The following is a 112,397-nucleotide window of genomic DNA, read 5'->3' as shown; positions in this document are numbered from 1 at the left end:
CGCCAGGTCGTGCCACTGCCAGTCGACCCGGTCCGCCACGCCGGCCGCCGCGGCGTGCTCCGCCGCCCGCCCCAGCGCCACCCGCGAGACGTCGGCGGCGGTGACCCGCCACCCCTGCCCGGCCAGCCAGACCGCGTCCGCGCCCTCTCCGCAACCCAGGTCCAGCGCCGTCCCCGGCGTCAGACCGCGGGTCTCGCGGACCAGCACGACGTTGGGGTTCCCGCTCCAGACCTGGTCGCGCTCGGTGTAGAACGTGTCCCAGAACTCGTGGTCCGGGATGGCGGTGCCGCCACTCGTGCCGTTGCCGTGAGCCATGGATGTGCTCCCCTTCTCCGTCGGTGTACGGGAGAGGGTCCGGCGCGGACCTCGCACGGCGCAAAGTTCGTTGCCGAAACAGCAACGGGAGCCCCGTCCCGACTCCCCGCCCGGCCCGCACCTTGCGGATCAACTCGCCTCGCGCACCGCCGCGATCCGGCGTGAAGTCGTATCCGCGGGCGGTGTGCGGACCACCGCACCCGCCGTCCACCGGAGCGTCCAGAGAGGAGAGCGTCATGCCGGCAGGTTCCAGCGCCAAGCGGGAGCGCCAGTACGAGCACATCAAGGAGAGCGCCGAGAAGCGGGGTGTTCCGGAACGGCGCGCCGAGGAGATCGCCGCCCGGACGGTGAACAAGGAGCGCGCCCGCGCCGGCGAGGCCCACAAGCCCGGGAAGGTCTCCACCCGCGACCCCAAGTCCGCCTCGCGGCGCGGCGGCGAGCGCTCCCACAAGGGGGCGCAGGGCCCGACCAGGGACCAGCTCTACGAAGAGGCACGGCGTCAGCACATCGAGGGCCGTTCGTCGATGACGAAGGAGCAGCTCCGCAACGCCCTGGGCCGCTGACCCGGGGCCGGGCGGCGCCGGTCAGATCTCGCCCTCGACCACACCGCCGACGTCGTGGGCGATGTGCACAGCCGCCTCCTCGGCGGACGCGGCGCCGCCGTCGATCCCGACGTCGCGGGCGACGACGTCGTTGCTGCTGCCGCGCCAGAAGCCGTCGTCGTAGCTGACGATCCGGCCGGCGCGCTCGGCGCCCACCTGGTCGTCGTACGGTTCACCGGCCCCGTCCGCCAGGTCGCCGATGCCGTCGCCCTCCGGCGCGCAGACGTCCGGGAGTTCCACGGACAGCCGGTGGGCGAGGGTCTCCCGGTCGTGCTGCTCCTGTGCCGTGGTGCCCTCGTGGTTCACCACGAACGGGCGCTCGGGCGGCGAATAGCCGGTGTCCAGCGCCTCGTCGAGCCCCGGCTCGTCCAGGGCGTCCTCCATGTCGAGGTCGTTGGGGTTGTCCTGGGGGTCGGATCTGGGCGGCTGATAGACCTCGTCGCCCATGGCGTCGTCGGACATTGCCGCCCTCCTCCTCCGCGTCTCCGCGTCCGGTGCGTCGTCGCACCGGGTGTGCCCCGTCCGGGCTTGTGCCTCGTGGTAATTGTCCGTCACCGGACGCGCTCCGGCCTCAGGAGCGCCGGTCCTCCGTCCCCAGCCCGAGGGACTCGGCGATGCCCTGCACGTTGCCGTAGCGGTGGTGCGCGGGCAGCTGCTCGGCCATCGTGACCAGGCGGTCGGGAGCGTGGTTGCGCCGCAGGGTCCGGATGACGTCGTTCCGCTCGGCCGGGTAGAGGCTGCGGCCGAGGTACTGCGCGAGTTCGGAGCGCAGACCGACGTCCTGTTCGGTCATGCCGTGCGGGGTGCCGCCCCGGAAGACGCTCTCCGGCGACGGTGCGGCCACCGGCTGGTCCTCGCCCGCCGGCTCCAGCTCCCGGTTCTCGTCCGCACGCAGTGAGCGGTCCACCGTCATCTGGCCGCGCAGCTGCTTCTTCATCATGTCGTCCCGGGCGGGACCGGTCTTGTCCATACCGTGTTCCATGACCATCGCTGCCTCCGTTGCCTCCGATTCCAGTCTCCCTGTTCCCCCCGCGGTGACAACACGGAGACCGGAGGGGCCGCGGCGGACCGGAGCCGGACAGGCGAGCGCCCGCCGACCGCGGTATCCGGGTCGGCGGGCGGTGCCCACGGGTGTCGGCGTCAGCTCCCGGCTTCGGCGGCCACCGGCTTCGGGATCAGGAACGAGGTCGCGAGGGCCAGCGCCAGGATGACCACACCGGCGATCATGCCCGCGGTGTAGCCGCCGGCCGAGGCCGCGTCGGCGGGGGCGACCGCGGTCTTCACCGCGTAAAGGACGGCGAAGCTCAGGCCCGCGCCCAGGTTGAACGCACCCGCGTTGAGCCCCGGCAGGAAGCCCGGGTTCTCGCTGGGGGAGAGGACGATGCCCAGCCCGTTGAGCACGATGTTCGCCACGCCCGCGTAGGTGATGCCGACGAGGATCGAGGTGACCAGCAGCAGGACGTGGGACTGGCTGTGCATGGTCAGCAGCATCAGCACGACCGACCCCGCGGAGCCGACGAGGCCGAGCCGCAGGATCCGGCCGTAGCCGAACGTGGCGGCGAGCCGGCCGGCCAGCGGGCCCATGGCGAGTCCGGCGAGCGCGTACGGGGACAGCGTCCACCACGCGGACTGCTCGGCGGACATCCCGAGCCCGGCCTGGGCGTCCTGGGCGAACGCCGGGATCAGGCCGTTCATCACCGCGAACACACCGGTCATGGTGAGCACGGTGGTCAGGAGAGTGGCCCATGTGCCGCGCTGCTTGAGGTGGTGGGTGGCGACCAGCGGGTGCCCGGTGCGGTTCTCGGTCCGCCAGAACAGCGCGAAGGCGGCCGCGGCCAGTACGACCAGGACGCCGACCAGCGGCCAGTCGGCGGCGGCCAGCTTGCCCGCCTCGTTCAGCGCGATCAGCAGCGCGCCGACCGAGACGACCAGCAGCGCCACGCCGGGCCAGTCCATGCGGGACGCGGTGGGCGCCTTGGACTCCGGGGTCAGGGTGGCGACCAGGGCCGTGGCCAGCGCCGCGACGACCGCCATCGCCCAGAACACCGACTGGAAGCCGTGGTGGTCGGCGAGGTAGCCGCCGGCCAGGGAGTCGACACCGGCGATCCCGCCGTTGACCGCGGTGATCACGCCGAGCAGCGTGCCGTACCGCTTGGGCTCCGTGACCTCGACCCGCAGCATGATCAGGCACAGCGGAACGACCGGACCGCTGACGCCCTGGATGATCCGGCCGGCGAACAGCATCGGGATGCTCGTCGCGAGCGCGGCGACGACACAGCCGACGACCATCAGGCCCAGCATCCCGGCCAGAACCCGGCGCCGGCCGAGGACGTCGCCCAGCCGCGGCAGGAACAGCGAGAACAGCGCCGCCGACGTGAAGAACGCGGTCTGGGTCAGCCCGACCTCGGCGGAGCTGGCACCGAGGGAGTCCTCGATGTTCTTCAGCGCCGGGCTGAGCATGCTGGCGTTCAGCTGGAAGGCGAAGCAGGCCGTGAGCAGTGCGGTGACCAGCACGCCTATGCGTACGCCGGATCCGCCGCCCGCCGTCTCGGCGGGGCGCGGTGTGGTGGAGAGGTTCATGCTGCCCGGCCCTCGCCGATCCGCTCCAGGGCGTCCACCACGAGGTTCCAGAAGCGCTCGTGGTCGAGCGTGACCGCGACCTGCGTGTGGCAGTCGGCGGGCGCCGGCGCACGGAAGTCCGTCACGGTCATGCCCAGCGTCAGCGCACCGCGCAGCTCGATGTCGACCGGCGCCTTGCGGACGGTCATCACGTCCGGGTCGATGACGTAGGCCACCGCGCACGGGTCGTGCACCGGCGGGAATGCGAAGCCCTGGTTCTCCCGGTACGCCTCACGGAAGAAGTCCAGCAGCTCCAGCACGAAGCGGGCCGGCGCGGTGCCGACCGCGGCGATCCTCGCCTCGACGTCGGGGGTGGCCAGCGCCTGGTGGGTGAGGTCCAGGCCGACCATGGTGACCGGCCACTTCTCGTTGAAGACGATGTGCGCGGCCTCGGGGTCGATGATGATGTTGAACTCGGCGACCGCGCTCCAGTTGCCCTCGTGGTAGCCGCCGCCCATCAGGACGACCTCGCGCACCCGCTCGGCGATCCGCGGCTCCTTGCGCACGGCCATCGCGATGTTGGTCAGCCCGGCCGTCGGGACGATGGTGATCTCGCCCGGCTCGTGGGACATCACGGTGTCGATGATCAGGTCGACCGCGTGCCGGCGGTCCAGCTCGAAGGCGGGCTCGGGCAGTTCGGGCCCGTCCAGGCCGGTCTCGCCGTGGATGTCCGGGGCGGTCTCGACGGACCGGACCAGCGGACGCGGGTTGCCCGCGGCGAACGGCACCCCGGTGATTCCGGCGACGGCCGCCACCGACAGCGCGTTGCGGGTCACCTTCTCCAGCGTCTGGTTCCCGACCACGGTGGTCACCGCGACCAGCTCGATGTCGGGATTGCCGTGCGCCAGGAGCATGGCGATCGCGTCGTCATGCCCCGGGTCGCAGTCGAGGATGATCTTTCTGGCCAACGGGCGAGCCCCTTTGCTCTGCGGAACGGGGTGGTGCGGGTGAACTCGATCTCTGGGCGCGCCGCAGCAGGCTGCTACCTCGGGAAAACGTTCTCCGGAAATTTCGCTCATCGCGCGCGGAGATGTCAATGAAGTGTCAACGAAGTGTGAGGCAGGTGACCTGCACATCCCCTGGTATGCGGGGGCACACAGCTGATACGGATGAGCACTCGCGGTGAAAACGTTTGCCGCCGAATCCGGGACGGTGCCGCCCGTGCGGCTCAGGCCCCCGTAGTGGAAGGCGCAGCGCCGTGGCCGATGTGACCCTGCGAGACGTCGCACGCGCCTCGGGCTGTTCGGTCGCCACCGTCTCCCGCGTCCTGGCGGGCAACCGCCCGGTGGGTGCGGAGACCGCGCGCACCGTACGGCAGGCCGCCGAGCGCCTGGGCTACCGGCCCAACCACGTCGCCCGCGCGCTGCGCAGCCGCTCCACCGGCATCGTCGGACTCGTCCTGCCGCAGATCACCAACCCCTTCTTCCCGTCCCTCGTACGGGAGTTGGAGCACGCGCTGCACGCCGAGGGGCGGGCCGTGCTGCTCGCCGACTGCGACGACGACCCGAAGACCGAGGCCGCCCGGATCGGCGAACTCCTCGACCGCCGGGTCGACGCCCTGCTGCTGATACCGGCCGACGAGCGGCGCAGCCGGGAGGCGGTGCTGGGCGCCGCGGCCCAGGTGCCGGTGGTGCTGCTGGACCGCGGCTGCGGGCCCGGCGCCGCCGACTCCGTCGCGGTCGACAACACGGCCGGTATGGCCCTGGTGCTGGACCACCTCGCCGCCACCGGGCGCCGCCGCCCGTGCTTCGTGGGTGCCGCCGGCACCGCGTCCGCGGCGGTGGAACGCCGGGCGGCGTACGAGGCGGGGGCCGCCGCGCTGGACCCGGCCGCCCCTGAACGCACCCTGCTCGGCGACTTCTCCGCCGCGTGGGGCCGAGCCGCCGTCGACCGGATCTGGCCGTCCCGCCCGGACGCCGTCGTCTGCGCCAACGACCTGATCGCGGCCGGCGCCCTGCAACGGCTGCGCCAACTCGGCGCCGACGTTCCGGGCGAGGTCGCCGTCACCGGCTTCGACGACATCCCGCTCGCCGGCCTCGCCGACCCGGCGCTGACCACCGTCCGCCAGCCACTCGCCGAACTCGCCGCGGAGGCGGCCCGGTTGCTCGTCCGCCGTCCGGCCGGTGCGGCCGTTCCCGGGCCGCGGCAGCCGGTCCGCTCGGTCCGTCTCGCCCCGGAACTGGTCGTCCGGGCATCGAGCGGGCGGCCCTCGTGAGCGACCTCTTGACCGTACGCGGTCAGTGAGTAAAGTCTAGACCAATTGGCACACCCTCGCGTCAACCACCCCCCTACGCGAAAGGGTTGACATGGACAAGAAAAGAAGGCTGGCCCTCGCCATAGGCAGCGCACTCGCCCCCCTCCTCGTCGTCACGATGCCGGCCGGCCAGGCCAGCGCCCACGGCTATGTCTCCTCGCCGCCCAGCCGGCAGGCCCAGTGCGCCGCCGGCACCGTCGAGTGCGGACCCATCAAGTGGGAGCCGCAGAGCGTCGAAGGGCCCAAGGGGCTGACCAGTTGCAGCGGCGGCAACAGCCAGTTCGCCGACCTCGACGACGACTCCAAGCCCTGGCAGGTCACCCCGGTCGGCAGCACCCAGACCTTCACCTGGCACTTCACGGCACGCCACGCCACCAGCAACTGGCAGTACTTCGCCAACGGCCAGAAGGTCGCCGAGTTCGACGGCGGCGGCACCCAGCCCCCGGAGGAGATCTCACACACCGTCAACTTCGACGGCGTCACGGACAGACAGAAGATCCTCGCGGTTTGGAACATCGCCGACACCCCGAACGCCTTCTACGCCTGCATCGACGTGAACATCGGCGGCTAGGGTTCGTCCGCCTCCTCCCACCGCTCTCCCTTCTCTCCCTCTCTCTCCACCCCTGTCTCCCTTTCCTCCTCCCGCCGCGTCGCCCTGCGCCGCCCCCGGCAGCAGGGCGGCGCCGGTGTCGTGGGCAACCGTTACGATCGGCCCATTCATGGCCGACGCTCGTGGCCGCTGCCGGGAGGAAGAGATGGGTCTGTTCCGCCGAGGACCGAAGCGGGATTCCCGCGAACTCGCACGCGACGAGGAGTTCGGCTTCTTCTCGGAGCGGGAAGGCCGCGTCTTCAGATCACAGGTCCGCCAGGCGTTCGCCGAGCACGGCCTGGAGGTCACCGCCTATGCCGCGGTGGTCACCGACGCCGCGGGCCGCCAGTTCGGCCTGGGCAACCTCGCCGCCGTCTGCCACCGCGACCGCCGCGGCGAGCGCAGCTGGCCGGCGCTGATCCGCGACCACGTCGGCAAGGTGCTGCGCACGATGGACGGCCCCCAGCCGCTGGAGATCCTCTCCGAGGACGAGATCCGGGCCTGCCTCTACCCCCGCGTCGTCGCCCAGGAGACGCTGCCCGCCTCCGACTCCTTCCGCTACGGGCGCGAGCCCGCGCCGGGCCTGCGGGAAGTGCTCGCCCTGGACCTGCCCGAGGCGGTGCAGATGCTGAGCGAGGACTCGCTGACCGACCTGGGGGACGTGGCCGAGCTGCGGATCCGCGCGATGAACAATCTGCGCGCCCTGCCGGTCGAGGGCCACGAGACGGTGCGGCGCGGTGACGGCTCGGCGTTCGAGGTGCTGCTCGGCGACTCCTTCTTCACCGCCAGCAGGGTGCTCGTGCTGGACGACCTGGTCCGGCGCGTCATGGGCACCGGGCTCACCCCCGACGGTGCGCTGGTCGCCATGCCGTTCCGCCACCAGCTGGCCTTCCACCGCATCCACGACGCCCAGGTCATCCCGGCCCTCCAGGCGATGGCGCAGTTCGCCGCCGCCGGCCACGAGGACGCGGCGGGCGCGATCAGCCCCAGGGTGTTCTGGTGGCGCCGCGGGGTGATGACACCGCTGAGCGAGCCGGACGGCGACGGCCTGCGTGTGGTGGTCGACACCGAATTCCAGGACATGCTGGAGCGGCTGGTGCAGGACGAGGCGTGAGCCCCGCCCGCCGGCGGCCCCGGCGCGCGCCGTACGGGGCGCGATCCGCAGCCCCGGAAAAAATTCCGCAGAATCTTCATCGGGCAGGGAACCCGGGCACCTGCGGACCCGTTCCTGAGTGTGAGGCCCCGCGCCCTCCCCCGTGCGCGGGGCCTCACCAGCGCTCTCCGCGGCCCCGTGCTCTGCGCGGCGCTCACCCCTCGCGGTCGTCGAGCAGCGCCCGCTCCTCGTCGGTGAGGAGCCGCGAGCGGATCAGGAAGCGGACGCCCTCGGGCGCCTCCAGCGAGAAGCCGCTGCCCCGCCCCGGTACGACGTCCACCGTCAGATGCGTATGCCGCCAGCGGGCGAACTGGTCGGCCGACATCCAAAAGCCCACCGGCTCCGGGCCCCCCGCCACCGCCAGCCGGGCCAGCAGCACGTCCGCCGCTCCGGTACGGAACTCCCCGGCCGGATAGCACATCGGCGCACTCCCGTCGCAGCAGCCGCCGGACTGGTGGAACATCAGCGGTCCGTGCCGCTCGCGCAGCGACCGCAGCAGTTCCGAGGCGGCGGCGGTGAGCCCGATCCGCGCGGGTTGCCGGTCCATGGTCGTTCCTCTCGTCGCCGGAACCGTCGTCTGGGACCGCCGATGCCGTTACGGAGACCGTTTCCGGAGGCGCCGACGGGCCCCCGGGGCCGCCGCGGCGGCAGGCGGTGGGCCCCAGTCAACCCGTCACGACGTTGCACGGTGGTTGCACGCCCGCACCCGTGCCATTCGGGGGACGACGGGCGTGGCGCCGGCCCCCGGCCGTTCGTCCGCCGCTACGAAGGGAGCCTTCCGCACCGGGACGAACCGCCGGTGCGCCGCAGCAGAGCAGCGAAAGGAGCCCCCATGTCCGCGCCGTCCGCGATCGACCACCACGCGACCACCGGGTACAGCCTCCCCCTGGCCTACTGGCTGGCCCAGGCGTCCGACTTGGCCTACAAGGACGCAGCCACCATCGAATCCCAGGCACGAAACTGGGGCTTCGACCGGGTGCGCCACCACCAGACGCGGTTCACGCCGCCGTTTCCGCTGGAGGACACCCAGGCGTACACCGCCGCCAGCGACCACATGATCATCACTGCGTTCCGCGGCACGGAACCGGCGGAGATCCGCGACTGGCTCTCGGACGCCGCCACACCCCCCTGGCCGGGCCCGGCCGAAACGGGCTACACCCACTACGGCTTCGCCGAGGCGCTCCAGTCGATCTTCCCGGAGGTCAAGGACACCCTGGCCGAACTGCGCACCGGCAACCAGACGGTGTGGTTCACCGGCCACAGCCTCGGCGGTGCGCTCGCCATGCTCGCCGGGGCACGGATGTATCTGGAGGAGCCGCGGCTCCAGGCGGACGGCGTCTACACGTACGGGCAGCCGCGCACCTGCGACCGCGTCCTGGCGGCGGCGTACAACAAGGGCTTCAAGAACCGCATGTACCGCTTCGTCAACAACAACGACATCGTGCCGCAGCTCCCGCCGGAGCCCGTCTACACGCATGTCGAGGCGCTGCGGTACATCGACTCGGACGGCAGGCTCCACGACTCCGTGGGCCTGCTGGGCAACCTGGCGGACCGCGCCAAGGGTCTGACCGCCGACGCCTTCGCCCCCGCCGCCGCCGGCGTCCGGGACCACTCGATCAAGCGCTACATCGCGGCCATCGAGAACAACCTGGCCTGATGTAGCGTCAGTTGCAGGCGGTGCCGGAACGTCCCCCCACGCATCCGGCGTCCGGGCCGCGAGGGGGTCGCGGCCCGGCTCGGGGGTGGTGGGAGCGGTGGCCCGGCCGCATGATCGATCCGGCCTCCGCACCCTCCTGACCTGCCCGCCCGCGGCCTGCCGCGGTGCTGCTTAAGGGAATTCTCACCAGTTCCTCATTCGGTGAATATGGTGGGCTCCCGTCGATCACCGGCAGGCTGGCTGCTTGTGTATCTTTCTGCTCCCTCGCACGGAAACGCGCCCGCGCCGTCCTGGCATGCCGGCGTATCGCTCTTGGACGGCTGGCTGCCGCTGACGATCCAGATCGTCGCCGGAGTGCTGCTCGTTGTGGTCATCGGCTGGCGCACCCCGCGCTGGAGACTGCTGTGGCTGCCCGTCGCGGCCGGTGTCGGCCTGCTCGTCGCGCTGCTGGCGAAGTGGTACGTGGACGCCAACGCGCTCGCCACCGACCCGGCCCCGGTGTCGCTGTGGGTGTGGATCGGGGTCACCGCGGCGGCCCTGGCCGTCGCCGTACTGGGCTGGCGGGGCGCACGCTGGTGGCGGCGAGCGCTGTCGGTGCCGGTGATCCCGCTGGGTCTGCTGTGCACGGGGCTGGTGCTGAACCAGTGGGTGGGCTACTTCCCGACCGTGCAGGAGGCATGGGCGCAGATCAGCGCCGGTCCGCTGCCCGACCAGGTCGACGCCGCGCAGCTGAGCGCGTTGCAGGGGAAGGGGAGCACGATGACCGCCGGTCGCGTGGTGGCGGTCAACACCCCCGACACGGCCAGCCACTTCACGCACCGCGAGGAGTATGTGTACCTGCCGCCCGCCTGGTTCAGCGGGGCCCGCCATCCGCAGCTGCCCGCGCTGATGATGATCGGGGGCGAGTTCAACACGCCCGCCGACTGGATCCGTACCGGTGGTGCGATCTCGACCGTCGACGCCTACGCCAAGGCCCACCACGGACAGGCCCCGATCCTGGTGTTCGCGGACTCGGGGGGCAGCTTCAACAACGACACCGAGTGCGTCAACGGTCCGCGCGGCAACGCCGCCGACCACCTCACCAAGGACGTCCGGTCCTATGTCGTCTCCCACTTCGGAGCCTCCGCCGCCCCGGCCGACTGGGGGGTGGTCGGCTTCTCCATGGGCGGTACCTGCGCGGTCGATCTCGCCGTCATGCACCCGGAGTTGTTCGGCAGCTTCGAGGACATCGCGGGGGACGAGGGCCCGATCGTCGGCACCAAGCAGCTGACCATCAAGGACCTCTACGGGGGCAGCGAGGCGGCGTGGGCGAAGTTCGACCCGCTGACCGTGATGGCGGCACACGCCCCCTACACCGACACCGCGGGCTGGTTCGACAACAGCAGCTCCGGCGACCGGCCCGGCGGACCGGGCCGGCGCGGCGGACCGAACAACGGCCATGGCGGAAACGGCGGTTGGCAGGGCGGCCACGGCGGGCAGCACCGGCACGGCGGCGCCATGAGCCGGCCGGGCCCCGTGGGCTTCGGCGGCCGTGACATCCCCGGCGACGGGATGGGCGGCCAGACGGCCGACGCGCAGAAGCTCTGCGCCGCCGCCGGCAAGAAGGGGATCTCCTGCACCCTGCACTACCAACCCGGGGGCCACACCTGGCAGTTGGCGTCCAGTGCCTTCTCGGCCGCGCTTCCCTGGCTCGCCGAGCGCGTCCACACACCGACCGCACCGGCCGGCGCGTAGGCCCCGGCCGATCCGGCCCCCCTACGGCACCGCACAAGGCACCGCCCCCGACCGTTTCCACGGATCGGGGGCGGTGCCTTGTGCGGGGGCCGGCTAACGAGCCGGACCGCACCGGTAGAGGGTCTGCGCGGTGCCGCCCTCCCCGGTGGTCGCGGTCTTCGGGGACTGCGTACCGCCGTAGGCCGAGGCCGGGACGCGGGTGCAGCCGGACCGCACCCAGCCGGCGATCCGGGTGGCGGACGTCGAACCGCCGCCACCGCCGCCGAACATGGCGCCCATGCCGCGCCCGCCGCCCAGCAGGACGTAGCGGACCTTGCCCGACGCCACCAGTTGCCGGAAGCCGGCCTCGGTGGGGAACGGGACCTGGCCGCTGAAGCCGCCCAGCGGGAGGATGCGGGTGCCCTTGGCGAGGATGTACGGGGACGCGTTGTTCCAGCCGTCGGTGGCGAAGACGTACTCGGCCGAGCCGCGGTGGGCGGTGGTGTACGCGAGCAACTTGCGCTGGTCGGAGGTAAGTCGGCCGCCGGACTCGCCGAAGCCGCCCCTGGCGTGCCCGCCGCCCGGCCACTTCGCCGCGCCATGGCCGCCACGGCCGCCGCGCATGCCGGAGGGACCGACCGCGCCCATCCCGGAACTGCCGTACGCCGGGTTGAAGACCTGTACCGCCCAGGCGCTCGGCGCGAGCAGCACGGCGGCGAGCGACGCGGCGAGACCGACCAGGGCGAGCCGTCCGCCGGACCGGGCGCCGCCCGGCCGGGCGAGGACCAGCAGGACGACGGCGGTCAGCCCCAGCACGCCCACCGCCGGCGCCAGCCACGGCAGGAAGGACGGGAACTCGCCGGCGAGGAACGCGCCCCACGCCGCCGTCGCGGCGACCGCACCGGGCAGCACCCAGGCGCGGCGTCCACCGGCCCGGTACGCGCGCCACAGCATGACTGTCCCGCCGCCGGTCAGCGCGGCGAGCGGCACCGCGATCACGCCCATGTAGTACGTGTGGCCGCCGACGCTGCCCGCGCTGAAGACCAGGAAGTACGTGGTCAGCCAGGTGCCCCAGAGGGCGAACCCGGCGCGGATCCGGTCCGTACGCGGGCTGCCGCGGCGCCACAGGAGGCCGCAGACGACGGCGATGGCGGCGAACGGGTAGAGCCATCCGGTCTGCGACGCGAGCGCCGAGCCGAACATCTTCGACCAGCCGTCCTGGCCGCCGCCCCCGAAGCCGCCGGGCCCGCCGCCATGGGCCCGGTCGGGCAGTTGGGCGGCGCCCTGCTGCGCTCCGGCGTGCGTACCGGGCGTGCCGCTGCCGCCGGCCTGCCGCGGGTGCTGTGCGCCGCCGCGCGGCGCGCCCGCCGCCTCGGTCGTCCCGGCACCGGGCGCCGCGGCGCCGCCCTGGCTCCCGCCGTGACCTCCTCCGTGGCCCCCGCCGCCCCGCGTCGCGCTGATGCTGCCGGTGGAGGCGGCGCTGATGCCCAGGGACGAGAACCGGTTCAGGAAGTTGTAACCGACCACCATGCTGAACGCGGAGTTGTTCGTGGTGCCGTCGACATACGGCCGGTCGTTGGCCGGAGTGAGGGCGACGGCCACCATCCACGAGGCGGAGACGGCGGCCATCACCACCGCGGAGAGCCCGAGATGCGTCAGCCGCTTCCGCAGCGGGACCGGCGCCGAGACCAGATACACCACGGCGAGCGCGGGCAGGACCGCCCACGCCTCCAGCATCTTCGACTGGAAGCCGATGCCGACCCAGACCCCGGCCATCACGAGCGGACGCAACCGGCCCGCCTCCGCGGCACGTTGGGTCGCCTCCGCCGCAAGCAGCACGCACAGGGTGAACAGCGGGTCCTCGACGGCGGTCCGGAACAGTCCCACCGCCACCGGCGTCAGCAGGAACGCACCGCTCGCGATCAGCGCCGCGTTGTAGCCCGCCCAGCGGCGCACCACCCGGTACAGGACCAGGAGGCTCGCCACACCCTCCAATACCTGAGGAAGCGTCAGCGCCCAGGGGTGGAATCCGAAAATCCGGGCGGAAATGGCCTGCGGCCAGAGGAATCCCGGCAATTTGTCGAGAGTGATGGAATTGCCGGGGTCGAAGGAACCGTAGAAGAACGCCTTCCAGCTCTCCGTCATACTGCGCACGGCGTTTGCGTAGAAGGTGTGGTATTGGCTGTGATTGATCCCCCACGCGTAGAGCACGGCGGCCAGCACGGTGATGACCAGCAGCGCCGGTCGCGCGTATGCAGGTTGCCCCACCGGCGATCGCCAGGGCGCGCGGCGGACGCCGGCGCCGGCGGGGGCGGTTGTGTCGAGGACTGTCGTAGCCATGCGCAGCAGTCTTCGGCATGTTTCGGGGCCCCCTACGCCGCACCCGACGGTTTGAAGGAACTTCTCACCGGATACGGGGGAACCTTTTACCGAACTGATTCCGCCTTTAATCCGCGCGGCGCCATTCATTACCTGCCCCAGGGCGACGCAAAGCGAACGGCAGGGCTACTCCCTCACGAAGATCAGGTCTCGGGTGCCCCGTCGGTTACGTCGTCATCCGGTGTGTAACGCGCCGGCGGGTCGAACCTCCTCAGCAGTTCCTCGGCGGTCTCGTTCCGCTCCTGCTTGATGACGATCTCGGCGACCTGCTTTGCCACCATCGCTCGCCGGACATCCCCGTCCGCGAAGCCCATGCCGGTGAGGAAGCCTTCGAAGTGGTCCGCGGCCGTCGGCTCCCGTACGACCGAGACGGGAGACTTATCCATGATGTCCGGGATGGGCTGTTCGCCGTGCGGCCCGGGCAGGAAACCCCGTAGGCGTTCGGGCACGTCGGTGTCGTTGGCGGCGGACGCGAGCTGGGCCAGTAGACCGAGGTCCGCCACGGTCTTCTCCACCTCGTCGTCGTTCTTCGCGAGCCACCAGACCACCGCGCTGCCGGTGTCCTTGAGCACGTCCTGTCCCAGATACTCACGCTTGCTCTGCTCGTACTTCCGCTGGTGTTCCCACACCGCTTCGTCCTTGCGGACTTCGGCGAGCCTGTCCAACCGCTCCTGATCGTGCTCGTGCAGGGTGAGTGCGACGTTCTCGGCCAGGACCTGGAGGCGGCCGGTGGGGTCCGGGCACATCCTGCCGAGCGCACCGCTCAGCTCGTGCCGGACCAGTGAGGCCCGGCCGGGCTCCCGCTGTTCGGTGATCGCGCGGGCACGCTCCAGCACCGCCTGGACGGCGAGTCCGACCGGACTGACGATGGGTCCGTCCCCGTGGGAATCGACGGGGTACCACCGCACGGTTGCGGTGAAGAGGAAGTCGTAGTCGGTCCATTGGCTGGGCAGTGCCACGTGGCTGACGCGGTACTCGCTGCGTTCGAAGGGCGCCGCGGTGATGGTCTCCGCAACGCCTACCGGTATGGAACCACGCCGTGCCGCAGCGATCCTGAAGGCGGCCCCGGGCACTCCGAGGAGAAGAACGGCGGCGGTGGCCCACGCCCAAAGGGGCCACCCCTGCACCAGACCCAGGATCGTCAGCAGCAGGGCGCACAGGACGGTGAGGAAGACGGTCGTCGTCTTGCGGCCGGTCGTCATGGTGTGGTCCCCCCGTGTGGTGCGGCCGAGGGGCGGAGGCCCTGCGCCGCGGAGATCTTCTGGAGCAAGCGGTCGGTGGTGACGACACCACGTGCCGTGCCACCGGTGGTGGTGGGTTCCGCCGCGCGGGCCGCGGAGTAGAGCGCCGCGAGCTGTTGGCCGTCCCGGCCTGCGGCGTCGACCAGCAGGTCGAGCAGCAGGTCATGGCGGTCGTCGACGTCTCCGGCGGTGTGCAGCCAGCGCACCGCGTACGGCTGCCAGCGCGGCTGCGGCAACTCGGCGAGCACCGCGCGCCAGCCGATGGTCACGCAGCGCTGCACGTACTCCTCGTCCAGCGGCGCGTGGGGCGCGTCACCCGGGTCCGTCAGCGGTACCGGGTCGCAGATCCGCAGGAAGATACGTGCGTCTGCGGCAGGGACGGAGGAAGACCCGGTGAGGCGGCCGAGCATCCGGCGCCGGAGCCGGCTGCTCGTCGCCACCAGCTCGCACAGCGCGTCCGACGCCGCCGCCGACCCGCTTTCCCGGCGGGCGAGGTGGTGCAGGCGGACCATGGCCTGGTCGGGATGGGTCGGTGCGATGGCCTCGGTGCAGACGCGCACCAGTACGTACGCGAGACCTCCCGTCAGCTGCTTCTCACTGCACCACGTGTTGATCAGCCGCCGGAAGCTTCCCCCGTACTGCCGGGTGCCGAGACCGCGGGCCAGTGCGTGGACGGCCGCCGTGAGACGGGCCGTGGTCGTGGCGTCGGTGCCCCAGCGGTCCGCCAGAGCCGCCAGCTCCTTCCACTGGCCGGTGCGCAGGTACTGGTCGGCGAGCCGCTCCACCAGCTCCTTGCGGAGATCCGGAGTCAGATGCGGATCGCCCAGCTCCGTACTCTGCGCGGTCCAGGCACTCAGCGGGCGTCGGAGGTCCGGCAGGTTGTCCCAGAAGTGGGCGCGGACCGCGGCGTCGAAGTCCAGCTTGTCGAACCGTACGTGGCAATCCGGTCCGGCCGACGCGGAAACCTCCTTCAGGCGCGCGGCCAGGTCCTTGCTTTCGAGCGGGAGAACCTCGTCCCGAGGGGTCCTGAGGGTACGGAGCAGCAGCGCGGCCGCGTGGTGGACGACATCGGCGTGCGCGCCGTGCAGCATGGCCGTGGCGAACAGCAAGGCCCGCTGCGGTGCCTCGCGCTGTCCGGCGACCAGGTCGGCGACCTCATTCCGCCAGGTCTTGCGTGCGTCCCGGGCCTGCTCGCACCAGCCGGCGAAATCGCGGTCCGCCGGATGCGCCGTACGATCCCGACGCACGCGGTCGGCGAAGTCCGCGATCTCCTCGTTCGCCCGCTGCTCGGCCAGGAAATCCGTCAACGCGGGTGCGGGTTGCCGGTACTCCTCGTGCGGTATCCGATGGAATCGCAGATGGCGCCGGAACACCTCCTGGGCCGGAGGGCTTTGGATCTCGGCCTGGTAGAACCGGAGGTCGGAGTCCAGGTCGTGGCCGTACGGCCTGACGACCACCAGGCGCGCCCGCTGTTCTCGGACGGCCTTGCGGAGGGCCGACAGATCTCTGAGGCACTTCGCCCATTGAGTGCCGTCAGCCTCGGCAAGGTCCAGCAGCAGGCGGTCGCCGGCACCGACCAGTCCGCCGTCGGTGAGAGGGGCTTCTTCTTCGTCGCCGGGCAGCAGTTCGCGGAAGATACCGGTGTTCCGGTGATGTTCGTACAGGAGGACCCGGGCTGCGGCACTCCTGCCGCAGCCCGGAACGCCGTAGAGGATCACCGTGCGGTGCTCCGCGAGCAGTCGGCGTGCCTCGCCCATTCCCGCGGGGTCCACGAACCGCTGCTTGAGCAGCCGGAGTTGGTCATCCGCGATACGGCGGGGGCTTCGGCGGGCCGTCTCCTGCTCCGGACCGGAGGGGGCGTGGTAGTGGATGTCGCCGACGCCGGCATGCAGGGCACCGGCACGCGCGATCCACTCCGCGGACGGGTTGTTCACCGCTCATCGCCCTCGCGTCGTCCCGCCCCGCCGAACTGGTGCCGGATGTCGCCGTGATGGTCGCCTTCGATATTGGTCATGCCGTCGCCCGAGTAGTGACGGCTGCCCGAGTCATGGCGGGAGTTCTGATAGATGTCCCCGTTGCCGGAATGCACGGCGCCGGCCGTCCCCTTGAAGACGGTGCGGCCGACGTCGCCGGTGAAGTCCCGGCTCTGGACGGCCGCTCCGCCGATATCGCGTGCCGCATTGGACACGGATCCGGGACCGGCGGCCGGCGCCTCCGCCGGCTCGGGATCGTGCAGCTCAGGCACCAGCTCGGCGACCAGGTCACCGAGGCGCTTCAGGTCGGCCTCGGCGTTCTGCGTGTCCAGTCGCACGGATTGCAGATCGGCCAACCGCGCCAGTTCGTCCGGGAGTTCGCTCTTCTTCAGCCGCTCCGTCGTCCGGCCCGCCAGGACCGGGATCACCGGAAGTCCGCAGGCGAACGCCTCAAGGATCTCTTTCCGTACCCAGTCCTCGGGGTCGTTCAGCTTGTTCTGGAAGTTCAGCCAGTCGGCCCCGATCACCGCCAGCAGCAGGGCGCTGCGGCGCAGGTTGGTCAACAGGGCATCGGGATAGGGGATGCTGGGAAGAATGGACTTCGAGGCGCGGAAGGCTCGTTCCGTCCCGAAACGGTTGGAGAGCTCGTTGTCGATCAGGGCGGCGATCTCGTTGCCGTCCCCCGTACGGTAGTTGATGAAGATGTCGACCATGGTGGGTTCCTCCTCAGGTAGTGGTGGCGCGGCATAACGTGCCGAGCCGAGGTGACAGCCGGCGCACCGATGCGTGATCCGCATGGCGGGCCAGGAAGCGGGCGAGGCGCCGGAGATCGATCGTGACGGTTGCCGATCGCACGGCCGCCACCCCGTCGAGCAGCGGTTCCGTCACGGCGCAGGCATGGTCGATCTCACCGTCCGCCGCGTAGGCCAGCGCCCGCCGTATGCCGTAACGCACCTGCGTCCGTACCGCGTCGGGGGAGACCCGCGCGAGCTGACGGTTCAGTTCTTCGGCCGCCTCCCGCGGGCAGCCCAGGTCGAACAGGCACCAGCCCCTGACCATGCCGACCGAATCGGGCAGGTGCATGCTGCCGATCACCGGTGCGCCGGCCTCGTCGACCTGGTCGACGAGCAGCGCCCCGGCCCGATCCAGAGCGCGCAGGCAGGCGCCGCGGTCGCCTGCGAGTGCGTGGCCCTGTGCCTCGCGCTGCGCGGCCAGCCCGCGGATCCGGGACGGAAGTCTGCCGCTCTGCGCCCGCTGGGCCAGCGCGACCGTCTGCTCGGCGTCGTCCTGGTACAGCGTGACCAACGCCCGGCGGACCAGCGCGTATCCGGCCAGGGCACGGTCACCGCCGGCGGCGGCAAGATGCACCGCACGCTGTGTCCACCACAGCGCCCCTCCTCGTCTCCGGTTTCCTGCACCAGCCAGCCGATGTATTCGGCGTACCGGGAACCGAGCGTGAGCAGCTCTCGGCGGGCGTGGGAGTCGGCATGCCGCGACAGCTCCCGCAGCGTGTGGGTCTGCGCGATCAGCCCGGCGAGGAGGAAGCCGGGCTCGGCGCTCTGGCCGAGCCGCCGATAGTGCGTGAACAGCGAGCGGGACGCCTCCAGCATGCCGGCACCCGTAGCCGGCGAGAGTGTGCCGGGTCCGCCGGTGCGCCAACCCATCAACGAGGCGGCGCCTGCGCTCACGACCTGACGTCGGCCGACGGGCTGGAACCAGCCCGAGCCGTCCGGTGACAGCTGCATCGTCCACTGCTCCTCATCGATTCTTCCTGGTGCGAACTCATCCGGTAAGCCGGAAGCGGGTGCGGTGACCAGGGCGATCAGTGCTCCGCCGGCTCGGAGAGCGGCGTCGCACAGTCGGGCCAGATCGCGACTGGGCGCCTTGATGCCTCGCTCGACCTTGCTCAGCTGCGCCTTGCTGTAATGCACGGCGGCAGACAGCGCGGTGAGGCTGAGTCCGGCGTCCAGACGTCGCCGCCTCAGTTCCTCGCCGAACGCGGTGGACGGCTGTGGCACGGGAACCTCCATAACCATCCATCCAGGCGAACGGGGTTGCCGCACGAAAGAGTGCGGCAACCCCGGCCGGACGGACAAGGCGAATGGTGCTGTTTCCCGTTTCCTTCTCCGCAGGGGGGCGCCGTACTCCAGGAGCGCAAGAGTTGCGCGGCGATCCGGGATCCTGGTGAGACTGCGTCAACTACTGTTCGTCATCGACCAGTTCGGCGATGGGCGACGTTCACCGCGTCGTGAAGTGCGCGGTTGCCAGGACGCGGCCGTCGGGCGAGGTCAGCACGGCACCGGAGAGCGTGGCGGGGTCCACGGAGGCCGGGGCGCCCCAGTAGCCGTCCCCGTCGTGCAGGTGGAAGGTTCCGAGCCCGACGGTGGTGCCGTCGGTTCGCTCCAGCCGGCAGATGACGTCACCGCTGTACGGATTCCCGGCGTCGGCGAGATCGACGGACATGAACACCCAGCCATCCGACCCGGGATGGGCGTAGATTTCCCCGGCCGGTTGCCGGTGCCCCGCCCCGGCTCCGATCAGATGCGCATGCAGCATCCCGGCCCCGGCCTGGACGGGCCGTGCGGGGCCGGCCACCACGTTCTCGATGGCCGTGCCGAGGGCCCAACCGCCGAACCCCACGCCGAGCACGAGCGCGGCGGCGGCAGAGGCCACCCGCAGCCGTACGCCGCCGCGGAGCCGCGCGCGCCGCCGCGCGAAGCGGTGCTCGGTCCCGCGTCCGTCGCGCGCGACCTGGGCCAGGGCCAGCCGCCGCGCCACCCGGGCTCCGAAACCGGCCGGCGGCTCGCTGCCGGGCAGGAGGCCGAGCAGCCCGTCGCCGACGAGGGCGAGCTGCTGGACGTACTCCCGGCAGTCCGCGCAGCAGTCCAGATGGGCGACGGCCTCGGCCCGTTCCCGGCCCGAGAGCACGCCCAGTGCCAGCTCGGCACCGGTCTCGTGCAGCTGTGCGCAGGTCAGGTCCTCAGTCATGGCGGCCTCGCTCCGGAGACGCGGGGGGCGGATCCGTGGGGTGCGCAGAGGTGGGATGGTGCGGATACGGCGGATTCGGCGAGGTGAGCGTGGTCCGCAGCTTTCCCATCGCGGTCCTGATCCGTGTCTTGGCGGTGCCCAGAGGGATGTGCTCCCAGTCGGCGACCTGCTGAGCGGTCATCCCGTAGATGCCCGCCATCACCAGGGCGCGGCCCTGCTCGCCGGGCAGCTGCGCCACCGCGGCCCGCAGGGTGGACGACGCCTCGTCTGCCAGCGCCTGCTGCTCGGGGGTCTCGGTCACCGCCTCCAGGAGCGCGTCGAGGTCCTCGGGGGCCACCGGCTCCGGCCGGCGCGACCGGACGGCGTCGATGGCGAGGTTGTGCGCGATGGTCGTCAGCCACGTCGTCACCGATCCGCGGCGGGAGTCGTAGACCTGGGCGTGCCGCCACGCGCGCTCGAACGTCTGCTGGGCGATGTCCTCGGCGAGCTGCGCATCGCGGGTGACCGCGATGGCAACGCCGAAGACCGTGTGCTGGAACCGCCGGACGAACGTGTCGGCGAGCTCTGGATCACCGGTGGCGAGACCAGCCAGCAGCGCCGCGTCCGGGATGCGTCCGACGGGGAGCTGCAACCTCTGCATACCCTTGAGTACGGTCCGCCCCGGCCAGGGGATTGCCTGGCGGCTACGGAAGACCACGCACCCATTCTCCCTCGGTGCCACCGCCCGACGCATGTGCCGCACGCCTCCGCGCGCCAAGGGTGATGACCGGCCTACGGAACGTGCGCGGATGTCGCGCCGGCCGCCGGCCGCCGGCGGCGGTGGGCCGGGGGCCTGTGTGCGGCTCATGGCAGCACCTCGACCCGCGATGTGCCGCCGGTTCCGTGCAGCCGGTAGAGCCGCGCATACGCCGCGCTGCGGGTGAGCAACTGGTCGTGTGTGCCGCGGTCGGCGACGCGGCCGTGCTGGAGAAGCACGATCTGGGTGGCAGCGCGGACGGTGAGCAGGTTGTGGGAGATGAGGACCGTCGTGCGTCCGCTCATCAGCCGCCGCAGTGGTTGCAGGATGTGCCGGCCCGATTCCGCGTCCAGGCCGGTGGTCGGTTCGTCGAGGACGAGAACGGGCGCGTCGCGGATCACGGCGCGGGCGATGGCGAGACGCTGCCGTTGTCCGCCGGACAGCAGCCGGCCGCGCTGCCCCACCACGGTGTCGTAGCCCTCGGGAAGTCGGCTGACGAAGTCGTGTGCGTCGGCGGCGCGGGCCGCCGCGACGATCTCTTCGTCGCTTGCGCCGGGGCGGCCGTAGGCGATGTTGTCGCGCACCGTGCCGTGGAAGACCAGGGTCTCCTGGAGCAGCATGGCGACGTTGTCCCGGAGGTCGTCCAGGCACAGTTCGCGCAGATCGTGCCCGTCGAGGCGAACGGCTCCCCGGTCCGGGTCGTAGAAGCGCAGCAGCAGCTTGGCGGCGGTCGACTTGCCGGCACCACTGGCCCCCACGAGTGCCAGTGTCTCGCCGGGTCCCACGCCGAACGAGACATCCGTCAGGGCCGGCCGGGCGGTCCCGGGGTAGCGGAAGGACACGTCGTCGAACGCGATCTCACCGCGGGTACGGCCGAGCTTCCGCGGGGTCGCCGCCTGGACGACCTGGGGTCGCTGGTCGAGCAGCTCGATGATCCGCTCTGCCGCGGCGGATGCCGAGTAGAAGGTGTTGCCGAGACCGGAGATGCCGCGGATCGGGCCGTAGAGCCTGCTCAGCAGGGTGAGGAAGACCATCAGGCCGCCCAGGGTGAGGTGGCCGCGGGCCAGTTCCCAGGTGCCCAGACCCATCACCAGCAGCGCGCCGGTCAGCTCGATGACGTCGACGACCGTGGTGTACACGGCACCGATACGGGCGGAGGCCATGGCGGCCCGGAACCTGCCGAGGTTCTCGCGCTCGAACCTGCCGTGCTCCCACCGTTGCCGGTTGTACGCCTGGACGAGGGCGATGTTGCCCAGCGCCTCTTCGGTGATCGCGCTGATCGAGCCGCTGCGGCGCCGCCGCTCCCGCGACGCGGCCCTCACCCGCCGGGAGAAGCGCCGGGCGGTGAACCAGAAAAGGGGCGCGATGACGAGGGCGAGCAGCGTCAGGTCCCACCGCAGGTAGCACAGCACGCCGAGGAAGACGCCCAGTCGCACGACCTGTGCGATCGCGTTCACGATCCCGGAGAGCAGGAACGTCTCGACCGCGTCGACGTCACCGGTCACCCGGGAGAGCACGTCGCCGAGCCGCCGCCGCTCGAAGAAACCGAGGGAGAGCCCTTCGACGTGGCGGAACAGATCCGACCGCAGGGCCAGCAGGAACCGTTCGCCGACCCACGTGGAGGTCACGTCGTCGGCGAAGGCGAGGACTCCGGCGAAGAACGTGAACCCCAGATACGCGAGGGCGATCGGCACGAAGAGGCGCAGGTTGCGTGGGACCAGCATGTCGTCGATGACGATCTTGAAGAGCCAGATCTCGGCCGCGTCGACGACCGGCCCCAGCACGACGAAGGCCAGTATCACCACGAGCCAGCGCCGGCCGCCGCGCGTGTACGGCCAGAAGCGCCGGAAGATGTCGCGCAGGGCCACCGGCGGCGCGGCCTCGACGATTCCGTCTGCTCCAGCGGGGCCCTCGGCGACGGACAGCAACCGCCGCACCGCCCGCGTCACGCGACTCGCCGCGGAAGTGGGCGTCTTGGCCCCGCCCGCGCCGTCGCCCGGGGCGTCCCCGTGGGAGGGCGCGTACGGCCGTGTGTCGCTCATGTCGCCTCACGGACTGGTGCGGCCGGGCGGGAAGCCCGGCCGCGCACAGACAGAACGAGTGCTCAGTACCTCCCTTCGAACCCCTCTCCACGGCCCCTTTCGTGGTCGAAGTCGCGGTCGAAGTCCCGGTCGAAGTCCCGGTCGTGGTGCCGACCCTCGCGCCGATCCCGGTCGTGGTCATGTCCGCCTCTGCCCCGGCGCCCGCCCGACGTCCCACGGTCGTGACGGCCACGGCCCAGCGCAGGGGTCAGGTCTGCGAGAACTCCCATGCTCGCCCCTTCCTCACGCCCCCCGACCATCCATCAATCACGTATACGCGAGGAGCCGTGAAACGGATTCACCGCGGCCCGGCACCCGTGGCCAGGCGCCCTTTCCGGGGCCTCTATCCGGAGCCTTTAGAAGAACCCGAGCTTCTTCGGCGAGTAGGAGACGAGGAGGTTCTTGGTCTGCTGGTAGTGGTCCAGCATCATCTTGTGGGTCTCGCGGCCGATACCGGACTGCTTGTAGCCGCCGAAGGCCGCGTGGGCCGGGTAGGCGTGGTAGCAGTTGGTCCACACGCGGCCGGCCTGGATGGCGCGGCCGGCGCGGTAGGCGGTGGAGCCGTCCCGGGTCCAGACGCCCGCGCCCAGCCCGTACAGCGTGTCGTTGGCGATGCCGATCGCGTCGTCGAAGTCGCTGAACGGTGCCACCGCCACCACCGGGCCGAAGATCTCCTCCTGGAAGATCCGCATGTCGTTGTTGCCCTCGAAGACGGTCGGGCGGACGTAGTAGCCGCCCTCCAGTTCCCCGCCCAACTCGGCGCGGGTGCCGCCGGTCAGGACCTTGGCGCCCTCCTTCTGGCCGATGTCGAAGTAGGAGAGGATCTTCTCCAGTTGGTCGTTGGACGCCTGCGCGCCGATCATGGTGTCGGTGTCGAGGGGGTGGCCCTGGACGATCTTCTCGGTGCGGGCCACGCCGGCCGCCAGGAAGTCCGCGTAGTGCCCGCGCTGGATCAGCGCGCGGGACGGGCAGGTGCACACCTCGCCCTGGTTGAGGGCGAACATGGTGAAGCCTTCGAGGGCCTTGTCGTGGAAGTCGTCCGCCGCGGCGGAGACGTCGTCGAAGAAGATGTTGGGGCTCTTGCCGCCCAACTCCAGTGTCACCGGGCGCAGATGCTCCGACGCGTACTGCATGATCAGCCGGCCGGTGGTGGTCTCGCCGGTGAAGGCGATCTTCGCCACCCGCGGGCTGGAGGCCAGCGGTTTGCCCGCCTCCACACCGAAGCCGTTGACGATGTTGACGACGCCGGGTGGCAGCAGGTCGGCGATCAGGCTCATGAGGAAGTGCACCGAGGCGGGGGTCTGCTCGGCCGGCTTGAGGACCACCGCGTTGCCCGCCGCCAGCGCCGGGGCCAGCTTCCAAGTGGCCATCAGGATCGGGAAGTTCCAGGGGATGATCTGGCCGACGACGCCCAGCGGTTCGTGGAAGTGGTAGGCGACGGTGTCCGCGTCGATCTCCGAGAGGGTGCCTTCCTGGGCGCGCACCGCGCCCGCGAAGTAGCGGAAGTGGTCGATGGCGAGCGGGATGTCGGCCGCCAGCGCCTCCCGTACCGGCTTGCCATTCTCCCAGCTCTCGGCGACCGCCAGCTCCTCCAGGTGCTGCTCCATCCGGTCGGCGATCCTGTTGAGGACGGCGGCGCGCTCGGCGGCCGGGGTGCGGGCCCACCCGGGCGCCGCCGCGTGGGCGGCGTCCAGCGCGCGCTCGACGTCCTCGGCGGTGCCGCGGGCGATCTCGGTGAACGGCTGCCCGTTGACCGGGGTCGGGTTCTCGAAGTACCGGCCCTGGGCGGGTGCCACGAACTCGCCGCCGATCCAGTGGTCGTAGCGGCTCCGGTAGCTCATGACGGCATCGGCGGAACCCGGGCTGGCGTAGCGTGCCATGGGGCGGCCTCCCAAATCGTGCGCTCGGCGCGGTGCCCGCCGCTTCGGTGCGGCGGGCGCTGGGGGAGGAGGCTAGGGCGGGGGAGGTTGCGCGAAGGTTGCGCGGGGGAGCGGCTCCGGGGGAGGACGGGCCCGGCGGTGGGTGCGTTCTACGATCCGCCCGCCAGGCCGTAGGCGGTGCGCAGCCGTCCCGCCGTGGCACGGGACGCGGTGCGTGCCGGGGAGCGCTCCGGCAGGGCGTCCACCAGGGCTTCCCAGATCTCCAGGTCGTGCTCGCCCCAAGGGGTCCGCGACCAGATGCGCAGCTGGTCGGGGTCGCGGGCGGACAGCAGCGCCCGCCGGAGCCGGTCCTCCAGCGCGGCGCGCAGCCGGCGGACACCGGGTGCCTCCGACGAGGGCAGCAGCGGGCCGCGGTACGCATCGAGCGCGGCGGCCGGATCGCCGGCCGCCAACTCCCGTTCCACGGCGTCCAGATCGGTCTCGACCGGCCGGTCGAGCCGGTACGGACGGGAGTGCAGCAGCGGGCCGACCAGCTGCCGCAGCCGGGACAGCTCGGCACGCAGCGTCACGGGGCGCATATCGCGCTCGCCGTAGAGCAGTACGGAGAGCTGATCGCCCGTCAGGCCGTCCGGGTGCCGGGCCAGCAGCAGCATGATCTCGCTGTGCCGGCGCCCCAGGCGCAGCCGTTCGCCGTCCCGGACCAGCAGCGCCTCGTCCCGGCCGAGCGCCGTGAGGCATACTCCCAACTTCCCTGCGCAGAGGGAGAGATGGGTCTCGGCGGCGCGGGCGGTGGCCTGGACCAGGGCCAGGCTGTGCGGGCTGGCGAGATGGTCGCCGCCGGAGATGTCCACCGCGCCCAGCAGCCGCCCGGTCCGCAGGTCGTGCAGCGGTGCGGCGGCGCACGTCCACGGCTGCACCCGCCGGTTGTAGTGCTCGGCGGCGAAGATCTGCACCGCGTGGTCGGCGGCCATCGCGGTGCCCGGCGCGTTCGTTCCCGCATGCCGCTCGTCCCAGCGCGCCCCCGCCGTGAAGTTCATCCGCTCGGCCCGCCGCACCACGCCGGGGTGCCCCTCGACCCACAGCAGCCGCCCCTGCGGATCGCACACCGCCAGCAGATGGGCCCCGTCGTGCGCGATGCCGCCCAGCAGCTCCCGGAAGACCGGCATCGCACGGGCCAGCGGATGGGCGTCCCGGTAGCTGCGGAGCGCGGGCTCGTCGAGTTCGATGGGGGCCGTGCCGTCCGAGGTGGCGTGCGCGCGGGCGGAGCGGCGCCAGGAGTCGGCGACGACCTGCCGGACCCGCGGCGACACGCTCCCGTCGGCCAGGAACGCCTCGTGCGCCCGCCGTACGGTACGGATGCGTTCGGCCGGGTCGGCGCCCGCCTCCATCGCCAGCCACGGGTTGACCACGCGTCACCTCTTCGTCACGGTTCCTGCCCCGGTACGCCGATGGTGCTCGTACGGATCGGCGCCGTAAACCCCGCCCGGCTCCCCCCGGTCAGCCGGTGGTGCCGTTTCGGCCGCCGACCGCCTGGAGCCGCAGCCCGTTCGCGACGATCAGATCCGAGCCGACCAGTGCCTGTACGGCGGTCACCCGCGTCATGAAGACGAACGGCGGGACGACCGGCGGGACCGGGAGCGTGTCGGGGGTGAAGGTGAGGCAGACCGCGCCCTCCAGGCAGCCGCTGAACCTGGTGAGATAGAGGGTCACCCGGCCCTTCAGGTCCAACGCGTCCGCGCTCAGGCGGAGTTGCGGACCCTGGCCGTCGCGGGTGGTGAGACGGTAGTCGGTCAGCGACGCCGCCGTCATCCTCAGCACCATCACCTTGAGTGGGCCGCCGGCCGTGTCCACCGTGGTGATCCCGGCGAGGGTGAAGCCCTGCGGGGCGAACAGGGTGGTGGTCACGGTCGGCGGGACCGGCGGCGCCGGGGGCCCGGCCGCGCCGGCCTTCTGCGCCGGGCTGCCGACGGCGGTGAGCAGCGCGATCGGCAGGCCGACGGCGAGCGCCTTGCCGCCGGTGCCGCGGCGGGCGGGCGTACGGTCCGGGGCCGCGGCACCGTGCGCCCCCATGGCCCGGCCCGCGGGTCCGGTGTCCGCCGTCGGCCCGGCCCCCGCGTCGTCGCCGGTGTCCCGTACCGGCGTCCACCCGAACCCCATCGCGCCGCCCGCGATGCCCAGCCCCATGCCGACCAGGAACCCGCCGAGGTTGGTCGCGGCGAACGACAGCACCGACAGGATCAGCGCATTGATGCTCACGTAGTGGTGCGCGGCCGGGGTGCACCACAGGAACAGCCCGGCGGCCATCAGCGCCAGCCCGATACCCAGCGCGGCCAGTCCGCCCAGCCCCAGGCTCACCAGCACGGTCAGCGGTGAGAGCGGGACCAGCAGCAGCTCCGCACCGCCGAGCAGAAGCAGCAGCCCGGCCCAGAACGGCCGGGTGCGCCGCCAGCGCCGCAGTACCGCCCGCCGCTCCGGCCAGGGCAGGGCGTCCTCCAGCCGGCGGCCCCACCGTGCGCGCCGCGCGCTCAGAAACACTTCTCGCCGTCCAGGCTGACGCTCACCCGCAGCCCCTTGAGGCGGAAGTTGCCGCCGGTGGCCGACCAGGCATGCGACCTGACGCCGGCCACCTCGATGTTCCCGGCCTGGAGGCCGAACTTGCCCTGCGGCCCCTTGACGCCCGGTACGGCGTCCAGCGAGCCCGCGTCCCGGCCGATCTGCGCGGTGCCGAACCGGGCGTCGCCGACCAGGTCCTCACCGTCGATGACCAGGCTGTCGGCGCTGACCGGACCGGCCTTGCCGCCGGCGGTCAGCTTGAACACCACGTTGCCCACGGGCGTCGAGACCTGCGCCGACTGGCAGATGTCGGCGAGGCGCGCCCGGCCGATGCCGAGCAGTGCGACCGGATGGCCGTGGTCGTCGGCATCGCGGTCGGTGTGGACGTACGAGGAGAGGCCGCTGCTGGTCAACTTGCCCGACGCGACCTGGAAGTTGGTGCCGGACACCGCGAAGGACGCGGCCAGCGCGCCCTGTGCCATCACCGCCGCCAGCGCGCCCACGGCGAGCGCGGCGGGCAGTGCCGCCACGGCGGTCTTCTTCCAGGAGGTCCGCCCTTCGGGCGCCCTGCCGATCGATGTGCTCACTGCGTCCTCCCCGGGGCAGCGGTCGAATGCGCGAGGGAAGTGCTTCATGGAGCCCCTGCGGTGCCAGGACCGCAGGCCGGAAGGCCAGCATGACGTTCTGTCATACTGCCTAAAACTCTTGGTAGTTGGAGACTAGGGCGGGTTTTGAATAATAGTCAACAGGGTGTGCGGGCGGCCTCTCCGGGCGCCCGCCCCACCGAGCGGTCCCAGGCACGCCGCGCCGAACTGATAGCAACCGGACGCAAGTTGTTCGCCGACACCTCCTACGACGCGCTGTCCATGGACGACATCGCACGCCAGGCGGGCGTGGCCAAGGGGCTCATCTACTACTACTTCACCAACAAGCGCGGCTACTACCTGGCGATCATCGAGGACGCGGTCGCCGAGCTGGTCGAACGCGCCGGGAGCACCCACGATCTGCCACCCGTCGAACGCGTCCAGCGCACCGTCGACGGCTATCTGCGCTACGCCCAGCACCATCAGGCCGCCTACCGCGCGATCGTCACCGGCGGGGTCGGATTCGATGCCGAGGTGCTGGCCATCCGCGCCTCCGTACGCGCCAGACTGCTGAGCACCATCGCGCTCGGCGCCTGGGGCAGGGAGGACATCCCGCCGCTCGCGCGCACGGCGCTGACCGGCTGGCTCTCCAGCGTGGAGGGCGTCACCCTCGACTGGATCGAGGAGCAGGAACTGCCGCGGGAGACCGTGGTGTCGCTGCTGGTCCGCGGCCTGGGCGACACCCTCCGGCTGATCGAGGAGTACGAGCCGGCCTGCCCGGCGCCACCCCGGCAGCATTCCTGACCCATCGTCAAAAGTTGTCGTGCGCAACGGAAGCGGGCGGGAGGCAGCCGCCTCCCGCCCGCGTCACCGTACGTACCGCCAGGGCTACCTGATCGCCTTGATCAGGTCGCCGTTCGCGGTGTCGCCGCTCAGTTCCCAGAAGAAGGTGCCGCCCAGCCCCTGGGCGTCCTTGAAGGCCATCTTGGTGCCGATGGTCTCCGGGGTGTCGTAACTCCACCACTGGTCACCGCACTTGGCGTAGGCGGTGCCGCCCACCGTGCCGGTGGCCGGGCAGCGGTCCTTGAGCACCTTGTAGTCGTCGATGCCCGCCTCGTACGTGCCCGGGGCCGCGCCGGTCGCCGTACCGCCCGGCGCGTCCTGGGTGACGCCGGACCAGCCGCGGCCGTAGAAGCCGATACCCAGCAGCAGCTTGTCCGACGGGACGCCGAGCTTCTTGAGCTTGGCGATGGTGTCGGTGGTGTTGAACCCGGCCTTCGGGATGCCGTCGTACGCGGTGAGCGGGGAGTGCGGGGCGGTGGGCCCCTTGGCGTCCCAGGCACCGAAGTAGTCGTAGGTCATCGGGTCGTACCAGTCGACGTACTGGGCCGCGCCCGCGTAGTCGGCGGCGTCCATCTTGCCGCCGTCCGAGGCGTCCGCGGTGATCGCCGCGGTGAGCAGGTTGTTCTGCCCGAACTTCGCCCGCAGCGCCTTCAGTACGTCGGTGAAGGCGTCCTTCCCGCTGGTGTCGCAGGACAGCCCGCAGGCGTTGGGATACTCCCAGTCGATGTCGATGCCGTCGAAGACGTCCGCCCAGCGCGGGTCCTTGACCAGGTCGTAGCAGGACTGGGCGAACGCCTCCGGGTTCTTGGCGGCCTCGCCGAAGCCGCCCGACCAGGTCCAGCCGCCGAACGACCACAGCACCTTGAGGTCGGGGTGCAGCTTCTTGAGCTTGCGCAGCTGGTTGAAGTTGCCGCGCAGGCCGTTGGGGTCGTCCCAGGTGTCGGCCTTGCCGTCGACGCTCTGGTCGGCGGTGAACGCCTTGTCGTAGTCGGCGTAGGAGTCGCCGACGGCGCACTTGCCGCCCTGGACGTTGCCGAAGGCGTAGTTGATGTGGGTGAGCCTGTCCGCGGAGCCCGAGGTCTCGATGTTCTTGACCTGGTAGTTGCGGCCGTAGGTACCCCAGTCGATGAAGTATCCGACGACCTTGCCGCCGGCCGCCGCGGGCTGTGCCGCCGCCGTGACCGGGTGGCCGGCGGTGGGGGCGGCGGCCGGACGGGCGGAGGCGGGGGCGGCGAACAGGGTGCCGGCCAGAGCCGCCGTACACAGCGCGGTCGCGGCGGCGATCAGCCTGCGAGGTGATCGCTTTCGGTGCGGTCTGAGCATGTCGTCTCCTCGGAGGGGGGCGAGGGTGGAGCCTGACCTGCGTTCCGAATTGGCATGAACGCGTGGAACGTTGAAGGAGAAGGTAGAAGGACTAGACCACTGCGTCAATGGTTCGGACCAATTGGGCCGCCGTCGGGTTCCACAAGCCAAGTGGGCCGGTTCCGCACCGAGATCGATGATCAACCCGTGACGCGGAGCCTCCGATCGGGCATACTCCTAGCGCCACAGCCGCAGGTCATCGCCGTTCCGCGACCCGGAACGCGATCATCGGCCAGGCACTACGGAAAATCGGCGCCGCCGCCCACCCCGCGCGCGCGTCGCCGCAGCGCCCGACAGGGAGGAGAGCGCCGCCATGACCGACTACGGCCCCCCGCCGGTGGACCGCAGGCTGCCCACCGAGGAAGCCCGCGACCTGATGACCCTGGTCCGTGAACTCGCCGAGCGCGAGATCCGGCCCACGGCCGCCGAGGAGGAGGAAGCCGGCCGCTTCCCGCGCGACCTCTTCCGCCTGCTCTCGGAATCGGGACTGCTCTCCCTGCCGTACGCCGAGGAATTCGGCGGCGGCGACCAGCCCTACGAGGTCTATCTCCAGGTCCTCGAAGAGCTCGCGGCGGCCCGGCTCACCGTCGGCCTCGGCGTCAGCGTGCACACCCTCGCCTGCCACGCCCTCGCCGGATACGGCACCAAGGAGCAGCGGGCGGAACACCTCCCGGCCATGCTCGGCGGCGGCCTCCTCGGGGCGTACTGCCTCTCCGAGCCCGCCTCCGGCTCCGACGCCGCCTCGCTGACCACCCGCGCCACCCGGCAGGGCGACTCCTGGACGATCGACGGCACCAAGGCGTGGACCACCCATGGAGGCGTCGCCGACTTCTACACGGTGCTCGCCCGCACCGGCGGCGGCGGCGCCCGGGGCATCACCGCCTTCCTGGTGCCCGGCGACGCCGAGGGCCTCAGCGCCGCCCCGCCCGAGCGCAAGATGGGCATGAAGGGCTCGCCGACCGCCCAGCTGCACTTCGACGGCGTCCGCGTCCCCGACGCCCGCCGCATCGGCGACGAGGGCCAGGGCTTCGCCATCGCGCTCTCCGCCCTGGACTCGGGCCGCCTCGGCATCGCGGCCTGCGCGATCGGCGTCGCCCAGGCGGCCTTGGACGAGGCCCTCGGCTACGTCGCCGAACGCCGCCAGTTCGGCCGCCCCATCGCCGACTTCCAGGGCCTGCGCTTCATGCTGGCCGACATGGCCACGCAGGTGGAGGCAGGCCGCGCGCTGTACCTCACCGCCGCCCGGCTCCGCGACGCCGGGCAGCCGTTCTCCAAGGAGGCGGCGATGGCCAAGCTCTTCTGCACGGACACCGCGATGCGGGTCACCACGGACGCCGTGCAGCTCCTGGGCGGCTACGGCTACACCCTCGACTTCCCCGCCGAGCGCTATATGCGCGAGGCCAAGGTCCTGCAGATCGTCGAGGGCACCAACCAGATCCAGCGGATGGTCATCGCCCGCCATCTCGCGGGGCCCGAGACGCACTGACCGGCGCAGGAGGCGGGCCGCCGCGGGGCATCCCGGCCCGGTCCGCCTCACAGCCGCAGCACACCTTCCGGCTCGCCGCGTCGAGCCGGAAGGTGTGCTGCGGCCCCCGTTCCCGCGGATTCCAGCCGTGTTCGCGCGCTCTGCGGATCAGTGCCGCGACCTCGCCCGGTGCGATGACCGTGCCGTGCTCCAACCAGGTCGCCATCCGCGCGCCGTCCCCGTCCGCCCAGCCGGCGACCACCGCCAGCCCGGCCGCGTCCGGCGAGACCGCCCACCGGTACCGGGTCCCGTCGACGGTGATCAGCCGTGAACCGCGTACCGCCAGCGCCATTCGGCACCCCGTTCCTTCCGGGGCCCGGTGTCCCCACCCCATGATCCGCGTGGCGCCCCGGTCGTCCGCCGCCACCGGGGCCATCCGATCACACGCCACCGCCCTCGCGCACGACGGGCCGGCGGTCGACGGTATCGCGCCACCCGCACCCCCCAGGGGCGTGGCCGTGGGCAGATACCTGACAGTCCGTCAATTCTCGTCCGCGGGCGGTGATACGCCGCCGATGGCGCCCAGGGAGGGGACCGTGTCCGACCGCCCGATCCCTGGCACGAAGCCGACCCCGCCCACCTCGGCGCCCCGTTCTTCGTCATGGCCCGCGCCAACGGCCGGGTCCCACCGGATGTCATGCCCTATACGTACGAGGGGAGTTGGCCGCACGCCGCCACCGATGCCGAACGCGACCACCTGGAGGCCGCCGGCGTCGCGGTCCTCGCCCGGCTGCACGACCAACTCCCCGCCACCACCGCAGACTTACTCGCCGCACCCCGGCACCGGCAGCGCCCTGCACCGCCATGTCGCCGCCCAACGCGCCTACTACTCCTGGGTTGTCGACGAACTGCCCCGCTCCCCGCTCGTCGAGCGCGGCTTCGCCCGGCTCGCCGACCACTGGCCGGCGGATCCGGGGGAGACGACGGTGAGCTGGGGCGACGCCCGGATCGGTGGTGAACTGGGGGACGCCCGGATCGGCAACATCGTCTACGACGGCTTCGAGCCGGCCGCGGTGCTCGACCGGGAGTTGGCCGCACTCGGCCGCCGTGAACCCGACCTCGGCCGGCTGGTCTACCTGCACCGCTTCTTCCAGGACCGCACGGAGAGCGGCGGCGAGCCGGGACTGCCCGACTTCCTGCGCCGCGACCGCGTCGAGAGCCGCTACGCCCGGCTCACCGGGCACCGGCCCCGCCACATGGAGTTCCACACCCTCTACGCGGCCCTGCGGCACGCCATCGTCTGCTCCGGGTCGCCTACCGCCAGGTGTACTTCGGTGAGATCCCGGCCCCGGCCGACGCCGACGGGCTGATCCTGCACCGGGACACCCTGGAGGCGATGCTCGCCGGCCGCTACTGGTGAGGCGGTCGCGGCCGGCTGACCGGCTCAGCCGCGGCGGCGCATCCGCGGGACCCGGGTCGGCCGCTCGCCGATGCCGCCCACGTGCGAGAACGGCTGGCGCCGCCAGTCCAGGCCCGCGGGAAGCGTCAACAGCACGGCCGCGTCCTGCTCCTGAGCGTCCATCATGTCGTCGGTCTCCGGGGCGTCGGCCGCCGGCCGACCGGAACCCCGGCACACCGTCAGGCCGAACGGGTTCCACGACGACGGGCACAGCGCGTGCTCCGGGAGCGTGTCCTCGTCCGCCAGCAGCCCGATCGGCTGTCCGCAGTCCGGGCAGGTCACGCGGTAGATCTCGTAGGTGTCGAAGGAATCGTACGCACCGTCGTCGGCGGGGAAGCCGAGACTGTCGCCCTCCTGAACGCCGGCGTTCGCTGCGGCGGAGTCCTGCTCAAGGCGTCGCATGATGTCCATCCCCCTCGGGTGGGCCACTCGGACCGCTGACTTCCATCTTGTGACCGGCGGTCTCGGCCAACACCAGCAATGCCCTTCATGCCGGGCGCATAATCGCTGACGCCCCGCGTACCCGGCGTCACAGGTGTGGCATTGCTCACACGGAGGGGCGTGTAGGTGTCCACGATCCGGCGCACGGTGCGCATATGCGCCCGCGCGCAGTAGGTTGAGCGGGTGGAGGAGTTGGACCGACAAATCGTGGATCTGCTCGTCAAGGACGGGCGGATGAGCTACACCGACCTGGGCAAGGCCACCGGCCTGTCCACCTCGGCGGTGCACCAGCGGGTGCGCCGCCTGGAGCAGCGCGGTGTCATCCGCGGCTATGCCGCCATCGTCGACCCGGAAGCCGTGGGCCTGCCGCTCACCGCCTTCATCTCGGTCAAACCCTTCGACCCCAGCGCTCCGGACGACATCTCCGACCGGCTTGCCGAGGTCCCCGAACTGGAGGCGTGCCACAGCGTCGCCGGCGACGAGAACTACATCCTCAAGGTCCGGGTCGCCACCCCCCTGGAGCTGGAGCACCTGCTCACCCGCATCCGCACCCTGGCCGGTGTCTCGACCCGTACGACGGTGGTGCTCTCCACCCCGTACGAGGCCCGCCCGCCCCGTATCTGACCTGGCCGGGAGCCGACCCCCGGGCGCCGGCCCGCTCCGCGCAGGCGCCAGACTGTCCGTTATGAGTGAGCACATCCCCGACCGCGCCGGGCGGCCCCGGCCCCGTACCGTCCTTCTCCGGGGCGGTGAGGTGCACAGTCCCGCGGACCCCTTCGCCACCGCGATGGTCGTCGAGGGCGACCGGATCGCCTGGGTCGGCGAGGAGGGCGCGGCGGACTCGTTCGCCGACGGCGTCGACGAGACCGTCCACCTCGACGGTGCACTCGTCACCCCGGCGTTCACGGACGCACATGTGCACGCCACGGCCACCGGGCTGGCGCTCACCGGCCTCGACCTGTCCGCCGCCACCACCCTGCCCGACGCGCTCGACCGCATCCGCGCGTACGCCGCCGCCCGCCCCGCGGACAGCGTGCTGCTCGGCCACGGCTGGGACGCCAGTGCCTGGCCCGAAGGCCGCCCGCCGTCCCGTGCCGAACTGGACGCCGCCACCGGGGGCCGCCCCCTCTACCTCACTCGCGTCGACGTGCACTCCGCCGTCGTCACCACCGCCCTGCTCGACCTGGTCCCCGGCATCCGCGAGCGGTCCGGCTTCCACCCGGGGACCCCGCTGACCGGGGACGCGCACCACGCGGCACGGGCCGCCGCCTACGCCACCGTCACTCCGGCCCAGCGCGCCGACGCGCAGGCCGCCGCGCTCGCCCGGGCCGCGTCCCTGGGCATCGGCAGCCTCCATGAGTGCGCCGGCCCGGACATCTCCGGCGAGGACGACTTCACCGCCCTGCTTGCGCTGGCCGCCGAAGGCCGCGGGCCCCGCGTCATCGGCTACTGGGCCGAGCTGATCGCATCCGCAAAGGACGCCGAACGCATCCGCGAGCTCGGCGCGGCCGGCGCCGCCGGCGACCTCTTCGCCGACGGCTCGCTCGGCTCGCACACCGCCCATCTGCACGCGCCGTACGCCGACGCCGGCCACACCGGCACCGCGCACCTCGACGCGGCGGCCGTAGCCGCCCATGTCGCCGCCTGCACCGAGGCCGGACTCCAGGCCGGGTTCCACGCCATCGGCGACGCGGCGCTGACCGCCGTCACCGACGGCGTCCGCGCCGCCGCCGGCACCGTCGGCCTGGAGCGCGTCCGGGCCGCCCGGCACCGCGTCGAGCACGCCGAGATGCTGACCGGGGCCACCATCGCCGCCTTCGCCGACCTGGCTCTGACCGCCTCCGTCCAGCCCGCCTTCGACGCGGCCTGGGGCGGCGTCGACGGGATGTACGCGACCCGCCTGGGCGCCGACCGGGCCCGCACCCTCAATCCGTACGCCGCCCTGCTCAAGGCCGGTGTCCCGCTCGCCCTCGGATCCGACAGCCCGGTCACCCCGCTCGACCCCTGGGGCACCCTGCGCGCCGCCGTCTTCCACCGCACCCCCGCCCACGGCATCTCAGCCCGCGCCGCGTTCACCGCGCACACCCGCGGCGGCTGGCGCGCCATCGGCCGCGACGACGCGGGCGTCCTGGTGCCCGGCGCACCCGCCGACTACGCGGTCTGGGAGACCGGCGAGCTGATCGTCCAGGCCCCCGACGAGCGCGTCGAGCGCTGGTCGACCGACCCGCGCTCCGGCACCCCGGGCCTGCCCGATCTCAGCCCCGGCAACGACCTCCCGGTGTGCCTGCGGACGGTAGTTGCCGGGCGGACCATCTTCGACCGGCCGAACGAGTGACATCGCGCAGGCAGGTGCCGTCGGAGGCCGTGCCCGAAGCTGCTTGCCCTGCCTGGGAAGGCTCGCCACTGACCTGGGACGACGCGAAAACGACGCATGCGGAGCGACTGTTGACAGCAGGCGGCCGTGGGCCGGTAGGTTCGGCCGAGTCCACCACAGGACGTCCGACCGCGAGACCTCCGCGCAGTCGTCGATCGCAGCTGGGCCATGGGGCGGCGAGCCATCCGGCACACCGCCACTGGGAGCCAGGTCCAGCTTCAGCGGCACGGGGCGATGGCTAGGTCGGTCGACAGGTGCGACCCGGATGGGGCCCGGCGCTCAGTAGACAACGGCTCTCGGTTGACCCGCAGCCAGCGGGTCCCAGGTCGGCCCGAAGGGTGCCGGGCCCCGATCCGCACCCCTCCGCGGCCCGTTGTGCCCGCGCACCCCGCCCCCGCCACGGCGGCCCTCCGATGTACGGTCAGCTGACTACCGCACGACCTGCAGGAAGGCCCGCGACCGTGCCATCGGGTTCCGATACCACCGCAGAAGCCGCCGGCGGCACCGCGCCCGGCGGCTCGGTGCCGCCCACCGCGACGGGTGACACCGGCGATGCCCGGCGCCCCGGCCGCGCCCGCCGGCTGGCCGCGCTGGCCCGCCGCGAGGCACCGCGCACCGGCCTCGCGGTCGTCGCCGGCCTCGCGCTCGGCCTGGCCTTCCCGCCGTACGGCGTGTGGCCGCTCTCCCTGGTCGCGGTGGCCGCGCTGTCGCTGCTGACCCGCGGCCGGACCGCGCGCCAGGGCGCCTGGACGGGTTTCGCCTTCGGGCTTCCGTTCTTCCTGCTGCTGCTCAAGTGGCTGCACGTGATCGGCTGGGACGCGGTGGTGGGGCTGTCCGTCGCCGAGTCCCTGTTCGTGCTGCTGATGGGCGCGGGACTGGCGCTCACCTCCCGGTTGCCGGCCTGGCCGGTGTGGGCCGCATGCCTGTGGGTCGCCCAGGAATGGGCCCGCGACCGGCTGCCGTTCGGCGGCTTCCCCTGGGGCCGGCTGGCGTTCGCCAACACGGGCTCGCCGTTCACCCCGCTCGCGGCGCTCGGCGGTGCGCCGCTGGTGACCTTCGCCGTCGCGCTCGCCGGCGGGTTGCTGGCCGCCTGCGCGGCCACCCTCTGGGGGCTGCGCGGCAACGGCTCGGTGCGCCGGGCGGTCCCGGCGCTGGAGGCGTTCGGGCTCGCCGCCGCGGTCACCCTGGCCGGTCTGGCGGTGCCGGTCCCCACCAAGGCCGACGACAGCGTCGACATCGCCGTCGTCCAGGGCAACGTCCAGCAGCCCGGGATGGACTTCCTGGGCCGCCCGATGCAGATCCTGGACAACCACGCCACCGCCACCGAGAAGCTCGCCGACGACATCAAGCACCACCGCGCGAAGAAGCCGGACCTGGTCATCTGGCCGGAGAACTCCTCCGACCTGGACCCGTTCCAGTACCCGCAGGCGTACGACCGGATCGACGCGGCGGTCAAGGCCATCGGCGTCCCCGTCCTCGTCGGCGCCCTGGTCGACCATCCGACCAAGCCGGGCTATGTCTTCAACGAGGGCATCGTGTGGGACCCCAGGACCGGGCCGGGTGCCTCGTACACCAAGCAGCATCCGGTGCCGTTCGGCGAGTACGTGCCGTTCCGCGCAGAGCTCAGCAAGATCATCACGCGCTTCCAGCGGGTGCCCCGCGACTTCTACCCCGGCGACCACACCGGCCTGCTGAAGGTCGGCCCCGCACGGCTCGGCGATGTCATCTGCTTCGAGGTCGCCTACGACGAGATCGTGCACGACACCGTCGACGCCGGCGCCCGCGCGCTGGTCATCCAGACCAACAACGCCACCTACGGGCGCACCGGCCAGCCCGAGCAGCAGTTGGCGATGTCCAAACTGCGGGCCGTCGAGCACGGCCGTGCGGTGGTCACCGCGGCCACGAGCGGAATCAGCGCGGTGGTCGCTCCGGACGGAACGATTACGCACCAGATTCCCGAATTCACCCAGGGTGTCGTGTCGGCGCGCATCCCCCTGCGCGACGAAACGACGCTGGCCGACCGCATTGGTGCGGCACCCGAGTGGGTGCTCGCTATCGTGGGCCTCCTGTCCTGCGGGGCTGCTGTGGTCAGTGGTCGGCGTGGGCGTACGAAGGACGAGAAGGGACAGCAGTGACAGACGGTCAGCGGCAGTACGGTCCGCTCGGCAGCACGTTGGTGATCATTCCGACGTACAACGAGGCGGAGAACATCAAGCCGATCGTCTCGCGGGTGCGGTCCGCCGTCCCCGAGGCGCATGTCCTCGTCGCGGACGACAACAGCCCGGACGGTACCGGCAAGCTCGCCGACGAACTGGCCGCCGAGGACGAGCAGGTCCACGTCCTGCACCGCAAGGGCAAGGAGGGGCTGGGCGCCGCCTACCTCGCGGGGTTCCGGTGGGGCATCGACCACGGCCATGACGTCCTGGTGGAGATGGACGCGGACGGCTCCCACCAGCCCGAGGAGCTGCCGCGGCTGCTCACCGCCCTCAAGGGCGCTGATCTGGTGCTGGGCTCGCGCTGGGTGCCGGGCGGCCGGGTGGTGAACTGGCCCAAGCACCGCGAGTTCCTCTCCCGCGGCGGCAGCACGTACTCCCGGATCATGCTGGACGTGCCGATCCGCGATGTGACCGGCGGCTTCCGGGCGTTCCGGGCCGCGACCCTCAAGGGCCTGGGCCTGGACGAGGTGGCCTCTCAGGGCTACTGCTTCCAGGTCGACCTCGCGCGGCGTGCCGTGCGGGCGGGCTTCCACGTGGTCGAGGTCCCGATCACCTTCATCGAGCGGCAGCTGGGCGACAGCAAGATGAGCCGCGACATCGTCGTGGAGGCGCTGTGGCGGATCACCGCCTGGGGCGTCGGCTCCCGGGTGGACAAGATCCGCAGGCGCTGATCCGGATGCCGGACGGGCCAGGCACACTTGTTGCATGACGTTCGGAGCCACGCCACCGCCCAGTCCCCAGCAGCACCGATCGCGCGCCCGCCGGTTCGTCCCGTTGGGCGTCGCCGCCTGGATGGTGCTGGAGATCTGGCTGCTGACCATGGTCGCCGGCGCCACCGGCGGGCTGACGGTGTTTCTGCTGCTCGTCGCGGGTGTGATCGCCGGCGGCGCGGTGATCAAGCGGGCCGGTCGCCGGGCCTGGCGGAACCTCACCGGGACCCTCCAGGCCGGCGGCGCCCCGGCGGAACCGCAGGAGAGCGGCTCGTCCGGCACCGGCAACACCCTCCCGATGATCGGCGGGCTGCTGCTGATACTGCCCGGCCTGCTGTCGGACGTGCTCGGGCTGCTCTGCCTCTTCCCGCCGACCGGGCGGCTGATCCTGCGCGGCGCCGACAAGCTGCTGACCCGTCCCGGTTCCTACGCGCCCGGTACCTTCGGCGACGCCTACCAGCAGGCGCGGATGCACCGACCGGACGGCAAGGTCGTCCAGGGCGAGGTCATCCGCGACGACGGACCCCCGGCCGCGCGCCGCCAGGACCCGCCGCTGACCGGCTGAGACCGCAGCGTACGGAGCGGAACGCAGAAGGGCCGGGCCACCAGAGATCGGTGGCCCGGCCCTTCTGCGCCGCTCGGCGCAGCCCGCTTGTCAGGCGGACTTGCGGTTGCTGTCGCGCGGATGCACGGCAATGTTCATGGTGCCGGAGCGGAGGACGGCCAGCCGCTCGGCCAGCACCTCCTCGAGCTCCTCGCGGGTCCGCCGCTCCATGAGCATGTCCCAGTGCGTACGCGCGGGCTTGCCCTTCTTCTCCTCAGGGCCATCCCCATCCACCAGAAGAGAGGGTGCGCCACATACCTTGCACTCCCACTCCGGCGGAATCTCGGCCTCAACCGAGAACGGCATCTCGAATCGATGTCCGTTCTGGCATGCGTACTCCACCGCCTGGCGCGGGGCCAGGTCGATGCCGCGGTCGGTCTCGTAGCTGGTCACCACGAGTCGCGTGCCGCGGAGAGCTCGCTCACTCATGAATCGTGCCTCCCGGGCTTGTCGCCCACAGGACAGGTGTCGCTGTCGTCGTCATCCGGTCAACGTCCGGTCGGCGGTGAAGATTCCCGTCATCGGGACATGCGTCGCCTGCGTCGCCCGTCGTGCCGCCCCTTGTTGTACCCACCAACGCCCGGTTTGTCACATCTGGCAGCAGATGTCACCCAGCGCCTCACGGAGTTGAGCGCGCAGTAACGGTCCGCCTGGTGAGCCAAAGGCGTACACTACCGGCCCGCACGCCCAGGAGCTAAATCCGGTCAGGTACCGGATTCCCGGCCGCCGCGATCGCCCGCCGCACCGGCACCCGCGCCAGCAGCACGAAACCGATCGCGAAGAACGCCACCAGCGACACGATCGCATCCCGGTAGCTCCCGGTCAGCTGGTAGGCCATCCCGAACACCAGCGGCCCCAGCCAGCTCACCCCGCGGTCGCTCATCTCGTACGCGGAGAAGTACTCCGCCTCCTTGCCGCGCGGGATCAGATGCGAGAACAGCGACCGCGACAGCGCCTGACTGCCGCCCAGCACCAGCCCGATCCCGACGGCCAGCGCGAAGAACCACACCGGCGCCCGCGCGGGCAGGAAGTACCCCGCGGCGATGATCAGCGTCCAGGCCACCAGCGAACCCAGCACCGTCCGCTGGGCGCCGTACGTCCGGGCCAGCCGGCCCATCAGCAGCGCGCCCGCCGCGGCCACCACCTGCACCACCAGGATCGACACGATCAGCGTGGTCTGGTCCAGCCGCAGCTCCTCGGAGCCGAAGACCGACGCCTGGGTGATCACGGTCTGGATGCCGTCGTTGTAGATGAGGAACGCCAGCAGGAAGGAGAGGGTGAGCGGATGGCGGCGCATATCGCGCAGCGTCGCCCGCAGCTGGCGCCAGCCCTGGCCGACCGCCGCGCCGCCCGCCGCGCCCCGGGTGCCGCCGGCCGCAGGCCGGTCGCGCAGGCGGCGCAGCGGGACCAGCGCGAAGACGCCCCACCACAGGCCCGCGGTCGCCAGGCAGATCCGTACCGCCGTCCCCTCGGAGACGCCGACCGTGTCATGCCCGGCGTACAGCGCGAGATCGGCGATCAGGACCAGTGCGCTGGCCGCGTAGCCGAAGGCCCAGCCCCGTGAGGAGACCGCGTCGCGCTCGTCGGGCTCGGCGATCTGCGGCAGGAAGGAGTTGTAGAGCATCATCGCCACCACGAACGAGACGTTCGCGATGATCAGCAGCGCCCCGCCCAGCAGATAGCGGTCGCCGCCGAGGAAGAACATCGCGGTGGTCGCCGCGGCCCCCGTATACGCGCAGCCGCCCAGCAGCGGCTTCTTCCGGCCGGTCCGGTCCGCCACCGCCCCGGCCGCCGGCATCGCCAGCACCGACAGCAGCAGGGACGCGGACACCGCGTACGCGAAGAAGGAGCCGGCGCGCACCGGGATGCCCAGGGGGTGGACGAATCCCTCCGCGTCCGCCGCGGCCTTCGCCACCGACGTCAGATACGGCCCGAGGAACACCGTCAGCACGCTCGACGAGTAGACGCTGATCGCCCAGTCGTAGAAGTACCAGCCGCGCTGCTCGCGGCGCCGCCCGGCCTTCTCGGCCGCCGCTGCCGCCTCGGGGCTCCCGGCCCCGACCTCTGTGCTCTGCACAGGTACCCCCGTCTTCCGTCCCCGTTCGGCGCGGCGAACGGCCGGCGGTGCGGCGGCCGGCCCCCGCGCCCCCGCTCGGTCGGTACCGTGCGCGGCGCCCCGATGTGATGCTTGAGTGGTGGTCATCACTACACGCCCGTGAGCTGCGGTGACAACCCCTGGCCGGACCCGGTGCGGGAGTCCCGGAGGATGCGCGGGGAGCCCGGGGTCCGGCGCGCGTCCACCACGGCGGTGGGCCAGGGCCGTTCCGCCCCGACCCGGCGGACCGGCCCTAGACCCAGCACCCCCGCGCGGTCAGCACCGTGCGCAGGGTCTCGATCTCATCGGTCATGATGCCGTCCACGCCGAGGTCCAGCAGCGCCGCCATGCGGTCGGCGTCGTTGACCGTCCAGACGTGGACCTGCATGCCCAGTGCGTGCGCGGCCCGCAGGAACAGCGGATCGACGACGCGGATACCGGACTGCCGCTCGGGGACCTGGACGCAGACGGCGCTGCGCCGTACGGCCGCGCCCAGCAGCCGGTCCAGCGGCAGCGCCCCGCGGCCGTACGAGCGCAGCCGCAGACCGGCCACCCCGCGGGTGCCCAGCGAGCTGGCCATCCGGCCGCCGGCCAGCCGCTGCGCCCGCGCCACCCGGGCCTCGGAGAACGAGCCGACGCACACCCGGTCCCAGGCGTTGGCCCGGCGCAGCAGGGCCAACAGCGGCTCCAGCGCGGACTCCACCTTCAGGTCGACGTTCCAGCGGGCCTCGGGGAACTCCTCCAGCAATTCCTCGAAGAGGGGCAGGGGCTCCCGTCCGGCGACCCGGGCCCGGCGTACCGCGCGCCAGGGGAGTGCCGCGATGGCGCCCTGGGAGTCGGTGACGCGGTCCAGCGTCGCGTCGTGGAAGGCGACGAGTGAGCCGTCCGAGGTGGTGTGGACGTCGGTCTCCAGGTAGCGGTAGCCGAGGTCCACCGCGCGCCGGAAGGCGGCGGCGGTGTTCTCCAGGCCGTCCGCGGCCCCGCCCCGGTGGGCGAAGGGGAGCGGGCCGGGATGGTCGAGGTAGGGGTGGCGGAGGCGTATCGCGGAGGTCACTCCGGCAGTATCGCGTGCTCGGGTGACGCCTGGCCGCGGGCCACCACCAGGGACGGCCGCTCGGGCAGTCCCTTGATCGCGAAGCGGCGGAGGAAGAACTGGGCCATCGGCCCGATGGCCAGGGCGTAGAGCACGGTGCCCACCCCGACGGACCCGCCGAGTGCGAACCCCACGGCGAGGACGGTCACCTCGATGCAGGTCCGCACCAGCCGTACGGGGCGGCCGGTGCGCAGGTGCAGCCCGGTCATCAGGCCGTCGCGGGGCCCCGGTCCGAAGCGGGCCGAGATGTAGAGGCCGGTCGCGGTGCCGTTGAGGACCACGGCGAAGGCGAGCAGCGGGATGCGGGCGGTGAGCGCATGGATCTCGGGGAGCAGCGCCAGTGTGGCGTCCATGACCAGGCCGAGGATCACCACGTTCGAGACCGTGCCCAGGCCGGGGCGTTGCCGCAGCGGGATCCACAGCAGCAGGATCAGGGCCCCGGAGACGATGGTGACGGTGCCGATCGACAGCCCCGTGTGCCGGGATATGCCCTGGTTCAGGACGCTCCACGGTTCCAGGCCGAGCCCGGCGCGGACCATGAGCCCCATGCTCACGCCGTACAGCGTCAGCCCCACATAGAGCTGCACCAGCCGGCGCGGCAGCAAGGACCTCCCGGGACCGGACCCCTGGGTGATGGACACGACTCTTCCCCCTCATGGCAGGATTGGACTGACGCATGACACCATGTGGCGTGTCCGGTCTCGGGAAGTAGAGCCAATTCGGGGAAGGTGGACTGATCTTCATGGCTCAGTGGACTTCGGCGGTGGGCGCGCCCCAACTCGCCCGGCTGCTCCGCTCGCAAGATCCGCGGGATGCCGAACTGACCGCCGTCGGGCGGAAGTTGCCCGCCTACCGCAGCCTCGCCGACGGCGTCCGCCTCCTCGTGCTCGAAGGCCGGGTGCCGGTCGCCGCCCGGCTTCCCGCCGAGCGCGAACTGGCCGCCGCCTTCGGCGTCAGCCGCACCACCGTCGCCGCCGCCTACGAGGCGCTGCGCGCCGAAGGGTTCCTGGAGTCCCGGCGCGGCTCCGGCAGTTGGACCGCCGTCCCGGCCGGCAACCCGCTGCCCACCCGCGGCCTGGAGCCGCTCCCGCCGGAGGCCGCCGGCTCGATGATCGACCTCGGCTGCGCCGCCCTCCCGGCCCCCGAGCCGTGGCTCACGCGCGCCGTCCAGGGCGCCATGGCCGATCTGCCGCTCTACGCCCACACCCACGGCGACTACCCGGCCGGCCTCCCCGTCCTGCGCCAGGCCCTCGCCGATCGGTACACCGCCCGCGGCATCCCCACGATGCCCGAGCAGATCATGGTCACCACCGGCGCGATGGGCGCCGTCGCCGCGATCTGCCGGCTCTGTACCAGCCCCGGTGAGCGGGTGGCCGTCGACTCGCCCTCGTACGCCAACATCCTCCAGCTGATGCGCGACGCCGGCGCCCGGCTCGTCCCGGTCGCGCTCGGCGAACGGCTGGCCGGCTGGGACATCCCGGCCTGGCGACAGGTGATGCGCGATGCGGCACCCCGCATGGCGTATGTCGTCGCCGACTTCCACAACCCCACCGGCACCCTCGCCACCGAGGACCAGCGCCGCCGCATGGTCGACGCCGCGCGCTCGGCCGGCACCCTGCTCGTCGTCGACGAGACCATGAGGGAGCTGCAGCTGGATCCGGACACCGAACTCCCGCGCCCGGTCTGCGCCTTCGACCCCGCGGGCAGCTCCGTGATCACCGTCGGCTCGGCCAGCAAGGCGTTCTGGGCCGGGTTGCGCATCGGCTGGGTGCGGGCCGCGCCCGACATCATCCGCAGTCTGATCGCCGCCCGCGCCTACTCCGACCTCGGCTCACCCGTCCTCGAACAGCTCGCCATCGCCTCGCTGTTGGAGAGCGGCGGCTGGGAGGAGGCCGTCCGCATCCGCCGCGACCAGGCCCGCGAGAACCGCGACGCGATCGTCGAGGCCCTCGGACGGCACCTGCCCGACTGGGAGTTCAGCATTCCGCACGGCGGCCTCACCCTGTGGGTGCGGACGGGCGGGCTCTCCGGCTCCCGGATCGCCGAGGCGGGGGAGCGGCTCGGTGTACGGGTCCCCTCCGGCCCGCGCTTCGGTGTCGACGGCGCCTTCGAGGGCTTCGTGCGGCTGCCGTTCACCGTCAACGGGGCGGTCGCGGACGAGGCCGCGGTCCGGCTGGCGCGGGCCGCCCGACTGGTGGCGACCGGTGCCGCGGCGGAGCCGGACCAGTCGCGGCACGCCTTCGTGGCTTGACGATCTGTCAAGAAGTGCCGGTTCAGCGGCCCGAGAAGTGCTGATGCCCCGTCATTCCTGGGTGTCGACCGGTACGGCCTCGACGGCCATCGACCGCTTCGTGAAGCTCACCGGCTCCGGCGCGCTCTCGACCTCGGCCGGGACCGTGCGCTCCGGCAGCAGCGCCACCACCGCTTGCCGGAACACCTCGTCGGTGCCCTCGTCGTACGGATCCGGTGTGGCCGGCACCTGGAGGCGCAGGACCGGGCCGCTGCCCAGCCGGGCGTAGCCGCGGCCCGGCGGCATGTACGGCGTCGGCGTGGTGTGCGGCGGTGCCCCGAGCACCGCCGCGATCTCCTGCGCGGTGGCCGGGCCGAGCACGATCCGGGCCCTGGTGTGGGCCCGTACGGGCTCGCTCAGCAGCTCGGCGCTCTCGAACTGGTCGGCCATCACCACCGTCACATGGGCCGACCGGCCGTGCCGCAGCGGGACCTGGAGCAGCCGCTGCGGATCGTCGCGGCCCTCCACGGCCGCGAGATGGGTCAGCGCCGTCAGCCGGTCCGCGATGATCCACAGTGGCCGCCGGGTGTCCTCGGGCGCCGGCGCGCCGGCCTGCCGCGCGCGGTTGGCCGCGATCAGCCGCCGCTCGGTCTCGTGCGCCGCCCACTGCAGCGTCGCCAGCGTCCCCGACAGCCCGTTCTCCACCGCCAGTACGCCCCGCCGCCCGATCAGAGCGCCGAACTCGCCGGTGCCGCTGCCGTCGACGACCAGCACGTCGCCGTGCCGCAGCGCCTGGAACGTGAGCGAGCGGAGCAGAGTCGTGGCGCCGGTGCCCGGATGCCCCAGGGCCAGCAGATGCGGCTCGGTGGACCGCGCGCCGATGCGCCACACCACCGGCGGCTCGTCCCCGTCCTCCGCCCCGCGGACCACCGGCAGTGTCCGCTGGACGGAGTCGGGGTCGGTGAACCCGAGCACCATCTCGCCCGGGGCGGTCACGAAGTGCTGCGCCGCGATGTCGGTCGGCAGCGGGCCGAGCGCCGTCATCAGCAGCTCGTTGGCCGCCTCGTTCCAGGCGAAGCGGTACTCCCGGCCGCGGCCGGACTTGGCGTGCAGCACCTGCTCGATGCGCCGCCGGGCCGCCTCCTCGCCGTCGGTGAAGTACGTCGGGTAGATCAGCCGCAGCTGCTCCAGCCGTCCGCCGTCGTCGAAGGCGTACTCACTGAACGCCCCCTCCCAGTCGCCGTCATGGGCGTAGAGGGGGCTGGGGTCCCCCTCCGTGGCGAGGTACGGCACCAGCGCCTCGTACAGCGCCTGCAACCGCCCGGTCTCCGCCTCGCTCGGGCCGGTTTCCTCCTCTTCCTCCGGCGGCTGCTCCCGTCCCACCCACGCCGACACCGCCATCACCGCCATCAGCGCGAGCACCGGACCGTACGGCACCAGCGCCACGATCAGCACCCCGGCGGCGATCAGGAAGCACAGCGGCCCGCGCTGCTCCTTGGGCGTCGCGGCCCAGCGCTCGCACCCGGCGGCCGCCAGCCGGCGCAGGCCGCGGCTGATGGTGATCAGCGGATGCAGCACGTCGAAGGCGCCGTCGGCGGCGCTGCGCGCCAGTTCCGCGGGCGAGCGGTGCGCGGTGGTGAGGAAGCGGGGCAGGGGGCGACGGGCCACAGCTGTCTCCTGTTGCTCGTACGGGCGGCGGGCCGGCTCGGTGTGGGCGGCGAGCCGGGGCGCGCTGCGCGCGAAGCCGCCCGGACGGGGTGGACGGGCCCGTACGGGCGGTGCTCGCGGCGCCGCGCTGCTGGCGTCGGGCTGTGCCCGCTAGAGCTTGATCCCGCCGAGGAGGCTGGCCAGGCTCGCCCCACCGGCCTTGATGCTGGGCGCGATGGCGGAGCCCGCCAGGTAGAACCCGAAGAGCGCACAGACCAGCGCGTGGGACAACTTGAGGCCGCCCTTGCGGAAGAAGAGGAAGACGATGACGCCGAGCAGGACGACGCCGGAGATGGACAGAATCATGGGTTCTCTCCTGGGTGTGGGGACGGTCACCGTGAGTTCTTCCAGCCTCACAGCCGGTATCAAGCCATTAAAAGCTGCAAATGGCTGATTTATCATTGAAACCGCCCAAACGGGCCAGCTCCCGCGGACTCCGCCCCGGGCGGTACGGCGCCGGTCGCCGGCCGTCCCCGCCGACCCGGCACAATCATGGCGTGCCGAAGTCCCAGAAGGCGCGGAATCCGCGCAGGTCACCCAAGCCCCAGCAGGCGCCGGTCCGCCCGGCCGCCATCACCCCCGACGCCCCCTGCCCCTGCGGGCGCGACGCGTCGTACGGCGACTGCTGCGCCCCCTTCCACCAGGGCCGTGCCGCCGCCCCGACCGCGGAACGGCTGATGCGCTCCCGCTACAGCGCCTTCGCCGTCGGCGACACCGGATACCTGCTGCGCAGCTGGCACCCCGCGACCCGTCCGGGCGGCCTCGAACTGGACCCGGCGCAGCGCTGGACCCGCCTGGACATCCTCGGCACGTCCGGCGGCAGCGCCTTCCACGACGAGGGCACGGTGGAGTTCCGCGCGCACTACACGCTGCGCGGCCGGTCCGGCAGCCAGTACGAGCACAGCCGCTTCGTCCGCGAGAACGGCGCGTGGGTCTACGTGGACGCGCTGCCCGAAGTGCCTTAGGGCGGACCTCAGTTCCGCTCCGGACCGAGCCCCGTCCGCCCGCGCAGCTCGTCCATCTCGCGGCGGTCGCGCTTGGTGGGCCGGCCGGTGCCCCGGTCCCGGACGGCGAGGAGCGCGACCTCCTCGCGCGGCGGGGCCGGCGGGCTGTTGTCGATGTAGCACTCGGCCGCGACCGGCGCGCCCACCCGCTTGCGCACCAGCCGGGACACCACGACGATCCGCTCCCGGCCGGCGTGCCGGAGCCGCACCTCGTCGCCGGTGCGCACGGCGTGCGCCGGCTTCACGCGCTCACCGTTGACGCGTACGTGCCCCGCCCGGCAGGCCGCGGCGGCCAGCGAACGCGTCTTGGTCAGCCGCACCGACCAGATCCAGCTGTCGATGCGGGTGGTGGTCATCCCCTCGTCTGAAGCCATGCCGTGAACTCTAGAGGCAGCGGTAGGGGTGGGGCCCTAGGTGTATTGCCCTGTGAGGTTGGGGACGCGGCTGGCGGGTGGTTTGCCCTTGAGCGCGGTGTGTCCGCGGTGGTGATTGTAGGTGTGGAGCCATTGGGGGAACGCTTCGCGGCGTTCGGTCTCTGAGCGGTAGGGCTTCGCGTAGGCCCATTCGTCAAGCAGGGTGCGGTTGAAGCGTTCGACTTTGCCGTTGGTCTGTGGCCGGTAGGGCCGGGTTCGCTTGTGGGTGATCCCGGCTGCTGCGAGGGCATCGCGCCAGGTGTGGGACTTGTAGCAGGCGCCGTTGTCGGTCAGGACGCGTTCGACGGTGATGCCGCAGGTGGTGAAGAACGTTTGGGCCCGGGTCCAGAAGGCGGTGGCGGTCTCCTTTTTCTCGTCGGTGTGGATCTCGCTGTAGGCCAGGCGGGAGTGGTCGTCGACGGCGGTGTGGATGTAGCTGTAGCCGACTTTTGAGCGGGTCTTGCGGCCTGCTTGCCGGCCGAGTGTCCTGTGGCCGCCGCCGTCGGGGATGTTGCCGAGCTTCTTGATGTCCACGTGGACCAACTCGCCGGGGCGGTCGCGTTCGTAGCGGCGTATCGGCCGGCCTGTGGCCCGGTCCAGGTGGGTCAGGCGGGCCAGGCCGAACCGGGTCAGCACGCGGTGCACGGTCGAGGGGACCAGTCGCAGCAGGTGGGCGATGCGGGCCGGGCCCCACCGGCGCAGGAGGCGGACCTTGATGATGCGCCGTTCCGTGCGTGTCGGGGTGCGGCGCGGGCTGTGGTGCGGGCGGCTTGAACGGTCTGCCATCCCCGCCTCACCCAGCAGCCGGTAGCGGTCGGCCCAGCGCTGGGCGGTGGTGGGCGAGACCTGGAAGCGTTCGGCGGCCCGCCGCAGGGTCCAGCCCTCGTCGACGACGCAGCGGGCCAGACGCAGCCGTCCAGTCTCGGTCAGGGGTGCATTACGGTGGGGCACGAGGGCCTTTCGGTCGGTGTAGACGTCGCAATCCACACCGAACCCGGAAGGCCCTCACCTGTTCAAGATCCCTCAGCCGAGACCTGCCTCACCGTCCACAACCTCCCCGGACAGAACACCTAGGCGTGGGCTTTTCTGCCGGGCTTCTTGGCCGTGGACTTGGCCGTGGACTTGGTCGCGGACCCGGCCGCCGCGCCGGATGCCGCGGCCTTCGCCGTTCTCGTCTGCCCGGTCGAGGCGGCCTTCGCCGACCGCTTCGCCGGTGCGGACTTCTCCGCCTTCTCCGCCTTCTCCGCCGCGGTCCGTTCGCGCGCGGTGCGCTGCGCGGTGCCGCTCTTCGCGGCCTTCGCGGGCGGCTTCGCGGCGGTCGCCGTCCGCTTCGCCGGGGCCTTCTCGGCGGCCGTACCGCGCGCCCGCAGGGGTGTGACCGAGGCGGAGCCGGTGCCGCTCCCGCCGCCGCGGGCCGCCCGGACGCTTTTCTCCAGGGCCGCCGTCAGATCGATGACCAGGGCGCCGGAGGTGCCGGACGTGTCGGGGGCGGCCGGGGCCGTGCCCTCCAGTTTGGCGGCGACGAGTTCCTCGACGGCCTGGCGGTAGTCGTCGTGGAGTTCGGCCGGGTCGAGTTCGCCCAGCGAGTCCATCAGGGTCTCGGCCAGCGTGAGTTCGTTCTCGCGGATCTTCACGTCCTCGGGGGCGACCCCGTCCGCGGGCCGGATCTGATCCGGCCACAGCAGCGCGTGCATCACCAGCGCGCCCTCGTAGGCGCGCAGCATCGCCAGGTTCTCCCGGCCCCGCATCGCCACCTTGCCGATCGCGATCTTGCGGTGGTGCTCCAGCGCCTCCCGCAGCAGCGCGTACGGCCTGGCGGCGGCGGCCCCGTTGGGCGCCAGGTAGTAGGACTTGTCCAGTTGGAGCGGGTCGATCTCGCCCGGGTCGACGAAGGACAGGATGGCGAGGGTCTTGGCGGTCGGCAGCGGCAGCCGGGACAGATCGTCGTCGGTGATCGGCACGACGATGTCGTCGCCCGGCGGCTGATAGCCCTTGCCGATCTCCTCGTTGGGCACCTCCTCGCCGTCCAGTTCGCAGACCTTGCGGTACTGGACGGGTGCGCCGTCCTTCTCGTGGATGCGGACGAAGGAGACGGACGAGGTCCGGTCGGTGGCGCTGTAGGTCTTCACGGGGATGGTGACCAGGCCGAACGATATCGACCCGTTCCATATAGATCGCATAGTTCATCCCTTGTGTGGGATTCTCATGGTATGTCGCCGATCACCGTCGTGGAGGGGCGGCGCCTCTCGCTGACCAACCTGGACAAGGTCCTCTATCCGGAGACCGGCACCACCAAGGGTGAGGTGCTGCACTACTGCACCACCACCGCGGACCCGCTGCTCGCGCACCTCCACGACCGGCCGGTGTCCTTCCTGCGCTTCCCGGACGGGCCCGGCGGCCAGCGCTTCTTCACCAAGAACGTGCCGCCCGGCACGCCCTCCTGGGTGGAGACCTGCGAGGTCCCCCATTCGCGGTCGGCGCCCACCCGCCAGGTCCTGATCCAGGACCTGGCCACCCTGGTCTGGGCCGCCAACCTGGTCGTCGAACTGCACGCCCCGCAGTGGACCCGCGACGCACCGGGCGTCGCCGACCGGCTGGTCCTCGACCTGGACCCCGGCGCACCGGCCACCGTCGTCGAGTGCTGCACCGTCGCCCGCTGGCTGCGCGGCCGGCTGGCCGCCGACGGGCTGGACGCCTACGTCAAGACCAGCGGCTCCAAGGGCCTCCACCTGATCGTGCCCGTCGAGCCCACCTCCGCCGAGCACACCACCGCCTACGCCAGGGCCCTGGCCGTGGAGGCCCGGACGGCCCTTCCGGACCTGGTCGTGCACAAGATGACCAGGGCGCTGCGCGCCGGCAGGGTCTTCGTCGACTTCTCCCAGAACGCCGCGGCCAAAACCACCGCGGTCGCCTACACCCTGCGCGCCCGTCCGACCCCGACCGTCTCCACCCCCGTCACCTGGCACGAGGTCGCCGCCTGCACCGAACCGGGCCAACTCGCCTTCCGCTTCGACGAGATCGCGGAGCGCCGCGAGCGGTACGGCGACCTGCTCGGGCCGCTGCTCGACCCCGGCCGGGCCCGCCCGCTGCCCGGCCCCACCCGGCGACTGGCATAGATTGGCGGGATGCAGGAGGGGACCACACACCACGACACCATGCGGCTGCGCCTCCCGGACCGGCCGCCGTCCGACGACAGTCCCGCGCCCGGGGGCGGCGACGGCACGGGTACGGGCGGGCTGCGCCGCTCGTCGATGCTGATGGCGGCGGGGACCGTGGTCTCCCGCGCCACCGGGCTGATCCGCAACGTGCTCCAGGTGGCGGCGCTGGGAACCGCGCTGCTGGCAAGTACGTACACCACCGCCAACACCGTCCCGATGAGCATCTACACCCTGCTGATCGGCGGCGCGCTGAACTCCGTGCTGGTGCCGCAGCTGGTCCGCGCCCGGGCCGAGCACGCGGACGGCGGCCGGGCCTACGAGCAGCGACTGGTCACCCTCGTGCTGAGCGTGCTCGCCGTCGGCACCTTGCTCGCGGTCTGGGCCGCGCCGCAGATCGTCGCCGTCTACACCCCGGACACGCCCGGGAACCACGCCGCCTTCGCCCTCACCGTCGTCTTCGCCCGCTTCCTCCTCCCGCAGATCTTCTTCTACGGGCTGTTCTTCATCTTCGGCCAAGTCCTCAACGCCCGCGGCAGGTTCGGGGCGATGATGTGGACGCCGGTGCTCAACAACATCGTGCTGATCGCGATGTTCGGCGTGTACCTCGGCCTCCTGGCCGGGCCGGACCGCGTCGCGGACATCACCCCCGGCCAGATCGAGCTGCTGGGCATCGCCACCACCGGCGGTATCGCCCTCCAGGGCCTGGCCCTGATCCCGTTCGTACGGGCCGCCGGCTTCCGCTTCCGCCTGCGTTTCGACTGGCGGGGCACTGGGCTGCGCAAGAGCTTCACCGCCGCCCGCTGGACCCTGCTCTTCGTGCTCGCCAACCTGGCCGCGATGGCCGTGGTCACGCACTACGCCAACGCCGCCGACCAGCAACTCCCCACCGCCGGCGCCGGATACACCGCCTACACCACCGCCCAGGGCATCTGGACCCTGCCGCAGTCGATCGTCACCGTCTCGCTGGTGACCGCGCTGCTGCCGCGGATGAGCCGGGCGGTCGCCGAACACCGCCTGGACGACCTGCGCGACGACCTCTCCCGCGCGCTGCGGGTCAGCGGCGTGCTCATCGTCCCGGCCGCCTTCTTCTTCCTGGCCTTCGGCCCCGAGACCGCCCAACTGCTCTTCGCCCACGGCGCCGTTGACGCCGCGTCGGCCCGGCCCATCGGACAGATGCTGCAGGCGTTCGGGCTCGGCCTGATCCCGTTCTCCGCCCAGTATCTGCTGCTGCGCGGCTTCTACGCCTTCGAGGACACCCGAACGCCGTTCTGGATGGCCGGGTGGATCGCCGGTGTCAACATCGCCCTGGCCACCGCGTGCCACCTGTGGCTGCCCGCCCGCTGGGCGGTCACCGGGATGGCCGCCGCCTACGCCCTGGTGTACGGGGCCGGGCTGCTCGCCACCGCGCTGCTGCTGCGCCGCCGCCTCTCCGGCCGCCTCGACGGCCGCCGGCTGTGCCGCACCTACGGCAAGCTGACCGCGTCCGCCGCCGTGGCGGGCGCCCTCGGCTGGCTGGCGGCTCGCGCCTGCTCGGGGCTCGGCACCCCGCCCGGCTGGACGCCCGTCCTGGCACTGGCCGCCGGCGGCGCCACCATGGCCCTGATCTTCGTCGTGGCGGCCAGGGGGCTGAAGGTCTCCGAACTGGGGAGCCTGCCCGGCCTCCGGTGAGGCGCCTGCGGGTTGTCCGGTACCGCGGCCGCCGTGCGGAGGCTCCGCGAGAAGGATCCCCGCTCGGCGGACCTCCTCGCGAGGCGTGCGGCGCGCCGGCCGGCCGCGTCCAACGCACCCGCGGCGCCTGCTCGTTGGCGAGCACTGGGCACCCGGTGCCGGGTCCGGCCGCCCCGGTGAGCCGGCCCGTGACGTCGCCTCCGGGGCGGACGGTGCGGGCCCGCCGCGCTGTACGGCACTCGGGGCGGTCCGCCATCGTATGGAGTACGCCAACCGGCGCGAGGCGGGCGCCGTTCTTAGCGTGGCCAACATGGCGACAGCGAGTTGGCCCCCCGTCCGAGCGGTGAGCGCCGCGGCCGTCTGCGCCGCGGGCCTGCTGGCCTTGTGCGGTCCCGCGGTCGCCGATGGCCCGTACGGCATCGACGACCTGCGCGGCGCGCCACCGGCCCGTGCCGAGAGCACGCTGGACGACCGCGGTGTGCAGTTCGTGCCCCGGCCCGGGGTGCCCGAGCCGCCGCGGGTCTCGGCGATGTCCTGGGCCGTCACCGAGCTGGGCAGCCGCAAGATCCTGGCGGCCAAGGACGCCCACCGGCCGCTGCCGCCCGCCAGCACCCTCAAGGCACTGTTCGCGCTGACGGTGCTGCCGCGTTTCTCCCAGGGGACGGTGCACACCGTCTCCGGTGCGGACCTGGCCGGCATTGAGTCGGGCAGCGCGCTCGCCGGGGTCAAGGAGGACACGCCCTATCGCGTCGCCGACCTCTGGCACGGCGTCTTCCTCAGCTCGGGCAGCGACGCGGTGCACGCGCTCGCCGCGATGAACGGCGGCTGGGGCAAGACCATCGCCGACATGCGGGCGACGGCGGACCGGCTGGGCGCCCGCGACACCACGGTCGAGTCGGCGGACGGATTCGACACACCGGGGCAGTTCTCCTCCGCGTACGACCTGTCCCTCTTCGGCCAGGCCGGGCTCGCCAACCCGGACTTCGCCCACTTCGCCGCGACCAAGACCGCACAGTTCCCGGTGGACGGCGGCGCGGACACCTACGGCATCCAGAACACCAACCGGCTGCTGGTCGGCTCGCATGGCGTGGCGCCGTACGACGGCCTGATCGGCGTGAAGAACGGCTATACGTCGCACGCCGGGAACACCCTGATCGCCGCGGCCAGGCACGGCGGCCGGACGCTGCTGGTCACCGTCATGAACCCGCGGTCCGGCGCCGACAACGCCGTCTACGAGGAGGCCCGCGCGCTGTTGGACTGGGGCTTCGAGGCGGCGCCCCGGGCCGCGGCGGTCGGCATGCTGCCCGCCCCGGCCTCCGCCGAGCGCGATCCCGGGGCCGGGAAGGCGGTGGACGGGGGGCCGACCACGAAGCTGCGCCGGGCGGCGGCCGGCAGGCCCGGCTCCGACGCGAACGCGGTGATCGTGTGGTCCTTCTCCGCCGCCGGTGCGGTCGCGGCCGCCGGGCTGGGTACCGCGCTGTGGTGGCGCCGGCGCCGGCCGGACGGGCCGGAGGACGGGCAGCCGTCCTGAGTCCGCCCCGGAGACCGCCAGTTGTCGTACATTCGTGCGATCGGTCAGGTATCCGGAGGGTGTGGTGTGGCCTTGCCTGGTGAAGGATGACGCTTTTGCCATGGTTTGTGGTGACTGGCGGCGTTGGTCGGTGTAGCGTCCTGAACAGCTGTCGTGGTTCCGAAGTGCCGGGCGCCCGTGTCGCATTCACGGGCGTTCTTGTTGTCCAGTGCCTCTCCGGACCAGGGCGATCACCTCCGGGTTCCGCGTGGTGCGGGAGCCGATTCGAGCCCATCGAACGAAGGAGACGGACATGGCTTCCGGCACGGTGAAGTGGTTCAACTCGGAAAAGGGATTCGGCTTTATCGCGCAGGACGGCGGCGGCGCCGACGTCTTCGCGCACTACTCCAATATCGACGCGACCGGCTACCGCGAGCTCCTGGAGGGCCAGAAGGTGACCTTCGAGGTCACCCAGGGGCACAAGGGCCCGCAGGCGGAGAAGATCCGGGTGACGACCACGCCGTAAGCGCTCCGGCCGCCCGTCGGACCACCGCACGGCGCCCGCTCCCTCACGCCGAGGGGCGGGCGCCGTGCTGTGCCGCCGTACGGGCGCTCGGGTCCTTCAGGGGCGGCGGTCGTTGAGGATCTTCTGGAAGAGCCGGTGGTCGCGCCAGGCGCCGTTGATGTGGAGGTAGTTCTCGGCGGTGCCGTAGGGCGTGAAACCGCACGTGGTCAGGACGCGCTGCGAGGCGAGATTGTCCAGCAGCGTGCCGGCCTCCACCCGGTGCAGGCCCAGCTCCGTGTCGGCCGCCGCACACACCGCCGTCACCGCGGCGGAGGCGAGCCCGCGCCGGAGGTGGCCGGCGTCTATCCAGTAGCCGACGGAGGCGCTGCACAGCGGGCCGTGGGTGATCTGGGAGAGGGTGATCGCACCGGCGATCTCCGGCTCCGCGGCGCGGTCGCCCGACTCGCGGACCAGGACCCATGGCATCACCCGCCCGGCATCCCGCTCGGCCAGCTGGTACCGGAGCCGCTCCGACTGGCCGGCGGGGGTGTAGAACGCTTCGCCGCGGTCCGGCTCGGTGTGGCGGAGATGGTCGCGGCTGCGCTGGTACGCCCGGGAGAGGCCGCCGGCGTCCGCCGGCTCGGCGGGGCGCATCAGGACGTCGGGGGCGAGCTGGACGGACGTGGTGATCATCCGTTCAGCGTAGACGCGGGGCGCGGCCCCGGACCCGGCGGATGCTCAGGTCTGCGGTGGCCGGTCCTCGCCCTCGGGCTTGCCGAACTGCTCCCGCATCTTCTCCCTGGCGGCGTCGACCTGACCCGTGTACTTGCCCTGGGTCCTCTCGTCGACGTAGTCCCCGGCCTTGTCGATGCCCTTGCCTGCCTGCTCCTCGTGTCCCTTGAGCAGTTCCTTGAGCTTGTCCAGTACGGACATGGGGCGTCCTCCTCACCACGGTCCCCCCTCGACACCAGCATCGCCCCGGGCCGGGGCATGTGCATCAGGAGCTGGGAATGGGGGCCTTGAGATGGTCGCTGATGAACTTGAGGGAACCGGCCGCCATCCCCTTCTGGTAATCCCAGGCGTTGTGCCGGCCGCCGGGAATGAGCTGCATCGAGGTGTGGATCGGACCCTTGCCGTATTTCTCGCGGAATTTACGGATGGGGTTGACGACCGAGGTGGGGGATTCCTTCGAACCGGCCTGGAAGGCGATGTAGACGTCCGGGCCGCCCTTTTTCAGCAGCTGCGCGGCGAGCTTCTCCGGGTTGTTGGCGTCCTTCTCCTTCTGGTGGCCGGTCCACATCGGGGAGTCCGGCACGATGTCCGGGCCGCTGGCTATCGCCGCCTTGAACTTCTGCGGGGACTTCAGTACGGACTTGAAGCCGGCGAAGCCGCCTGACGACGAACCCATGAAGGCCCAGCCGTCCCGCGACTTGAAGGTGCGGAAATTGGCCTTGGTCAGGTCGACGACGTCCTCGGTCAACCAGGTGCCCATCTTCTGCTGGCCGGGAATGTCACTGCCGTCGTGATAGCGGGTGTCCGGGTTGAGCATCGGCATCACCACTATGAACGGCAGACTCTTTCCCTCCGCGGTCCACTTGGCGAGATTCTCCTGGAGCTTGATATCGCCACCGACCCAGTAATTGGTGACCCCGTTCTTGTCCTGCGGGCTGCCCAGGCCGCCGGGCAGGGCCATCAGCACCGGAAAACCGCTCTTGGCGTACTTGGGGTCGCTGTATTCTTTCGGCGCCCAGACCCAGACACTGCCGGTGACGCCCGACTTCGCGCCCTTGAGCGTCGCCCGGCCTATGTGCGTGCCGTCGTCCAGGGTCCGGGTGATCCGGAAGTCGCTCTTGGGGCCGGTCGGCATCACGGTGTCGCTGTCCACCGGTTTGACCGGTGTGCCGCCGTCGCCCTTGGCGCCCGCGTTGAAGTCGACCGGATTGCCGTTCTCCGAGCAGCCGGTGAGCAGGACGCAGGAGGCGAGGAGGGGGGCCGTGAGGGCGGCGGCGTAACGGTGTTTCAACGGTCTCTCCGGTACTGAACGATCAAGTGCAAGTGACCATAAAGAGGGAAAACAGGCACTGCCGGTTCCGTCGCCGGTTGCGGTGATCAAACCGTTATGACGCTGTTGTCCGATGTGCCGTCGGTGCCGCGTCCGTGAGCCCATCGGCCCGCTCGACGGGCACGGCGTCGCGGTCCGGCCGAGAATGCAGCGGTGAGCGATGAACACCGCAGTGCCGAGGACACCGCCGTGCGCCCCCTGCCCGGTGACGAGGAGCGGCGGCTCGCCAGGAAGGCCCTGGCCGGCCGCGCCAGGGACGCGGGCGACCTGGCCCTGCTGATGGACATGCTGGGGCTGGACCCGAGCCGGGATCCGGGCCAGGAGGCGGCAGGCGGCCAGGAGGGAGCCCGCCGCCAGGAGCGACTGCGCGGCCGGCAGGCGGGCCGCGGGCGCGGTGCGGGGCAGCGGCGGCACGACGGGCGCCGCGACACCTGTCGCGACGCCCGGACGCCCTCCTCGGATCCCGGCTGAGCGGCCCCTCCCGCCGGCCCCGCTCGGCCCGCCGCCCCGCCCGTCAGTCCACCGCCCGGCTCAGCCGCAGCGTCACGATCTGGAACGGGCGGAGTGCCAGCCGGACGGTGTTCCCCGCCTGCTCCAGCGCCGGACCGTCGTCGGTGGGGCGCTCCAGAAGGTCGGTGGTGACCGCACCGGCCAGCGGGAAACCGGTGGTGAGCGCGGTCCCGGCGCGCCCGCCGTGGGCTTCGTGCAGCCGGACGACCACATCGCCGCTCCGGTCGTCCGCGAGCTTGACCGCGGTGACCACCGTCGCGTCGTTGCCCACCGCGACCAGGGGCGCCACCGCGCCGGCCCCGGTCAGCCGGCGCTCGGGCAGGTTGATGCGGTGGCCCTCGCGTACCGCGTCGCCGATGGCGGCACCGGGGACCAGCGCGTACCGGAAGCGGTGGCTGCCCTGGTCGGTCTCCGGGTCGGGGAACCGCGGGGCGCGCAGCAGGGACAGCCGGACGGTCGTGGTGGTGCCGCGCCCGCCGGCGTCGCCGTTCTCGCGAACCGTACGGGTGACGTCATGGCCGTACGTCGCGTCGTTGACCAGCGCCACGCCCCAGCCCGGCTCCTCGACATGGACGAACCGGTGCGCGCACGCCTCGAACTTGGCCGCCTCCCAGCTGGTGTTGGTGTGCGTGGGCCGGTACAGATGCCCGAACTGGGTCTCGGCCGCGTAGCGTTCGGCGTGCACGTCCAGCGGGAAGGCGACCTTGAGGAACTTCTCGGTCTCCCGCCAGTCGACCTCGGTGTCGACGTCCAGTCGCCGCTGCCCGCGTGCCAGGGTCAGCGACTGCACCACCCGCGAGTCGCCGAAGGCGCGCACCACCCGGACCGTCGCGGCGTCCGGCGACGCCTCCGCGAGGGCGACCTCGTCCGCGTCCGTCAGGTCGGTGGCCACGTTGCGGTAGAAGGAGTCCACGTCCCAGGCGTCCCACATGTTGGGGAAATCCGGGTGGAGTTGCAGCAGGTTCGCGGCCGTGCCGGGCGCGACGGCCTCGCGTCCGGCCGTCCGGTCGTAGGCCGAGACCACCAGGCCGCGGCCGTCGATCTCGACGCGGAGCAGGTCGTGGGCGAGGACGAAGCCGCCGCCGGGGCGGGGCGCGGCGCGCACCGCGGCGCCCTCGGTGACCGCCGGTGCCACCGCGCCTGCCGCGACCCCGCCGCGGGCGTGCGGCGCCGAGTTCACCACCAGCGGCCGGCTGCCGCCGCTGGCCAGCGCGGCCAGTGCGCCGGCGATGATGCCCTCCAGCTCGGCGGCGAGTGCCGCATAGGTCCGCTCCGCCTCGCGGTGCACCCAGGCGATGGAGGAGCCGGGCAGGATGTCGTGGAACTGGTGCAGCAGCACCGTCTTCCAGATCCGGTCCAACTCCTCGTACGGATAGGGGTGCCCGACCTTCACGGCGGCGGTGGCCGACCAGAGTTCGGCCTCGCGCAGCAGCTGCTCGCTGCGGCGGTTGCCGCGCTTGGTCCGAGCCTGGCTGGTGAGGGTGCCGCGGTGCAGCTCCAGATACAACTCGCCGACCCAGACGGGTGCGTCGGGGTACTCCGCCGCCGCCCTGGCGAAGAAGTCGGCGGGCCGCTCCCACTGCACCACCGGCGATCCGTCCAGGTCCCGCAGCCGGCGCGCCTTGGCGATCATCTCGCGGGTGGTGCCGCCGCCCCCGTCGCCCCAGCCGGTCGGCGCGAGGGAGTGCCGGGCGATCCCCTTGTCCCTGAAGTTCCGTGCCGCATGGGCCAGTTCGGCTCCGGACAGCTGGCAGTTGTAGGTGTCCACCGGCGGGAAGTGGGTGAAGATCCGGGTGCCGTCGATGCCCTCCCAGCGGAAGGTGTGGTGCGGGAAGGCGTTGACCTTGCTCCAGGAGATCTTCTGCGTCAGCAGCCACTTCGTCCCCGCCGCCCTGATGATCTGCGGCAGCCCCGCGGCGAACCCGAAGGTGTCCGGCAGCCACGCCTCGTCGTTCTCGATGCCGAACTCCTCCAGGAAGAACCGCTTCCCGTGCACGAACTGACGGGCCATCGCCTCCGAGCCGGGCATGTTGGTGTCCGACTCCACCCACATCCCGCCCGCCGGTACGAACCGCCCCTCGGCCACCGCCTGCTTCACCTTGGCGTACACCTCCGGCCGGTGCTCCTTGATCCACGCGTACTGCTGCGCCTGCGACATGGCGTAGACGAACTCCGGCTCGTCTGCGAGCAGCGCCGTCATGTTCGCGGTGGTCCGGGCGACCTTGCGGACCGTCTCCCGCAGCGGCCACAGCCACGCCGAATCGATATGCGCATGCCCGACCGCGCTGATCCGGTGGGCGGAGGCCGCCGCGGGCGCCGCCAGCACCTCCCGCAGCCGGCCGCGCGCGGCCCGCGCTGTCCCGTTGACGTCCTGGAGGTCGATCGCGTCCAGCGCCCGGCCCACCGCGCGCAGCAGCTCCCAGCGCCGCGGGGTGTCCACCGCCAGCTCCGCCATCAGCTCACCCAGCACTTCCAGGTCCTGGATCAGCTCCCACACCTCGGTGTCGAACACCGCCAGGTCCATCCGCGCCAGCCGGTACCGGGGCTCGCTGCCCGCCGTCTCCGGGTCGCCCAACTCCGTGGGCAGGAAGGGGTGGACGTCGAGGATGACGGGATTGGACGCGGCCTCCAGATGCCACTCGACGCGCTCGCCGCCGCGCACCGGATCGCCGACCCGCACCCACTGGTTCCGCGGATTGAGGCCCTTCACCGGACTCCCGTCGGGCGTGTAGACCAGCGCCTCGCACTGGAAGCCCGGCATCCGCTCGTCGAAGCCCAGGTCGAGCACCGCCTCCACCGTGCGCCCGGCCCACGCCTCCGGTACCGTGCCGCGCACCCGGAACCAGGTGGTCGCCCAGGGCGCACCCCACGCGTCGCCCACCGCCACTGGTTCGTGCCGGGCGGCCAGCCCCTCCGCGACGGATACCGGTTCGCCGGGCGCGACCCAGGCCGCGACCTCCAAGGGGACCGACTCCGGGTACAAGGCGGGCCGGATGCGTTCGTCCAGGACACGGCGGAGACGGGCTTCGACCAGTGCGCGATCGTCATGCATGGGGGCTCCGTGGAGTGGGGTGGGAGGTGACGGGAACGGCCGTGGCTACCAGGGGTGCCGGGTCCTCGACGGGGCGGAGGAGGCGAAGAGCTCGTCCACGGCGCGGACTTCGAGCTGCGCCGCAGGCTCGTGCGCCGCGCGGCGCAGTCCGGCGAGGTGGAAGGCGGTACCGCAGGTACCTCCCAGGAACACCCGAGTGCCGTCCGGGAGGCGACGGTGCAACTCGTAGTGCCGGACCGGTCCGGCACAGCGCCGCCAGGTCACCCGCAGCGCGGTCGTCCCGCCCGCGGTGGCGGCCTCGGTGACCTTCAGTCCGTGGGGCGCGGCGGGCTTCCCCGCGGCGTCGTGGACCGCGAGCCCGCCCAGCCGCCAGGCGACGGGGGCGCCCGCGCGCCCGGTCAGCCGTATGCCCAGCGCGCGGACCGTACCGGTGTCCGCGGCGCCGCCGATCCGCAGGGAGACGGTGCGCCAGCCGCCGTCGCCCGCCTCGACGGTCCCGGCCGGCAGGTAGACATACGGCGCGGGTTCGCCCGGCGCCGGGGCGTCCCGCGGAGCGACGGCGACCTCCACGGTCACCGGGCCCGAGCCCGGATCGAGGCGGTGGGTGAGGTCCACGACCGTGGCGGTACCGCACGGCAGCCGGGTGGGGAACAGTTCCACCGTCGCGGGGGAGTCGAGGGTGCCGCGCACCAGCAGACTGCTGCCGCCGCGCCAGGCGTCGGCGAAGTCCAGGGAGACGTCGGGGCGTTGGCCCGCGGTCCCGACCGCCCAGCGCCTCGGGGGCAGCCGGTCCTGGAGCCCGAGATGGTTCCAGGGCGCCTCGGAGGTGACCGTGCCGCGGTCGTACCAGCGCAGGCCGTGGCCGGTGTTGAAGGTCGTGGCGAAGGGCAGCGCGATGACCGTCGAACGGTCGGCGACCGCCGCGGCGGGGGCCCGCCAGCCGCCGCCCTCCCCGCCAGGACGGGACGGATCGAGGCATTCGCCGCACCAGAACCGGTCGTCCGCGGCGTGGAAGTCACCCGGGGTGCGTCCCGCGGGCAGATGGCCCAGGGTCCACTCCGGCCGGTAGAAGCCGTACGAGACCACATGGTCCCGGTCGGCGGGGACGATCGCGTCCCAGTCCGTGACGGTGTCCCAGCCGGCCGACTCGACGTCGACCCCGGCCCACAACTCGTAGCGGCTGCGACCCAGTTGGCCCGCGAGCCGCCCGGAGTCGGCGAGCGAGCGCGCGCTCCAGCGGAAGTCCACGAACAGGGTGTCGGCGACCGGTCCCGCGGCGTCCTGGAAGAACTCCCGGTTCCGTTCGTCGAGCGCCCCCTGCCAGCCGACCCGGCCGCTGCTGTCCATCGCGTCGTACCAGGTGATCCGCAGCCCGTGCGGCGCGCCCGCCGCCCGCAGCGCCCGGAGGAACCCCCGCATGTCGGCGGCCAGCGCGGTATCCCCGCCCTCCGTCTCGGCGTTGAGGAACCAGCCGTCGAAGCCGTATGCCCGCGCGACCGCCACCAGCTTCGCGGCCAGCGGGAACCGCCCCGCCCCGTCCTTCCGCACCAGGTCGCGGGTCCAGCGCAGCTGTCCGCCGTACGCCGCCGGGGGCAGGAACACGGTGCCCAGTACGGGCACGCCGTTGCGGTGCGCGGCGTCCACGACCGGGGCGTTCGGGGCCAGGATCAGGCCCTCGCCGGCGGAGCCGCCCCAGAAGACCAGTTCGTCGAGGTACGCCCAGTGCGTCGGCGCGTAGTAGTCGGCGGTGGCCGAACCCTGGGACGGATTGCCCGCGGTGTGGTCGAAGGCCGCCAGCGCGCTGATCCGGGCCTGGCCGGCGCGGGCGGTGGTGTTCGCGGGAACGGGGGTGAACCGCTCGGCGAGCGGCACCGTCGCGGTGTTGAACGGCAGGTCCCGGTCGGTCTCCGGTGTCCAGTCCGCCAGGCTGCGCCAGACGATGCCGTCGCCGGGCGTGCCGGAGGGCAGCGAGTCGGGGAACCAGTAGGCGGCGTACGGCTGTGAAGGGGCCGCGGTGCGCGGGTGCGGGACGGCCACCGCGGGGCCCGGCGGCGGGCCGAGCAGGGCCGCGGCGGCACCCGCCCCGGCGAGCAGCACGCGGCGCCGGGGGAGGGGGCGGGAGAAGGGGAGGCGGGGCCGGGGCATGGGGGCTCCTCCGGGAGTGGCGGACGGCGGGACGCCGCGGACGCTGCTGGGGCCGGTCCGATGGGTCAGGGGCGAGAGGCCCTAGGACGCGTCCGAGGGGTCGGAGGCGGAGCGCCCCCGGCGCGAGACGCTCCCCACCTCCTCCGGCGTGCACACCTCGGTGATCCCACGGTCCGTCAAGTGAGCCTGGTCGGTGGCCTGTTGGGCGAGTACCAGGGCCGGCCGGGCGCCCTGCGCGGCGAGTTCCGCCCAGGCTTCGAAGACCGGGCCGCCGGGTGCGCACGCCGACCGGTGCGGTGCGGTCTCGGCGTCGCCCGCGTCGACGACCAGCGCGGTGCGGCGGGCCGGCGGCCGGTGCCCACGCCCCCGCCATTCCGCGGCCAGCGCCGCCAGCGCCCGCCCCACGGGCTTGGCCGAGCGATCGTTGCCGAGCAGCCCCAGTCCGTACTCCAGCTCCGGGAAGTCCGCGAGCGACCGGGACACATCGTGCGAGCACCACCAGGTGATGCCCCAAAGGCCGGTGCAGTCAAGGGAGTTGTGGACGGTGGCCTCGGTGAAGCGCACCGCGTGGTCCCGGGGGATGTGGGGCGCGGGGGCGCCGACCTCCTGGAGCCACACCGGGCGGTGCGGATCGAGCGCCCACGCCTTGGACAGCTCGATGAGATAGGCGGCGTGCTGCTCGGTGGCGGTGCCGTCCGGGCCGTGGCGCTGCGCGGTGCCGTTGAACACCCAGGAGTGCACCGCCGTCATGGCGCCCAGCCGGGCGGCGTGGGCGGGTGTGAAGGGGTGGCCGTCGCGGTACCAGGTGGCGTCGTACGCGGCGTGCAGATGCGGCCGTCCGGGCGCGCCCCGCTCGCAGGCCGCCAGCATCCGCTCCAGCCAGGCCGCCGCCTGCCCGGCCGTGATGCGGTCCGGATCCGGGTGCGGGCCGTCCGAGAACTGGTTGATCTCGTTGCCCAGGGTCATGCCGAGGAAGTTCGGCCGGTCGGCGAGCGCCGCGGCCAGCGTGCGCAGATACTCCTCCTGGCCGGCCAGCACCCCGGGGTCGGTGAAGATGTTGCGGCGGTGCCAGGTCCGCGTCCAGGCGGGCAGGAAGTCGAAGCTGGACAGATGCCCCTGGAGGCCGTCCACGCCGACGTCCAGCCCGCGCTCGGCCGCCGCGTCCGTCAGCCGCACCAGCTGGTCGACGGCCCGCGGCCGGATCAGGGTGCGGTTGGGCTGGAACACCGGCCAGAGCGGGAAGACCCGGATGTGGTCCAGACCCAGGCCGGCGATGGAGTCGAGATCGGCGCGTACCGCGTCGAGGTCGAAGTCCAGCCAGTGGTGGAACCACCCTTGGGTGGGGGTGTAGTTGACGCCGAAGCGCAGACGGCGGGCGGTGTCGGTGTCCTGTACGGGCATGTGAGGTCCTGTCCCTACGGGTGTCGTGCGGGCGGCGGCCCCGGCCGGGGCTCAGCCCTTGACGGCGCCCTCGCCGACGCCGCGGAAGAAATAACGCTGGAGGCAGGCGAACATCACCATCAGCGGGAGTACGGCGATGACCGTGCCGGCCGCGACCAGCCGCTGGTTGTCCGCGAAGGTGCCGTGCAGGAAGTTCAGGCCGACGGTCAGGGTGAACTTCGACTGGTCGCTCAGCACGATCAGCGGCCACAGGAAGTCGTCCCAGGCACCCATGAAAGCGAAGATCGCGACGACGGCGAGAGTGCCCCTGACCGACGGCAGCGCGATGCGGACGAACCGCTGCCAGGCGTCGGCGCCGTCGACGTACGCGGCCTCCTCGACCTCGTACGGCAGCTGCGCGAAGGCGTTCCGCATCAGCAGCACGTTCATCGCGCCGATGCAGGAGGGCAGCACCACGCCGAGCAGGGTGTTGTTCAACTGGAGCTGACGCATGGTCAGGAACTGGGCGATCATGATGCTTTCGACCGGGACCAGCATCGCCGCGATGAACACCAGCACCGCGGCCCGACGGCCCCTGAAGCGCATCCGGGCGAGCGCATAGCCGGCCAGCGCCGCGCCCGCGCAGTTGGCCAGCACGTTCGCCGCGGCGACCTTGAGGGAGTTCAGCGCGAAGTCCCAGACCGGGATGATCCTCGCGACACCTGCGTAGTTGCCGAGGGTGACCTCGCGCGGGACCAGGTTCGGGGGGTAGCGGTAGATGTCCTCGCCGGGCCCTTTGAGGGAGGTCGACAACTGCCACAGGAACGGGCCGACTGCCAGCGCCAGAACGGCGAGCAGCAGCAGATAGCGGAGTACCAACAGCCGTCGCCGCCGGGCCGGCCGCCGTCGGACCGGTGTCCGCCGCGTACCGCCCATGGGCTCCTCGGCCCGCGACCGCACGTCCACCGTGGCGCTCATTAGAGGTCCTCCCCGCGCCGGGCCCGCAGTACCAGCAGCATCAGCCCGAGGGCGAGGGCGAAGACCACGACGGACAGGGCCGAGGCGTAGCCGACCCGGCCGCTCAGCCCGGTGCCCACCTGTTGGACGAGCATGACCAGCGTGGTGTCCTCGCCTCCGGGACCGCCGGTCGGCCCCGCCATCAGATAGACCTCGGAGAACACCTTGAACGCGTTGACCGAGGAGAGCGCGGCCACCAGCACCATCGTGGAGCGCACCGCCGGCACGGTGACGGTCAGGAAGCGGCGCACCGGCCCGGCGCCGTCGACGGCGCACGCCTCGTGCAGTTCCGGGGGGACGCCGGCCAGTGCCGCCAGATAAATGATCATGTAGTAGCCGAGCCCCTTCCAGACCGTCACCGCCATCGCGCTGAGCAGCAGCAGCCAGGGATCGTCGAGGAACCCGACCTTGCCGAAACCCAGCGCCTCCAGCAGCGCGTTGATCAGCCCCCGGTCGTCCAGCAGCCACACCCAGATCAGCCCGACCACCACGACGGAGGCGACCACCGGGGTGTAGAACGCGGCCCGGAAGAAGGCGATCCCGGGGATGTGCCGCTGGACCAGCAGGGCCAGCAGCAGCGGCAGTACCACCAGCAGCGGTACGGCACCCAGGACGTAGAGCAGGCTGTTGCGCAGCCCCGTCCAGAACATCGCGTCGTGGATCAGCTCCTGGTAGTTGGCGCCGCCGACGAACCGCCCCGGGGTGAGGGTGCGGGCATCGGTGAAGGAATGCGCCACCGTGCTGAGGAAGGGATAGAGGCTGAATCCGCCGACGACCAGCAGACCGGGTGCCAGGAACAGCCACGGCGTGGACGGCAGATGCGTACGGATGCCGCGGGATCCGCGGCGCGGCCGGACCGTTCGGGGACCGGAGAACCCGCGCGGACCGGTGAGGCGACGGCCACCGAGGGCGGTGTGCGGGGCCATGGCCCGCCTCAGCCGGTCTTGAGGAGGCGGTTGCACTCGGCCACCGCCCCGTCCAGCGCCGCCTTCGGCGACTGCTTGCCCTGCACGGCCTTGGCGACGGCGTTCCGCAGCACCGTCTTCATCTGGTCGCTGAGCAGTACCGGCGTGTAATTCACCGCGGTCTTCAGGGACTTGGCGGACGCCACCCGCACCCGGGTCGCATCCGTCCCGTCCTCCTCGGTGAAGTACGGATCGTCCAGCGAGCCCTTCGTGCTCGGGAAGACCGTGACCTGCCTCGCGAACGCCATCTGGTTCTGCCGGTCCGTCACGAAGTGCGCGAAGGCCACGGCCGCCGGTGTGACCTTGCTCCGCGCGTTCACCATCAGGCCCTGGACGTACATGTTGGCCTTACCGGTGTTGTTCACCGCGTCCGTGATGCCGATGTTCCTGTAGAGGCTCGGGGCGTCCTTCGCGAAGTTCCCCAGATCGAGCGCGCTGCCCGGGTTCATGGCCACCGACTGCTGCTCGAACTTCCGCCCGGCGGACTCCGCCTGGGCGGTGAGCGCCTGCGAGTCCAGCGCCCCGGCCGCGTACAACTCCTTGTAGTGCTGGAGCAGTTCGACACCCTTGGGCTCGTTGAACGTGAACGCGGTGCCCTGGGCGTTCATCAGCCGTACGCCGTAGCGCCCGAAGTCCTCGACCGACGGCGTACTCGCCAGCATCGCGATCTTCCGGCCGCTCCTCTGCGCCATCGCCACCGCGTCCCGGAAGAGCTGGTCGTACGTGGTGGGCGGCTTCGCCGGATCCAGCCCGGCCCTGCGGAACAGCTCCTTGTTGTAGAACATCGGCCCGGTGTTCAGATACCAGGGAAAGGCATAGACGCCCTGCATTCCGGGCATTTCCTGGCTCTGCCATGCCGCATCCAGGTACTCGCCGCGGTACTTCCCCGCCGCCTTTTCCAGATCGAGCGCCAGCCCGGCCTTCGCCAGCGGATACGTGAGATCCGGCGACACATTCACCACATCCGGTAACGTCCCGCCCGCGGCATCCGCGCTCAGTTTCTCCGGATACCCCTCGGCCGGCTGATCGATCCATCTGACCTTGGCATCCGGATACTTCTTCTCGAATTCCGCGATGACCCCGTCGAAATATTTCTTGAAATGCGCCTTGAGATTCCAGGTCTGGAAGGTGACCTGTCCCTCGACCTTCCCCGAGGCGCTGTCCGACCCGCCGGTGTCCCCCGAGGCCCCGCACCCGGTCAACGAGAGCGCCGCGGTGACCAGAACCGCGGTGGCGGCGGCTGCCCGGCTGGATGTACGACGCATGGCTGGCTCCTTAGCTCAGGTGTGGCTCAGGTGCTCGGACCAGAAACATCCGGACGGTGATCCGGGTCTCCACGGCGGTACTGAAGGACCTCCGGCGACGATGCGAAAGACGCTACTAATGCGGTTTAGTAGGTGTCAACACTCCGATCGCGGACGATTCTTCGGGGTCGGCCCGGCAGCCGTTTGACATGCCGTTAGGTCCTGCTCAGACTGTTCTGCACTCAGACTGCTCTGCACTCGTGCGGTTCAGGACGGGAATGCGGTTCAGGACGGGAGGAGCGCCGGCATGACTTCGCCCGGTGAGGCGGCCCGCCGCAAACCTGCGCGCCGGCCGACGATCAAGGACATCGCCCGCCGGGCCGGGGTCTCCGAGAGCGCCGTCTCCTTCGCGCTGAACGATCGGCCGGGGGTCTCCGAGGGCACCCGCGCCCGGGTGCGGCGCGTCGCGGAGGAGCTGGGCTGGCAGGCCAACAGCGCCGCCCGCGCGCTCTCCGGCGAACGCGCCGGCTGCCTGGGCCTGGTGCTGGCCCGCCCCGCAAGGACGCTCGGCGTGGAGTCGTTCTTCCTCCAACTCGTCTCCGGCATCCAAGAGGTGCTCTCCGCACGGAAGACCGCGCTCCTCTTCCAGGTCGTCGAGGACCTGGAGACCGAATGCGCCCTCTACCGCCGCTGGTGGGCCGAACACCGGGTGGACGGCGTCCTCGTCGTCGACCCCCGTACCCAGGACCCCCGGCCCGAACTCCTCGCCGCACTCGGCCTCCCCGCGGTCGTCATCGGCGGCCCCGCCACCCCCGGAACGTCCGCCGGACCGTCCGCCCCGCTCCCCCCGCTCTCCACCGTCTGGGCCGACGACGCCAAGGCCATGGCCAGGATCCTCGACCACCTCCACGGCCTCGGCCACCGCCGCATCGCGCATGTCGCGGGCATGCCCGGACTCGCCCACACCGCCCGCCGGATCCGCTCACTGCGCGCCGAGACCGGCCGGCTGGGCCTCGACGAGCGGCAGGTCCGCTCGGTGACCACCGACTACTCCGACGCCGAGGGAGCCGAGGCCACCCGCCGCATCCTCGACGCCACCGCACCCCCCACCGCGATCATCTACGACAACGACGTGATGGCGGTGGCCGGCGCCTCGGTGGCGGCCGGGCGCGGCATCCGCGTGCCGGGCGAGCTGTCCATCGTCGCCTGGGACGACTCCCCGCTGTGCCGGGTCACCCACCCCCGGCTGACCGCGCTGGTCCGCGACACCCCGGGCTTCGGCCGGCTCGCCGCCACTGAACTCCTCGCGGTCCTCGACGGCGGAGGGCCCCGCACCGTACAGGGCGAACTCCCGCGCCTGGAATGGCGGGAGAGCAGCGGCCCGGTCCCGCAGGGAGACTGACCGGGCTCGGCCGGCGAGGTCCTGACGGACCGTCAAGAGCACTGCGGTGCCCTCGTGCAGCCGCCGCCACACGCCCCGCCCCTACTACCCGTCATACCTGAGAGCCACATGGACAGTGGCTCCCCGGCGGGACGCCGACCACACACCGCGCTCCCTACCTTCGGTGCCGGAACCACCACCCGCCTCCGGTACGGAAGGACCACCCGCCATGGCGTCCCGCCCGCCCAACCGCCGCCTGACCCGCACCCTGCTGGCCGTGCTGGTCACCGCCTCGGTGGCCGTACCCGTATCGGGGGCGGCCCGCCCCGCGGCCGTTCCGGCGCCCGCCCCCACGGCTGCCGCCCCGCTGCGCGACGCCACCCCCGCCGCCCTCGCCGAGCGGTACGCCACCGCCCGCCACGACATCGAGGCGGCCGAGCGGACCGCCACCGCCCACGGCGACCACATGCGGGCCGCCGCACTGCGCGCCATGGCCGGCCGCGCGCGGCACTTCCTCTCCTTCGACGGCCGCGACGGCGGTCGCAGCGCCGAGGTCTACGGCGACCTCTCCCGGGCCCGGCGGATCGCCGTGCTCGTCCCGGGCTCGGACACCGGCTTCGAGACGTACGGGCGCTTCCGCGCCGGGGCGCTCGCGCTCCAGCGGCAGCTCGGGCGGGAAGCGGCCACCCCGACCGCGGTCGTCGCCTGGCTCGGCTACGCCACGCCCGCCACGGTCAGCCCCGAGGCGATCACCACCGGCCGGGCCGACCAGGCCGCCCCACAACTTCGGGAATTCATCGGTGAGTTGAACGCCGCCCGGCCTGCCTCCCGCGTCGTCGTCCTCTGCCACTCCTACGGCTCCGTGGTCTGCGCCCGAGCCGCCTCCGCACTCGCCGTGGCGGACATCGTCTTCTACGGCAGCCCTGGCACCGGCTACGGCAGCGCGGCGGCCCTGCGCACCCGGGCCACCGTCTGGGCCGGCCGCGGCGCCGGGGACTGGATCGCCGATGTCCCGCACGCCCGGCTCCAACTGCCCTTCGCCACCCTCGGGTTCGGTGTCGATCCGGTCTCCCGGGAGTTCGGCGCCCGGGTCTTCCCGGCGGGCCGGGGCGGCCACAGCGACTACCTGAAGCCCGGCTCCGTATCCCTCAAGAACCTCGCCCGCATCGTGACCGGACAGGCCACCGCCCCCAGCGGGCCCCTCGCCGCCCGCACCGGTCGGGCCGCCGCCGAGAAGGGCCGTCATGCGTGACTCCGTCGGATCCGCCGCGCGGGCCCTGATCCGCCGGATCGAGCTCGCCACCCCGCCCCACCGCGACCGGGCCACCGACGCGCTGCGCGCCTTCGCCATCCTCGGCGTGGTGCTCGGCCACTGGCTGGTCACCGCCCTGGTCGCGGACAGCGGCACCCTGCACGTCGCCAGCCCGCTCCAGAACATGCCCCAACTGGCCCCCATATCCTGGCTGTTCCAGACCCTGGCGGTGTTCTTCATGGTCGGCGGGCAGGTGGCCGCCCCGAGCCACGCCGCGGCCCGCGCCCGCGGCACCGCCTACCGGCACTGGCTGCGCGCCCGTCTCGCCCGGCTGTTCCGGCCGGTCGCCGCGGTCCTGGCGGTGTGGACCGTCGCCACCGTCGCGATGCTCGCCTCCGGCGTCGGCTTCGAGACCGTCCACACGCTGGTCAAACTCGTCCTGTCCCCGCTGTGGTTCCTGCTGGTCTTCGCCGCCCTGACGGCGGCGACCCCGCTCGTCGCCAAGCTGCACCCGCTGTGGCCGCTCGCCGTCGTCCTGCTCGTCGACGTCCTCCGCTTCGGCTGCGGCGCCCCGGGCTGGCTCGGCTGGCTCAACCTGCCCGCGGGCTGGCTCGTGCCGTACTGCCTGGGCGCGACCTGGTCCCGCGGCGGCCTGCGGTGCCGGGCGGCCGGCTGGGCGCTGCTGGTCACCGGGGCCGCGGCCACCGCCGGGCTGATCCTGTTCGCCGGCTACCCCGCCTCGATGGTCGGCGTCCCCGGCGCCGCGATCTCCAACCTCAACCCGCCCACCCTCGCCGCCGCCACCTTCGGCCTCGCCCAGTGCGGCGCGGCCCTGCTGCTGCGCGACCCGCTGAACCGGGCGCTGCGGCGCCCCGCCGCCTGGGCCGCCGTGGCCGTGCTGAACCTCTCCGCGATGACCGTCTTCCTGTGGCACCAGACCTCGATGATGGCGGTCACCGCCACCGGCCTGTACGCCGCCGGCCCGCTGCCCGGCCTGCACACCGCACCCGACGGCCCCGCCTGGATACTCGCCCGGCTGTTGTGGCTCCCGGTCTTCGCGGGTGCCCTGCTGGTCTGCCGGGCCGCGTTCCGCACGTACGAACAGCACCGGCCCGGCAGGCGCGCGACGGACGCTCCGCGCGGTCCGCATACCCCCGGTGCGCCCGGTGCGCCCGGTGCACCACTTCCGCGCGAACCGCGGCCGCCCGCCCCGGTGATCCGCGAAGGGCGCCCCGCCCGGCCGGAGGCGACGCCCCGTGCTTAGGGTGCATCCCGTGAAGAGGGGGAATCGGGCCGAGCGGCTCGTGGCGGCGGTGCGCGCGGTGCCGCGCAACCTGCGCGAGGACCTGTGGACGACGGCCGGCGACGATCCGCTGGCGAGCACCGCGCGGCGCCCGCGCTGGCTGGACTGGCGGCCGGCGATCGTCGTGCCGCTGGCCCTGGCCGCGGTGGTCCTGCTCGCCGCCGACGCGAACCGGTATGCCTTCCTGTACGGGATGGGCCTGCCCTACGGCATCCTCGTCGCCGCGCTCCAGGCGGCGGCGCCGGTCGCCGCGCTGTACCGACCGGTCCCGGCCTGGTGGGTGTCGACCGGCGCCATGGTCCTGGTCGCCTACCATGCGGCGGGTCACATCGAGCCGTTCACCCAACTGCCCTGGTACCAGACCGGGCTCCCGCTCCAGGCGGCCGTGCTCTTCCTGGCGGCGCTGCGGGTCCGGCCCCGGACAGCCGTCGAGATGCTGGTGATCGACGTGCTGACGGGCCTGTTCACCGATGCGGTGATCTCCGACCGGTTCAACGACGCGCGCTTCCCCGTCGCCGTCCTCGCCCTCTCCGTCGTGGTCGGCACCGCGCTGCGCGGCCGGCAGGTGGCCCGTACCGAACTCGTCGCGCAGGAAGAGCTGACCGCCGGAGAACGCGCCCGGCGCACCGTCCTGGAGGAGCGCAGCCGGATCGCGCGGGAGCTGCACGACGTGGTCGCCCACCACATGTCGGTGATCTCGATCCAGGCCCAGGTCGCCCCGCACCTGGCCGACAACCCCTCGGACGAGCTGAAGGAGAACCTCCGCGGCATCCGCCAGAACGCGGTCGAGGCGCTCGCCGAACTCCGCCGGGTGCTCGACGTGCTGCGCTCCGAGGACGCCCTCTCCGACAGCGCCCGGCACGCCCCGCAGCCCACCCTCGACCGGCTCGGCGAGCTGGTCGGCAAGGTGCGCGGCGCCGGTCTCGACGTGTCCGTCGAGACCGCCGGTGAGCCGCGCCCGCTCTCACCCGGCGCCGAACTCTCCGCGTTCCGCATCGTCCAGGAGGCGCTCAGCAACGCGATGCGGCACGCGCCGGGGGCGGCGGTACGCGTCGAGGTCGGCTACCGACGCCACGACCTGACCCTCCGCGTCACCAACACCGCGCCCGACGGCCCCGCCCCGCCCTCCGCGGGCACCGGGCACGGCCTGCTGGGCATGCGCGAGCGCGCCACGATGCTCGGCGGCGAACTGGCCACCGGCCCCACCCCCGACGGCGGTTACGAAGTGACCGCGATCCTCCCCGCCCGCCCCCCGCATCCGCCCGCCGACCCCGCCGAGGACACCCCATGACGACCGCCGCCACCACCGCCATCCGCGTACTGATCGCGGACGACCAGATGATGGTCCGTCAGGGATTCACCGTGCTGCTCGACGCCGAACCCGGGATCGAGGTCGTCGGCCAGGCGGTGGACGGCCTCGACGCGGTCGCCAAGGTCGCCGAACTCGCCCCGGACGTGGTCCTGATGGACATCCGGATGCCCGAACTGGGCGGCATCGAGGCCACCCGCCGGATCACCGCACCGGCCGGTGCCACCGTCAAGGTCCTCGTCCTGACCACCTTCGATCTCGACGAATACGTCTACGAGGCGCTGCGCGCGGGCGCCTCCGGCTTCCTCCTCAAGGACGCCTCGGCCGATGAACTCGCCCAGGCCGTCAGGGTGGTGGCGGCTGGTGACGCCCTGCTGGCGCCGAGCATCACCAAGCGGCTGATCGCCGAGTTCTCCCGGATGACCGGCGCCCCGCGCGCCCCGCTCAAGGACCGCGTCGCCGGTCTGACGGAGCGTGAGACGGAGGTGCTGTCGCTGATCGCCCAGGGCCTGTCGAACGCCGAGATCGCGGCGCGCCTGGTGGTGGCGGAGCAGACCGTGAAGACCCATGTGGGCCGCATCCTGGTCAAGCTGGGCCTGCGGGACCGGACCCAGGCCGCGGTCTTCGCCTACGAGAGCGGACTGGTGCGGCCCACGGGGTACTGAACCGCCCGCCGGATTCCCCCACCGGCGGGGGGTGTCAGTGGTGCGTCACGACCCCGGGCGCCAGCCGCCCGCAGTTCGAGCCGGAAACGCTGACGCTCACCGTCTCGACGGTCCCGCCCCAGTCCACACAGCGGCCTTTCGCCGCCAGATACACCGGTCCCGCATAGGAGGTGTAGTCACCGCTGTCGAAAACCGTGTCGGAGCTGCCGTCCGAGGGGCCGAGATAGGTGTAGAGGAACACCGGCTTACCGGGGCTGTTCCGGACCGTCACCACGCAGTTCTTTCCGGTCTTCGCGCTGTACGTCAGATACACGGTCCCTTTTCCGGTGACCGGTAGGGAATTCACGACGCGATATCCGCTGCCGCACGCTCCGTTGTACGCCGCGGCTCTCGCCGGCGCGGCCGATGCCGTGGTGGCCAGGCCCATCGTGGCGATACCGGCCGCCGCCAGTGCCGCGGATCCTGTGATGGCACGTGAACGCTTCATGGGAATACCCCCGTCAGGTGGTGTCCGTCGCGTGGTCATTCACCGTGATGGTGATGCACCGTGTTGGACACCGGCCGGACGGGGATGGTTGTACGCGAATTGCCCGCGTATCAGGAGAACTTGATGGTGCCTCACCCCGGGCAATGCCCGCCCGGTGGGTAGGGCTCCCCGGTCAGTCGTCGTCGTCCTCCCCATAGGCGAGCACCTTCAGCCTGCCGTACGTCCCGTTGAAGCGGTTGTGGTCCCCGACGGTGTGCCCCGAGGAGGTGTGCTGCCAGATGCTGTGGAATCGCCAGCTGCCCGGCAGCGAGCCGACGGAGGTGCTGTAGTGGGGGATCCACAGCGGGTTCGTCCGGCCGAAGCGGGCCGAGTTGCCGGTGCACCGCTTCCACCAGTTGGTCGAGGTGTAGATGACCGCGTCGCGGCCGGTCTCCGCCCGGTAGGCCCGCACGAAGTCGCCGATCCAGTTCACCATCCCCGCATGGCTCTTGCCGTAGCAGGTCGCGCCGTAGGGGTTGTACTCCATGTCCAGCGCGCCGGGCAGCGTCCTGCCGTCCCGCGACCAGCCACCGCCGTGGTGCGCGAAGAACCGCGCCTGCGTGGCACCGCCGGAGTGGTCCGGCAGTGCGAAGTGGTAGGCGCCGTGGATCATGTCCGCGTGGTACGAGCCGTGGTACTGCTGGCTGAAGTACGGGTTCGTGTAGCTGGTGCCCTCCGTGGCCTTGACGTAGGCGAACCGCACCCCGTTCCGGCGCAGCCTCCGCCAGTTGACCCTGCCGTTGTGGCTGGAGACATCGACCCCGGCCACGGCCCTGCGCGACCAGGCACCCCGCGGCTCGGAGGCGACCTGCTCGTCGATGCCCTCGTGCATGGCGATGGTGGAACCCATCCAGTCCTGCTCGGGGTGGGCGGGCGTCTTCCCGGCGTCCGGCGACGCGGTGGCGGTGCCCGGCAGGACGAGCGGCAGTGCGAGCACGGAGAAGAGGGAAACGAGGGTTCCGGCCGCGAGGGGGATCGTACGGCGGGCCGGTGCGGGTCTGCGCAAGGGCATCGCGTGCCTCCGAAGGACTTCGGTTGAGTCAGTTTCGGCAGCTTTTGAGCAGAATTCTGCCGATAAAAAGACTTATACGCTGAATTGCCGTGTCCCAAGACCCGACAGCCTCTCAGTCCGCCGACCGGCCGGGCCATCTCACCCGTCTGGCCGCCCCGGCCTTTCGGGACGACGCGAGCGGGCCCCGGCAGTGCCGGGGCCCGCTTTCCTGCGCAGCGGCGAACGCGCCATGCCGCCGCTTCGCCGGTCTCTATGCCGATCCTGCCGGATCGCTTGTCCGTTCCGTCATCGCCGGTGGCTCAGTAGGCGGAGTTGACGTTGTCGATGGAGCCGTAGCGGTGGGCGGCGTAGTTGGCCGCGGCGGTGATGTTGGCGACCGGGTCGGTGAGGTTATCGGCGGTGCCCGCGACGTGGTAGGTGTCGAAGGTGGGCTGGATCACCTGGAGCAGGCCCTTCGACGGGATGCCGTTGACGGCGTTGACGTCCCAGTCGTTGACCGCGTTGGGGTTGCCGCTGGACTCCCGCATGATGTTGCGGTGCAGGCCCTCGTAGCTGCCCGGTATGCCCTTGGACTTCATGATGTCCAGCGCCTGGCGGATCCAGCCGTCAAGGTTGTTCGCGTACTGCTTGGGAGCGGCCGGACGCTCGGCGGAGCGGCTGGCGGCCTGCTCGGCGGTGTGGCCCTGCTGGGCGACCGCGGTGACCTTGATGCGGTCGGCGACGGACGCGCTCACCGGGCGCTGGACCTTGGCGCTGTCGGCCTTGGCGGGCATCCCGTTGGCGCTGACCGGCTTGACTGCGGCGGAGGCGTGCGCGGCCGGGGCGGCGTGGACCGGGGCCGCGGTGACGGCCAGGCCCGTGGTGGCGCCGGCGGCGGCGAGAACGGCCACGGCGACCTTGTGGGTACGGGTGACACGGGCGATCCGGGCAGCGCGGGGCAGGGCGAAACTGGGCATACGGGGGTGACCTCTTCCAGGTACGGGGGACGGCGGGGTGGCCGTCGTTGGCGCGTTCGGACCGAGGCTCTTCACGTCGTGCCCGCCCTCAGGGCGTTGGGCGCAGACCCGCTCTCGGTGCGACGGGATCCATGGTTAACGGCCGACCCGATTCGTGGCAATGACCCCTTGTACTACCTCTCTTCGTGAGATGAAGGGGAATGCCCGTTTTGCTCCGATATTCGCCCTGTATTTCGGGGCGTGGCGCGCCTCGGTGTCGACTAGGCGGACTCGTACGTGACGTACGTCGCGTGCCGGGGGTCACCTGCCGGAGCCCTTTCGAGCCCCTCCGGCGCCCCCGGAAAGTTACCTGGCTCACACCCCGAATTGCCGCCGGGAATCCCCCAGTTCGCCCTCCCGGGGGCGGCGGGAGTGGCCGCGCCCCGGCGGATCCGTCCGTGCGGCGGTGCCGCTGGTCCGTTCGTAGCAGCATCCGGGCTGTCGGGCTGCGCCTCGCCCGGGGGTCCCGGAGAGTGAGACCACACACAACCGTCACTCACCGTAGGGGAATGCTTATGTTCCGTCGTTCCGTCGTCGTTCTCGCCGGTCTCGCCGTCGCCGGAATCCTCGGCACGGGCTCCGCCGGCGCGGCCCCCGTCGACCACCACCGCGACTACCGCGACCACCACGAGCGCAGCCTGACCCCCAGGGAGCGCGAGGGCCTGCGGGTCGCCGGCCATGTCCTCGACTCCCTCTTCGGCGGCCCGCCGCGAGGCTGGAGCCGCTACTGAAGCCGGCCGCCGTCATCTGCGCCAACGGCACTGGCCCTGACCGCGAAGTGCGGTCAGGGCCAGTGCCGTTGGCGCAGAGGCGTTGCTCCGGCGCGTCAGGCCGGTGCGCTGCGTCGGCTCGGTTCTCCGGCTCAGTAGGCGGAGTTGACGTTGTCGATGGAGCCGTAGCGGTGGGCGGCGTAGTTGGCCGCGGCGGTGATGTTGGCGACCGGGTCGGTGAGGCTGTCGGCGGTGCCCGCGACGTGGTAGGTGTCGAAGGTGGGCTGGATCACCTGGAGCAGGCCCTTGGAGGGGATACCGTTCCGCGCGTTGATGTCCCAGTCGTTGACGGCGTTGGGGTTGCCGCTGGACTCCCGCATGATGTTGCGGTGCAGGCCCTCGTAGCTGCCGGGGATGCCCTGGGACTTCATGATGTCCAGTGCCTGGCGGATCCAGCCGTCCAGGTTGTTCGCGTAGCGCGGGGCGGTCGGCTTGGGTGCGGCCGGCTTGGGCGCGGCCTCCTTCGGCGGCGCTATCTCCTTGCGCTCCATCGAGCGGTTCGCGGCCTGCTGGGCGACGTGGCCCTGCTCGGCGACGGCGGTGACCTTCAGGCCGTCCGCGACGGACACGCTCTCCTGCTTCTTGTCCTCGTTCGTCTGGGCCTTCGCCACGACCGGCAGGCCGTTGGCGCCTACCGGCTTCACCGCGGCCGACGCGTGGGCGGCCGGGGTGGCGGCGTTGCTCGGCGCCGCGGTCAGGGCGAGGGCCGCCGCGCAGCTCGCGGTGGCCACCAGCGCCGCGGAGACCTTGTGGGTGCGGGTGATGCGGGCGGTGCGGGGCAGGGAGAAGCCGGGCATGGGCATGCGGAACTAACCTCTTCCAGGGCTGGGTGGCGGGTTGCTGGCCTTCGGTGGCTCGTGAGGACCGAGGGTCGGTGCCGCGCTCGCCGCTCTGGCGGAGTCCGCAGGCTTGTTCTCGGTGCTACCGGAAACATGGTTAGCGCCGGCCCGGGATGGTGGCAAAGATGCCGTGTACTACCCATCTTCGTGCGTTAGGGTGAAATGCCCGATGTAAATGCCGGAATTCAGGGCGTACGCCGGACCGTTGTCGACTAGCCGCCTTCGTACGTGACGTACGTCGCGTGCCGGGCATCACCGTTTACCGCCCCCGCGGCCCCCTCCGGACCGGCCGCCGAGTTGCCCGGGTCACACCCCCGGCTCCCCTTCACCGGCGCCGTTCAGACCTCCAGCAGCCGGGCCGCCAGATGCTCGATGCGGTCATGCCAGGCGTCCCGCGCCGCCTCCGCCTCCGAGCCCCGCGGCCCGGTCTGCGTCAGGACCAGGCGGGCGCCGTGCCCGGTGCCGCGGCCCAGCTCCCAGCGGACCGTCCCCCGCGGACGGCACCGGTAGGCGAGGACGGACGGCTCCCGCACCTCGGTGACCGGCCCGGCCGGTGCCTTCCTGGAGGTGAACCCCTCCGGGGCGGGCTCGCCCGTGGCCGGCTCGTCACCCCCGGTCAGTACCGCCCACACCGTCTCCGCGGGCCGCACCAGCTGCCGCTCGAAACGGATCCGCGGCCCCTCCGCCGTCTCCTCGACGGCCCCGTGCCCGAGATCGAACTGCTCCAGATACGCCTCGTGCAGCTCGCCCGAGTCGGGCTCCACGGCCGGTGACTCCCCGTCGAGCAGCTGTGAAAGCGCAGACAGGCACAGGTGCCAGCCGGACGCGAAGCTGGCGGCGCCGAAACGGTCGCCGAAGGTGTGCACCAAGGTCAGCAGCGAGCCGTCCGGATCCGGCGCGACCTCCCAACGGAGGTGGTCATCGCCCCAGGTGAAGGCGTACAGCCGGGGTTCCTCGACATCGGTGACCGTACCCGTCATGGCGGGCCCGCTCACCTGCGGCATGAGGAAGGTGATCGGGCCGCCGGCCCGCAGTTCGACCGCGACATCGCAGGGGAACCACCGCCCCATCCGCGCCGGTTCGGTCAGTGCCGACCAGACCTCGTGCGGTGGATGCGCCAGCCGCCGCTCCATGCGCAGCGCCGTCCGGCTGCCGGTGGCCGGTGCCAGGGTGTCGGAGTGCGGGTTCATCGGGGCGCCTCCTGTTCGGTGTCACGGTGCCGGTGCCCCGCACACCGCCGAAGCCCCCGTCCACTGATTCCGCCGGCGGGTACGGCGACGGCCGCGGCATCCGCCACCCGCCTCATACGCACGCCGGATCGCCCTCGGCCCGCCCCTCGCGTGCCACCGGAGCCAGCGCCGGTGCCGTCTCCAGCGGCCCGTCCGTGAAGAAGCGGGCGGTCAACTCCGCGACCTCCTGCGGGCGTTCGAGCACCACCCAGTGATCCGTGTCGGGGATCGTCAGGAAGCGGCTGTCCGCGAGGGTGGCCGCGAAGGCGCGCTGCCGGTCCGGGGTCGTCACCGTGTCGTGCTCGCCGCTGAAGACCAGGGTGGGGATGCCGGGCAGCCCGCCGGCGAAGTCCGGCCGGTCGGTCAGCGCCCGGCGCAGCGAATCCACCGCGTGCGGCGAGTGCAGCGCCGCCTGGAGCATCGCCCGCCGGACATAGCGGAATGCCAGCTTCCGGCGGGTGACGTACCGGCGCTCGTCGAGGCAGAGCAGCCCCTCGGCGGCCCGGGTGGCGAAGGCGGCGGTGTCCCCGTGCGAGAGGTGCTCGGCGGCCCGCTGCCACGCGTGGACCTGTACGTCGCCGACGTCCGCCGGTACGCCGCCGAGCACGAGCCGGGCGATCCGCTCCGGGAAGCGCTGGGCGCAGCTGAAGGCGATGCCCGCACCGTAGGAGAAGCCGAAGAGGTTGATCCGCGAGGCGCCGAGGTCGTCGATGACGCCCAGGATCGCGGCGCACAGCACCTCCATGCTCGGCCCCGGAGGCAGCGGCCCCGCGCTGCCCATGCCGGGCAGATCGGCCGTGACCACATCCGTCACGGGCCCCAGTTCCTCCTCCATCTGCGGCCAGCCGTACATCCCCTGCAGGGCGCCGCCCAGCACCAGCGCGGGCTCGGTGACCCGGTTCGGCTGCCGCAGCAGCCGGTAGGCGTACGGCACCTCGCGCACCGACAAGGAGCGGATCAGTTCCTCGTTCATGGTTCTTCCTTCACCGGCTGGGACGGGGGTCAGTCGTGCGGTCGGAGCGGGTGGGGCCTGTCCGATGGATCGGGGTCGGACCGGCCCTAGGTGCGGGTCAGGACGAGCGCGGCGTTGTGGCCCCCGAACCCCAGCGAGGTCTTGACCGCGCAGTCGAACGCCGCCTGCCGCGGCTCCGCGCGGACGACCTCGATCGGGATCCGGGGGTCCGGCACCGTCAGATTGGCGGTGGGGGGCACCAGTTGCTGCTCCAGGGCCAGCACCGTCAGCACGGTCTCGATGCCGCCGGCGGCGCCCAGCGTGTGCCCGGTCATCGCCTTGGTGGAGGTGACCAGCGGATGATCGCCGAGCACCCGCTGCAACATCATCGCCTCGATGTGGTCGTTGACGACGGTCGACGTGCCGTGCGCGTTCACATGGCCCACGTCGCGGCCCTGTACGTCCGCGTCCGCCATCGCCGTACGCAGCGCCTGCTCGATGCCCTTGCCGTCCGGATCCGGCGCGACCGCGCCATAGGCGTCGCTGGACGCGCCGTACCCCGCGATCTGCGCGCGGATCGGCGCCCGTCGGGCCCTGGCGTCCTCCGGCCGCTCCAGCACCAGCAGCCCCGCGCCCTCGCCGACGACGAAACCGTCCCGGTCGACGTCGAAGGGCCGGCAGGCGGTGGCCGGATCGTCGCGCCGGGTGGACACCGCCTTCATCTGGCAGGCGCTGGCGATCAGCAGCCGGGACAGCACCGACTCCGCGCCGCCCGCGATGGCGATGTCGCAGACCCCGGCGTGCAACAGCTGACGCGCGGTACCCACCGCGACGGTCCCGGAGGAGCAGGCCGTCGCCACCCCCAGACTGGGGCCCTGCGCACCGAGATCCATGCAGACACTGCTGGCGGCGCTGTTGATCACGGTCAGCGGAGCGAGCTTGGGGGAGACCCGCCGGGCACCGCGCCCCGTCATCGCGGCGTACTGCTGGTCGTAGAACGGCAACCCGCCGTGCGCGGAACCGATGACCACCGCGACCCGGCTCCGGTCCCAGGTCTCCGGGTCCAGGCCGGCGTCGCCGACGGCCTCCCGTGCGGCGATCACCGCGAGCTGCGAGAAGCGGTCCATCAGCCGCTGGGTGGCCACCCCGAGCAGCTCGGTGGTGTCCAGATCCGTGGCGGTGTACATGAAGTCGCAGGGCAGATCGGCGAGTTCGTCCTGGTGCGACACTCCGCCGGGCACGGTGTCATGGGTGAGGGAATGCCAGGTGGCCTTCGTTCCCACGCCCGCCGCGGTCACCAGGCCCAGTCCGGTCACGGCCGCGGCGAACGGCTTGCGGCGGGCAGTCACGCGGTGACTTTGCCGTCGATGGCCGCCACCAGCTGTCCCACGGTGTCGCGCGAGGTCAGCGACACCTCTTCGAGGTCGATGTCCAGCCGCTCCTCGATGAGCACCCGGAGTTCCTCCAGGGCGAGGGAGTCCAGGCGGAGGCTGCGCAGCACGGTGGCCTCGGTGACCTCCCTCCGGGTGACCCCGAATCGTTCCTCCAGCAAGGCGTTGACAACTTCTGCCGCATTCACGTGGCGCTCCTCCGCTGTTCGTAGGCGATGCTGCCAACCGCGTCCTGGGCGGGATTTCGCCGGTGGTTCCGGCTGGTTTGGCCACCCTTTATACGCCTTTGTCCTGGGCGCTCCCCAACCGTGGTAGCTCAAAGGGGTGATGGGCGCGCCGGAGCGGGCGAGAGGCACGCGTACGGACGGTGCGCTCCGCGGAAGGCGACTTGTTGTCTAACGCCGTGGAGCGGCGGGAGGTACGGGTCGCACGCCGGCGGAGTACCGGGGGTGCGGTGCCGGGCGTTGGGGGCCCGGCCGTGGCTCACCGGGGCAGGCGGCAGGGGGTGGCGGGGTGCTTGCGGCGCCCTCAGGCTTCGTCGAGCGCGCCGGTGACCCGCCCCAACAGGGAGCGCAGGGTGCGGAGTTCGTCGACCGTCAGGCCGGTGGCCGCCATGATCCGGCGCGGCACCGGCAGTGCCCGCTCCCGCAGGGCCTCGCCGGCCTCGGTGAGCCGGATGGTCACCGACCGCTCGTCCTCGGGGCTGCGCTCACGGTGCACCAGCCCGGCCGCCTCCAGCCGCTTGAGCAGTGGCGAGAGCGTGCCGGAGTCCAGCCGCAGCCGCTCGCCGATGCTCTTCACCGGCTCCGGGCCGTGCTCCCACAGCACCAGCATGACCAGGTACTGGGGATACGTGAGCCCCAGGTCCTTGAGGGCGTCCCGGTAGACGCCGCCGAACGCGCGCGAGGCGGCGTGCAGCGAGAAGCAGACCTGGTGGTCGAGGCGGAGCAGTTCGGAGTCCGGAACCGGGAGCGTCGGGAGCGTGGCCATGGCTCCAGGTTAGCGCGCGACGGACGATTGAGTTGCACACAACTTAGTTGCGCACAATTTAAATCTGTGCGACCGTTGGTCCCGTCGCACCCGCCGTGTCCGGTCACCCGGACCGCCACGGCCACGGATCCACCGGAAGGGACCCACCATGGACGCGCTGTACACCGCCGCCGCCACCGCCAACGGCCGCGAGGGCCGGGCCGTCAGCTCCGACGGCCGGCTCGACCTCGCCCTGGCCATGCCCGAGCCCCTCGGCGGAAACGGCAACGGCACCAACCCGGAGCAGCTCTTCGCCGCCGGGTACGCCGCCTGCTTCGCCAGCGCGATGGCCAACGTCGGCCGGCAGATGAAGCTCGACACCAAGGACGTCGCGGTCACCGCCGAGGTCTCCCTCGGCAAGGACGACACCGGGTTCGGCCTCGCGGTCGTCATGCGGGTGGAGCTGCCGGACGCCCTGGTGGGGGAGACCGGCCGGCAGCTCGTCGAGGCGACGCACCAGTTCTGCCCCTACTCGAAGGCCACCCGCGGGAACATCGACGTGGAGCTGGTCATCGAGTGACCCGGCCGGTCCTCCGGCGCCCCGGCGCCCCCGGCCTCTCGTCCGCTCCCTTCTCCCTTTCTCCCTTACGCGCCGTCCGCCGCGTACACCCGCCGCCCCCCGACGAACGTCTGGAGTACCCGGGTCGCGGCGATCTCCTCGGCCGGGCCGTCGAAGGGGTCGCGGTCGAGGACCGCCAGGTCGGCCAGCTTGCCGGGCTGGACGGAACCGGTCTCGTCGAGGTGGTTGGCATAGGCGCTGCCCGCCGTGTACGCGGCGAGGGCGGCGCCCAGGTCGAGGCGCTGCTCGGGGAGGAAGGCGGGGGTCGACGGCGGGGCGTCCGGGGTGCGGCGGTTGACGGCGACATGGAGGGCGGCGATCGGGTCGGCCGAGCTGACCGGCCAGTCGCTGCCGGCCGCGAGGGTGGCGCCGGAGCGCAGCAGATCCCCGAACGGGTACTGCCAGGAGGCGCGTTGCCGCCCCAGGAAGGGGATGGTCAGCTCGTCCATCTGCGGTTCGTGGGCCGCCCACAGGGCCTGGATGTTGGCCGTCGCACCGAGCCGCCGGAAGCGCGGGATGTCGTCGGGGTGCACGACCTGGAGATGGGCCAGATGCGGGCGGGTGTCCCGGTGGCCGTTGGCGGCGCGGGCCGCCTCGACCGCGTCCAGCGCCTCGCGCACCGCTCGGTCGCCCAGGGCGTGGAAGTGCACCTGGAAGCCCTCCGCGTCGAGCCGGGTGACGTACGTCCGCAGCGCCTCGGGGTCGACGAAGGAGATCCCGGTGTTGCCGGACGGGCAGCCGCACGCGGTCAGATAGGGGCCGAGCAGCGCCGCGGTGTGGTTCTCCGCGATGCCGTCCTGCATGATCTTGACGCTGGTGGCCCGCAGCCGGCCGTCGGTCAACTCGCGCCTGCGGTCGATCAGTTCGGGCAGCTGCTCGATGCCGCGGGAGCGGTCCCACCACAGCGCCCCGGTCACCCGGGCGGTCAGCAGGCCGTCGCGCCGGGCGGCCAGGTAGGCGGGCACCGGGTCGGTCGTGCCGGGGCCGTTCCCCAGCATCGCGTCCTGCCAGGCGGTCACCCCGTACGAGTGGAGCAGCCGCTGCGCCCGGAGCAGCCCCGCGGTCTGCTCGGCGAGCGAGGGCTGCGGGAGCAGCTCGCCCACCAGCCGCATGGCGCCTTCCTGGAGCATCCCGGACGGTTCGCCGGCGGCGTCCCGCTCGATACGGCCGTCGGCCGGGTCCGGGGTGCGGGAGGTGACCCCGGCCCGCTCCAGGGCGAGGGAGTTGGCCCAGCCGCCGTGGTGATCGCGGTTGACGAGGAACACCGGGCGGTCCGGTACGACGGCGTCGAGGAACTCCCGGGTCGGCATCCCGCCGGGGAACGCCTCCAGGGACCAGCCGCCGCCGGTGATCCACGGTGCCTCCGGGTGGGCCGCCGCGTACCGGGCGATCAGCTCGCGGTACGCGTCGGCGGTGTCCGCCGCGCTCAGATCGCACTGCCTCAACTCCAGCCCGCCGCTGACGGGGTGGACATGTGCGTCCTGGAAACCCGGGACGAGCAGCCTGCCCCGGAGATCGACGACCTCGGTCCGCGCCCCGATCAGGTCGCCGATCCGGGTGTCGGGGCCGACGGCGACGATCCGGTCGCCGCGTACGGCCACCGCGCTCGCCCTGCTGCGGGCCGGGTCGACGGTGTGCACGGGGCCGCCGCGGAAGACGAGGTCGGCGTGGGAGGTGGTGTTCATGGTGCGGCGCTCCTCGCGGGGGAGTTGACGGGATGGTGGCGGGTGCCGGGCGGGCCGGCGCGGTGGGGGAGCCGGTGCCGGATCACCCCTCGGACGGTGCCGGGGCCCGCCCGGCGCGGCCGTCGTCCATCGGCAGGCTGATCGCGTCCGCGTCCGTCCCCCGCCCGGTGCGGAAGTACGGGGCCCGGCGCACCCACTTCGCCCAGGCCGCCACCGCCAGCCCCAGCAGGACGAAGGCGGCGGGCAGCGTGAGCAGGAACCAGCCGTTGTCCGGACGGGCCGCGAAGTGGTCGCTCATGGTGGCGTAGTCCCACACCAGGTAGCCGCCGAGGCCGAACAGCGTCAGCGCGCTCGCCGCGGGCACCACCACGTCGCACAGCGCCCGGACCGGTCCGGCGCGCAGGCTCTCCCGGAACCGCACCGCGCAGGCGAGCGCGGTGAGCCCGTAATACAGGGCCACGGTCAGGCCGATGGAGTTGACCGCGGTGAGGATCATGTCGTTGAGCTGGGGGATCCCGACGGCGAGCACGGCGAGCAGCGCGGCGAGGGACATGATCAGCAGTGTGCCGACGGCGGGCGATCCGTAGCGCGGGTGCACGCGCTGCCAGACCGGCCCCAGCGTCCGGTCGCGGGCCATCGCCAGCGCACCGCGCGCGGTGGGAATGACGCTGGACTGGAGGGACGCGAAGGCCGAGCACATCAGCGCGGCCAGCGGGAGCGAGGCCCACGGCTCCGGCGCCAGCCGGCTGCCCAGGAAGGTCAGCGCCTGCGGCCCGTTGCGCAGCAGCTCGCCGGTGCTCATCACCCGCTGGAAGGCGAACGCCCCGACGAGGAACAGCCCCAGCATCGCGACCAGCGCGATCAGCCCGCCGCGCGCCGCGTCGGAGGCGGACCGGGTCTCCTCGTTGACGCTGTACGCCGCGTCCCACCCCCAGTAGAAGAACACCGCGAGCACCATTCCCTGAGCCAGCGCCCGCGGTGAGCCGATCGCGAACGGATCCAGCCAGGACAGGCTGAACGGCTGGTCGCCGCCGACCAGGGCGACGCCGCAGAACCCCAGCAGCACCACGTACTCGAAGACCAGCAGCCACAACTGGAGCCGGGTCGCGGCCCGTACGCCGGTGACGGCGGTGACGGTGACGGCGACCAGTGCGACCAGGCCGACCGCGGTGCTGACACCGGTCGACGCCGGATCGAGGCGCACCCCGAGCACACTGCGCAGCCCCGCCTTGTTCAGGAACTGGAGCACGACGGACCCGGTGACGGCACCGGTGTACGCCATGAAGATCACGTTGCCCACCAGCACCACCCACCCGGTCAGGAACCCGGGCCAGGGGCCTATCGAGCGGCCCACCCAGGTGTAGCCGCTGCCGCAGTTCGGCTCGGTGCGATTGAGCCGCGCGTAGGACAGCGCGATGCCGAGGATCGGCACGAAGGCCAGCAGCAACAGCGCCGGGGTCTGCCGGCCGGTGCAGGCGGCCAGGGAGCCCATGCCGATGCCGAGGCTCGTCGTGGCGGCGGTGCTCGACGCCGCGATGGCCAGGCCGTCGCGCACCCCCAGGGAGCGGCGCAACGTCCCGGGCGGGCCGGGGCCCCGACGCGGGCCGGAGGGGGGCGCGGGCACTGCGGGCACCGGGGACTCGGGGGTTCCCGGGGGAACAGCGGCGGGCATGGCACTCACTCCTTGGACGGGTGGGCCGGGCGGCGGAAGGGGGGAGGAGCCGGGGCGCGGACGCAGGGGTGGGCAGGAGTGGCGGGCGTGGGCGCGGCCGGCGACGAGGGTCCGGGGTGTGGACCGGTGCGCCGATGAAACCGCCCCGGCAGGCTTGTGTCAACGATGTTGACGTAAGTTGGTGATTTACTGGCCCGGCACCGGCAGGCCCGCACCAGGGCCGGGCCGAGGGCGGCATCCGGAGCACACCGCGGCGGAACGGGGACGGGGATGACCGGTGGCGAACGCGTACCGGCCGAGCGCAAACGGCGCCGGCCGACCAGTGCGGGCGTGGTCCTGTCCGCCGACCTCATCGTGGACACGGCACGCGAACTGATCGACGCGCATGGGGCGCAGGCGTTCACCGTACGGAAACTGGGTGCGGCCCTGGGCGCCGATCCCTCCGCCGTCTACCGCTACTTCCGCAACACCGAGGACCTGTTCCTCGCACTCGCCGACCGGCTCATCGGCGAGTCCATGGAGGGCTTCACGACCAGCGGCGACTGGGCCGCCGACCTGCGGGAACTGGCCCTGCGCGCCTACCGCTCCGCGCTGCGCCACCCCCAGGTCGCGGTCTTCAGCACCGTGCGCGTCACCGGCCGGCCGCACGAGCAGCGCGCCGTCGACACGGGCATCGGCCTGCTCCTCCAGGCCGGCTTCGACGACGCCGAGGCCGTCCGCCACTACCACGCCCTCGTGGACACCGCCCTCGGCCACGCGGCCCTGGACGCCGGTGTGCTGCGGCTGGCTCCCGCCCAGCGCGCCGCCGACGAGTACGCCTGGCAGGCCGCGTACGGTGGCCTGCCCGCCGACGCGTACCCCAGCCTGCACCGGGTGCGCAACCACCTTCCCCGCATGGCCGGTTCGGCCGTGGAGCCGGCCCTCGACCTGCTCATCGCGGCGCTGCGCCGAGAGGCGGCGGAGCGGCCGGACTGACGCCGCCGGCACCCGCCCGGCGCCCCTCGGCTACGCGTTGCCCGCGAGGAACTCCCGCACCAGCCGCAGCCACACCGCGCGGTCCGGCTCGCTCAGGAGGTGCCCGGCACCGGGCAGTTCGGCGAGCCGGGCGCCGGGGATCCCGTCGGCCAGCCGGCGCGAGCTCTCGGGAAGCACCAGCCGGTCGCCCAGGGGCGCCACGACGAGGGTCGGCACCGCCACCCGCGCCAGGTCGTCGCGGACGTCGACCCGTGACACCAGGTCGAAGTGGTCGAGCATCCCGGGCGGCATCCCCGCGGCGGCCCGCGCGACCGCGTCGTCCAGCGCCGCCGGCGGGATGGTGGCCAGCTGCTCCGGCGACCGGCAGGAAACGACGGCGAGCCGGGCGACCGCCGACCACTCGCCGGCCCGTCCGAGCGTCCGGATCAGCTCGGCGGTCAGCGCCAGGACCGGGTCGGCGACCGCGAACCCCGCGGTGAGGACGAGCGAGGTGACCCGCTCGGGATGGCGGGTGGCGGTGCGCAGGGCGACGGCGGTGCCCAGCGACTCGCCGAGCACCGCGAATCGCTGGTGCCCGGCCGCGACCGCGGAGGCGGCCAACTGGTCGGCCAGATCGTCGAGTTCCAGCGGATCCGTGGCGACGGGGGTGCCCCCGGCCCCCGGATAGTGCGGCCCGACGATGCTGTGGTCGGCAGCCAGGTCGTCCAGGACCAGCCCGAAGTTCCCCTCGATCCCGCCGCCGGCCCCATGGGCGAGCAGGAGAGCCGGACCGCTGCCCCGGGTCAGCACGTCGAGGCGGGGGTGGGGGAGTGTGCGCTCGGTAGTCATGGCCCGACGCTAGACACTCACACCGGTGTGAGAGTCAAGCCGGGAGGGGCGGGCAGGAACGGGGGTCGGCCGGGCACCCGGGAACGGCTTCCCCGGTCCCGTACGGGCTCGGCGCGACACCCCGGCACTCAGGGGCGGGACACCCGTCACGCTCGGAGCGACGTCACGCTCGGTGCGACATCGCCGGGCCGTCGCCGACGAGGGCCCGGCCATCCGGAGTCATACGGGCATTTCGTATAGAGCAGTGCAAACATGGTGCATGCCCTTTCCACGGCTGACGCAGCTGGGACGACGCCCGGAGCCGAGCCATGCCCTGATGCTGATCCCGATCGGGCTGATCGTCGCGGTCTGCCTGGCCGACGTCCTCTCGCCGGCCGACATCCACCTGGGCCCCCTGCTCGTCGCCGCCCCGGCGATCACCGCGGCCCTCGCCGGGCCCGGTCCGACGGCCATGATCGGCGCGCTGGCGGTCGCCGCCCAGGTGGGCATCGGCATCGCGCGCCACGCCCTTTTCACGGAGAACCTCTACGCCCAGATCGGCTCGCTGATCGTCGTCGCGGCGCTGCTCTTCGTCTTCACCGTCGTCCGCGAACACTACGAGCGGCAGCTCGTCAAGACCCGCTCGGTGGCCGCCGTGGCCCAGCAGGTGCTGCTCCGGCCGCTGCCCGAGCGCAGCGGGGACCTGGAGATCGCCTCGATCTACCTCCCCGCCGAGGAGGAGGCGGAGATGGGCGGCGACCTCTTCGCCGCGGCCCGCACCGCCCAGAGCACCCGGCTGATCATCGGCGACGTCCGCGGCAAGGGCCTCCCCGCGTACAGCCAGGCCGCCCTGCTCCTCGGCGCCTTCCGCGCGGCGGCTCACCGCCAGGCCACCCTCCCCAACCTCGCCCGCCACCTCGACGGCGCCGTCCGCTGGGACAACAGCCAGTGGCGCAACGCCTGCCCGCGCCCCCGCCGCACCACCCCGTCCGCCGGTGACCCCGCCCCCGCCACCGAGCGGGCCGCACCGGCCCCGGTCCACGCGCCCGACGCCGAAGAGACCTTCGCGACCGTGTCCTTCTTCGACATCCCCGACCGGCTGCACGAACTCGGCACGATCAGCTGCGGTCATCCGCCCGCGCTCCTGCTGCGCGAGGGGCGGGCGATCAGCCTGGACGTCGAGCGGACCGCCCTGCCGGTCGGCCTCGGCGGCCTCCCCGGAGCCCCCGACTACGAGGTCGAGACCTTCCCCTTCGAGCCCGGAGACCTGCTGCTGCTCTATACGGACGGCGTGACCGAGGCGCGGGACGGCGACGGCGCCTTCTACCCGCTGGCCGAGCGCGCCGGCGCCTGGAGTTCCGACGGCCCCCGGCAGGTGCTGTGCCGGCTGCGCGAGGACCTGCTGGCGCATACCAACGGCCGGCTGGCCGACGACGCCGCGGCGGTCGCGGTACGGCGGCTGCCCGCCCCGGCACCGCGCACCGGACAGCACCACCGCCGGCACGCGGACCGGCGGGGTCCCGGTGGCGCTGAAGCCGCTCGTGGGAGATGACATCCGTCACTCCGAGGCGCCTCCCCGGCCCGGCCGCCCCTGATATGCGGCCCTGTTGTCCACCTTAACCGGTGGAGTCCTCCGTCTGACGCTTCCTCAACGACGCCCGACTTGGTAAACACGTCCGATCGGGGGGACTCGTCCGAATCGTCCGCACGTGGTACAGGAAGCGCACCATGAACGACCGCAACACCCCGGACCACCAGCCCGCCGAGATATCCGGGACCTCCGGGATGTTCGACACCTCCTCGGTATCCGGGATATCCGGGGACGGCGCGTCCGGGATCTTCGAACTCGACCTCACCGGTCACGAAGCCCGACGGCGGGCCGAGGTGCTCGCGGCGCTCGGCGACACCTGGGACCCCATCGAGGCGATGACGGGCGAGACGGACGCCCAGCGGCTCCTCTACTCCGGCCTGGACACCGAGCAGCAGGCCACCTACGACATGCTGGTCGCCGCCGGCGTGCTGCCGGCAGCCGGGCAGGGCTGAGCATGCTGCCACTCGACCCCACCGCCGACATCGGCCGTCGGGCCTGGGTCCCCTGCCCTCGCTGCCAGGACCACGAGGGGTGCGGGACCTGCGACGACGGCCGTACCTGCGGCGACCACTGGCGCTACCTGCTGTCGAACCGCGGCAGCCTGCTGCACCTCCAGTGCCCGAACTGCACCCACCTGTGGTCCTGGGACTCGGGCTTCGGCGCCGGCGGACGCCCTTAGGGCCTGTCCGACGTATCGGGGCCGGGTCCGCGCCCTGCCCCACCGGACAGACCCCGGCGCCACCCCGCCGCACACCCCTCGCCCTGTCAGGCGCCGCCCTGAGCGGCTATGCACGGGCCCCTTCGCGCTTCCGCGTACGCCACCTCCAGCGCCCGCTCCGCCGGCACCGCCCGGTCCGGCCGGACGCCGACGCCCTCCCAGTTGGTCCCGGTGACCGCGTTGACGGTCCGCGCGGTCGGCACCGTGACCGTGATGTGCTCCGTCACCGGATGCCGTCCGGTCAAGTGCGCACCGCCCCGCGTCGTCTCGCCGACGACCACCGCGCGCCCGAGCGCCTGCAGGGTGTACGCCACGTCCTCCCCGCCCGAGAACGTGGTCGCGCTGGTCAGCACGTACACCGGGCGGTCCGGATAGCGGGGCGCGGGCAGATGCGCGGTGGTCCAGTACTGGCGGATGGAGTCCGTGGAGCGCTCGTAGAAGTCGTTGAGATGGACGGCGCCGTCGGGGAGGAAGTAGCTGCACCACAAGGCCGCGCCCGCGGGGGAGCCGCCCTGGCACTCCCGCAGGTCGAGGAGGAGCGCGCGGGTGTGCGCGACCAGCTCCATCGCCGCGCCGATCGCCCGGCCGCCCTCGCCGGCATCGGCGATCCACCGGATGGCGATCCGGCCCACGTTCCCGTCGAGCCGCTCCACGCAGCGGATCCCCTGGCTCTCGGCCCGCAGCAGTGCCAGGAACGCCGCCCGTCCGGCGTCGTCGTCCGCCGGGTCCACGGACTGCGGCTCGTCCTGCCACAGCAGCCGGAGGTGCTTGTCCGGGCAGACCTCCTGGAGGTGCGCGGTCACCGTCTCGCAGAGCGCCGGGCCGCTCAGCCCGTCGTACTCGCCGACGGCCAGCCGGCCCCGTATCGCCGCGTCGACCTCCGCCGCCCGATCCGGGAAGACATACCCGTCCACCACGCGCTCCAGCGCGGCATCGACGATCTGCGCATTCCCCGCCGCGGGCTTCCCCTGCATCCCTGTCTCCCTCTCCCCACACGACGCCGAGTCGGGCTCTGTGCCCGCCCGGCCCCGGCCAGGTCCGGCCGGTGATCCCGGGCCCCGGCTCGCCCGTTGACCGCGTCCTTCACTCCTCCGCCATGCGCACCGCCCCGTGCGATCCCGGACCGACCGCGTTAGCGTGCGGTGCAGTGAGCCGTCAGAGCCGTCCAACAGGGGCCGGGCGTCGCCGAGGGAGCCGTCCATGGAGCAGTCCACGCAGCCGACCGCGGCCCGGCAGGCCCGTGCGCTCTGGCTGATGACCGAACCGCTGCATGCCGTCTGCTACTTCGACGACGGCTGCCGGTCCCTCGGCAAGGCCCTCGGCCTCAAAGGCTTCTGGATGGGCTACTTCGCCTCCCGTACCGCCCCCTTGGGGGCCGTGGAGCCCGCGGCCGCCACGGCCGTCCTCGGAGTCTTCGCCCCGGGGATGGTCGCCCGCGCGCTTCCCGCCGCCTGGAGCACCGCGGGCCCGGCGCACGTCCTCGACGAGCGCGGCCGGCGCGCCGCGCACGCCCTGCGGCGGATCGACCCGGGCCTGGACCGGGCGGCCACCGCACTGCTGCCCCCGCTCCAGGGGCTCGTCGACGACGCACCGGCCACCGCGCGCCCCCTCTTCGCCGCCAACCGTGCGCTGTGCGGCCAGGCGGACCCCGTGGAGCGACTGTGGCAACTGACCACCACCCTGCGGGAGTTCCGGGGCGATGCGCATCTCTCCGTGCTCGCCGACCGGGAGTTCGACGGCTGCGAGGCCCTGGTCCTCACCGCCGCCTCCGGCCGGGTGCCGAAGGAGACCATCCGGGAGGACCGCGGCTGGACCGAGGAGGAGTGGGCGGCCGCGGCGGACCGCCTCCGCATCCGCGGCCTCCTGGACGCCCACGGCGGCGCCACCGCGTCCGGGCTGCGCGAGCGCACCCGCATCGAGGAGGAGACCGACCGGCTCGCCGCGCGGCTGCTCCGCTCGCTGTCCCCCGCGCGGGCCGACGGCCTCATGGAACTGCTGGAGCCCCTCGTCCGCCGCGTTCTGGCCGCCGACGTCCTCCCCTTCCCCAACCCGATCGGCCTGCCGCACCCTGACGCTCCGTAACGACCCCGCCGGGCCGTTTGCGCCCTGCGGCGCGCGTGCCCTGCCTGGTCCCGAACCTGAAACTGAGTCATGGTCCCCCTGAACACCCTGCGCGGACACGGAAGTTCGACTGATCCCGACGGTAGCGCGCGGCACTGACAATCAGCCCGCACGCAAGATCATCTTCCGTGCGGCCGGGCCCGTTCGGCTGCGACGTGATTGTCATTTGGTGGTTCGATGGGTGCTTTGGGGTGCTTTGCAGCGACAGATCGGATCACCTCCGACGGAAGGGGCGTTGTCTGAGTATGGATCCGAGAGAATTGTGGGACCGGAACGCTGTGCTGGCAGAGGCGTTTTGTCTGGGTGACGAACGTGTGCGTGAGGCACAGGCCAGACTTGACGAGGCGCAGGCCGACCGCTCGCGGATTTTGGCGGCGTTTGCGGTGACGGTGGGCAGTACGGGCGCCGTGGCCGGGTTGTTCGGTCTGAACGAACGGGAAGTGCGTGTCGCCCGGCGCACGGTGGGCAAGGACGACGCCCGGGCCGTCGCCGAGGAGTTGCTCGCCACCCCTCCCGTACAGCCCCCGGAGCCGGAGGAGCCGTCCCCGGCGCCCGATCAGTCAGCGGACTACTCCGCTGCGGCCGCGTCCACGGCGACCCGCCAAACCGCCACGGCGCGCGATACCGGCTTCGGCGCGGCGGACCAGAACTGGTCGCCCGCCATAGACGCCGTACTGATCGGGAGTTGGCAGACCGGGGTGGACCTGCGGGAGCTGGCCTCCGAATTCGGCCTCGATCTCACGCGCCTGGTCACCCGCGCGCAGCAGCTCTCGGCGCAGGGGCGCTTCTATCCCGGCGCGGTGGAGTCCCATGCGGGCCGCCACCGCCGGGGCCCCGGCGATGTCCATGAGGCCGAATTCACCATCCCCGCCCAGCAGTCGGCCTCCTGGAACTCCGCTCCCACCGCCCACCATATGGCCGCCGCCTGGCATTCGGGCGCGATGCCGTCAAGCGAGTCCGTTACCGATGTCGCCGCCCTCTCGTCCGAATGGGACAGCGCGCTCGCCCCGTGGGGCACCATCGCGCCCGCCCGTGAGGAGTCCGCACCGTCTCACCAGCCGTGGGCGCAGTACCACCTCAGCTCCTAGCCCGGACGACGGTCCGGCGGCGGTCGGGCTGTGGACGGACGATGAGGTGCTTAAGGAATTAGTTGCCGTAGTGCCAGCTCTCGACGAATTTAGTTATATATCTCGCCTGAATGGTGTGGAATCAGTAGCCTGAGGGGTGTTCTTTCCGGGCTGCCCATCCCGTGCGCAGCCCGCTCCGGCCCCCAGAAACGGCAGACCGCCATGACCGCGCCCCGCTCCGTCCCCGGCCCCTCGCTGCCCGTAACCGAGCGCACCCGGCACCGTCGGCTGCGCGACCAGGGCAGCCTCGACCGCGCCGAGCTCGATGCCGTACTGGCGGCCGGGTTCGTCTGCCATCTCGGGGTGACGGTCGACGGGACGGTGATGGTGGTGCCCACCGTCTATGGGTCGGACGGCACCACGCTGTACTTCCACGGCTCGGTTGGCAGCCGCAGCCTGGTGGCGTCCCCGGGGGCGTCGGTCTGTGTGACGGTGACCCATGTGGACGGCCTGGTCCTGGCTCGTTCGGTGTTCGAGCACGGGGTCAACTACCGCAGCGCGATGGTCTACGGGGTGCCGCGCCAGGTCACCGACGAGGACGAGAAACTCGCCGGACTGCGCTGCCTCACCGAGCAGTCCGCGCCCGGCCAGTGGGATTACGCCCGACGGCCGAACCGCAGGGAGCTGGCCGCCACGGCGCTGCTCGCGCTCTCGCTCGACGAGGCGTCCGTGAAGCTCAGGACCGGTGCGCCGGACGACGGCGACGGCCCCGACGCCGAACTGGGGCTGTGGGCCGGGGTGCTGCCGCTGCGTACGGAATGGGGAATTCCGGAGCCGGACCCGCTGCTCGCCGGGGACGCGGTGCCGCCCGCCCACATAGCGAACCGCGCGGGGGCGTCCGCGTCGTGACGGCCCCCGGGCGCACGCTCGGCGTCACCGTCCGCTTCCGCGGAGCGCCTTGCGCTTGTACCAGGCCACGGCCACTGCGGCCAGGCCGCTCACCGCGATGAAGCCCATGGAGAGCAGGAACGCCGGTGACGTGGGCGTCGCGGCCCGGGCCCCGGCGACCGCGTAGGCCGCGGTGTTCGGGATGCTGCCCAGGGTCGTCGCCAGGAGGTAGGACGACCAGCGCATCCGGGAGACCGCGGCGCAGTAGTTCGTGCCCGCGAACGGCAGCCCGGGGAAGAGGCGGATCGCCAGCATCGAGCGGAAGCCGTGCTCGCTGAGCTGCCGGTCGGCGGCGGTCAGCCAGCGGGCCCGCAGCAACGGGCGCAGCGCGTCCTGGCCCAGCAGCCGGCCCAGCCCGAAGGCCAGCGCGGCGCCCAGCACCGTACCGGCCAGCGCGGTAGCCGTCCCGCCCTGGCTCCCGAAGAGGGCACCCGCGGCGAGGTTGAGCACCGGGCGCGGGACGAAGGCGGTGGTGCAGACGCCGTACGCCAGGGCGAAGACCACCAGGGCGGTCGGCCCGGAGAGCTGCCCGGGCCAGCCGCCGGCCAGCAGGCGCTGCGGATGCCACAGCACCATCGCGACCGCCGCGCAGGCCAGCAGGACCAGCAGCAGGACCAGCCGGGACCAGGGGGAGAGCAGCACACGCCTGCCGCGCGCGGTGAGGCCGTCGGGCGTTGCGGCGGGTTCGAGCATCCCGGGAGCGTAACCGACCAAGGTGGCGACCGGCCGTAATCCGGGCGGCATGGCACCGAAACCGCTTCCGCCGGCCGGGTAAACCGTTCGACGCGGCGGCCCCAACCCGGCACCATATGACGCATGTTCCGGCACGCCTTCCACTCGCTGTCGTCCGCAGTCGCGGACGCGCCGAAGGCTGCCGTCGTCTTCCTCTCCGCAGTTGCCGAGGCCGCGGCGAGTGCCGTGGCCGCAGCCGCCACCGTCGCGGCAGCCGTCGCCGGCGGCGCCCGAATCTGACCCTCTCCGGATCGTCCGGCGGACCCCGCAAGGGGAGGGTCGGAGCGGCTCAGGGGTCCCCACGGCGCCACCGCGCCGTTCTCACCGCAGTGTTGCGAGGAAGAACACCATGCCCAAGACGGCATACGTACGCACCAAGCCGCATCTGAACATCGGCACCATGGGCCATGTCGACCACGGCAAGACGACGCTCACCGCCGCCATCACCAAGGTCCTCAGCGACCGGGGGAGCGGCACGTTCGTCCCGTTCGACCGGATCGACCGGGCCCCGGAGGAGGCCGCCCGCGGGATCACCATCAACATCTCGCACGTCGAGTACGAGACCGGCACCCGGCACTACGCCCACGTGGACATGCCGGGCCACGCCGACTTCGTCAAGAACATGGTGACCGGCGCGGCGCAGCTCGACGGCGCGATCCTCGTCGTCTCCGCGCTCGACGGGATCATGCCGCAGACCGCCGAACACGTGCTGCTCGCCAAGCAGGTGGGCGTTCGGCACATCGTCGTCGCCCTGAACAAGGCCGACGCCGGCGACCCCGAGCTGGCCGACCTGGTGGAGCTGGAGGTGCGCGAGCTGCTCGACGCGCACGGCTACGACGGCGCGCACGTCCCCGTCGTACGGGTCTCCGGACTGCGTGCCCTGGAGGGCGACCCCCACTGGACGGCGGCGATCGACGCGCTGCTGGACGCCGTGGACACCTACGTCCCGATGCCCGAGCGGTATGTGGACGCGCCGTTCCTGCTGCCGGTGGAGAACGTGCTGACCATCACCGGGCGCGGCACGGTCGTCACCGGAGCCGTCGAGCGCGGCACGGTGCGGTGCGGCGAGCAGGTGGCCGTACTGGGCGGGGAGGCGCTGCAGACGACGGTCACCGGGCTGGAGACCTTCGGCAAGCCGATGGAGTCCGCCGAGGCCGGGGACAACGTCGCGCTGCTGCTGCGCGGGGTGCACCGCGAGCAGGTGCGCCGCGGATGCGTGATCGCGGCGCCCGGCAGCGTCACTCCGCGGCGCCGCTTCACCGCCGAGGTGTTCCTCCTCTCCACGGAGGAGGGCGGACGCCGTACGCCGGTGTCCACCGGCTACCGCCCGCAGTTCTACATCCGGACCGCGGACGTGGTCGGCGACCTCGACCTCGGTGAGCGGGCCGTCGTCCGCCCCGGCGAGTCGGTGACCGCCGCGGTCGAACTGGGCCGCGAGGTGCCCCTGGAGCCGGGCCTCGGCTTCGCCATCCGGGAGGGGGGCCGCACGGTCGGCGCGGGCACGGTGCGCACCGTCGAGGACTGAGCACGGCCGGCGGGGCCGGTGCGGCCGATCACGACGATCGGCCGCACCGGCCCCGTTCCGCGCACTCGCGCCGACCGGGCCGCACCCACCGGGCACAATGGCCCGGTGGACGACGCAACACACCGGCCCGGCCCCGGGTCCGAGCCCATACCCCTCACCCGGGCCGTGGACCACGGCACCGCCAAGTTGCTGCCGGATGTCGACCGGCCCCGCGCGTGGCTGCTGACGGTGGACGGGGCGCCGCAGTCGTACGTCGATCTCGACGCACCCACACACCTCGAATTCGAGTATGTGCGCCGGCTCGCACACGTCCTGGACGAGGCCGCCGCCCCCGGTGCGCCGCTGGACGTCCTGCACCTCGGCGGCGGAGCACTGACCCTGCCCCGCTACCTGGCCGCGACCCGCCCGCGCTCCCGGCAGGACGTGGTCGACGCCGACCGGGGGCTGCTCGCCCTGGTGGCGGACGAGCTGCCGGTGCCCGACGGCTCCGGTATCGCGCTGCACGCGCGCGACGCCCGGGCGGCGCTGGAGGCGGCGCCGCGGGACAGCGCCGATGTGATCGTGGCGGATGTCTTCAACGGCTCGCGGGTGCCCGCGCACCTCACCTCGGTCGAGTACGCGCGCGCCGCCGCACGGGTGCTGCGCCCGCACGGTTGCTACGCGGCGAACCTCGCCGACGGCGCGCCGTTCGCCTTCCTGCGGGGCCAACTCGCCAACTTCGCCGCGGTGTTCCCGCATCTCGCGCTGATCGCCGAGCCGTCCGTGCTGCGCGGCCGGCGCTTCGGCAACGCGGTGCTGGTCGCCTCGCCGGTGGAGATCCCGGTCGCGGCGCTCGCCCGGCGGGCGGCCGGCGACCCCTTCCCGGCCCGCGTCGAGCACGGTACGGCGCTGCGGCGGCTGATCGCGGACGCGGCGCCCGTGGGGGATGCCGACGCGGTCGCGTCACCGGTGCCACCGGACGGTGCGTTCAGCGTGGGGTGACCTGCGCTCCGTCCCGGTCGCCCGCCCCGTCGCCGCCCGCCTCCGCGACGGTGGCCGCACGGCGGGTCAGGCGCCGGACGTCCGGTACGCACAGGACGGCTGCGGTGAGGAGCACGACCAGGGCCGTGCACCCCCAGAGGGCGGCCGGCCGTCCCACGAGGTCCTGCGTGGGGCCGGCCAGCGCGGTGGCCACCGGGACCATGGCCAGCGAGCCGAGCCAGTCGTAGGAGGAGACGCGGGAGAACTTCTCCTCCGGTATCTCCTGGTGGAGCGCGAGCATCCAGGTCACCTCGAAGACCTCGATCGCGACACCGCTGCCGAACAGGAGCGCCGCCAGCCCGGCCGTCGGCAGCGGGATGGCGAGGGCCGCGGACGGCAGGGCGAGCGGGAAGACGCACAGGGTGCCGACGAGGAGGATCCGGCGCGGCTGGTAGCGGGTCATCAGCAGGGCGCCGCCGGCGGTGCCCGCGCCGAACGCGGCGATCGCCAGCCCCCAGGGTCCGGCGCCGCCCAGCTGTTCCTCGGCGACGAGCGGACCGTAGACCGACTCGACCGCGATGACGACCGCGTTGACGATGCAGAACTGCACCACGATCGCCCACAGCCAGGGCCGGCCGGCGACCTCGCGCCAGCCGTCACGCAGATCGTGGAGTACGCCCCTACTGGTAGCGCGCGCCGGAACGCCGCTCACGTCGAGGAAGCAGCGCAGCGCTCCCGCGACGGCGAAGGCGGCGGAGTCGATCGCCAGCACCCAGCCCGGGCCGACGGCGGCGACGAGGGCGCCGCCCAGCGCCGCGCCGCCGATGGTGGCGCCGTTCACGCCGATCCGGAACACCGCGAACGCGCGCCCGGAATCCTCCCCGGAGACGCTGGAGAGCAGCATGCCCTCGGCCGCCGGGGCGAAGAACGCCTGCCCCGTGCCGCCCACCGCGGCCAGCAGCGCCATCTGCCACAGCCGGGGCTCGCCGGCCAGGACGAGCAGTGCGAACAGGCCCTGCGAAAGGCAGTTGACGCTGTTCGCGGCGACCATCACGCGGTGCCGGGGCAGCCGGTCGGCGATCGCGCCGCCGAGGAGGAGGAAGAGGACGAGCGGGACCATGCGGGCCGCGGAGACCAGCCCGACGTCGGTGGCGGAACCGCCGGCGCCCAGCACCGCGAAGGAGGTCGCGATCAGTGCCCCGTTGCTGCCGAGGCCCGCGACCACGGTGGCGGCGCTGAGCAGCAGGAAGTTGCGCCCCGCCCAGGGCGGTCGGGCCCTTAACAAGACCGCGCCTGCCGGTCTGCGGAGCGTCCGCGCCCCTGGTGTTGCCCGCCCCGGTGGTGCTGCCTGTCCTCGAAGTGCTGTCGCCCCGGCCCCATGGCAGCCCACGATAGGCGGGTGGGGTGGCGCGCGGCAGCGAATTTCGGACGGGTACGGGAGGCCGGAGCCCGCCCCGCCGGAGTGCCGGAGCCGCCGCGCCGGCCGGCCGGTCGTGCACGCCGTAGCGGGTCGCGGGGACCTCTTCACAGCTAAGCTACCGATAGGTAACATGTCGCCATGTCCTCAGAGACCCTGCCGTCGATCGGCGAAATGATGGCGGCATCCGTGCCGATGGTCCGCACCCTGAACCTGGAGTTCACCGAGACCACCGCCGAGCGTGCGGTGGTCCGCATGCCCGACCAGCCCGACTTCCACAACCACGTCGGCGGCCCGCACGCCGGGGCGATGTTCACCCTCGCCGAGTCGGCGAGCGGCGCGATCGTGATGACGGCCTTCGGCAACCAGCTCGGCCGCGCGGTGCCGCTCGCCGTGGGGGCCGAGATCGGCTACAAGAAGCTCGCCATGGGGCCGGTGACGGCCACCGCGGAGCTGGGCCGCCCGGTGGCCGACGTGGTCGCCGAGCTGGACGCCGGGGAGCGCCCGGAGTTCCCGGTGAAGGTGCTGATCACCCGGGACAGCGATGACGCGGTCACCGGCGAGATGACCATTGTGTGGACGCTGCGTCCCAACAAGTGAGTGCGCGGCAGGTCAGCGCGGGATAAGTGGCCCGCGCGATGAACCTCCGCCGGGAGTGGCGGCGTCTTGCTGAAGAGATGCGTCGGCAGACAGATGCACGCGCCATACGGGATACCCCCGTCCCCCATCGGATTCGTCGTCCGGCCGGACCGATCGAGTACGCTTCCCGGGCGCGCCGGTACGGCGCGCCGGGGGAACGACCGACCGGTGGCACCGGCACCGGGCAACGGCCCACGGGGGCCCAACACCAGCGGAGGAAGCGGCCTTGCACATCCAGGAATGGCTGGCGACGGTACCGGCCCTGAGCGTCTACCTCCTGGTGGGGGTGGTCATCGGACTGGAGAGTGTGGGCATTCCGCTCCCCGGTGAGATCGTCCTCGTCAGCGCGGCGATCCTGGCCGCGACCCAGGACCACATCAACCCGTTCGTGCTCGGCGCCTGCGCGTCCGTCGGCGCCATCGTCGGTGACTCCATCGGCTACTTGATCGGACGCAAGGGCGGCAAGCCGCTGCTGGACTGGGCCGGCCGGAAGTTCCCCAAGCACTTCGGTCCCGACCATGTCGCCATGGCCGAGGCGAAGTTCGACAAGTGGGGTATGTGGGCGGTCTTCTTCGGCCGGTTCATCGCGCTGCTGCGCATCTTCGCGGGTCCGCTCGCCGGTGTGCTGAAGATGCCGTACTGGAAGTTCCTGATCGCCAACGTCCTCGGCGGCGTGATCTGGGCGGGCGGTACCACCGCGCTGATCTACACCGTCGGCCTGGTCGCCGAGCCCTGGCTCAAGCGCTTCTCGTACGTGGGGCTGGTGGCCGCGGCGCTGTTCGGCATCGGTTCGTTCCTGCTGATGAGGCACCGGGCCAAGAAGGCCGCCGCGGCGCGCGAGGCGGCGGAGGCGGAGGCCGAGTCCCCGGTCGCGGTGACCGTCGACTGAGCCGGCGCGGCCGCCGGGCGTCAGGGCATCTGCCAGATGTCCGGTCCGCCCTCGCGCCACTCGATGACACCCGCGTCGTCCCAGACGAATCGCGCGGTGGAGAAACCGGCCCGGCGCAGGATCGCGGCCACATCACCGGGGCGCAACGCCCGTCCCACGTCCTGTCCGTAGAGCGTGACGCGGCGACCGCCGGTGGACGGCGGATGCACGATCACGGGGGCACGCTTCATTCCTCCAGGATGCGGTGGGCCCGCTCCGCCCGCATCCCGACCGCAGTCGCCGCGTCACGTACGGTGTCCGGCGGCCGGTCCTCGGCGCACCCCGCTCCTCATGGCTCCGCCCGCAGCCGGGAGGAGAACGGCCGGGGGCGGGTGCCGGGGCCGGTCCGCAGCCACCAGCGGAGTTCGGCGCCGGGATCGCGTACCGGTGTCCCGGTGCGCACCTGGCGGCGCAGGCCGGCCAGCATGGTGCGGGCCCCCGCGATGAACAGCGGGTCGCCGATCAGCTTCTTCGCCGCCAGCGCCTTGCGGCAGGCCCGCAGGGCCGCCGCCGGCTCTCCGTGGTCGCGCGCGATGAGGGCGCGGGCGTAGAGGACGGTCGAGTAGAGCCAGAAGTCGCCGTCGGAGTGGCGGGATCTCCAGGCGCGGTGGGCCGCTTCCGTCGCACGCTCCGCGTCGTGGGGGGCGAGGGCGATGGCGAGCAGTGCCCGGCTGTGCGCCGGACCCGGTCCGAACCAGGGGTCCCGGGACGTGTGCCGGGCCGCCTCTTCCAGGCAGGCCACGGCCGTCGCGGCGTCCTCGCGGTACAGCGCCAGCACCCCGTGGGTGTGCGCGATACGGGCCAGGCCGTCGGAGTCCGCGTGCATCACGGCCGCCGCCCAGGCCTCGTCCAGCAGCGGCTCCGCGGCGCCGGGCGCGTTCTCCTGCGCCGCGAGGTGGCCGGCCAGCCACAGGGCGCGGGCCCGCAGCGCGGTGTCCTCCGGCGCGAGCAGCAGCAGCCGGTCCAGGTGCGCGCGTCCCTCGTGGCGGAAGCCGCAGGCCGCCCACCGGAACCACAGGGAGACCGCGATCTCCAGCGCGCTCAGCGCGTCCTCGGCGTCGAGCGGAGGACGGGTCAACGCGGCGTCGAGATGGTGCTGTTCGTCCTCGACGAGGCGGACCGCGAGCTGCTGCCCGGTTCCCTGCCAGGTGACCTGGGCCTCGGCCGCGAGCGCCGCGCACGCCTGCCGGAAGCGGCGCAGCGCCCCGTTCTCCTCGCCCGCCGCGCGCAGCCGCGTGCTCCCGAAGTCCCGGGCGCCGCGCGGCAGCCGGTAGCGCGGCGGCAGCGTGACCCCGGTGTCGCGGGCGCTCTGGGCGTCCCGTACGCATTCGAGGACCGAGGCGGTGCGAAGGCGCTCCAGCGCACCGTCGACGGCGGCTGCAGGAACGTCACTGCTGGTGCAGACGCAACCGGCGAGCCAGGGGTCGAAGTCCCCGGGAAGGACGGAGAGGCGCGCCCACACCTGCTGGTCGAGGGGGGAGCAGAGGGCGTAACCGGCGGCGTGGGCGGCGTGCAGCGAGGTGTGGCGGCGGGTGGGCGCGGGCCCCGAGCAGTGCAGCGGACCGTGCGCGTCCAGTTGCCGCGCGAGCCGGGCGAGGGACATCCGGTCCAGCTGCCGCGCGGCCAGGCCGATCGCCAGGGGCGAGCCCTCCAGCGCCCGGCAGACGGAGACCAGCAGCTCCGGTGCGGCGGGGCCGGTGTGCGCCGCCAGCAGTTCCACGGCCGGCCCGGCGATCCCCTCGCCGAAGGTCACCGGGAGCGGCGCGAGCGCGACGACCCGCTCCCCGGACAGGCCCAGCGGGCGGCGGGCGGTGGCCATGATCCGGAGTTCCGGATCGGCCCGTTGCAGCAGCCGTACCAGCCGCGCGCAGGCGTCGAGCAGCGGATCGCAGTCGTCGAGCAGGACCAGGGCGCGGTGTGCGCGGCAGTGCGCGGCCAGCGACTCGGGGGTGCGGTGGCCGGTCAGGCCGGCCGCCGCGACCAGCGCGGCGGTCAGCTGCTCCGCGGTGAGTCCGTCCCAGCAGCCGACCCGGAGCACCGTGCCGTCGTGCCACCCGATGTGCTCCTCCAGGACGGCCCTGGCCAGGACGCTCTTGCCGACCCCCGCCGGCCCGGTGAGCGTGATCGGCCCGGCGCCGTCCAGCAGTCCGGCTACCTGCTCGTGCTCGACTGCCCGTCCCACGACGTCGGGCAGCGGCCCGTGATCGGCCCACGCGGTCATCGGTCATCCCCAACCACGGCACAGTGCCGCGCACTTCCCTGGAACTGCCCACGATGCCAGAACCGACCGCCCGGTAAACAGCGGATGGGGTTCACCGATAGGGGGAAACGTGTTCGGCCCGTTTGACGTGCCCGTACGTCTTCTTGGCGACACGGAACGGTAAACCCCAGGTCACGAAGGACGGGGGTGCTGTTCGGCAGGGTTCGGGCCGATCTTAAGGTGGTGTCTTTCGACCGGTTTCGCGGTGGCAGCGTGGAGTGCCCCGGCCGGCCCCGAGCGCCTGAGGAGAGCGTCCCGATGAAGTCCCTGCGCGTCCGAGCTGCGGTGAGCGTGGCGGCCCTGGGCCTGCTGGCCGGTTGTGGCGGACCGAAGGGGGATGTCGTCGACGCGTCGAACGTGCCGCAGCTGCGGGCGCACGCGGCGGACGCCCTCAACGGCCGGCCCCGCATCGTGCCGCCCCTCGGCCCCCGCTCGGCGTTCTCCACCTTCCGTACGACGGGGGACGACGGCAGCCGCGTCATCCGGACCAAGTGGCACGGCCGCAAGTCCGGTTACACCGGGGACGTCTGGGCCTGGTTGCCGCCCCAGTACGGTCAGCCGAAGTACGCCAAGAGCGCCTTCCCGGTGCTGATCGCGCTGCCCGGTGCCTGGGGCTATCCGTCCAACTACTGGGCGGAGGCCACGTTCGCGCTGGAGGAGCGGATCGCGGAGTGGTCGCAGGAGGGCAAGACGCTGCCGTTCATCCTGGTGATGCCGGTGCTCAACCCGCGCAAGACGTACTACGACGGCAGCGACATCCCGGGGCAGCCGAAGATGGGGACGTGGCTGACCGAGGACGTGCCGGATTTCGCGCGGGCCAACTTCCGTACGTATGCGAGCCGGGACGGATGGGCCTTCATGGGGTCGTCGTCCGGCGGGTTCGCCGCGCTGAAGGCGGTGCTCAAGGAGCCCCGGAAGTTCAAGGCGGCGATCGTCAACGGCCCCGACACGGCGCCGGATTCGCCGCTGTGGAAGGGGCACCCGGCGGAGATGCTGGCCAACGACCCGCGGCATCTGGCGCGGCAGCTGACCGCACGGGGCGGGCCGCAGGTCTATCTGGCCTTCGAGCTCGGCAGCAAGGAGGACGCGGTGCCCGACGTGAAGCGCTTCATCAGCGGCTACACCGGCGGGGCCCGGGGGCCGATCCACTCCACGCTCTACGAAATACCGGACGGCGTGCACAGCGGCCATACCTATATCCAGCGGATGCCCGAGTCGCTGCACTGGATCAGCGAACAGATGCTGGGGCCGGTGCCGTCCGTGTGACGCCCCGCCCGGAGCAGGCCGTCGTGGGCCGGATGCCCCGACTTCGGCCTGCTGTTGGCGAAGTCGGGGCATCAGCCACAATTGTCCCCTGACCGGCCGGAGTTCCGGCCGGAGCACTCGCGATACGAGGGAACTCTCGCGATACCGGTGAAGGAGTGCGGTGAGGTATCTGCGCATCGTCGGGCTGGTGTTGACCGCGGCCACCGTGCTGGCGGGAAGCCTGGTGGCCGGCAATCTCTGGCTGCGGGACCGGAACGCGACCAGCGAGGTGGACGGCAGGACCGATGCCGTGCCGCGCCGCGAGGTCGCCCGGTCGATCTCGGACCATCTGTCGCTTCCGCTGATTCCGCGCGGACCGCGGTCGGTTGAGTGCGCGCGCGACCTCCGCGCGGTCAAGGGCTCGTGGACGCAGTGCACGGCCCACTACCTCCGGGGCACCGACCGCGAGACGACCGTACGGGTCGTCAGGGTCCGCGGCGACGAGATCACTTACGTCCACGACGCCCCCCACCGCTGACCCGCCCTGCGGATTCGCGCCACATTGCGTTCGCTACGACCTGGTCCGATGTGCTAGCGGACCGTCAGGAACACGCGCAACCTCTTGCTCCGGGCGGCGCTGCCGGGAGCCAATGGCCCCGAAGCGAACCTTTGTTGAATCTCCGTCAGGCGCCGGAAGGTTACGGATCGCTGTTGGACTTCACGCTGTGGCGTGATGCTAAGATCATCGCACTTGCCAACAGGGCAGTCACCTGCTATGGCAAATGGAAATTCCGCGCATTGGCCTGAGAGAATCGCCACCCCCGGGGAGAACTATGCCATTAGCCGGGCCTGCAAAGGCTTTCTGGCCGGCGACCGTGCGCGGCCGTTCAGCTATGTCTGAGACCGCGCGTGAAGATGCGCCTGCTGCCGGGCACACGACACCTGGTGGCCTCGTCGTCCGAAGAGAGTCCTATGACGCAATACTTCCAGGATCCAGCGCTCTGGGGTTTGATCGCTGGTACCCCTGTCGCCGCTACCGCGATTGTTCGCGGCCGCAAGAAGATCAAGGAACTCAGTAGGGAAAAGGTTGAGCTAAAGCAGCACTACGCCAATCTCGAAGACCACTATGCGGAGGCCGTCGAAGAGGCCAAGGACCGCGCCGAGGAATCCACCAAGAACACCCTGAAGGCCGCCATGCGGACCCTGCAGGGACTGGCGAGCGAGCAGCAGTTGGCGATCTCCAAACTCCAGGAGACGTACGGCGAGCAGAAGATCCTGCAGGACCTGCTGGACATCGACCACATGAATTCGCAGTTCGCCCGACGGGCCCAGTCCATCGCCGTGCTCTGTGACGGCTGGCTCGGCCGGCGCCGCAACGACGCGTCGCTCTACGACGTCGTCCGCAGCGCGAAGGGTCGTATTCGCCACTTCACTCGCGTCGAGATCCGATCGCAGAGTAATTTCGCCATCGTGAACCGCGCCGTCGAACCGGTGGCGCTGGTACTCGCCGAGCTGCTGGACAACGCCACCAGTTATTCCGCACCGGAAACGATCATCGAGATCAACATCCGCCCGGTGCCCAAGGGCGTCTGCATCATCGTCGATGACGCCGGTGTCGGCATGAACGAGGAAGAGAAGGCGCGGGCCGGCCAGTTGCTGTCCGGCGGGAATTCCGCGAGCGTCTCCAGCCTCGGCAATCCGCCGCAGTTCGGATTCACCGTCATCGGTGTGCTCGCCGCCCGCTACGGCTTCACGGTATCGGTGGACTCCACCTCGCCCTACGGGGGCGTGCGCGCGGTCGTCCTGCTCCCCGACGAGCTCCTCACGTCCTTGCACGAACCCGAGGAGGGGCCTGCCGTGGCCGCATCCACCCCGCTGCCGCCCGAGAACCCTCCTGGTCCGCAGGCTGCCGCGGAGCCGGGACCGCGCCACCGGGCGCCCGGCCCCCCCGACTTCGGCGGAGCGGACGCCGACCGTCCGACCGTTCCGGAGACCACCGCGGGCGGTCTGCCGAAGCGCCGCCGACGCGGTGCCATATCCATCGTGCCGACGGAAGACGAAGGCACCCCCACACCGGCTCGCGACAGCGCGCGGACCGCGTCCGTCATGGGCGCATTCCAGCGCGGTACGCAATCGGGCCGCCGTTCCACCAATGCAAGCAGTGAAGGGCATGAGGTTCAGTGAACTACGATCTGTCGTGGATGCTTGACAGTGCTCTGGAATTGCCCGAAGCGCAGCATGCCATTCTCGTGTCGGCCGACGGGCTGCTGATGGCCCGTTCCAAGGATGTCGGCCGGGACCACGCCGATACCGTTGCCGCCGCGATGAGCGGTATGCAGTCGCTGAGCCGTACGGTCGCCGATTTCTGCAGCGCCACGGGTCCGAACACGAGGCCGCAGTGGCGCCAGACGCTGGTGGAGTTCGACCACGGCTGGGTCTTCCTGATTTCGGCCGGTGAAGGTGCCTATCTCGCGGTCTCGGCATCGCCCGACGTCGACATGGCGGAAATCACGTTCCGTATGCAGCAGTTGGTCGGGCAGCTCGGCAAGGCGCTGACCAGCCCACCTCGTGAGAGGGCCAACATTCAACCATGACCACCGATGACGAGCCGGAGCTGGTACACGAAGCAGCGGAATTAGTACGGCCGTACGTCATCACCAACGGTCGCGACCTCGTGGACGACAGCGCATTCTCGCTGCTGACCCTGGTCACCGTCGCTCAGGAACCGCCCCGGACCAAACCGCTCGACCCGGAGAAGCAGCGCGTGCTGGAGCTGTGCGCCGGGGGTTTTCTGTCGATCGCCGAGATAGCCGGGCACACCGGTCTGCCGGTGGGGATCGTCAAGATTCTGGTGTCCGATCTCACCGAGGAGGGCCATCTCTATGCACGCGCCCCCATCCCCAGCGCTCAGCTTGTCGACCGGCAAATCCTTGAGGAGGTGCTGAATGGGCTCCAGGCTCGCTTTGGATGACGGCGTGTACCTGCGCAATTCGGTGCAGACCGCGGCGAAGATCCTGGTGGTCGGGCACTTCGCCGTCGGGAAGACGACGTTCATCGGCACGATGTCGGAGATTCCGCCGCTGCGTACCGAAGAGGTAATGACGCAGGCAAGCGCGGGAATTGACGATCTGCGGGGTGCGCCCGGCAAGACGACGACAACGGTCGCCATGGACTTCGGCCGGCTCACGCTCAGCGAGAGGCTGGTCCTGTACCTGTTCGGAACGCCGGGTCAGCAGCGGTTCGTTCAGGTGTGGGAGGACATGACGCGCGGGGCGCTGGGGGCACTCGTCCTGGTCGACCCGCAGCGGCTCGAAGAGTCGTTTCCTGTCATGGACCTGGTGGAACACTACGGAATCCCGTACGCCATCGCCGTGAACCGCTTCGACGGGACTCCGGAGCATTCCTTCGACGAGATCCGGGAGGCGCTGGACCTGCTCCCGGAGACGCCTGTTGTCAATTGTGATGCACGTGACGAGCGTTCATCGGCGGATTCCCTGATCACGCTTGTCCGTTACCTACAGTCCCGCCTCAACTAGGAGTTCAGGCATGCAATCTCATTCGGAATTCCAGACTCCGCCACCGGGTTGCCCAGCGCATGCCGACGGCATGCGGGAGTCCCTGCACGGCCCGGAATTCGCCGCCGCGCCGCAGGCGGTCTACGAGCGCCTGCGGCAGCACGGCCCGGTCGCACCGGTCGAACTCGCCCCCGGCGTCGAGGCGGACCTCGTCACGGACTACGCGACGGCGCTTCAGGTGCTCCAGAACCCGGACACGTTCGCGCGCGACTCGCGCCGGTGGAAGGCGCTCAACGAGGGCCGGGTGCCCCTGGACAGCCCGGTGTTGCCGATGATGATGCACCGGCCGAACGCCCTGTTCTCCGACGGCGCCGAGCATATGAGGCTGCGTCAGTCGGTGACCGCGAGCCTGGCCAGGGTGGACACGCACCGGCTGAGCCGCCATGTCAATCGCGTCGGCGCCTACCTCATCAGCCAGTTCAGCAGTCGCGGCCGGACGGATCTCGTCGCCGACTACGCCCAGCTGCTGCCACTGCTGGTGTTCAACGACCTCTTCGGCTGCCCCGCCGAGATAGGCGACCGCCTCGTTTTCGGCATTTCGGGCATTTTCGATGGAATCGATGCCGAGAAGGCGAACGAGGTCCTGACCGAGGCCCTGATGGAGCTGGTGGCTCTCAAGCGGCGGTCCCCGGGGGAGGACGTGACCAGCTGGCTGATGCAGCACCCGTCCGGACTCTCCGACGAGGAGATGATCCACCAGCTCGTGACGCTCATCGCGGCCGGCACCGAGCCCACGCAGAACATCATCACCAGCTCTCTGCTCGTGCTCCTGACCGACGAGAAGTATGCGGGGGACCACAACTCCGCCGGGCTGCTGGTGGACGACGCCATCAACGACGTGCTGTGGAACAGCGCGCCGATCGCCAACTACGGCGTGCACTACCCGGTCCGCGACGTGGAACTGGCCGGTACCCGGCTGTCCGCGGGAGATCCCGTCGTCATCAGCTTCGCCGCCGCCAACACCGACCCGAGCCTCTCGACGGGGCGTCAGCTGCTCAGTAAGCGGGCGCACCTGGCCTGGGGTGCGGGGCCGCACGCCTGCCCTGCGAAGGACCCGGCCACGCTCGTTTCCAATCTGGCCATCGAAAAGTTGCTCAACACCCTCCCGGATATTGAACTCGCTTTGCCGCCGGAGAGTCTCAACTGGCGGCCGGGACCGTTCCACCGTGCGCTCGAAGTGCTGCCCGCGCGCTTTACTCCCGTAAGGCCCGAACGCCGCCCTTCCGACGGCTCCGTAATGGGCGGGCAAACCGCCACCAGTGGTCCGGTGCAGGGGCAGAGTGGGGCACAAAAGGGCAGGTGGTGGAGTTCGTTCCTCTCCTGGTGGAAGGTGTGATCTTTACGACACACTTACCTGCGCTGCGGTGCGTAAACGTTCAAATACGTGGGTAGTCAGGGCTGGTCATTCGGTCTCTGCGTATTGAACGAAGGAGTTACGCAGTGGAACCCGGCATAGCTGTTCTGCCAACGGCCCCCGCTGTCGATCGGCGTTCTGTGGTACGGCTCTTCTCCCGTCTGCGCACCCCGGACGGGCAGGCCAACCCTCTTCCGTACTATGCGGAACTCCGGTCGATGGGAGATGTCGTTCCGGCGCCGTGGGGCGGGTTCCTCATCAACTCCTACGGCCTGTGCGACCGCGTACTCAGGGGTAAGTCCTGGCTTGTGCCGGATGGTGCCTGGCGGGTCCGTCAGGGCGCGGCGACCCGCTGGACGGCGTCGTCCTCTCAGCAAATGGCCAGTACGCTCCCGGGACTCAATCCGCCGCACCACACCCGGGTCCGCCGGTCCTTTGGCAGAATGTTCGCCCCCGGTTCTCTGGCCCCTATCCAGAACACCGTTGAAAGCGCCACGGAGGAACTTCTCGACCGGCTGGAGGAAAGGTTGCGGGACGGCGAGGCGGATTTCGGTGCCCTCGTCAGCGAAGAACTTCCGGTGGTGACGATAGGGGAATGGCTCGGGCTGCCGACCGGCGATTTCTCCTTGCTTCGTTCGCTCACCCACGATCAGGTATTCGCGCAGGAACTCCTGCCCTCGGCGAGTCAACTTGCCCTTTCCGACACCGCGACCGGAAAACTGCGCGACTATTTCACGGGCCTGGTGCGGGAGCGCCGCAGGGTGCCGGGGAACGATCCCGTGTCCGAGTGGATCAGAACGTGGGACGACCTTGAGCCGGACCGGGAAAAGGCCGACGAGGCCGTGTACCGGCTCGCGCTCTTCGTGGTGCTCGCGGCACTGGAGACCACCTCCACCCTCCTTTCCACCGCGGTGTGGCTGGTCACGGCGCACCCCCGGCAGATGGGGTGGCTGCGCGCCAACCCGCAGGGTGTCTCCGGGGCTGTCGAGGAGGTACTGCGGTACGACTCCCCGACGCACGTGGTGAGCAGGGTGGCGGCCGAGGACATGGTGCTGGCAGGAGTCCCGGTCGGCAGGGACCAGATGGTGCACTGCATGGTCGGCGTGGCCAATCACGACCCGGCGCACCACCTGGACCCGCACCTCTTTGATGTCCGCCGCCGGGCCACCCACTTGAGCTTCAGCAGCGGCATCCACTACTGCCTCGGCGCCGCACTGGCCCGCATGGAGGCGGCCACCCTGCTCGATGCCGTGCTCAGACGCTTTCCGGGCCTGCGTCCCGCGCGTGCGCCGGAGTGGGCCCCGAGGGTGGCCTTCCGGCGTCAGTTGAACTTCCCGGTCGTGCTCTCCTGATCCCGCGGTGAGATAGGAAGAGACACATGATCGAACACTTCAAGACCCTCGTCGTCCAGCGCGAAGACGCCGTGCTCACGGTCCGGTTGAACAGCCCGGAGACCGGCAACGCCCTGTCGGAACCGTTGCTCGACGACCTGCTGACCGTGCTGGGCGCGGTGCAGGACGACCCCGGTATACGCGCGGTGGTCCTTTCCGGCGCGGGGGCGGACTTCTGCCTGGGGGCCGACCGGCAGGAGTTCGCGGAGTCGCTGGCCGACGACCCGGCCGGGACGGGCCTGCGGGTCCTGGGGAACAAGGCCCGGCGGGTGTGCGAGGCGCTCTCCACCACAGGTGCGGTGACCATCGCCCGCCTGCACGGTGGAGTGATCGGGGCGGGGGTCGCGCTCGCGGTCTTCTGCGACCTGAGAGCCGGCGCGGACACGTGCCGCTTCCGGCTGCCGGAACTCGCCGTCGGAGTGGCGCCGGCCTGGGGTGGGGTGCTGCCCCGCCTCATGAACGAGGCCGGAGCCGCCCGGATCCGCGAACTGATCCTCACCGCGAGCAACTTCGACGCGGCGACCGCCAGGGAACTGTCCATCCTGCACACGGTCGTCGCCGAAGAGGAGCTGGACGGCGCCATCGCGCGCTGGACCAAGCCCCTCGTCCGCCGTTCCCCCTCGGCGCTGCGGACCGCCAAGCTCATGATGAACGCGTACGCGAACGCCCACCGGCTCGCCGATGCCTCGCTCTTCGACGCGGAGTTGCTGTCCTCCGCGCTGAGCGCCGCGCAGTACGCCCGGCGCGGCTGAAGGCCGCCCGGGGCGGCCGCGCGTCGCGCCGGGTGCGGCCCCGACCGGGCCGCACCGTGCGGTGCGCGGTCGCCGCCGTCAGCTCCCGGAGTCCCCGGTCTCCGGCACCGACGCGCGGTGCCGGGCGGCGAGTTCGAGGTACATGGCGGCGTTCAGCTTGATGGTCTCCCGTTCCTCCGCGGTCAGTTCGCGCCTGACCTTGGCGGGGACGCCGGCGACCAGGGAGCCGGGCGGCACCCGCATGCCCTGGGGGACCAGGGCCTGGGCGGCGATCAGGGAACCCGCGCCGATGTGCGCGCCGTTGAGCACCGTGGCGCCCATGCCGACCAGGACGTCGTCCTCGACGGTGCAGCCGTGCAGCACGGCGTTGTGGCCGACGGAGACCCGCTCGCCCACGGTCACCGGGAAGCCCGGGTCCACGTGCACCGTGCAGTTGTCCTGGATGTTGCTGTCGGCGCCGAGGACGATGGGGCCGCAGTCGCCGCGCAGCACGGCGTGGTACCAGACGCTGGCGCCGGCGGCCAGGGTGACGTCACCGACGACGACCGAGGTGGGGGCGGTGTACGCCCCGGGGTCGATGTCCGGCCGGTCGTCGCCCACCGGTGAGATCAGTGCCCGTCCTGCCATCTGCGGTCTCCTCGCCAGTTCGGTGCCGCGCCACCAGCACCGTAGACGACGGTCGCCGCCGTTGCCGGGGGCGGTGGCCGGTGGGGCGAAGATCACAGCCCGCTGCGCGGCCGGTCGCGGGGCGCGCTGAGTACGGTGTGCGGGTGCCGATAGACCAGAACGTGTTCTCGTCCCTTGCGGCCTGGCGGCGCCGGGCCCTGTCGCGCGCCGTCCACCGGGGCGCGCGCTGGGTGCGCGAGGCAGCGGCCGTCAGCGCCGAGCGCCCCGGCCCCTACCGCTTCCGTCGGATCGGCACCGGAACCCGGCTCGCCTATCCGCAGGGCACGGTCTTCGGTGACCCCTGGATCGAGATCGGCGACTACTGCATCATCGCCCAGGACGTGACGCTGACCGCGGGCATGATGCCGGACCTGGACCTCGGGCCGGAGCCGATCCTGACGCTGGGCAACGGTGTGGTGCTCGGGCGCGGCAGCCATGTGATCGCGGATGTCCGGCTGACGATCGGCGACGACTGCTTCTTCGGTCCAGGGGTGTACGTCACCACGACCAACCACAGTTACGACGATCCCGAGGTGCCGGTGGGCAAGCAGTGGCCGCGCACCGATCCGGTCGCCATCGGCCCCGGCAGCTGGATCGGTACCGGGGCGGTGATCCTGCCCGGCGCGCGGCTGGGCAGGAACGTGGTGGTCGCGGCGGGCTCCGTCGTACGCGGCGAGGTCCCCGACCACGCGGTGGTGGCCGGGGCGCCCGCGAAGGTCGTGCGCAGCTGGGATCCGCGGGACGGCTGGCAGCCGCCGCTGCGGACACCGGCGCCGGTACCGATCCCGGAGGGCGTCACGCCGGAGCAGCTGCGCGCGCTGGGGGACTGGGAGCAGGGGGAGGCGGCCGAACCGGCGCGCCAGGGGGCGCCCGGCGGCTGACGGCCCGTCGCGTCAGCTGTGCGCGGCGAGCAGGATCGAGCCGACCAGGGCGAGTGAGGCGCCGGCGGTCTGTACCGCGCGCATCCGCTCCTTGAGGACGCCGAGCGCGGCGAGTGCGGTGACCACCGGGTAGAGGGAGGCGAGCACCGCCGCCATCGTGACCGGGCCGTGCTGGGCGGCGACGGCGTAGGTGCCGTTGGCGGCGACGTCGGCGATCCCGACGAAGGCGAGTGCGGGGAGCGTACGGCGGACGGCGGCGAAGCCCTCGGCGGGCAGTGCCGGGGTACCGCGCCGGACGGTGACGTAGAGCGCCGTGCCGCCGACCGCCATATTGCACACCCGCTGGACGAACAGCGCGAGGAAGAGCCCGGTGACGGTCGTGGACGCCTGCGCGATCAGGGCCATCACCGCGCCGAAGCCGAGCGCCGATATCAGCGTGAGCACGAGCGTCTGGCGGGCCACGGACGCGCCGCCGAGCCGCGGCCCGCCCGCCAGCAGGACGCCCGCCACCGCGACGGCCATACCGGTGGCCTGGAGGAGTCCCGGCCGTTCGCCCGCGAGGATGCCGACGCCGAGCGGTACGAGGACGGTGCCGAGCGAGCCGAGCGGGGAGACCACGCCCATCGGGCCGAGGGCCAGTGCGCGGTAGAAGCAGAGCATCGACACCGGGCCGACGACACCGGCCGCGACCGCGAACCACAGCTGCGGTCCGGCCTCCCGCCAGCCG

106 protein-coding genes and 3 pseudogenes (2 of these 109 only partly in view) are annotated in these 112,397 nt (G+C 72.1%); 50 read left to right on the top strand and 59 right to left on the bottom strand.

The genetic code is table 11. The features are described from left to right. On the bottom strand, positions 1-315 hold the beginning of the coding sequence (locus GR130_RS25710; RefSeq protein ID WP_159506911.1) for a class I SAM-dependent methyltransferase. 339 nt of this gene lie to the left of the window's left edge; only the first 315 of its 654 coding nucleotides appear in the window; it begins with the start codon at positions 313-315; its stop codon lies off the left edge, out of view. A 236-nt stretch (positions 316-551) separates the two neighbouring features. On the opposite strand from GR130_RS25710, the gene GR130_RS25705 reads away from it, so the two are divergent. Further along, entirely contained in the window at positions 552-878 is a 327-nt protein-coding gene (locus GR130_RS25705; RefSeq protein ID WP_159506910.1) for a plasmid stabilization protein, read from the top strand. A gap of 21 nt (positions 879-899) precedes the next feature. Here GR130_RS25705 and GR130_RS25700 read toward each other — a convergent pair whose 3' ends face one another. The 4 genes from GR130_RS25700 to uriH all read right to left on the bottom strand — a co-directional run bounded on the left by GR130_RS25700 (position 900) and on the right by uriH (position 4,444). Next, on the bottom strand, positions 900-1,379 hold the full coding sequence (locus GR130_RS25700) for a DUF5709 domain-containing protein (RefSeq protein WP_159506909.1): 480 nt from the start codon (positions 1,377-1,379) through the stop codon (positions 900-902). A gap of 109 nt (positions 1,380-1,488) precedes the next feature. After that, positions 1,489-1,905, bottom strand: coding sequence for a DUF2795 domain-containing protein (locus tag GR130_RS25695; RefSeq protein ID WP_159506908.1), 417 nt, complete (start codon positions 1,903-1,905; stop codon positions 1,489-1,491). Between the two features lie 152 nt (positions 1,906-2,057). Next, entirely contained in the window at positions 2,058-3,497 is a 1,440-nt protein-coding gene (gene uriT / locus GR130_RS25690; protein ID WP_159506907.1) for a uridine transporter UriT, read from the bottom strand. Next, positions 3,494-4,444 carry a uridine-preferring nucleoside hydrolase UriH gene (uriH, locus tag GR130_RS25685; RefSeq protein WP_159506906.1) on the bottom strand — a complete coding sequence of 317 codons (951 nt, stop codon included), beginning with the start codon at positions 4,442-4,444 and terminating at the stop codon, positions 3,494-3,496. Before uriH ends, uriT begins: the two co-directional genes overlap by 4 nt. 290 nt (positions 4,445-4,734) lie before the next feature. Here uriH and GR130_RS25680 point away from each other — a divergent pair, with 290 nt between their 5' ends. The 3 genes from GR130_RS25680 (at position 4,735) to GR130_RS25670 (ending at position 7,493) form a co-directional block, all read left to right on the top strand. After that, positions 4,735-5,751: a LacI family DNA-binding transcriptional regulator gene (locus GR130_RS25680; protein ID WP_159506905.1), complete on the top strand. Its 1,017-nt coding sequence runs from the start codon at positions 4,735-4,737 to the stop codon at positions 5,749-5,751. A gap of 91 nt (positions 5,752-5,842) precedes the next feature. Continuing rightward, positions 5,843-6,361 (top strand): lytic polysaccharide monooxygenase auxiliary activity family 9 protein, encoded by a 519-nt coding sequence (locus GR130_RS25675; protein ID WP_159506904.1) that lies wholly within the window; start codon positions 5,843-5,845, stop codon positions 6,359-6,361. A gap of 184 nt (positions 6,362-6,545) precedes the next feature. Further along, positions 6,546-7,493: a hypothetical protein gene (locus tag GR130_RS25670; protein ID WP_159510211.1), complete on the top strand. Its 948-nt coding sequence runs from the start codon at positions 6,546-6,548 to the stop codon at positions 7,491-7,493. Positions 7,494-7,686: 193 nt separating this feature from the next. Here GR130_RS25670 and GR130_RS25665 read toward each other — a convergent pair whose 3' ends face one another. Then, complete coding sequence (locus GR130_RS25665; protein WP_159506903.1) at positions 7,687-8,079, bottom strand: DUF779 domain-containing protein; 393 nt, start codon at positions 8,077-8,079, stop codon at positions 7,687-7,689. A gap of 285 nt (positions 8,080-8,364) precedes the next feature. Here GR130_RS25665 and GR130_RS25660 point away from each other — a divergent pair, with 285 nt between their 5' ends. Together GR130_RS25660 and GR130_RS25655 are read left to right on the top strand one after the other, a co-directional pair. After that, positions 8,365-9,189 (top strand): lipase family protein, encoded by an 825-nt coding sequence (locus GR130_RS25660; RefSeq protein WP_201304997.1) that lies wholly within the window; start codon positions 8,365-8,367, stop codon positions 9,187-9,189. A 312-nt stretch (positions 9,190-9,501) separates the two neighbouring features. Continuing rightward, entirely contained in the window at positions 9,502-10,923 is a 1,422-nt protein-coding gene (locus tag GR130_RS25655) for an alpha/beta hydrolase (RefSeq protein ID WP_201304996.1), read from the top strand. Positions 10,924-11,016: 93 nt separating this feature from the next. On the opposite strand, the gene GR130_RS25650 is transcribed toward GR130_RS25655, so the two are convergent. From GR130_RS25650 to GR130_RS25590, 13 genes and pseudogenes are all read right to left on the bottom strand, one after another. Then, positions 11,017-13,242 carry an ArnT family glycosyltransferase gene (locus GR130_RS25650; protein ID WP_159506901.1) on the bottom strand — a complete coding sequence of 742 codons (2,226 nt, stop codon included), beginning with the start codon at positions 13,240-13,242 and terminating at the stop codon, positions 11,017-11,019. Positions 13,243-13,424: 182 nt separating this feature from the next. Then, entirely contained in the window at positions 13,425-14,483 is a 1,059-nt protein-coding gene (locus tag GR130_RS40925; RefSeq protein WP_236573486.1) for a hypothetical protein, read from the bottom strand. Further along, positions 14,480-16,456, bottom strand: coding sequence for a hypothetical protein (locus GR130_RS25635; protein WP_159506900.1), 1,977 nt, complete (start codon positions 16,454-16,456; stop codon positions 14,480-14,482). Before GR130_RS25635 ends, GR130_RS40925 begins: the two co-directional genes overlap by 4 nt. Continuing rightward, complete coding sequence (locus tag GR130_RS25630; protein ID WP_159506899.1) at positions 16,453-17,208, bottom strand: TIR domain-containing protein; 756 nt, start codon at positions 17,206-17,208, stop codon at positions 16,453-16,455. The genes GR130_RS25635 and GR130_RS25630 overlap by 4 nt, the downstream gene beginning before the upstream one ends. A 13-nt stretch (positions 17,209-17,221) precedes the next feature. After that, a complete protein-coding gene (locus GR130_RS41650) occupies positions 17,222-17,863 on the bottom strand; it encodes a hypothetical protein (RefSeq protein WP_328707605.1) in 642 nt (213 codons plus the stop codon). A 509-nt stretch (positions 17,864-18,372) separates the two neighbouring features. Beyond that, positions 18,373-18,525, bottom strand: a pseudogene (locus GR130_RS41645) (helix-turn-helix domain-containing protein); the annotation flags it as partial. Positions 18,526-18,733: 208 nt separating this feature from the next. Beyond that, complete coding sequence (locus GR130_RS25620; RefSeq protein ID WP_159506898.1) at positions 18,734-19,483, bottom strand: hypothetical protein; 750 nt, start codon at positions 19,481-19,483, stop codon at positions 18,734-18,736. After that, the gene (locus tag GR130_RS25615) at positions 19,476-20,123 is read right to left on the bottom strand and encodes an RNA polymerase sigma factor (protein ID WP_159506897.1); all 648 of its coding nucleotides are present in this window, start codon (positions 20,121-20,123) and stop codon (positions 19,476-19,478) included. Before GR130_RS25615 ends, GR130_RS25620 begins: the two co-directional genes overlap by 8 nt. A 203-nt stretch (positions 20,124-20,326) precedes the next feature. Continuing rightward, positions 20,327-22,261: an ABC transporter ATP-binding protein gene (locus tag GR130_RS25610; RefSeq protein ID WP_201304995.1), complete on the bottom strand. Its 1,935-nt coding sequence runs from the start codon at positions 22,259-22,261 to the stop codon at positions 20,327-20,329. A gap of 395 nt (positions 22,262-22,656) precedes the next feature. Then, complete coding sequence (gene exaC, locus GR130_RS25605) at positions 22,657-24,180, bottom strand: acetaldehyde dehydrogenase ExaC (RefSeq protein ID WP_159506896.1); 1,524 nt, start codon at positions 24,178-24,180, stop codon at positions 22,657-22,659. A gap of 149 nt (positions 24,181-24,329) precedes the next feature. Then, complete coding sequence (locus GR130_RS25600) at positions 24,330-25,589, bottom strand: GAF domain-containing protein (protein WP_159506895.1); 1,260 nt, start codon at positions 25,587-25,589, stop codon at positions 24,330-24,332. 88 nt (positions 25,590-25,677) lie between these two features. Continuing rightward, complete coding sequence (locus GR130_RS25595) at positions 25,678-26,715, bottom strand: DUF6114 domain-containing protein (protein WP_159506894.1); 1,038 nt, start codon at positions 26,713-26,715, stop codon at positions 25,678-25,680. After that, positions 26,706-27,320 carry a DUF6230 family protein gene (locus GR130_RS25590; RefSeq protein WP_159506893.1) on the bottom strand — a complete coding sequence of 205 codons (615 nt, stop codon included), beginning with the start codon at positions 27,318-27,320 and terminating at the stop codon, positions 26,706-26,708. The genes GR130_RS25595 and GR130_RS25590 overlap by 10 nt, the downstream gene beginning before the upstream one ends. 144 nt (positions 27,321-27,464) lie before the next feature. Between GR130_RS25590 and GR130_RS25585 the strand changes: the two genes are divergently transcribed. Then, complete coding sequence (locus tag GR130_RS25585; protein WP_201304994.1) at positions 27,465-28,121, top strand: TetR/AcrR family transcriptional regulator; 657 nt, start codon at positions 27,465-27,467, stop codon at positions 28,119-28,121. An 84-nt stretch (positions 28,122-28,205) separates the two neighbouring features. Here the strand turns inward: GR130_RS25585 and GR130_RS25580 are convergent, their stop codons facing one another. After that, positions 28,206-29,483: a glycoside hydrolase family 18 protein gene (locus GR130_RS25580; protein ID WP_159506891.1), complete on the bottom strand. Its 1,278-nt coding sequence runs from the start codon at positions 29,481-29,483 to the stop codon at positions 28,206-28,208. 352 nt (positions 29,484-29,835) lie between these two features. On the opposite strand from GR130_RS25580, the gene GR130_RS25575 reads away from it, so the two are divergent. After that, positions 29,836-31,008 (top strand): acyl-CoA dehydrogenase family protein, encoded by a 1,173-nt coding sequence (locus GR130_RS25575; RefSeq protein ID WP_159506890.1) that lies wholly within the window; start codon positions 29,836-29,838, stop codon positions 31,006-31,008. Here GR130_RS25575 and GR130_RS39990 read toward each other — a convergent pair. Beyond that, the gene (locus GR130_RS39990; protein WP_201304993.1) at positions 30,971-31,339 is read right to left on the bottom strand and encodes a hypothetical protein; all 369 of its coding nucleotides are present in this window, start codon (positions 31,337-31,339) and stop codon (positions 30,971-30,973) included. The genes GR130_RS25575 and GR130_RS39990 overlap by 38 nt on opposite strands. A 252-nt stretch (positions 31,340-31,591) precedes the next feature. Here GR130_RS39990 and GR130_RS25565 point away from each other — a divergent pair. Further along, positions 31,592-32,407 (top strand): annotated as a pseudogene (locus tag GR130_RS25565) (phosphotransferase family protein); the annotation flags it as partial. A 24-nt stretch (positions 32,408-32,431) separates the two neighbouring features. Here the strand turns inward: GR130_RS25565 and GR130_RS25560 are convergent. After that, complete coding sequence (locus GR130_RS25560; protein WP_159506889.1) at positions 32,432-32,857, bottom strand: hypothetical protein; 426 nt, start codon at positions 32,855-32,857, stop codon at positions 32,432-32,434. A gap of 213 nt (positions 32,858-33,070) precedes the next feature. Here GR130_RS25560 and GR130_RS25555 point away from each other — a divergent pair, with 213 nt between their 5' ends. The 5 genes from GR130_RS25555 to fxsA all read left to right on the top strand — a co-directional run bounded on the left by GR130_RS25555 (position 33,071) and on the right by fxsA (position 38,752). Continuing rightward, positions 33,071-33,511, top strand: coding sequence for an Lrp/AsnC family transcriptional regulator (locus tag GR130_RS25555; RefSeq protein WP_043268198.1), 441 nt, complete (start codon positions 33,071-33,073; stop codon positions 33,509-33,511). Positions 33,512-33,572: 61 nt separating this feature from the next. Beyond that, positions 33,573-35,222, top strand: a complete 1,650-nt coding sequence (locus GR130_RS25550; protein ID WP_159506888.1) for an amidohydrolase — start codon at positions 33,573-33,575, stop codon at positions 35,220-35,222. A gap of 500 nt (positions 35,223-35,722) precedes the next feature. Continuing rightward, entirely contained in the window at positions 35,723-37,396 is a 1,674-nt protein-coding gene (gene lnt / locus GR130_RS25545; protein WP_159506887.1) for an apolipoprotein N-acyltransferase, read from the top strand. Beyond that, positions 37,393-38,148 (top strand): polyprenol monophosphomannose synthase, encoded by a 756-nt coding sequence (locus GR130_RS25540; RefSeq protein WP_159506886.1) that lies wholly within the window; start codon positions 37,393-37,395, stop codon positions 38,146-38,148. The genes lnt and GR130_RS25540 overlap by 4 nt, the downstream gene beginning before the upstream one ends. Before the next feature lie 34 nt (positions 38,149-38,182). Then, on the top strand, positions 38,183-38,752 hold the full coding sequence (fxsA, locus tag GR130_RS25535; protein ID WP_159506885.1) for an FxsA family membrane protein: 570 nt from the start codon (positions 38,183-38,185) through the stop codon (positions 38,750-38,752). 90 nt (positions 38,753-38,842) lie between these two features. On the opposite strand, the gene GR130_RS25530 is transcribed toward fxsA, so the two are convergent. From GR130_RS25530 to yczE, 4 genes are all read right to left on the bottom strand, one after another. Beyond that, positions 38,843-39,220 (bottom strand): RNA polymerase-binding protein RbpA, encoded by a 378-nt coding sequence (locus GR130_RS25530; protein WP_026170122.1) that lies wholly within the window; start codon positions 39,218-39,220, stop codon positions 38,843-38,845. Between the two features lie 265 nt (positions 39,221-39,485). Beyond that, positions 39,486-40,868: an MFS transporter gene (locus GR130_RS25525; protein ID WP_159506884.1), complete on the bottom strand. Its 1,383-nt coding sequence runs from the start codon at positions 40,866-40,868 to the stop codon at positions 39,486-39,488. Positions 40,869-41,139: 271 nt separating this feature from the next. Then, on the bottom strand, positions 41,140-41,940 hold the full coding sequence (locus GR130_RS25520) for a glycerophosphodiester phosphodiesterase (protein WP_201304992.1): 801 nt from the start codon (positions 41,938-41,940) through the stop codon (positions 41,140-41,142). Further along, positions 41,937-42,527 (bottom strand): membrane protein YczE, encoded by a 591-nt coding sequence (gene yczE, locus GR130_RS25515; RefSeq protein ID WP_201305217.1) that lies wholly within the window; start codon positions 42,525-42,527, stop codon positions 41,937-41,939. Before yczE ends, GR130_RS25520 begins: the two co-directional genes overlap by 4 nt. A 194-nt stretch (positions 42,528-42,721) precedes the next feature. On the opposite strand from yczE, the gene GR130_RS25510 reads away from it, so the two are divergent. Continuing rightward, positions 42,722-44,230, top strand: coding sequence for an SCO1417 family MocR-like transcription factor (locus tag GR130_RS25510; protein WP_159506883.1), 1,509 nt, complete (start codon positions 42,722-42,724; stop codon positions 44,228-44,230). Between the two features lie 51 nt (positions 44,231-44,281). Here GR130_RS25510 and GR130_RS25505 read toward each other — a convergent pair whose 3' ends face one another. Both GR130_RS25505 and GR130_RS25500 read right to left on the bottom strand, forming a co-directional pair. Next, complete coding sequence (locus GR130_RS25505) at positions 44,282-45,877, bottom strand: hypothetical protein (protein WP_236573475.1); 1,596 nt, start codon at positions 45,875-45,877, stop codon at positions 44,282-44,284. Between the two features lie 150 nt (positions 45,878-46,027). Continuing rightward, on the bottom strand, positions 46,028-46,222 hold the full coding sequence (locus GR130_RS25500) for a hypothetical protein (RefSeq protein ID WP_159506882.1): 195 nt from the start codon (positions 46,220-46,222) through the stop codon (positions 46,028-46,030). Positions 46,223-46,413: 191 nt separating this feature from the next. On the opposite strand from GR130_RS25500, the gene GR130_RS25495 reads away from it, so the two are divergent. Then, the gene (locus GR130_RS25495) at positions 46,414-46,881 is read left to right on the top strand and encodes a YchJ family protein (RefSeq protein WP_236573473.1); all 468 of its coding nucleotides are present in this window, start codon (positions 46,414-46,416) and stop codon (positions 46,879-46,881) included. A 257-nt stretch (positions 46,882-47,138) separates the two neighbouring features. On the opposite strand, the pseudogene GR130_RS42025 reads toward GR130_RS25495, so the two are convergent. The 3 genes and pseudogenes from GR130_RS42025 to ku all read right to left on the bottom strand — a co-directional run. After that, positions 47,139-47,276, bottom strand: a pseudogene (locus GR130_RS42025) (S4 domain-containing protein); the annotation flags it as partial. Between the two features lie 54 nt (positions 47,277-47,330). Then, the gene (locus tag GR130_RS25485) at positions 47,331-48,284 is read right to left on the bottom strand and encodes an IS481 family transposase (RefSeq protein WP_159506879.1); all 954 of its coding nucleotides are present in this window, start codon (positions 48,282-48,284) and stop codon (positions 47,331-47,333) included. Positions 48,285-48,403: 119 nt separating this feature from the next. After that, positions 48,404-49,513 (bottom strand): non-homologous end joining protein Ku, encoded by a 1,110-nt coding sequence (gene ku, locus GR130_RS25480; protein WP_159506878.1) that lies wholly within the window; start codon positions 49,511-49,513, stop codon positions 48,404-48,406. 30 nt (positions 49,514-49,543) lie between these two features. Between ku and ligD the strand changes: the two genes are divergently transcribed. From ligD to GR130_RS25460, 4 genes are all read left to right on the top strand, one after another. After that, a complete protein-coding gene (gene ligD / locus GR130_RS25475) occupies positions 49,544-50,449 on the top strand; it encodes a non-homologous end-joining DNA ligase (protein ID WP_159506877.1) in 906 nt (301 codons plus the stop codon). A gap of 141 nt (positions 50,450-50,590) precedes the next feature. Beyond that, positions 50,591-52,159, top strand: coding sequence for a murein biosynthesis integral membrane protein MurJ (murJ, locus tag GR130_RS25470; RefSeq protein WP_236574022.1), 1,569 nt, complete (start codon positions 50,591-50,593; stop codon positions 52,157-52,159). A gap of 310 nt (positions 52,160-52,469) precedes the next feature. Next, positions 52,470-53,690 carry a D-alanyl-D-alanine carboxypeptidase family protein gene (locus GR130_RS25465; protein WP_159506875.1) on the top strand — a complete coding sequence of 407 codons (1,221 nt, stop codon included), beginning with the start codon at positions 52,470-52,472 and terminating at the stop codon, positions 53,688-53,690. Positions 53,691-53,982: 292 nt separating this feature from the next. Further along, positions 53,983-54,195, top strand: a complete 213-nt coding sequence (locus GR130_RS25460) for a cold-shock protein (RefSeq protein ID WP_159506874.1) — start codon at positions 53,983-53,985, stop codon at positions 54,193-54,195. A 96-nt stretch (positions 54,196-54,291) separates the two neighbouring features. Here the strand turns inward: GR130_RS25460 and GR130_RS25455 are convergent, their stop codons facing one another. From GR130_RS25455 to GR130_RS25445, 3 genes are all read right to left on the bottom strand, one after another. Further along, positions 54,292-54,867, bottom strand: coding sequence for a GNAT family N-acetyltransferase (locus GR130_RS25455; RefSeq protein ID WP_159506873.1), 576 nt, complete (start codon positions 54,865-54,867; stop codon positions 54,292-54,294). Between the two features lie 45 nt (positions 54,868-54,912). Further along, positions 54,913-55,107 carry an antitoxin gene (locus GR130_RS25450; protein WP_159506872.1) on the bottom strand — a complete coding sequence of 65 codons (195 nt, stop codon included), beginning with the start codon at positions 55,105-55,107 and terminating at the stop codon, positions 54,913-54,915. 64 nt (positions 55,108-55,171) lie between these two features. After that, on the bottom strand, positions 55,172-56,197 hold the full coding sequence (locus tag GR130_RS25445) for an alpha/beta hydrolase (RefSeq protein ID WP_159506871.1): 1,026 nt from the start codon (positions 56,195-56,197) through the stop codon (positions 55,172-55,174). A gap of 192 nt (positions 56,198-56,389) precedes the next feature. On the opposite strand from GR130_RS25445, the gene GR130_RS25440 reads away from it, so the two are divergent. Next, the gene (locus GR130_RS25440) at positions 56,390-56,707 is read left to right on the top strand and encodes a hypothetical protein (RefSeq protein WP_159506870.1); all 318 of its coding nucleotides are present in this window, start codon (positions 56,390-56,392) and stop codon (positions 56,705-56,707) included. A gap of 43 nt (positions 56,708-56,750) precedes the next feature. Here the strand turns inward: GR130_RS25440 and GR130_RS25435 are convergent, their stop codons facing one another. From GR130_RS25435 to GR130_RS25410, 6 genes are all read right to left on the bottom strand, one after another. Then, positions 56,751-59,798: an alpha-mannosidase gene (locus GR130_RS25435; RefSeq protein WP_159506869.1), complete on the bottom strand. Its 3,048-nt coding sequence runs from the start codon at positions 59,796-59,798 to the stop codon at positions 56,751-56,753. Positions 59,799-59,843: 45 nt separating this feature from the next. Further along, a complete protein-coding gene (locus GR130_RS25430) occupies positions 59,844-61,943 on the bottom strand; it encodes an endo-beta-N-acetylglucosaminidase (RefSeq protein WP_159506868.1) in 2,100 nt (699 codons plus the stop codon). 81 nt (positions 61,944-62,024) lie between these two features. Then, a complete protein-coding gene (locus GR130_RS25425) occupies positions 62,025-63,344 on the bottom strand; it encodes a glycoside hydrolase 5 family protein (RefSeq protein ID WP_159506867.1) in 1,320 nt (439 codons plus the stop codon). Positions 63,345-63,395: 51 nt separating this feature from the next. Continuing rightward, entirely contained in the window at positions 63,396-64,259 is an 864-nt protein-coding gene (locus GR130_RS25420; RefSeq protein WP_201305215.1) for a carbohydrate ABC transporter permease, read from the bottom strand. Positions 64,260-64,300: 41 nt separating this feature from the next. Continuing rightward, positions 64,301-65,266, bottom strand: a complete 966-nt coding sequence (locus tag GR130_RS25415) for a carbohydrate ABC transporter permease (RefSeq protein WP_236573471.1) — start codon at positions 65,264-65,266, stop codon at positions 64,301-64,303. An 8-nt stretch (positions 65,267-65,274) separates the two neighbouring features. Next, complete coding sequence (locus GR130_RS25410) at positions 65,275-66,570, bottom strand: ABC transporter substrate-binding protein (protein WP_159506865.1); 1,296 nt, start codon at positions 66,568-66,570, stop codon at positions 65,275-65,277. A 286-nt stretch (positions 66,571-66,856) separates the two neighbouring features. On the opposite strand from GR130_RS25410, the gene GR130_RS25405 reads away from it, so the two are divergent. From GR130_RS25405 to GR130_RS25385, 5 genes are all read left to right on the top strand, one after another. Continuing rightward, positions 66,857-67,951: a LacI family DNA-binding transcriptional regulator gene (locus GR130_RS25405; RefSeq protein ID WP_159506864.1), complete on the top strand. Its 1,095-nt coding sequence runs from the start codon at positions 66,857-66,859 to the stop codon at positions 67,949-67,951. Between the two features lie 208 nt (positions 67,952-68,159). Further along, entirely contained in the window at positions 68,160-69,182 is a 1,023-nt protein-coding gene (locus GR130_RS25400) for an alpha/beta hydrolase (protein ID WP_159506863.1), read from the top strand. Next, entirely contained in the window at positions 69,175-70,446 is a 1,272-nt protein-coding gene (locus GR130_RS25395) for an acyltransferase family protein (RefSeq protein WP_159506862.1), read from the top strand. Before GR130_RS25400 ends, GR130_RS25395 begins: the two co-directional genes overlap by 8 nt. Before the next feature lie 10 nt (positions 70,447-70,456). Then, the gene (locus GR130_RS25390; protein ID WP_236573467.1) at positions 70,457-71,776 is read left to right on the top strand and encodes a sensor histidine kinase; all 1,320 of its coding nucleotides are present in this window, start codon (positions 70,457-70,459) and stop codon (positions 71,774-71,776) included. Further along, complete coding sequence (locus GR130_RS25385) at positions 71,773-72,459, top strand: response regulator (RefSeq protein ID WP_159506861.1); 687 nt, start codon at positions 71,773-71,775, stop codon at positions 72,457-72,459. The genes GR130_RS25390 and GR130_RS25385 overlap by 4 nt, the downstream gene beginning before the upstream one ends. 34 nt (positions 72,460-72,493) lie before the next feature. Here the strand turns inward: GR130_RS25385 and GR130_RS25380 are convergent, their stop codons facing one another. From GR130_RS25380 to GR130_RS25370, 3 genes are all read right to left on the bottom strand, one after another. Continuing rightward, the gene (locus GR130_RS25380; RefSeq protein ID WP_159506860.1) at positions 72,494-72,946 is read right to left on the bottom strand and encodes a spore-associated protein A; all 453 of its coding nucleotides are present in this window, start codon (positions 72,944-72,946) and stop codon (positions 72,494-72,496) included. A gap of 172 nt (positions 72,947-73,118) precedes the next feature. Beyond that, positions 73,119-73,997, bottom strand: coding sequence for a lysozyme (locus GR130_RS25375; protein ID WP_159506859.1), 879 nt, complete (start codon positions 73,995-73,997; stop codon positions 73,119-73,121). A gap of 299 nt (positions 73,998-74,296) precedes the next feature. Next, the gene (locus GR130_RS25370; protein WP_159506858.1) at positions 74,297-74,953 is read right to left on the bottom strand and encodes a transglycosylase SLT domain-containing protein; all 657 of its coding nucleotides are present in this window, start codon (positions 74,951-74,953) and stop codon (positions 74,297-74,299) included. A gap of 554 nt (positions 74,954-75,507) precedes the next feature. Between GR130_RS25370 and GR130_RS25365 the strand changes: the two genes are divergently transcribed. Next, positions 75,508-75,723 (top strand): hypothetical protein, encoded by a 216-nt coding sequence (locus GR130_RS25365; RefSeq protein WP_159506857.1) that lies wholly within the window; start codon positions 75,508-75,510, stop codon positions 75,721-75,723. Between the two features lie 131 nt (positions 75,724-75,854). Here GR130_RS25365 and GR130_RS25360 read toward each other — a convergent pair whose 3' ends face one another. The 6 genes from GR130_RS25360 to GR130_RS25335 all read right to left on the bottom strand — a co-directional run bounded on the left by GR130_RS25360 (position 75,855) and on the right by GR130_RS25335 (position 81,163). After that, a complete protein-coding gene (locus GR130_RS25360) occupies positions 75,855-76,559 on the bottom strand; it encodes a transglycosylase SLT domain-containing protein (protein WP_159510203.1) in 705 nt (234 codons plus the stop codon). A 380-nt stretch (positions 76,560-76,939) separates the two neighbouring features. Beyond that, entirely contained in the window at positions 76,940-77,791 is an 852-nt protein-coding gene (locus tag GR130_RS25355) for an SRPBCC family protein (protein ID WP_159506856.1), read from the bottom strand. Positions 77,792-77,903: 112 nt separating this feature from the next. After that, entirely contained in the window at positions 77,904-78,803 is a 900-nt protein-coding gene (locus GR130_RS25350) for an alpha/beta fold hydrolase (protein ID WP_159506855.1), read from the bottom strand. 86 nt (positions 78,804-78,889) lie between these two features. Further along, positions 78,890-80,131 carry a beta-ketoacyl-[acyl-carrier-protein] synthase family protein gene (locus tag GR130_RS25345; protein ID WP_159506854.1) on the bottom strand — a complete coding sequence of 414 codons (1,242 nt, stop codon included), beginning with the start codon at positions 80,129-80,131 and terminating at the stop codon, positions 78,890-78,892. After that, positions 80,128-80,334, bottom strand: coding sequence for an acyl carrier protein (locus tag GR130_RS25340; protein WP_159510202.1), 207 nt, complete (start codon positions 80,332-80,334; stop codon positions 80,128-80,130). Before GR130_RS25340 ends, GR130_RS25345 begins: the two co-directional genes overlap by 4 nt. Before the next feature lie 367 nt (positions 80,335-80,701). After that, positions 80,702-81,163 carry a MarR family winged helix-turn-helix transcriptional regulator gene (locus GR130_RS25335; RefSeq protein WP_159506853.1) on the bottom strand — a complete coding sequence of 154 codons (462 nt, stop codon included), beginning with the start codon at positions 81,161-81,163 and terminating at the stop codon, positions 80,702-80,704. A gap of 148 nt (positions 81,164-81,311) precedes the next feature. Here GR130_RS25335 and GR130_RS25330 point away from each other — a divergent pair, with 148 nt between their 5' ends. Next, positions 81,312-81,722, top strand: a complete 411-nt coding sequence (locus GR130_RS25330; protein ID WP_159506852.1) for an organic hydroperoxide resistance protein — start codon at positions 81,312-81,314, stop codon at positions 81,720-81,722. 65 nt (positions 81,723-81,787) lie between these two features. On the opposite strand, the gene GR130_RS25325 is transcribed toward GR130_RS25330, so the two are convergent. Continuing rightward, positions 81,788-83,446 carry an amidohydrolase gene (locus tag GR130_RS25325; RefSeq protein ID WP_159506851.1) on the bottom strand — a complete coding sequence of 553 codons (1,659 nt, stop codon included), beginning with the start codon at positions 83,444-83,446 and terminating at the stop codon, positions 81,788-81,790. A gap of 82 nt (positions 83,447-83,528) precedes the next feature. Further along, positions 83,529-85,118 (bottom strand): APC family permease, encoded by a 1,590-nt coding sequence (locus tag GR130_RS25320; protein ID WP_159506850.1) that lies wholly within the window; start codon positions 85,116-85,118, stop codon positions 83,529-83,531. 270 nt (positions 85,119-85,388) lie between these two features. Between GR130_RS25320 and GR130_RS25315 the strand changes: the two genes are divergently transcribed. Continuing rightward, positions 85,389-86,093 carry a TetR/AcrR family transcriptional regulator gene (locus tag GR130_RS25315; RefSeq protein WP_159506849.1) on the top strand — a complete coding sequence of 235 codons (705 nt, stop codon included), beginning with the start codon at positions 85,389-85,391 and terminating at the stop codon, positions 86,091-86,093. Positions 86,094-86,123: 30 nt separating this feature from the next. Here GR130_RS25315 and GR130_RS25310 read toward each other — a convergent pair whose 3' ends face one another. Then, positions 86,124-86,921, bottom strand: a complete 798-nt coding sequence (locus tag GR130_RS25310) for an alpha/beta fold hydrolase (protein ID WP_159506848.1) — start codon at positions 86,919-86,921, stop codon at positions 86,124-86,126. A 259-nt stretch (positions 86,922-87,180) separates the two neighbouring features. On the opposite strand from GR130_RS25310, the gene GR130_RS25305 reads away from it, so the two are divergent. The 3 genes from GR130_RS25305 to GR130_RS25295 all read left to right on the top strand — a co-directional run bounded on the left by GR130_RS25305 (position 87,181) and on the right by GR130_RS25295 (position 89,170). Then, positions 87,181-88,452, top strand: coding sequence for a PP2C family protein-serine/threonine phosphatase (locus tag GR130_RS25305; RefSeq protein ID WP_236573465.1), 1,272 nt, complete (start codon positions 87,181-87,183; stop codon positions 88,450-88,452). 233 nt (positions 88,453-88,685) lie between these two features. Continuing rightward, positions 88,686-88,943 carry a DUF6400 family protein gene (locus GR130_RS25300; RefSeq protein ID WP_159510200.1) on the top strand — a complete coding sequence of 86 codons (258 nt, stop codon included), beginning with the start codon at positions 88,686-88,688 and terminating at the stop codon, positions 88,941-88,943. Between the two features lie 2 nt (positions 88,944-88,945). After that, a complete protein-coding gene (locus GR130_RS25295; protein WP_159506847.1) occupies positions 88,946-89,170 on the top strand; it encodes a hypothetical protein in 225 nt (74 codons plus the stop codon). A gap of 86 nt (positions 89,171-89,256) precedes the next feature. Here GR130_RS25295 and GR130_RS25290 read toward each other — a convergent pair whose 3' ends face one another. Beyond that, the gene (locus GR130_RS25290; RefSeq protein WP_159506846.1) at positions 89,257-90,183 is read right to left on the bottom strand and encodes a S41 family peptidase; all 927 of its coding nucleotides are present in this window, start codon (positions 90,181-90,183) and stop codon (positions 89,257-89,259) included. A gap of 226 nt (positions 90,184-90,409) precedes the next feature. Between GR130_RS25290 and GR130_RS25285 the strand changes: the two genes are divergently transcribed. The 3 genes from GR130_RS25285 to GR130_RS25275 all read left to right on the top strand — a co-directional run bounded on the left by GR130_RS25285 (position 90,410) and on the right by GR130_RS25275 (position 93,306). Beyond that, positions 90,410-91,291, top strand: a complete 882-nt coding sequence (locus GR130_RS25285; protein WP_236573444.1) for an SCO6745 family protein — start codon at positions 90,410-90,412, stop codon at positions 91,289-91,291. A 353-nt stretch (positions 91,292-91,644) separates the two neighbouring features. Beyond that, positions 91,645-92,418 carry a hypothetical protein gene (locus GR130_RS25280; protein ID WP_236573442.1) on the top strand — a complete coding sequence of 258 codons (774 nt, stop codon included), beginning with the start codon at positions 91,645-91,647 and terminating at the stop codon, positions 92,416-92,418. 201 nt (positions 92,419-92,619) lie between these two features. Beyond that, positions 92,620-93,306, top strand: a complete 687-nt coding sequence (locus GR130_RS25275; protein ID WP_159506845.1) for a pyridoxamine 5'-phosphate oxidase family protein — start codon at positions 92,620-92,622, stop codon at positions 93,304-93,306. A gap of 24 nt (positions 93,307-93,330) precedes the next feature. Here GR130_RS25275 and GR130_RS25270 read toward each other — a convergent pair whose 3' ends face one another. Continuing rightward, positions 93,331-94,038 (bottom strand): TVP38/TMEM64 family protein, encoded by a 708-nt coding sequence (locus tag GR130_RS25270; RefSeq protein ID WP_159506844.1) that lies wholly within the window; start codon positions 94,036-94,038, stop codon positions 93,331-93,333. 123 nt (positions 94,039-94,161) lie between these two features. Between GR130_RS25270 and GR130_RS39985 the strand changes: the two genes are divergently transcribed. From GR130_RS39985 to GR130_RS25260, 3 genes are all read left to right on the top strand, one after another. Next, the gene (locus GR130_RS39985; RefSeq protein WP_201304990.1) at positions 94,162-94,317 is read left to right on the top strand and encodes a hypothetical protein; all 156 of its coding nucleotides are present in this window, start codon (positions 94,162-94,164) and stop codon (positions 94,315-94,317) included. Positions 94,318-94,426: 109 nt separating this feature from the next. Continuing rightward, positions 94,427-95,602 (top strand): elongation factor Tu, encoded by a 1,176-nt coding sequence (gene tuf, locus GR130_RS25265; protein ID WP_159506843.1) that lies wholly within the window; start codon positions 94,427-94,429, stop codon positions 95,600-95,602. Positions 95,603-95,707: 105 nt separating this feature from the next. After that, the gene (locus tag GR130_RS25260; RefSeq protein WP_159506842.1) at positions 95,708-96,583 is read left to right on the top strand and encodes a spermidine synthase; all 876 of its coding nucleotides are present in this window, start codon (positions 95,708-95,710) and stop codon (positions 96,581-96,583) included. Here the strand turns inward: GR130_RS25260 and GR130_RS25255 are convergent. Then, a complete protein-coding gene (locus tag GR130_RS25255; RefSeq protein ID WP_159506841.1) occupies positions 96,570-97,847 on the bottom strand; it encodes an MFS transporter in 1,278 nt (425 codons plus the stop codon). The two genes, GR130_RS25260 and GR130_RS25255, sit on opposite strands and share 14 nt — an antisense overlap. A gap of 273 nt (positions 97,848-98,120) precedes the next feature. Between GR130_RS25255 and GR130_RS25250 the strand changes: the two genes are divergently transcribed. Then, a complete protein-coding gene (locus GR130_RS25250; RefSeq protein WP_159506840.1) occupies positions 98,121-98,579 on the top strand; it encodes a DUF4442 domain-containing protein in 459 nt (152 codons plus the stop codon). 265 nt (positions 98,580-98,844) lie between these two features. Continuing rightward, a complete protein-coding gene (locus GR130_RS25245) occupies positions 98,845-99,507 on the top strand; it encodes a DedA family protein (RefSeq protein WP_159506839.1) in 663 nt (220 codons plus the stop codon). Positions 99,508-99,527: 20 nt separating this feature from the next. Here the strand turns inward: GR130_RS25245 and GR130_RS25240 are convergent, their stop codons facing one another. Further along, on the bottom strand, positions 99,528-99,737 hold the full coding sequence (locus GR130_RS25240) for a hypothetical protein (RefSeq protein WP_159506838.1): 210 nt from the start codon (positions 99,735-99,737) through the stop codon (positions 99,528-99,530). A gap of 98 nt (positions 99,738-99,835) precedes the next feature. Then, a complete protein-coding gene (locus tag GR130_RS25235; protein ID WP_159506837.1) occupies positions 99,836-101,767 on the bottom strand; it encodes an ATP-binding protein in 1,932 nt (643 codons plus the stop codon). Between the two features lie 297 nt (positions 101,768-102,064). Between GR130_RS25235 and GR130_RS25230 the strand changes: the two genes are divergently transcribed. The 9 genes from GR130_RS25230 to GR130_RS25190 all read left to right on the top strand — a co-directional run bounded on the left by GR130_RS25230 (position 102,065) and on the right by GR130_RS25190 (position 110,123). Continuing rightward, complete coding sequence (locus tag GR130_RS25230; protein ID WP_159506836.1) at positions 102,065-103,072, top strand: alpha/beta hydrolase; 1,008 nt, start codon at positions 102,065-102,067, stop codon at positions 103,070-103,072. 160 nt (positions 103,073-103,232) lie between these two features. Next, the gene (locus GR130_RS25225; RefSeq protein ID WP_159506835.1) at positions 103,233-103,589 is read left to right on the top strand and encodes a DUF4333 domain-containing protein; all 357 of its coding nucleotides are present in this window, start codon (positions 103,233-103,235) and stop codon (positions 103,587-103,589) included. A gap of 434 nt (positions 103,590-104,023) precedes the next feature. After that, a complete protein-coding gene (locus GR130_RS25220) occupies positions 104,024-105,235 on the top strand; it encodes an ATP-binding protein (protein WP_159506834.1) in 1,212 nt (403 codons plus the stop codon). Beyond that, complete coding sequence (locus tag GR130_RS25215) at positions 105,232-105,645, top strand: roadblock/LC7 domain-containing protein (RefSeq protein WP_159506833.1); 414 nt, start codon at positions 105,232-105,234, stop codon at positions 105,643-105,645. Before GR130_RS25220 ends, GR130_RS25215 begins: the two co-directional genes overlap by 4 nt. Beyond that, positions 105,642-106,022, top strand: a complete 381-nt coding sequence (locus tag GR130_RS25210; RefSeq protein WP_159506832.1) for a DUF742 domain-containing protein — start codon at positions 105,642-105,644, stop codon at positions 106,020-106,022. Before GR130_RS25215 ends, GR130_RS25210 begins: the two co-directional genes overlap by 4 nt. After that, positions 105,997-106,587 carry a GTP-binding protein gene (locus GR130_RS25205; RefSeq protein WP_159506831.1) on the top strand — a complete coding sequence of 197 codons (591 nt, stop codon included), beginning with the start codon at positions 105,997-105,999 and terminating at the stop codon, positions 106,585-106,587. The genes GR130_RS25210 and GR130_RS25205 overlap by 26 nt, the downstream gene beginning before the upstream one ends. 10 nt (positions 106,588-106,597) lie before the next feature. Continuing rightward, entirely contained in the window at positions 106,598-107,962 is a 1,365-nt protein-coding gene (locus GR130_RS25200; protein ID WP_159510197.1) for a cytochrome P450, read from the top strand. A 104-nt stretch (positions 107,963-108,066) separates the two neighbouring features. After that, on the top strand, positions 108,067-109,332 hold the full coding sequence (locus tag GR130_RS25195; RefSeq protein ID WP_236573440.1) for a cytochrome P450: 1,266 nt from the start codon (positions 108,067-108,069) through the stop codon (positions 109,330-109,332). Between the two features lie 26 nt (positions 109,333-109,358). Beyond that, positions 109,359-110,123 carry an enoyl-CoA hydratase/isomerase family protein gene (locus GR130_RS25190; RefSeq protein ID WP_159506830.1) on the top strand — a complete coding sequence of 255 codons (765 nt, stop codon included), beginning with the start codon at positions 109,359-109,361 and terminating at the stop codon, positions 110,121-110,123. Positions 110,124-110,201: 78 nt separating this feature from the next. Here GR130_RS25190 and GR130_RS25185 read toward each other — a convergent pair whose 3' ends face one another. Continuing rightward, the gene (locus tag GR130_RS25185; RefSeq protein WP_159506829.1) at positions 110,202-110,750 is read right to left on the bottom strand and encodes a gamma carbonic anhydrase family protein; all 549 of its coding nucleotides are present in this window, start codon (positions 110,748-110,750) and stop codon (positions 110,202-110,204) included. 137 nt (positions 110,751-110,887) lie between these two features. On the opposite strand from GR130_RS25185, the gene GR130_RS25180 reads away from it, so the two are divergent. After that, complete coding sequence (locus tag GR130_RS25180; RefSeq protein ID WP_201304988.1) at positions 110,888-111,670, top strand: acyltransferase; 783 nt, start codon at positions 110,888-110,890, stop codon at positions 111,668-111,670. Positions 111,671-111,682: 12 nt separating this feature from the next. On the opposite strand, the gene GR130_RS25175 is transcribed toward GR130_RS25180, so the two are convergent. Then, positions 111,683-112,397, bottom strand: partial view of a DMT family transporter gene (locus tag GR130_RS25175; RefSeq protein ID WP_159506827.1) — the 3' portion only. Its footprint extends 155 nt past the window's final position; 715 of the gene's 870 nt are visible here — the last part of the coding sequence; its start codon lies beyond the right edge, outside the window — the gene reads right to left on this strand; the stop codon is at positions 111,683-111,685.

Source organism: Streptomyces sp. GS7 (assembly GCF_009834125.1).
Lineage (GTDB): Bacteria > Actinomycetota > Actinomycetes > Streptomycetales > Streptomycetaceae > Streptomyces.
This window is presented reverse-complemented; position numbering and strand designations above follow the sequence as displayed.

What these genes read in the sequence shown, in the direction of transcription:
- GR130_RS25705 (WP_159506910.1), top strand. Translation starts at nt 552, where the DNA reads ATGCCGGCAGGTTCCAGCGCCAAGCGGGAGCGCCAGTACGAGCACATC.
- GR130_RS25700 (WP_159506909.1), bottom strand. Translation starts at nt 1,379, where the DNA reads ATGTCCGACGACGCCATGGGCGACGAGGTCTATCAGCCGCCCAGATCC.
- GR130_RS25695 (WP_159506908.1), bottom strand. Translation starts at nt 1,905, where the DNA reads ATGGTCATGGAACACGGTATGGACAAGACCGGTCCCGCCCGGGACGAC.
- uriT (WP_159506907.1), bottom strand. Translation starts at nt 3,497, where the DNA reads ATGAACCTCTCCACCACACCGCGCCCCGCCGAGACGGCGGGCGGCGGA.
- GR130_RS25675 (WP_159506904.1), top strand. Translation starts at nt 5,843, where the DNA reads ATGGACAAGAAAAGAAGGCTGGCCCTCGCCATAGGCAGCGCACTCGCC.
- GR130_RS25670 (WP_159510211.1), top strand. Translation starts at nt 6,546, where the DNA reads ATGGGTCTGTTCCGCCGAGGACCGAAGCGGGATTCCCGCGAACTCGCA.
- GR130_RS25665 (WP_159506903.1), bottom strand. Translation starts at nt 8,079, where the DNA reads ATGGACCGGCAACCCGCGCGGATCGGGCTCACCGCCGCCGCCTCGGAA.
- GR130_RS25660 (WP_201304997.1), top strand. Translation starts at nt 8,365, where the DNA reads ATGTCCGCGCCGTCCGCGATCGACCACCACGCGACCACCGGGTACAGC.
- GR130_RS25650 (WP_159506901.1), bottom strand. Translation starts at nt 13,242, where the DNA reads ATGGCTACGACAGTCCTCGACACAACCGCCCCCGCCGGCGCCGGCGTC.
- GR130_RS40925 (WP_236573486.1), bottom strand. Translation starts at nt 14,483, where the DNA reads ATGACGACCGGCCGCAAGACGACGACCGTCTTCCTCACCGTCCTGTGC.
- GR130_RS25630 (WP_159506899.1), bottom strand. Translation starts at nt 17,208, where the DNA reads ATGGTCGACATCTTCATCAACTACCGTACGGGGGACGGCAACGAGATC.
- GR130_RS25620 (WP_159506898.1), bottom strand. Translation starts at nt 19,483, where the DNA reads ATGACTGAGGACCTGACCTGCGCACAGCTGCACGAGACCGGTGCCGAG.
- GR130_RS25615 (WP_159506897.1), bottom strand. Translation starts at nt 20,123, where the DNA reads ATGCAGAGGTTGCAGCTCCCCGTCGGACGCATCCCGGACGCGGCGCTG.
- GR130_RS25610 (WP_201304995.1), bottom strand. Translation starts at nt 22,261, where the DNA reads ATGAGCGACACACGGCCGTACGCGCCCTCCCACGGGGACGCCCCGGGC.
- exaC (WP_159506896.1), bottom strand. Translation starts at nt 24,180, where the DNA reads ATGGCACGCTACGCCAGCCCGGGTTCCGCCGATGCCGTCATGAGCTAC.
- GR130_RS25580 (WP_159506891.1), bottom strand. Translation starts at nt 29,483, where the DNA reads ATGCTCAGACCGCACCGAAAGCGATCACCTCGCAGGCTGATCGCCGCC.
- GR130_RS25575 (WP_159506890.1), top strand. Translation starts at nt 29,836, where the DNA reads ATGACCGACTACGGCCCCCCGCCGGTGGACCGCAGGCTGCCCACCGAG.
- GR130_RS39990 (WP_201304993.1), bottom strand. Translation starts at nt 31,339, where the DNA reads ATGGCGCTGGCGGTACGCGGTTCACGGCTGATCACCGTCGACGGGACC.
- GR130_RS25560 (WP_159506889.1), bottom strand. Translation starts at nt 32,857, where the DNA reads ATGGACATCATGCGACGCCTTGAGCAGGACTCCGCCGCAGCGAACGCC.
- GR130_RS25550 (WP_159506888.1), top strand. Translation starts at nt 33,573, where the DNA reads ATGAGTGAGCACATCCCCGACCGCGCCGGGCGGCCCCGGCCCCGTACC.
- fxsA (WP_159506885.1), top strand. Translation starts at nt 38,183, where the DNA reads ATGACGTTCGGAGCCACGCCACCGCCCAGTCCCCAGCAGCACCGATCG.
- GR130_RS25530 (WP_026170122.1), bottom strand. Translation starts at nt 39,220, where the DNA reads ATGAGTGAGCGAGCTCTCCGCGGCACGCGACTCGTGGTGACCAGCTAC.
- yczE (WP_201305217.1), bottom strand. Translation starts at nt 42,527, where the DNA reads ATGGGGCTCATGGTCCGCGCCGGGCTCGGCCTGGAACCGTGGAGCGTC.
- GR130_RS25510 (WP_159506883.1), top strand. Translation starts at nt 42,722, where the DNA reads ATGGCTCAGTGGACTTCGGCGGTGGGCGCGCCCCAACTCGCCCGGCTG.
- GR130_RS25500 (WP_159506882.1), bottom strand. Translation starts at nt 46,222, where the DNA reads ATGATTCTGTCCATCTCCGGCGTCGTCCTGCTCGGCGTCATCGTCTTC.
- ku (WP_159506878.1), bottom strand. Translation starts at nt 49,513, where the DNA reads ATGCGATCTATATGGAACGGGTCGATATCGTTCGGCCTGGTCACCATC.
- ligD (WP_159506877.1), top strand. Translation starts at nt 49,544, where the DNA reads ATGTCGCCGATCACCGTCGTGGAGGGGCGGCGCCTCTCGCTGACCAAC.
- murJ (WP_236574022.1), top strand. Translation starts at nt 50,591, where the DNA reads ATGGCGGCGGGGACCGTGGTCTCCCGCGCCACCGGGCTGATCCGCAAC.
- GR130_RS25465 (WP_159506875.1), top strand. Translation starts at nt 52,470, where the DNA reads ATGGCGACAGCGAGTTGGCCCCCCGTCCGAGCGGTGAGCGCCGCGGCC.
- GR130_RS25460 (WP_159506874.1), top strand. Translation starts at nt 53,983, where the DNA reads ATGGCTTCCGGCACGGTGAAGTGGTTCAACTCGGAAAAGGGATTCGGC.
- GR130_RS25455 (WP_159506873.1), bottom strand. Translation starts at nt 54,867, where the DNA reads ATGATCACCACGTCCGTCCAGCTCGCCCCCGACGTCCTGATGCGCCCC.
- GR130_RS25450 (WP_159506872.1), bottom strand. Translation starts at nt 55,107, where the DNA reads ATGTCCGTACTGGACAAGCTCAAGGAACTGCTCAAGGGACACGAGGAG.
- GR130_RS25435 (WP_159506869.1), bottom strand. Translation starts at nt 59,798, where the DNA reads ATGCATGACGATCGCGCACTGGTCGAAGCCCGTCTCCGCCGTGTCCTG.
- GR130_RS25430 (WP_159506868.1), bottom strand. Translation starts at nt 61,943, where the DNA reads ATGCCCCGGCCCCGCCTCCCCTTCTCCCGCCCCCTCCCCCGGCGCCGC.
- GR130_RS25425 (WP_159506867.1), bottom strand. Translation starts at nt 63,344, where the DNA reads ATGCCCGTACAGGACACCGACACCGCCCGCCGTCTGCGCTTCGGCGTC.
- GR130_RS25420 (WP_201305215.1), bottom strand. Translation starts at nt 64,259, where the DNA reads ATGGGCGGTACGCGGCGGACACCGGTCCGACGGCGGCCGGCCCGGCGG.
- GR130_RS25415 (WP_236573471.1), bottom strand. Translation starts at nt 65,266, where the DNA reads ATGGCCCCGCACACCGCCCTCGGTGGCCGTCGCCTCACCGGTCCGCGC.
- GR130_RS25410 (WP_159506865.1), bottom strand. Translation starts at nt 66,570, where the DNA reads ATGCGTCGTACATCCAGCCGGGCAGCCGCCGCCACCGCGGTTCTGGTC.
- GR130_RS25405 (WP_159506864.1), top strand. Translation starts at nt 66,857, where the DNA reads ATGACTTCGCCCGGTGAGGCGGCCCGCCGCAAACCTGCGCGCCGGCCG.
- GR130_RS25400 (WP_159506863.1), top strand. Translation starts at nt 68,160, where the DNA reads ATGGCGTCCCGCCCGCCCAACCGCCGCCTGACCCGCACCCTGCTGGCC.
- GR130_RS25395 (WP_159506862.1), top strand. Translation starts at nt 69,175, where the DNA reads ATGCGTGACTCCGTCGGATCCGCCGCGCGGGCCCTGATCCGCCGGATC.
- GR130_RS25385 (WP_159506861.1), top strand. Translation starts at nt 71,773, where the DNA reads ATGACGACCGCCGCCACCACCGCCATCCGCGTACTGATCGCGGACGAC.
- GR130_RS25380 (WP_159506860.1), bottom strand. Translation starts at nt 72,946, where the DNA reads ATGAAGCGTTCACGTGCCATCACAGGATCCGCGGCACTGGCGGCGGCC.
- GR130_RS25375 (WP_159506859.1), bottom strand. Translation starts at nt 73,997, where the DNA reads ATGCCCTTGCGCAGACCCGCACCGGCCCGCCGTACGATCCCCCTCGCG.
- GR130_RS25370 (WP_159506858.1), bottom strand. Translation starts at nt 74,953, where the DNA reads ATGCCCAGTTTCGCCCTGCCCCGCGCTGCCCGGATCGCCCGTGTCACC.
- GR130_RS25365 (WP_159506857.1), top strand. Translation starts at nt 75,508, where the DNA reads ATGTTCCGTCGTTCCGTCGTCGTTCTCGCCGGTCTCGCCGTCGCCGGA.
- GR130_RS25360 (WP_159510203.1), bottom strand. Translation starts at nt 76,559, where the DNA reads ATGCCCGGCTTCTCCCTGCCCCGCACCGCCCGCATCACCCGCACCCAC.
- GR130_RS25355 (WP_159506856.1), bottom strand. Translation starts at nt 77,791, where the DNA reads ATGAACCCGCACTCCGACACCCTGGCACCGGCCACCGGCAGCCGGACG.
- GR130_RS25350 (WP_159506855.1), bottom strand. Translation starts at nt 78,803, where the DNA reads ATGAACGAGGAACTGATCCGCTCCTTGTCGGTGCGCGAGGTGCCGTAC.
- GR130_RS25335 (WP_159506853.1), bottom strand. Translation starts at nt 81,163, where the DNA reads ATGGCCACGCTCCCGACGCTCCCGGTTCCGGACTCCGAACTGCTCCGC.
- GR130_RS25330 (WP_159506852.1), top strand. Translation starts at nt 81,312, where the DNA reads ATGGACGCGCTGTACACCGCCGCCGCCACCGCCAACGGCCGCGAGGGC.
- GR130_RS25325 (WP_159506851.1), bottom strand. Translation starts at nt 83,446, where the DNA reads ATGAACACCACCTCCCACGCCGACCTCGTCTTCCGCGGCGGCCCCGTG.
- GR130_RS25320 (WP_159506850.1), bottom strand. Translation starts at nt 85,118, where the DNA reads ATGCCCGCCGCTGTTCCCCCGGGAACCCCCGAGTCCCCGGTGCCCGCA.
- GR130_RS25315 (WP_159506849.1), top strand. Translation starts at nt 85,389, where the DNA reads ATGACCGGTGGCGAACGCGTACCGGCCGAGCGCAAACGGCGCCGGCCG.
- GR130_RS25310 (WP_159506848.1), bottom strand. Translation starts at nt 86,921, where the DNA reads ATGACTACCGAGCGCACACTCCCCCACCCCCGCCTCGACGTGCTGACC.
- GR130_RS25305 (WP_236573465.1), top strand. Translation starts at nt 87,181, where the DNA reads ATGCCCTTTCCACGGCTGACGCAGCTGGGACGACGCCCGGAGCCGAGC.
- GR130_RS25300 (WP_159510200.1), top strand. Translation starts at nt 88,686, where the DNA reads ATGTTCGACACCTCCTCGGTATCCGGGATATCCGGGGACGGCGCGTCC.
- GR130_RS25295 (WP_159506847.1), top strand. Translation starts at nt 88,946, where the DNA reads ATGCTGCCACTCGACCCCACCGCCGACATCGGCCGTCGGGCCTGGGTC.
- GR130_RS25290 (WP_159506846.1), bottom strand. Translation starts at nt 90,183, where the DNA reads ATGCAGGGGAAGCCCGCGGCGGGGAATGCGCAGATCGTCGATGCCGCG.
- GR130_RS25285 (WP_236573444.1), top strand. Translation starts at nt 90,410, where the DNA reads ATGGAGCAGTCCACGCAGCCGACCGCGGCCCGGCAGGCCCGTGCGCTC.
- GR130_RS25275 (WP_159506845.1), top strand. Translation starts at nt 92,620, where the DNA reads ATGACCGCGCCCCGCTCCGTCCCCGGCCCCTCGCTGCCCGTAACCGAG.
- GR130_RS25270 (WP_159506844.1), bottom strand. Translation starts at nt 94,038, where the DNA reads ATGCTCGAACCCGCCGCAACGCCCGACGGCCTCACCGCGCGCGGCAGG.
- GR130_RS39985 (WP_201304990.1), top strand. Translation starts at nt 94,162, where the DNA reads ATGTTCCGGCACGCCTTCCACTCGCTGTCGTCCGCAGTCGCGGACGCG.
- tuf (WP_159506843.1), top strand. Translation starts at nt 94,427, where the DNA reads ATGCCCAAGACGGCATACGTACGCACCAAGCCGCATCTGAACATCGGC.
- GR130_RS25250 (WP_159506840.1), top strand. Translation starts at nt 98,121, where the DNA reads ATGTCCTCAGAGACCCTGCCGTCGATCGGCGAAATGATGGCGGCATCC.
- GR130_RS25240 (WP_159506838.1), bottom strand. Translation starts at nt 99,737, where the DNA reads ATGAAGCGTGCCCCCGTGATCGTGCATCCGCCGTCCACCGGCGGTCGC.
- GR130_RS25235 (WP_159506837.1), bottom strand. Translation starts at nt 101,767, where the DNA reads ATGACCGCGTGGGCCGATCACGGGCCGCTGCCCGACGTCGTGGGACGG.
- GR130_RS25230 (WP_159506836.1), top strand. Translation starts at nt 102,065, where the DNA reads ATGAAGTCCCTGCGCGTCCGAGCTGCGGTGAGCGTGGCGGCCCTGGGC.
- GR130_RS25220 (WP_159506834.1), top strand. Translation starts at nt 104,024, where the DNA reads ATGACGCAATACTTCCAGGATCCAGCGCTCTGGGGTTTGATCGCTGGT.
- GR130_RS25210 (WP_159506832.1), top strand. Translation starts at nt 105,642, where the DNA reads ATGACCACCGATGACGAGCCGGAGCTGGTACACGAAGCAGCGGAATTA.
- GR130_RS25205 (WP_159506831.1), top strand. Translation starts at nt 105,997, where the DNA reads ATGGGCTCCAGGCTCGCTTTGGATGACGGCGTGTACCTGCGCAATTCG.
- GR130_RS25200 (WP_159510197.1), top strand. Translation starts at nt 106,598, where the DNA reads ATGCAATCTCATTCGGAATTCCAGACTCCGCCACCGGGTTGCCCAGCG.
- GR130_RS25190 (WP_159506830.1), top strand. Translation starts at nt 109,359, where the DNA reads ATGATCGAACACTTCAAGACCCTCGTCGTCCAGCGCGAAGACGCCGTG.
- GR130_RS25185 (WP_159506829.1), bottom strand. Translation starts at nt 110,750, where the DNA reads ATGGCAGGACGGGCACTGATCTCACCGGTGGGCGACGACCGGCCGGAC.